The organism is Cellulosimicrobium sp. BMG9.22 (assembly GCF_059159975.1).
This window is the reverse complement of sequence record NZ_JBZGBY010000002.1, coordinates 54,437-169,779: the sequence shown is the minus strand read 5'-3', so window position 1 is coordinate 169,779 and position 115,343 is coordinate 54,437. Positions and strand designations below refer to the sequence as shown.

General features: G+C 73.3%; 94 protein-coding genes, 2 tRNA genes and 2 pseudogenes (2 of these 98 running past the window's edge). 75 read left to right on the top strand and 23 right to left on the bottom strand.

Annotated features, from left to right (window positions below; all coding sequences use genetic code 11):
- Positions 1 to 593 carry the 3' portion of an aldo/keto reductase gene (locus tag AC4H2H_RS02615; RefSeq protein ID WP_494369252.1) on the top strand. 379 nt of this gene lie to the left of the window's left edge, so only the last 593 of its 972 coding nucleotides appear in the window; its start codon lies beyond the left edge, outside the window; it ends in the stop codon at positions 591 to 593.
- Positions 594 to 681: 88 nt separating this feature from the next.
- On the top strand, positions 682 to 1,773 hold the full coding sequence (locus tag AC4H2H_RS02610; protein ID WP_494369251.1) for a Gfo/Idh/MocA family protein: 1,092 nt from the start codon (positions 682 to 684) through the stop codon (positions 1,771 to 1,773).
- 543 nt (positions 1,774 to 2,316) lie between these two features.
- Here AC4H2H_RS02610 and AC4H2H_RS02605 read toward each other — a convergent pair.
- A tRNA-Leu gene (locus tag AC4H2H_RS02605) sits at positions 2,317 to 2,401 on the bottom strand.
- 194 nt (positions 2,402 to 2,595) lie between these two features.
- Here AC4H2H_RS02605 and AC4H2H_RS02600 point away from each other — a divergent pair.
- Positions 2,596 to 3,891, top strand: a complete 1,296-nt coding sequence (locus tag AC4H2H_RS02600; RefSeq protein WP_494369250.1) for an AI-2E family transporter — start codon at positions 2,596 to 2,598, stop codon at positions 3,889 to 3,891.
- A 34-nt stretch (positions 3,892 to 3,925) separates the two neighbouring features.
- On the opposite strand, the gene AC4H2H_RS02595 is transcribed toward AC4H2H_RS02600, so the two are convergent.
- On the bottom strand, positions 3,926 to 4,228 hold the full coding sequence (locus tag AC4H2H_RS02595; protein ID WP_494369249.1) for a DUF1905 domain-containing protein: 303 nt from the start codon (positions 4,226 to 4,228) through the stop codon (positions 3,926 to 3,928).
- A 102-nt stretch (positions 4,229 to 4,330) separates the two neighbouring features.
- Between AC4H2H_RS02595 and ald the strand changes: the two genes are divergently transcribed.
- From ald to AC4H2H_RS02580, 3 genes are all read left to right on the top strand, one after another.
- Positions 4,331 to 5,446 (top strand): alanine dehydrogenase, encoded by a 1,116-nt coding sequence (ald, locus tag AC4H2H_RS02590; RefSeq protein ID WP_494369248.1) that lies wholly within the window; start codon positions 4,331 to 4,333, stop codon positions 5,444 to 5,446.
- An 18-nt stretch (positions 5,447 to 5,464) separates the two neighbouring features.
- The gene (locus AC4H2H_RS02585) at positions 5,465 to 6,100 is read left to right on the top strand and encodes a GNAT family N-acetyltransferase (RefSeq protein ID WP_494369247.1); all 636 of its coding nucleotides are present in this window, start codon (positions 5,465 to 5,467) and stop codon (positions 6,098 to 6,100) included.
- A 90-nt stretch (positions 6,101 to 6,190) separates the two neighbouring features.
- Positions 6,191 to 8,338: a M3 family metallopeptidase gene (locus AC4H2H_RS02580; RefSeq protein ID WP_494369246.1), complete on the top strand. Its 2,148-nt coding sequence runs from the start codon at positions 6,191 to 6,193 to the stop codon at positions 8,336 to 8,338.
- Positions 8,339 to 8,428: 90 nt separating this feature from the next.
- Here the strand turns inward: AC4H2H_RS02580 and AC4H2H_RS02575 are convergent, their stop codons facing one another.
- Together AC4H2H_RS02575 and AC4H2H_RS02570 are read right to left on the bottom strand one after the other, a co-directional pair.
- The gene (locus AC4H2H_RS02575) at positions 8,429 to 9,151 is read right to left on the bottom strand and encodes a response regulator (RefSeq protein WP_494369245.1); all 723 of its coding nucleotides are present in this window, start codon (positions 9,149 to 9,151) and stop codon (positions 8,429 to 8,431) included.
- Positions 9,148 to 10,452 carry a sensor histidine kinase gene (locus AC4H2H_RS02570; RefSeq protein ID WP_494369244.1) on the bottom strand — a complete coding sequence of 435 codons (1,305 nt, stop codon included), beginning with the start codon at positions 10,450 to 10,452 and terminating at the stop codon, positions 9,148 to 9,150. Before AC4H2H_RS02570 ends, AC4H2H_RS02575 begins: the two co-directional genes overlap by 4 nt.
- Before the next feature lie 166 nt (positions 10,453 to 10,618).
- On the opposite strand from AC4H2H_RS02570, the gene AC4H2H_RS02565 reads away from it, so the two are divergent.
- From AC4H2H_RS02565 to AC4H2H_RS02555, 3 genes are all read left to right on the top strand, one after another.
- Positions 10,619 to 11,110, top strand: a complete 492-nt coding sequence (locus AC4H2H_RS02565; protein WP_494369243.1) for a hypothetical protein — start codon at positions 10,619 to 10,621, stop codon at positions 11,108 to 11,110.
- Between the two features lie 192 nt (positions 11,111 to 11,302).
- Complete coding sequence (locus AC4H2H_RS02560) at positions 11,303 to 13,039, top strand: multicopper oxidase family protein (protein WP_494369242.1); 1,737 nt, start codon at positions 11,303 to 11,305, stop codon at positions 13,037 to 13,039.
- Positions 13,040 to 13,501: 462 nt separating this feature from the next.
- Positions 13,502 to 14,884 (top strand): M20/M25/M40 family metallo-hydrolase, encoded by a 1,383-nt coding sequence (locus AC4H2H_RS02555; RefSeq protein WP_494369241.1) that lies wholly within the window; start codon positions 13,502 to 13,504, stop codon positions 14,882 to 14,884.
- A 21-nt stretch (positions 14,885 to 14,905) separates the two neighbouring features.
- Here AC4H2H_RS02555 and AC4H2H_RS02550 read toward each other — a convergent pair whose 3' ends face one another.
- Both AC4H2H_RS02550 and AC4H2H_RS02545 read right to left on the bottom strand, forming a co-directional pair.
- Positions 14,906 to 15,532 (bottom strand): fructosamine kinase family protein, encoded by a 627-nt coding sequence (locus tag AC4H2H_RS02550; protein WP_494369351.1) that lies wholly within the window; start codon positions 15,530 to 15,532, stop codon positions 14,906 to 14,908.
- A gap of 40 nt (positions 15,533 to 15,572) precedes the next feature.
- Complete coding sequence (locus tag AC4H2H_RS02545; RefSeq protein ID WP_494369350.1) at positions 15,573 to 15,797, bottom strand: DUF5703 family protein; 225 nt, start codon at positions 15,795 to 15,797, stop codon at positions 15,573 to 15,575.
- A gap of 121 nt (positions 15,798 to 15,918) precedes the next feature.
- On the opposite strand from AC4H2H_RS02545, the gene AC4H2H_RS02540 reads away from it, so the two are divergent.
- Positions 15,919 to 16,239: a primosomal protein gene (locus AC4H2H_RS02540; RefSeq protein ID WP_494369240.1), complete on the top strand. Its 321-nt coding sequence runs from the start codon at positions 15,919 to 15,921 to the stop codon at positions 16,237 to 16,239.
- A 13-nt stretch (positions 16,240 to 16,252) separates the two neighbouring features.
- On the opposite strand, the gene AC4H2H_RS02535 is transcribed toward AC4H2H_RS02540, so the two are convergent.
- Complete coding sequence (locus tag AC4H2H_RS02535; RefSeq protein ID WP_494369239.1) at positions 16,253 to 17,221, bottom strand: aldo/keto reductase; 969 nt, start codon at positions 17,219 to 17,221, stop codon at positions 16,253 to 16,255.
- A gap of 156 nt (positions 17,222 to 17,377) precedes the next feature.
- Between AC4H2H_RS02535 and AC4H2H_RS02530 the strand changes: the two genes are divergently transcribed.
- Positions 17,378 to 18,253 (top strand): undecaprenyl-diphosphate phosphatase, encoded by an 876-nt coding sequence (locus AC4H2H_RS02530; RefSeq protein WP_494369238.1) that lies wholly within the window; start codon positions 17,378 to 17,380, stop codon positions 18,251 to 18,253.
- 139 nt (positions 18,254 to 18,392) lie between these two features.
- A complete protein-coding gene (gene mshC, locus AC4H2H_RS02525) occupies positions 18,393 to 19,667 on the top strand; it encodes a cysteine--1-D-myo-inosityl 2-amino-2-deoxy-alpha-D-glucopyranoside ligase (RefSeq protein ID WP_494369237.1) in 1,275 nt (424 codons plus the stop codon).
- Positions 19,668 to 19,700: 33 nt separating this feature from the next.
- Here mshC and AC4H2H_RS02520 read toward each other — a convergent pair whose 3' ends face one another.
- On the bottom strand, positions 19,701 to 20,576 hold the full coding sequence (locus AC4H2H_RS02520; RefSeq protein WP_494369236.1) for a PAC2 family protein: 876 nt from the start codon (positions 20,574 to 20,576) through the stop codon (positions 19,701 to 19,703).
- A 128-nt stretch (positions 20,577 to 20,704) separates the two neighbouring features.
- Between AC4H2H_RS02520 and AC4H2H_RS02515 the strand changes: the two genes are divergently transcribed.
- On the top strand, positions 20,705 to 21,415 hold the full coding sequence (locus tag AC4H2H_RS02515) for an HAD family hydrolase (RefSeq protein ID WP_494369235.1): 711 nt from the start codon (positions 20,705 to 20,707) through the stop codon (positions 21,413 to 21,415).
- Positions 21,416 to 21,705: 290 nt separating this feature from the next.
- Here AC4H2H_RS02515 and AC4H2H_RS02510 read toward each other — a convergent pair.
- Positions 21,706 to 21,870: pseudogene (locus tag AC4H2H_RS02510) on the bottom strand (phosphotransferase); the annotation flags it as partial.
- Between the two features lie 447 nt (positions 21,871 to 22,317).
- Between AC4H2H_RS02510 and AC4H2H_RS02505 the strand changes: the two are divergent.
- The 25 genes and pseudogenes from AC4H2H_RS02505 to pyk all read left to right on the top strand — a co-directional run bounded on the left by AC4H2H_RS02505 (position 22,318) and on the right by pyk (position 54,481).
- The gene (locus AC4H2H_RS02505; RefSeq protein ID WP_494369234.1) at positions 22,318 to 23,400 is read left to right on the top strand and encodes a site-2 protease family protein; all 1,083 of its coding nucleotides are present in this window, start codon (positions 22,318 to 22,320) and stop codon (positions 23,398 to 23,400) included.
- Between the two features lie 22 nt (positions 23,401 to 23,422).
- Positions 23,423 to 24,556, top strand: a complete 1,134-nt coding sequence (locus AC4H2H_RS02500; RefSeq protein WP_494369233.1) for a tRNA (adenine-N1)-methyltransferase — start codon at positions 23,423 to 23,425, stop codon at positions 24,554 to 24,556.
- Between the two features lie 182 nt (positions 24,557 to 24,738).
- Positions 24,739 to 26,397, top strand: coding sequence for a proteasome ATPase (arc, locus tag AC4H2H_RS02495; protein WP_494369232.1), 1,659 nt, complete (start codon positions 24,739 to 24,741; stop codon positions 26,395 to 26,397).
- A 635-nt stretch (positions 26,398 to 27,032) separates the two neighbouring features.
- Positions 27,033 to 28,673, top strand: coding sequence for a depupylase/deamidase Dop (dop, locus tag AC4H2H_RS02490; protein ID WP_494369349.1), 1,641 nt, complete (start codon positions 27,033 to 27,035; stop codon positions 28,671 to 28,673).
- A gap of 152 nt (positions 28,674 to 28,825) precedes the next feature.
- Positions 28,826 to 29,020: a ubiquitin-like protein Pup gene (locus AC4H2H_RS02485; RefSeq protein WP_494369231.1), complete on the top strand. Its 195-nt coding sequence runs from the start codon at positions 28,826 to 28,828 to the stop codon at positions 29,018 to 29,020.
- A 19-nt stretch (positions 29,021 to 29,039) separates the two neighbouring features.
- Positions 29,040 to 30,008, top strand: a complete 969-nt coding sequence (gene prcB / locus AC4H2H_RS02480; protein WP_494369230.1) for a proteasome subunit beta — start codon at positions 29,040 to 29,042, stop codon at positions 30,006 to 30,008.
- Entirely contained in the window at positions 30,005 to 30,748 is a 744-nt protein-coding gene (gene prcA, locus AC4H2H_RS02475) for a proteasome subunit alpha (protein WP_494369229.1), read from the top strand. Before prcB ends, prcA begins: the two co-directional genes overlap by 4 nt.
- Positions 30,749 to 30,752: 4 nt before the next feature.
- Positions 30,753 to 32,114 (top strand): Pup--protein ligase, encoded by a 1,362-nt coding sequence (gene pafA, locus AC4H2H_RS02470; RefSeq protein ID WP_494369228.1) that lies wholly within the window; start codon positions 30,753 to 30,755, stop codon positions 32,112 to 32,114.
- A 16-nt stretch (positions 32,115 to 32,130) separates the two neighbouring features.
- Positions 32,131 to 33,147, top strand: coding sequence for an FKBP-type peptidyl-prolyl cis-trans isomerase (locus tag AC4H2H_RS02465; RefSeq protein WP_494369227.1), 1,017 nt, complete (start codon positions 32,131 to 32,133; stop codon positions 33,145 to 33,147).
- Positions 33,144 to 33,914, top strand: a complete 771-nt coding sequence (gene hisF, locus AC4H2H_RS02460) for an imidazole glycerol phosphate synthase subunit HisF (RefSeq protein WP_494369226.1) — start codon at positions 33,144 to 33,146, stop codon at positions 33,912 to 33,914. Before AC4H2H_RS02465 ends, hisF begins: the two co-directional genes overlap by 4 nt.
- 295 nt (positions 33,915 to 34,209) lie before the next feature.
- Positions 34,210 to 36,060, top strand: a complete 1,851-nt coding sequence (locus AC4H2H_RS02455) for an ABC transporter ATP-binding protein (RefSeq protein WP_494369348.1) — start codon at positions 34,210 to 34,212, stop codon at positions 36,058 to 36,060.
- Positions 36,057 to 37,940, top strand: a complete 1,884-nt coding sequence (locus AC4H2H_RS02450) for an ABC transporter ATP-binding protein (protein ID WP_494369225.1) — start codon at positions 36,057 to 36,059, stop codon at positions 37,938 to 37,940. Before AC4H2H_RS02455 ends, AC4H2H_RS02450 begins: the two co-directional genes overlap by 4 nt.
- A 590-nt stretch (positions 37,941 to 38,530) precedes the next feature.
- Positions 38,531 to 38,920, top strand: a pseudogene (gene hisI / locus AC4H2H_RS02445) (phosphoribosyl-AMP cyclohydrolase); the annotation flags it as partial.
- A 92-nt stretch (positions 38,921 to 39,012) separates the two neighbouring features.
- On the top strand, positions 39,013 to 40,587 hold the full coding sequence (locus AC4H2H_RS02440; protein WP_494369224.1) for an anthranilate synthase component I: 1,575 nt from the start codon (positions 39,013 to 39,015) through the stop codon (positions 40,585 to 40,587).
- Positions 40,584 to 41,222: a Trp biosynthesis-associated membrane protein gene (locus AC4H2H_RS02435; protein WP_494369223.1), complete on the top strand. Its 639-nt coding sequence runs from the start codon at positions 40,584 to 40,586 to the stop codon at positions 41,220 to 41,222. The genes AC4H2H_RS02440 and AC4H2H_RS02435 overlap by 4 nt, the downstream gene beginning before the upstream one ends.
- 61 nt (positions 41,223 to 41,283) lie before the next feature.
- On the top strand, positions 41,284 to 41,556 hold the full coding sequence (locus tag AC4H2H_RS02430; RefSeq protein WP_494369222.1) for an HGxxPAAW family protein: 273 nt from the start codon (positions 41,284 to 41,286) through the stop codon (positions 41,554 to 41,556).
- 2 nt (positions 41,557 to 41,558) lie between these two features.
- On the top strand, positions 41,559 to 42,002 hold the full coding sequence (locus AC4H2H_RS02425) for a DUF4190 domain-containing protein (protein WP_494369347.1): 444 nt from the start codon (positions 41,559 to 41,561) through the stop codon (positions 42,000 to 42,002).
- A gap of 13 nt (positions 42,003 to 42,015) precedes the next feature.
- On the top strand, positions 42,016 to 42,447 hold the full coding sequence (locus AC4H2H_RS02420) for a DUF2752 domain-containing protein (protein WP_494369221.1): 432 nt from the start codon (positions 42,016 to 42,018) through the stop codon (positions 42,445 to 42,447).
- 175 nt (positions 42,448 to 42,622) lie between these two features.
- Positions 42,623 to 43,435, top strand: coding sequence for an indole-3-glycerol phosphate synthase TrpC (gene trpC, locus AC4H2H_RS02415; RefSeq protein ID WP_494369220.1), 813 nt, complete (start codon positions 42,623 to 42,625; stop codon positions 43,433 to 43,435).
- Positions 43,436 to 43,562: 127 nt separating this feature from the next.
- Entirely contained in the window at positions 43,563 to 44,831 is a 1,269-nt protein-coding gene (gene trpB / locus AC4H2H_RS02410; protein WP_494369346.1) for a tryptophan synthase subunit beta, read from the top strand.
- Positions 44,828 to 45,748, top strand: a complete 921-nt coding sequence (gene trpA, locus AC4H2H_RS02405) for a tryptophan synthase subunit alpha (RefSeq protein ID WP_494369219.1) — start codon at positions 44,828 to 44,830, stop codon at positions 45,746 to 45,748. Before trpB ends, trpA begins: the two co-directional genes overlap by 4 nt.
- Positions 45,745 to 46,758 carry a prolipoprotein diacylglyceryl transferase gene (lgt, locus tag AC4H2H_RS02400; protein WP_494369218.1) on the top strand — a complete coding sequence of 338 codons (1,014 nt, stop codon included), beginning with the start codon at positions 45,745 to 45,747 and terminating at the stop codon, positions 46,756 to 46,758. Before trpA ends, lgt begins: the two co-directional genes overlap by 4 nt.
- 137 nt (positions 46,759 to 46,895) lie before the next feature.
- A complete protein-coding gene (gltB, locus tag AC4H2H_RS02395; RefSeq protein ID WP_494369217.1) occupies positions 46,896 to 51,479 on the top strand; it encodes a glutamate synthase large subunit in 4,584 nt (1,527 codons plus the stop codon).
- Positions 51,472 to 52,938: a glutamate synthase subunit beta gene (locus tag AC4H2H_RS02390; protein WP_494369216.1), complete on the top strand. Its 1,467-nt coding sequence runs from the start codon at positions 51,472 to 51,474 to the stop codon at positions 52,936 to 52,938. Before gltB ends, AC4H2H_RS02390 begins: the two co-directional genes overlap by 8 nt.
- 112 nt (positions 52,939 to 53,050) lie before the next feature.
- Positions 53,051 to 54,481 (top strand): pyruvate kinase, encoded by a 1,431-nt coding sequence (gene pyk / locus AC4H2H_RS02385; protein ID WP_494369215.1) that lies wholly within the window; start codon positions 53,051 to 53,053, stop codon positions 54,479 to 54,481.
- A 497-nt stretch (positions 54,482 to 54,978) separates the two neighbouring features.
- Here the strand turns inward: pyk and AC4H2H_RS02380 are convergent, their stop codons facing one another.
- Both AC4H2H_RS02380 and AC4H2H_RS02375 read right to left on the bottom strand, forming a co-directional pair.
- A complete protein-coding gene (locus tag AC4H2H_RS02380; protein WP_494369214.1) occupies positions 54,979 to 56,310 on the bottom strand; it encodes a glycosyltransferase in 1,332 nt (443 codons plus the stop codon).
- Positions 56,307 to 58,550, bottom strand: a complete 2,244-nt coding sequence (locus AC4H2H_RS02375) for a glycoside hydrolase domain-containing protein (RefSeq protein ID WP_494369213.1) — start codon at positions 58,548 to 58,550, stop codon at positions 56,307 to 56,309. The genes AC4H2H_RS02380 and AC4H2H_RS02375 overlap by 4 nt, the downstream gene beginning before the upstream one ends.
- A gap of 218 nt (positions 58,551 to 58,768) precedes the next feature.
- On the opposite strand from AC4H2H_RS02375, the gene AC4H2H_RS02370 reads away from it, so the two are divergent.
- A complete protein-coding gene (locus AC4H2H_RS02370; RefSeq protein WP_494369212.1) occupies positions 58,769 to 62,752 on the top strand; it encodes a Pls/PosA family non-ribosomal peptide synthetase in 3,984 nt (1,327 codons plus the stop codon).
- A 19-nt stretch (positions 62,753 to 62,771) separates the two neighbouring features.
- On the top strand, positions 62,772 to 64,136 hold the full coding sequence (locus AC4H2H_RS02365; protein WP_494369211.1) for a M1 family metallopeptidase: 1,365 nt from the start codon (positions 62,772 to 62,774) through the stop codon (positions 64,134 to 64,136).
- A gap of 21 nt (positions 64,137 to 64,157) precedes the next feature.
- On the opposite strand, the gene AC4H2H_RS02360 is transcribed toward AC4H2H_RS02365, so the two are convergent.
- Positions 64,158 to 64,231 (bottom strand) — tRNA-Leu (locus AC4H2H_RS02360).
- Between the two features lie 190 nt (positions 64,232 to 64,421).
- On the opposite strand from AC4H2H_RS02360, the gene AC4H2H_RS02355 reads away from it, so the two are divergent.
- Together AC4H2H_RS02355 and AC4H2H_RS02350 are read left to right on the top strand one after the other, a co-directional pair.
- Positions 64,422 to 65,042, top strand: coding sequence for an ANTAR domain-containing response regulator (locus tag AC4H2H_RS02355; RefSeq protein WP_494369345.1), 621 nt, complete (start codon positions 64,422 to 64,424; stop codon positions 65,040 to 65,042).
- A gap of 231 nt (positions 65,043 to 65,273) precedes the next feature.
- Positions 65,274 to 65,939 (top strand): GNAT family N-acetyltransferase, encoded by a 666-nt coding sequence (locus AC4H2H_RS02350; RefSeq protein ID WP_494369210.1) that lies wholly within the window; start codon positions 65,274 to 65,276, stop codon positions 65,937 to 65,939.
- A gap of 31 nt (positions 65,940 to 65,970) precedes the next feature.
- Here the strand turns inward: AC4H2H_RS02350 and AC4H2H_RS02345 are convergent, their stop codons facing one another.
- A complete protein-coding gene (locus tag AC4H2H_RS02345) occupies positions 65,971 to 66,354 on the bottom strand; it encodes a hotdog fold thioesterase (RefSeq protein WP_494369344.1) in 384 nt (127 codons plus the stop codon).
- 97 nt (positions 66,355 to 66,451) lie between these two features.
- On the opposite strand from AC4H2H_RS02345, the gene polA reads away from it, so the two are divergent.
- Positions 66,452 to 69,157: a DNA polymerase I gene (polA, locus tag AC4H2H_RS02340; RefSeq protein ID WP_494369209.1), complete on the top strand. Its 2,706-nt coding sequence runs from the start codon at positions 66,452 to 66,454 to the stop codon at positions 69,155 to 69,157.
- Positions 69,158 to 69,167: 10 nt separating this feature from the next.
- On the opposite strand, the gene AC4H2H_RS02335 is transcribed toward polA, so the two are convergent.
- Positions 69,168 to 70,016, bottom strand: a complete 849-nt coding sequence (locus AC4H2H_RS02335; RefSeq protein ID WP_494369208.1) for a class I SAM-dependent methyltransferase — start codon at positions 70,014 to 70,016, stop codon at positions 69,168 to 69,170.
- A 162-nt stretch (positions 70,017 to 70,178) separates the two neighbouring features.
- Here AC4H2H_RS02335 and AC4H2H_RS02330 point away from each other — a divergent pair, with 162 nt between their 5' ends.
- Both AC4H2H_RS02330 and rpsA read left to right on the top strand, forming a co-directional pair.
- A complete protein-coding gene (locus tag AC4H2H_RS02330; protein ID WP_494369207.1) occupies positions 70,179 to 71,204 on the top strand; it encodes a 6-phosphofructokinase in 1,026 nt (341 codons plus the stop codon).
- Positions 71,205 to 71,380: 176 nt separating this feature from the next.
- A complete protein-coding gene (gene rpsA / locus AC4H2H_RS02325) occupies positions 71,381 to 72,886 on the top strand; it encodes a 30S ribosomal protein S1 (RefSeq protein WP_494369206.1) in 1,506 nt (501 codons plus the stop codon).
- A gap of 137 nt (positions 72,887 to 73,023) precedes the next feature.
- Here the strand turns inward: rpsA and AC4H2H_RS02320 are convergent, their stop codons facing one another.
- Entirely contained in the window at positions 73,024 to 74,967 is a 1,944-nt protein-coding gene (locus AC4H2H_RS02320) for an ABC transporter ATP-binding protein (RefSeq protein ID WP_494369205.1), read from the bottom strand.
- Positions 74,968 to 75,124: 157 nt separating this feature from the next.
- On the opposite strand from AC4H2H_RS02320, the gene AC4H2H_RS02315 reads away from it, so the two are divergent.
- The 7 genes from AC4H2H_RS02315 to AC4H2H_RS02285 all read left to right on the top strand — a co-directional run bounded on the left by AC4H2H_RS02315 (position 75,125) and on the right by AC4H2H_RS02285 (position 82,465).
- Positions 75,125 to 75,616 (top strand): MarR family winged helix-turn-helix transcriptional regulator, encoded by a 492-nt coding sequence (locus AC4H2H_RS02315; RefSeq protein WP_494369204.1) that lies wholly within the window; start codon positions 75,125 to 75,127, stop codon positions 75,614 to 75,616.
- Between the two features lie 87 nt (positions 75,617 to 75,703).
- Positions 75,704 to 76,345: a dephospho-CoA kinase gene (coaE, locus tag AC4H2H_RS02310; protein WP_494369203.1), complete on the top strand. Its 642-nt coding sequence runs from the start codon at positions 75,704 to 75,706 to the stop codon at positions 76,343 to 76,345.
- Positions 76,342 to 76,959, top strand: a complete 618-nt coding sequence (locus tag AC4H2H_RS02305) for a pyroglutamyl-peptidase I (protein ID WP_494369202.1) — start codon at positions 76,342 to 76,344, stop codon at positions 76,957 to 76,959. Before coaE ends, AC4H2H_RS02305 begins: the two co-directional genes overlap by 4 nt.
- A 58-nt stretch (positions 76,960 to 77,017) precedes the next feature.
- Positions 77,018 to 79,126: an excinuclease ABC subunit UvrB gene (gene uvrB / locus AC4H2H_RS02300; RefSeq protein ID WP_494369201.1), complete on the top strand. Its 2,109-nt coding sequence runs from the start codon at positions 77,018 to 77,020 to the stop codon at positions 79,124 to 79,126.
- Positions 79,127 to 79,393: 267 nt separating this feature from the next.
- Complete coding sequence (locus tag AC4H2H_RS02295) at positions 79,394 to 80,398, top strand: TerC family protein (protein ID WP_494369200.1); 1,005 nt, start codon at positions 79,394 to 79,396, stop codon at positions 80,396 to 80,398.
- A complete protein-coding gene (locus AC4H2H_RS02290; protein WP_494369199.1) occupies positions 80,398 to 81,537 on the top strand; it encodes a TerC family protein in 1,140 nt (379 codons plus the stop codon). The genes AC4H2H_RS02295 and AC4H2H_RS02290 overlap by 1 nt, the downstream gene beginning before the upstream one ends.
- Before the next feature lie 121 nt (positions 81,538 to 81,658).
- Complete coding sequence (locus AC4H2H_RS02285) at positions 81,659 to 82,465, top strand: SDR family NAD(P)-dependent oxidoreductase (RefSeq protein WP_494369198.1); 807 nt, start codon at positions 81,659 to 81,661, stop codon at positions 82,463 to 82,465.
- Between the two features lie 42 nt (positions 82,466 to 82,507).
- Here the strand turns inward: AC4H2H_RS02285 and AC4H2H_RS02280 are convergent, their stop codons facing one another.
- The gene (locus AC4H2H_RS02280; RefSeq protein ID WP_494369197.1) at positions 82,508 to 82,807 is read right to left on the bottom strand and encodes a YciI family protein; all 300 of its coding nucleotides are present in this window, start codon (positions 82,805 to 82,807) and stop codon (positions 82,508 to 82,510) included.
- Positions 82,808 to 82,912: 105 nt separating this feature from the next.
- Positions 82,913 to 83,620 carry an MBL fold metallo-hydrolase gene (locus AC4H2H_RS02275; RefSeq protein WP_494369196.1) on the bottom strand — a complete coding sequence of 236 codons (708 nt, stop codon included), beginning with the start codon at positions 83,618 to 83,620 and terminating at the stop codon, positions 82,913 to 82,915.
- Between the two features lie 137 nt (positions 83,621 to 83,757).
- Here AC4H2H_RS02275 and uvrA point away from each other — a divergent pair, with 137 nt between their 5' ends.
- Positions 83,758 to 86,748 (top strand): excinuclease ABC subunit UvrA, encoded by a 2,991-nt coding sequence (gene uvrA / locus AC4H2H_RS02270; protein ID WP_494369195.1) that lies wholly within the window; start codon positions 83,758 to 83,760, stop codon positions 86,746 to 86,748.
- A gap of 4 nt (positions 86,749 to 86,752) precedes the next feature.
- Here uvrA and AC4H2H_RS02265 read toward each other — a convergent pair whose 3' ends face one another.
- On the bottom strand, positions 86,753 to 87,238 hold the full coding sequence (locus AC4H2H_RS02265) for an OsmC family protein (RefSeq protein WP_494369194.1): 486 nt from the start codon (positions 87,236 to 87,238) through the stop codon (positions 86,753 to 86,755).
- A 133-nt stretch (positions 87,239 to 87,371) separates the two neighbouring features.
- Between AC4H2H_RS02265 and uvrC the strand changes: the two genes are divergently transcribed.
- From uvrC to AC4H2H_RS02220, 9 genes are all read left to right on the top strand, one after another.
- The gene (gene uvrC / locus AC4H2H_RS02260) at positions 87,372 to 89,471 is read left to right on the top strand and encodes an excinuclease ABC subunit UvrC (protein WP_494369193.1); all 2,100 of its coding nucleotides are present in this window, start codon (positions 87,372 to 87,374) and stop codon (positions 89,469 to 89,471) included.
- A gap of 20 nt (positions 89,472 to 89,491) precedes the next feature.
- Positions 89,492 to 90,430 carry an RNase adapter RapZ gene (rapZ, locus tag AC4H2H_RS02255; RefSeq protein ID WP_494369192.1) on the top strand — a complete coding sequence of 313 codons (939 nt, stop codon included), beginning with the start codon at positions 89,492 to 89,494 and terminating at the stop codon, positions 90,428 to 90,430.
- Between the two features lie 4 nt (positions 90,431 to 90,434).
- The gene (locus AC4H2H_RS02250) at positions 90,435 to 91,400 is read left to right on the top strand and encodes a gluconeogenesis factor YvcK family protein (RefSeq protein WP_494369191.1); all 966 of its coding nucleotides are present in this window, start codon (positions 90,435 to 90,437) and stop codon (positions 91,398 to 91,400) included.
- Positions 91,401 to 91,460: 60 nt separating this feature from the next.
- Positions 91,461 to 92,441 (top strand): DNA-binding protein WhiA, encoded by a 981-nt coding sequence (gene whiA, locus AC4H2H_RS02245; protein WP_494369190.1) that lies wholly within the window; start codon positions 91,461 to 91,463, stop codon positions 92,439 to 92,441.
- Between the two features lie 321 nt (positions 92,442 to 92,762).
- Complete coding sequence (gene gap, locus AC4H2H_RS02240; RefSeq protein ID WP_494369189.1) at positions 92,763 to 93,767, top strand: type I glyceraldehyde-3-phosphate dehydrogenase; 1,005 nt, start codon at positions 92,763 to 92,765, stop codon at positions 93,765 to 93,767.
- A gap of 157 nt (positions 93,768 to 93,924) precedes the next feature.
- Positions 93,925 to 95,124 carry a phosphoglycerate kinase gene (locus tag AC4H2H_RS02235; RefSeq protein ID WP_494369188.1) on the top strand — a complete coding sequence of 400 codons (1,200 nt, stop codon included), beginning with the start codon at positions 93,925 to 93,927 and terminating at the stop codon, positions 95,122 to 95,124.
- 102 nt (positions 95,125 to 95,226) lie between these two features.
- Positions 95,227 to 96,000, top strand: coding sequence for a triose-phosphate isomerase (gene tpiA, locus AC4H2H_RS02230; RefSeq protein WP_494369343.1), 774 nt, complete (start codon positions 95,227 to 95,229; stop codon positions 95,998 to 96,000).
- Between the two features lie 219 nt (positions 96,001 to 96,219).
- Positions 96,220 to 96,462: a preprotein translocase subunit SecG gene (secG, locus tag AC4H2H_RS02225; RefSeq protein ID WP_483776850.1), complete on the top strand. Its 243-nt coding sequence runs from the start codon at positions 96,220 to 96,222 to the stop codon at positions 96,460 to 96,462.
- Between the two features lie 108 nt (positions 96,463 to 96,570).
- Positions 96,571 to 96,918 carry an RNA polymerase-binding protein RbpA gene (locus AC4H2H_RS02220; RefSeq protein WP_494369187.1) on the top strand — a complete coding sequence of 116 codons (348 nt, stop codon included), beginning with the start codon at positions 96,571 to 96,573 and terminating at the stop codon, positions 96,916 to 96,918.
- Between the two features lie 85 nt (positions 96,919 to 97,003).
- On the opposite strand, the gene pgl is transcribed toward AC4H2H_RS02220, so the two are convergent.
- The 5 genes from pgl to tkt all read right to left on the bottom strand — a co-directional run bounded on the left by pgl (position 97,004) and on the right by tkt (position 103,968).
- Positions 97,004 to 97,777: a 6-phosphogluconolactonase gene (gene pgl / locus AC4H2H_RS02215; RefSeq protein WP_494369186.1), complete on the bottom strand. Its 774-nt coding sequence runs from the start codon at positions 97,775 to 97,777 to the stop codon at positions 97,004 to 97,006.
- Positions 97,774 to 98,691 (bottom strand): glucose-6-phosphate dehydrogenase assembly protein OpcA, encoded by a 918-nt coding sequence (opcA, locus tag AC4H2H_RS02210; protein ID WP_494369185.1) that lies wholly within the window; start codon positions 98,689 to 98,691, stop codon positions 97,774 to 97,776. Before opcA ends, pgl begins: the two co-directional genes overlap by 4 nt.
- A gap of 112 nt (positions 98,692 to 98,803) precedes the next feature.
- Positions 98,804 to 100,345, bottom strand: coding sequence for a glucose-6-phosphate dehydrogenase (zwf, locus tag AC4H2H_RS02205; RefSeq protein ID WP_494369184.1), 1,542 nt, complete (start codon positions 100,343 to 100,345; stop codon positions 98,804 to 98,806).
- Positions 100,346 to 100,513: 168 nt separating this feature from the next.
- The gene (gene tal / locus AC4H2H_RS02200) at positions 100,514 to 101,659 is read right to left on the bottom strand and encodes a transaldolase (protein ID WP_494369183.1); all 1,146 of its coding nucleotides are present in this window, start codon (positions 101,657 to 101,659) and stop codon (positions 100,514 to 100,516) included.
- A 146-nt stretch (positions 101,660 to 101,805) separates the two neighbouring features.
- Positions 101,806 to 103,968 carry a transketolase gene (gene tkt / locus AC4H2H_RS02195; RefSeq protein ID WP_494369182.1) on the bottom strand — a complete coding sequence of 721 codons (2,163 nt, stop codon included), beginning with the start codon at positions 103,966 to 103,968 and terminating at the stop codon, positions 101,806 to 101,808.
- A gap of 353 nt (positions 103,969 to 104,321) precedes the next feature.
- Between tkt and AC4H2H_RS02190 the strand changes: the two genes are divergently transcribed.
- The 13 genes from AC4H2H_RS02190 to AC4H2H_RS02130 form a co-directional block, all read left to right on the top strand.
- Positions 104,322 to 105,338 carry a heme o synthase gene (locus tag AC4H2H_RS02190; RefSeq protein WP_494369181.1) on the top strand — a complete coding sequence of 339 codons (1,017 nt, stop codon included), beginning with the start codon at positions 104,322 to 104,324 and terminating at the stop codon, positions 105,336 to 105,338.
- A 33-nt stretch (positions 105,339 to 105,371) separates the two neighbouring features.
- On the top strand, positions 105,372 to 106,331 hold the full coding sequence (gene xerD, locus AC4H2H_RS02185; RefSeq protein ID WP_494369180.1) for a site-specific tyrosine recombinase XerD: 960 nt from the start codon (positions 105,372 to 105,374) through the stop codon (positions 106,329 to 106,331).
- 228 nt (positions 106,332 to 106,559) lie between these two features.
- On the top strand, positions 106,560 to 107,414 hold the full coding sequence (locus tag AC4H2H_RS02180) for a ParA family protein (RefSeq protein WP_494369342.1): 855 nt from the start codon (positions 106,560 to 106,562) through the stop codon (positions 107,412 to 107,414).
- Entirely contained in the window at positions 107,398 to 108,351 is a 954-nt protein-coding gene (locus AC4H2H_RS02175) for a segregation and condensation protein A (RefSeq protein WP_494369179.1), read from the top strand. The genes AC4H2H_RS02180 and AC4H2H_RS02175 overlap by 17 nt, the downstream gene beginning before the upstream one ends.
- Positions 108,348 to 109,058 carry an SMC-Scp complex subunit ScpB gene (gene scpB / locus AC4H2H_RS02170; protein WP_494369178.1) on the top strand — a complete coding sequence of 237 codons (711 nt, stop codon included), beginning with the start codon at positions 108,348 to 108,350 and terminating at the stop codon, positions 109,056 to 109,058. The genes AC4H2H_RS02175 and scpB overlap by 4 nt, the downstream gene beginning before the upstream one ends.
- A 174-nt stretch (positions 109,059 to 109,232) precedes the next feature.
- The gene (locus AC4H2H_RS02165; protein ID WP_494369177.1) at positions 109,233 to 110,030 is read left to right on the top strand and encodes a pseudouridine synthase; all 798 of its coding nucleotides are present in this window, start codon (positions 109,233 to 109,235) and stop codon (positions 110,028 to 110,030) included.
- Between the two features lie 74 nt (positions 110,031 to 110,104).
- Positions 110,105 to 110,467 (top strand): chorismate mutase, encoded by a 363-nt coding sequence (gene aroH, locus AC4H2H_RS02160; protein ID WP_494369176.1) that lies wholly within the window; start codon positions 110,105 to 110,107, stop codon positions 110,465 to 110,467.
- Entirely contained in the window at positions 110,464 to 111,222 is a 759-nt protein-coding gene (cmk, locus tag AC4H2H_RS02155; RefSeq protein ID WP_494369175.1) for a (d)CMP kinase, read from the top strand. Before aroH ends, cmk begins: the two co-directional genes overlap by 4 nt.
- 7 nt (positions 111,223 to 111,229) lie before the next feature.
- Positions 111,230 to 111,970, top strand: coding sequence for a lysophospholipid acyltransferase family protein (locus AC4H2H_RS02150; protein ID WP_494369174.1), 741 nt, complete (start codon positions 111,230 to 111,232; stop codon positions 111,968 to 111,970).
- Entirely contained in the window at positions 111,967 to 112,914 is a 948-nt protein-coding gene (locus AC4H2H_RS02145) for an EamA family transporter (RefSeq protein WP_494369173.1), read from the top strand. Before AC4H2H_RS02150 ends, AC4H2H_RS02145 begins: the two co-directional genes overlap by 4 nt.
- Before the next feature lie 28 nt (positions 112,915 to 112,942).
- Positions 112,943 to 113,317, top strand: a complete 375-nt coding sequence (locus AC4H2H_RS02140) for an iron chaperone (RefSeq protein ID WP_494369172.1) — start codon at positions 112,943 to 112,945, stop codon at positions 113,315 to 113,317.
- Positions 113,318 to 113,380: 63 nt separating this feature from the next.
- Positions 113,381 to 114,874: a ribosome biogenesis GTPase Der gene (gene der, locus AC4H2H_RS02135; protein ID WP_494369171.1), complete on the top strand. Its 1,494-nt coding sequence runs from the start codon at positions 113,381 to 113,383 to the stop codon at positions 114,872 to 114,874.
- Positions 114,871 to 115,343, top strand: the 5' portion of a protein-coding gene (locus AC4H2H_RS02130; RefSeq protein ID WP_494369170.1) for a hypothetical protein. Its footprint extends 715 nt past the window's final position; 473 of the gene's 1,188 nt are visible here — the first part of the coding sequence; the start codon lies at positions 114,871 to 114,873; its stop codon lies beyond the right edge, outside the window. Before der ends, AC4H2H_RS02130 begins: the two co-directional genes overlap by 4 nt.

Genomic DNA, 115,343 nt, shown 5'->3' with positions numbered 1-115,343 from the left:
GCACCCCGATCGAGGACACCGTCGGCGCCCTGGCCGACCTGGTCACTCAGGGCAAGGTCCGCTACATCGGTCTGTCCGAGGCGGGCCCCGCCACCATCCGTCGCGCACACGCGGTCCACCCGGTGGCTGCGGTCCAGAGTGAGTACTCGCTCTGGACGCGGGACCCAGAGGCCAGCGTGCTCCCGGTGCTGCGCGAGCTGGGAATCGGTCTGGTGCCGTACTCCCCGCTCGGTCACGGCTTCCTGACCGGGAACATCCGCTCTCTGGAGGGTCTGGACGCCGATGACTGGCGTCGCTCCAACCCGCGTTTCATAGGCGGCAACCTCGAACGCAACCTGCACATCGTGGACGAGGTCCGGGCCGTGGCAACAGCGGCCGGCGCCACCCCTGCCCAGGTCGCCCTTGCCTGGCTCCTGGTCCAGGGCGAGGACGTCAACCCCATCCCAGGCACCCGCCGTGTCGAGCGGCTCGAGGAGAACATCGCCGCCGACGGGATCCGACTCACCCCGGATCAGGTCGGCCGGCTGAACAATCTGACCCCCGCGTCCGGCGACCGCCACGACCGGGGCGGCATGGCCGCCATCGACCGGTGAAGGGCCACTCGGCAACGAGCCGAACGGCGCGGGACGACCGCGCCTCAACCGCAGAAGACCGAGCAGAAACCGAATGGAGCTGTGCACCATGGCACGCAACGTGATCCGCGTCGGGATCATCGGCGCGGATACGAAGGCCAGCTGGGCCGGGGCATCGCATATCCCCGCGCTGGCGAACCAGCGGCAGCTGATGCTGGCCGCCGTGGCGACCCGGCGTGAGGAAAGCGCCCGCAAGGCCGCCGAGCTGTTCGGGGCCGAGCGTTGGTACGCCGACCCCTACCAGTTGATCGACGACCCGTCGATCGATCTCGTCACCGTCGCCGTCAAGGTCCCGGCGCACCGCGAGCTCGTCCTCGCCGCCCTCGCATCGGGCAAGGCCGTCTACTCGGAGTCACCCCTGGGGGTGAGCGTCGCGGAGACCGAGGAGATGGCCGCGGCGGCCGGCTCGCTGCACACGGCGATCGGACTGCAGGGCAGCCTCAACCCGTCGGTGCGCCGTGCCGCCGAGATCATCGCCCAGGGTCAGCTCGGTCGACTGCTGTCTGCCCGAGTGGCCGCGACGACCTTCGGCAACGGCCCGCAGTCGGTGAGCGCCCACGAGTACTTCGATAAGGCTGGCGCAGGAGCCGGCTTTATGACGATCGCGGTGGGCCATGTCCTGGACGTAATCGAAACGGTCCTCGGCGACATCACCGAGATCGACGCGCGCACCGAGCTCCTATGGCCGGAAGTGAAGCTGACCGACACCGGCACGACCACCATCCGCGAGGTACCGGACCACCTCGACGCGATCGCCAAGACCTCCTCCGGAGCCCCCGTCGGAGTGCAGGTCCTGGCCGGTGTCCGAGTACCGGACGCGCACTTCAGCCTCGAGGTCCGCGGCGCCGACGGCTGGCTCAGCCTGACCGGAAACCACCCCGCCGGCGTCCAGGTCGGCGACCTCACGCTGACCTCGAGCGCGGACTTCGACGCGCCCGACCGCCCGGTCTCCACGGGAACCGGACCGGCCGCCGCCGAGATCTGGACCGGTGCCTCCATCAACGTCGGCGAGGTGTACGCAAGCCTCGCACGCGACATCACCGACGACACCCACCACACCCCGGGATTCACGCACGCAGCCCACAACAGCCGCCTGATCGCCCGGGTCGAGCAGGCCGCACGAACCGGCATCCGGCAGTAGCCACACCGTCAGCAACCGGACCTGGTGCTCGCAGCAGACCGCGCGGACAGGAGAACGTCGCCGACGTCCCCATCAGCTACGAACGCGCTGGGAACCGTGCACAGGAGATCGTGCGTCCGATCGAGAGCACGGGGCGGTGAGGCCTCGCCGTCCGGGCGGACGGCGCCGACCCGGCGGCGAACGAACACCTCGTGGACCGCGTGGCACGGGGGCCTGGACGGTCTCGACATTTTCGTCAACAACGCCGGCACGATCCGCGAGGGCAACCTGACCGAGCTCGGACGACGTCGACACGCTCCTGCACGTCAACATCCGCGGCACGGTGCTCACCACGAGGGCTGCAAAGAGGTCGCAGGCGTCGTCGCCTCTCCACTGTTCGTCGGACGGTGACGTGGGGTGTTCCAGCTGTCTAGGGATGGTGGGCGATCCGCCGCGGGGCGCGGCGCTGAGGGTGACGTACCGCGGCAGCCGCGCGGGCACGCAGAAACGACGAAGCGGGTCCAGGTTTCCCTGGACCCGCTTCGTCGTCGCTGTCTCAACGAGTGTCCGGAGGGGGACTTGAACCCCCACGCCCGATAAAGGGCACTAGCACCTCAAGCTAGCGCGTCTGCCATTCCGCCACCCGGACGAGTGGACCATCCCGGCGTTTCCGCCGTTCCGGTGCGGGGAAAAACATAGCACGGTTCGGGCGCTGTCCTTCAATCGCGACCGTCGTTCGCGAGGACGACGGCGAGCCGGTGACGCGAGGCACGGGCACCCGGCGAACGGGGACGTCCTGGGGCACACTGGGCGGATGATGGCCAGGACCGGACGGAGGCACGCGTGACGGACGAGCAGCGTCCCGCCGGGGGCACAGCACCCACCCCCCGGCCGGGTTCCGGGTCGGACCGTTCGGCGGCGTCGGTCAAGCATCTGGCGGGCGCGTCGAGCGCGGCGCGCAAGGTGGCCGGGGCGCGGCGCAATCCCTCCGTCGTCGGCTACGACGACACGGTCCCCTCCTGGCTGCGGACGGCGGCGGGGTGGTCGTGGCGACTTCTTCTCATCGTCGCGGCGGTCGCGCTCATCGTCTACGCGACGGCGCAGATCCAGATCGTCTTCGTCGCGGTGTTCCTCGCGCTCGTCATCTCGTCCGTGCTGCGCCCGGTCACGGACCTCTACGCACGGATCATGCCGCGCGGGCTCGCGACCGCCCTCGCGATCCTCTCGGCGTTCCTCTTCATCGCCGGCCTGCTGACCTACGTGATCTCGTCCGTCGCCGGGCAGTGGGAGAAGCTCGCGGGGGAGTTCAGCGACGGTATCGAGGAGATCCTCGACTTTCTCGAGAACGGTCCGTTGCCCGTGACCATCACCGCGGACGACGTCAACGGCTGGATCGACAACGGGCGCCAGTGGCTCAGTGAGCACGGTGGCGACATCGCCAGCCAGGCCGCCGCGAGCGCCGGCTCCGTGGTCGAGGCGTTCGCCGCGATCGCGCTCGCCACCTTCTGCACGGTGTTCTTCCTCGCGCGCGGCAAGGAACTGTGGACGTGGTTCCTCAACCAGCTCCCGGCGCGCTCGCGCGACAGCTGGAAGATCGCTGGTGGTGCCGGGTGGTACACGTTCTCCGGCTACGCGCGGGGCACGGTGATCATCGCGCTCGTCGACGGCATCCTCGCCGGCATCCTGCTCGCGGTACTCGGCGTCCCGCTCGCCGCGCCGCTCGCCGTCCTCGTGTTCATCGGTGCGTTCATCCCGATCATCGGCGCGCCGCTCGCCATGATCGTCGCGGCGGTCGTGGCCCTCGCCGCGGACGGCATCGTCACCGCGCTCATCGTGACGATCGGGATCGCGCTCATCGGGCAGTTCGAGGGCCACATCCTGCAGCCCCTGATCATGGGAGCGCAGGTCTCCCTGCATCCTCTGGTCGTCGCCCTCGCCGTGACCGCGGGCACGCTCGTCGCCGGCATCCTCGGCGCCGTCGTCTCCGTGCCGCTCGTCGCCGTCGCGTGGGCGGTGTTCTCCAAGCTGCGTCACAAGGACCCGCCCATGGAGGAGGACCTCCCGACGGCGAAGGAGATCGCCCTCGGGGACGTCGGGGGCACGCCGCGAGGCGAGGCCACGGAGGACGCCGCGGGCTGACCGGCGTGAGCGCGCCACCGCCCGAGGCGACGGCTCAGCGGCGGACGGCCGACACGTCGGCGGCGAGGCGCAGCGATACGTGCACCGCGTCGCCGACGCCCTTGCCGGTGGCCTCGCGCACGGTGCGCAGCACCGCGAGGAGGTGCGGCCCGTCGTAGGCGACGAGCGACGCGTGGTACGCGACGCCGTCGACGTCGGCCACGACGGGTACCCGGCCCCGCGTCCCGAACAGCTCGGCCGCGTCGTAGGGCAGAGCGACGAACGCCCCGGACCTCGTCCCCGCGGCGGTCACGACGGCGTCGAACTCCACCGGTCCGGGGTCCGTCCACGTGGGCATGTCGTCGACCGTAGCGGACGGCCTCCGCCGGGGGGAACGCTCGGGGAGAGGGAATCTGGCCGCCGTCCTGCGCGGGTCGGCGTGGTGCGCCCACACTGGACCATGAGGATCGGCATACCCACCGAGGTCAAGAACCACGAGGACCGCGTCGCGCTCACCCCCGCCGGCGCCCACCACCTAGTGCGGGCCGGGCACGACGTGCTCGTCCAGACCGGGGCCGGCGACGGCTCCCACCTGCCCGACGCCGAGTTCGAGCGCGCCGGCGCCCGGATCGTCGCGGGCGCCGAGGAGGTGTGGGGCGAGGCGGAGCTCGTGTGCAAGGTCAAGGAACCGGTCGCGAGCGAGTACCCCTTCCTGCGCAAGGACCTGCTGCTCTTCGCCTACCTCCACCTCGCGGCCGACCGCGCGGGGACCCGGGCGCTCCTCGACGCCGGCACGACGTCGGTCGCGTACGAGACCGCGCAGGCCCCCGACGGGTCGCTCCCGCTGCTCGCACCCATGAGCGAGGTCGCCGGGCGCATGGCGACCCAGGTCGGCGCGTGGCTCCTGCAGCGTCCCGCGGGTGGCCGCGGCGTCCTGCTCGGCGGCGTGCCCGGTACGCGTCCGGGGCGCGTCGTCGTGCTCGGCGGCGGGACGGTGGGGCGCCACGCGGCGGAGATCGCCGTCGGCATGCGCGCCGAGGTGACGATCGTCGACCTCTCGCTCCCGGTGCTGCGCGCGGTCGACCAGGAGTTCGCGGGCCACGTGCGCACCGTCGCGTCGAGCGCCTACGCGATCGAGCGCGAGGTGCTCGAGGCCGACCTCGTCGTCGGGGCGGTGCTCGTCGCCGGGGCGCGGGCGCCGCGCCTCGTGACGGACGACCTCGTCGCCCGCATGCGCCCCGGGGCCGTGCTGGTCGACGTCGCGGTCGACCAGGGCGGATGTTTCGAGGGGTCGCGGCCGACGACGCACGACGACCCGACGTTCGCCGTGCACGGCACGACCTTCTACTGCGTCGCGAACATGCCGGGCGCCGTGCCGGTGACGAGCACGCTCGCCCTGACGAGCGCGACGCTGCCCCACCTCGCCGCGCTCGCGGACGGCGGGATCGGCTCGCTGCGCGACGTCCCGATCCTGCGCTCGGGCGCCACGACGCACGACGGCGTTCTGCTCAACGAGGCCGTGGCCGCCGCCCACGACCTGCCGTGGACGCCCGCGGACGACGCCCTGCGCGCCTGAGCGTGGCAGGCTCGGCGGGTGCACCCCTTCGCCCTCGACGACGGCCGCGTCCACCTGTCCACCCCGACCCTCGACGACGTCGACGCGATCACGGCCGCGTGCCAGGATCCCGCGGTCGCGCAGTGGACGGTCGTGCCGTCGCCCTACACGCGCGACGACGCGGCGCAGTTCGTGGCCGAGTACGTCGGACCGGGCTGGGAGCGGGGTGACGTCCTCACGTGGGGCGTGCGCGAGAGCGCCGGCCCGTCCGGGATCCCCGGGCCTGACGGCGTCGGCCGTCTCGTCGGCATGGTCGGCCTGAGCCACGACGACGCACCTGAGGGGCAGCGGTCGGCGGAGATCGGGTACTGGGTCGCGCCGGACGCGCGCGGACGAGGGCTCGTGACGGCGTCCGGCCGGCTCGTCGTCGACTGGGCGTTCGACCCCGAGGGCGGCGGCCTCGCGCGCCTGTTCTGGCAGGCGTACGTCGGCAACTGGCCGTCGCGGCGCGTCGCGTGGCGGCTCGGGTTCCGCGTCGAGGGCACGGTGCGCGGCTTCGCGCTCCAGCGCGGCGAGCGCCGCGACGCGTGGATCGGCACGCTCCTGCAGGCTGACCCGCGAGAGCCGAACGAGCCCTGGGCGGGCGACACCCCGCCGTCGGGCACCGCGGCCTGACGGCGGCGCCGACCGAGCGGCGACGACCGGCACCCAGGCATGCGCGAATGTGTTTCCGTCGCACCCGCTCGCGGGGTCAAGATGGGCACCATGACCTCCGAGCCCACGACGCGCACCGGCGCGCCCGCGCCCACCGACGCGCCGGCCCCGACCCTTCTCGACCTCGACCCGGCCAACCCCTTCGCGGCGCCGTCGGCGCTCCCGTACGAGCTGCCCGACTACGACGCGATCCGCGAGGAGCACTACCTCCCCGCGCTCCGGGCCGCGACCGCCGCGCAGCGCGCGACGGTCGAGGCGATCGCGACCGACCCCGCGCCGGTCACGGCCGCGAACCTGCTCGACGCGCTCGAGCGGTCGGGCCGCGACCTCGCGCGTGTGCTCAACGCGTTCTACAACCAGCTCTCCGCCGACGCGACCCCGGGGCTGGAGCAGATCGAGGAGGAGTTCGCCCCGGAGCTCGCCGCGCACCACGACGCGATCTACATGGACGCCCGTCTGTACGCCCGCGCCCGCGCGCTGCAGGACGCCGTGGAGGCGGAGGAGCAGGCTCTCGAGCCCGACGCCGCGTGGCTGCTCCACACGCTCCTCGTCCGGTTCCGCCGCTCGGGCGTCGAGCTCGACGGCGGCCAGCAGCAGCGCCTGCGCGAGCTCAACGGCCGGCTGACGACGCTCGAGGCCGCGTTCGGTCGCACGCTGCTCGCCGGGGCCAACGCCGCGAGCGTGCTCGTCGCGGACCGTGCCGAACTCGAGGGCCTGCCCGACGACGCGGTCGCGGGCGCCGCCGCCGCCGCGGCGTCGCGCGGGCACGACGGCGCGTGGTTGCTCGAGATGCAGCTCCCGACCCAGCAGGGCGTCCTCGCGTCGCTCGCGCGACGCGAGGTGCGCGAGCGCGTGCAGCAGGCGTCGGAGTCGCGGGGCGCGACCGGCGACGACCACGACACGCGCGGGATCGTCCTGGAGACCGTGCGCCTGCGCGCCGAGCGCGCGCGACTGCTCGGCTACGAGCACCACGCGGCGTACGTCGCGGAGGACGCGACCGCGAAGACGACCGAGGCCGTGAACGCGATGCTCGCGCGCCTCGCCCCGGCGGCGGTCGCGAACGCGCGGCGCGAGGCGGCCGATCTCGAGGCTGCGCTGCAGGCGGACGAGCCGGGCGCGACGCTGCGCGCGTCGGACTGGTCGTACTACGCCGAGCGCGTCCGCAAGGACCGCTACGCGCTCGACGACGCGCTCCTGCGCCCCTACCTCGAGCTCGAGCGCGTCGTGCACGACGGCGTGTTCCGCGCCGCGAACCGGCTGTTCGGCGTCTCTTTCGCCGAGCGCCACGACCTCGTCGGCTACCACCCGGACGTCCGCGTCTTCGAGGTCTTCGACGCCGAGACCCCCGGCGAGCCTGGCCAGGGACTGGGCCTGTTCCTCGCCGACTGGTACACGCGCGAGTCCAAGCGTGGCGGGGCCTGGATGAACAACCTCGTCGACCAGAACGACCTGCTCGGGCAGAAGCCGGTCGTCGTGAACAACCTCAACATCGTCAAGCCCCCGGCCGGTCAGCCCACGCTGCTCGTCTGGGACGAGGTCATCACCCTGTTCCACGAGTTCGGGCACGCGCTGCACGGCCTGTTCTCCGACGTGCGCTACCCGTCGCAGTCCGGCACCGAGGTGCCGCGCGACTTCGTCGAGTACCCGTCGCAGGTCAACGAGATGTGGGCCTGGGAGCCGTCGATCCTGCGGTCGTACGCCGTGCACCACGAGACGGGCGAGCCGATGCCCGCGGAGTGGGTCGACACGATGCTCGCGTCGCGCCAGTTCAACGAGGGCTTCGGGACCACCGAGTACCTCGCGGCTGCGCTGCTCGACCAGGCGTGGCACCAGGTCGGGCCCGACGGCGTGCCGTCGACCGAGGCGGACGTCGTGCCGTTCGAGGCGGCCGCGCTCGAGGCCGCGGGCGTCGCGTTCGCGCCCGTCCCGCCGCGCTACCGCACGACGTACTACAACCACGTGTTCGGCGGCGGGTACGCGGCCGGGTACTACTCGTACATCTGGTCCGAGGTGCTCGACGCCGACACCGTCGAGTGGTACCAGGAGAACGGCGGCCTCACTCGCGAGAACGGCGAGCGCTTCCGCCGCGTCCTGCTCGCGCGCGGCGGCTCGCAGGACCCGCTGGCCTCGTTCCGCGAGCTGCGCGGCCGCGACGCCGACATCGCGCCGCTTCTCGCGCGCCGCGGCCTCGACGCCTGACCCGAGGACCGGCACTGCCGAGGTAGAGCCCTGGTGCGCCGAGGTAGAGGCGTGGTCACTTCCGCGCCTCTACCTCGCCGGACCTCGCCTCTACCTCGGCGGCTCACCCGGGCGGACCAGGCCGGTCTCGTACGCGACGACGACGAGACCGGCCCGGTCCCGCACGCCGAGCTTGGCGAGGATCCGGCCCACGTGCGTGCGCGCGGTGGCCGGGCTCATGAACAGCGCCGCGCCGATCTCGTCGTTCGTCAGCCCGCGGCCGACGTGCGCGAGCACCTCGCGCTCGCGGTCGGTGAGGCGTGCGGCGACGTCGGCCGCGAGCGCGTCGTCGCGCTGCCCCGCGCGCACCGCTTGTGCCACGACGCGCGACGTCACCGTGGGGGAGAGCAGCGCATCACCGGCGGCGGCGGTCCGCACGGCCGCGCGCAGCTCGTCGGGGCTCGCGTCCTTGAGCAGGAACCCGCTCGCCCCGGCGCGCAGCGCGGCGAACAGGTTCGCGTCGTCGTCGAACGTCGTGAGCACGACGACGCGCGGACCGGCCGGGCGGTCGTCCTCGGACGTCGCAGCGCCCGGAATTCCCGAGTCGGGGACCGCGTCGCCGTCGACGATCTGACGCGTGGCCGCGATCCCGTCGAGCACGGGCATCTGCAGGTCCATGAGGACGACGTCGGGGCGCACCCGGCGCACGAGCGCGACGCCCTCGCGACCGTCCGCCGCCTCGCCGGCCACCTCCAGGTCGTCCGAGCGCTCCAGCAGCGCACGGATCCCCGTCCGGACGAGGGGCTGGTCGTCGACCAGCACGACGCGGATCACGAGCCGCTCCGACGGTCGTCCCCGGCGGAGGTGGAGGCGTCCTCGGTGGCGCCGGGCGGGGGCGCGGCACCCACCGGGACGCGTGCGCGCAGGAGGAATCCGCCGTCGTCGGGCACGTGGGTCGTGACCACGCCCCCGAGCACCGCGACGCGCTCGCGCAGCCCGCGCAGCCCGAACCCGTCGTCGCCCGGCGGGCCCGACGGTCCGCGCCCGTCGTCGCGCACCTCGACGCCGATCGCGTCACCGGCCGGCTCCAGGGCGACGTGCACGACGGCGCGGCGCGCCCCCGCGTGCCGCAGCACGTTCGTCAGTCCCTCCTGGACCACGCGGTACACGGCCGCACCCGCCGCGCTCGCGTCGACCGAGCCCGGGAGGTCGACCTCGAGCGCGACGTCGAGACCGGCCGCCCGAGCGGTGCGCGCGAGGTCCTCCAGGCGGTCGAGCCGGGCCTGCTCCGCAAGACCCTGCCCCGGAGCCGACGTCCCGCGCAGCGCCCGGACCGTCACGCGCAGATCGGCCAGCGCGGCGGTCGTCGCGGCGCGCACGAGATCGAGCTCGGCCCGCGCGGTCGCGAGCGCCGCGTCGGGGTCCGATGCCGAGGGGCGGGCGCTCGCGTCGTCGAGCGCCTCGCGCGCGACGTTCGCGTGCAGGGAGACGACGGCCAGGTGGTGCCCGACGACGTCGTGCAGGTCGCGTGCGACGGACTCCCGGTCGCGCGCGAGCCGGTCGGCAGCCTCGAGCTCGAGCGCCTGCTCGCGCAGCGCGTCGGCGTGTCGGCGCTGCTCGTCGCGCTGGCGCCGCACGAACGACCCGTGGCCGAGGGCGATCGCGGCGGCCATGAGCGCGACGGTGGTGGCGAGCTCGTACCCGAAGACGTACCGGACGTCGTCGCCCTCGGCGAGGCGGAAGTAGGTGGAGACCACGACGAGCGCCGCGGCGACGCCCACGGCCCAGGCGAGCCGGCCGGCGACGGCGGCGGAGTAGAGGGCGACCGAGACGGGCAGCGCGAGGCCGATCGCCGGCAGGTCCAGCGCGTAGTACCCGCAGATGACGAGCGCCGTCGTCACGAGGACCCCGACCGGGAACCGGCGACGGCCGAGCACGAGCAGCCCGAGAACGAGCGCGACGGGGTAGGCGACCCACGGGTCGGCGGACGAGCCGCCGACGTCGGCGGCGACGGCGAACGCGAGGACGTCGAACACCGCGAAGCCGAGGAGCGCGTCGACGAGCCACGCCGGGGGCGCCGCACGAGAGGTGCGGACGGTCGGCGGCCGGCTCGGCTCGCGGTCGGGAGGCGTCACACCTCCGGAGTCTAGGAACCTGCCGCCGCTTGCGCGTCCGCCGAGGGTCGGTGACGGGTCGGGGTCGCGTACGTCGAGACGCGTACGCGGGGGCCGAGGAACGACGCACGAGGGGACGCACCGGGGCGGACGCGCCCGCCTGGTGTCGCTCCCTAGCGTCGACGCCATGCACTCGACACCCGAACCCGAGCACCTGCACCAGACGCCGCGGACACCCGGCCCGCGGCCCGGCCCCGCCCAGCCGGTCCCGCCGGAGCGGCGCACGTTCTCCGAGATGGTCCGATCGCTGAGCTGGCCCCTCGTCCTCGGCCTCGGGGCCCTCGCGCTCGTGCGTCCGCTCCTGAGCGTCACCGGGGTCGACGAGGTGATCGGCCGGCCCGCAGCTCCCCTCCTGACGACGCTCGTCCTGACGGTCGTGTGGGTCGTCGCGATCGTCGTCGCGCGGCCGGTGGCGCCGCTCGCGACCGGCGTCGTTGTCGGCCTCGCCTACGGCGTCGTGGCCCTCGCCATCAGCGCGGTGCTGTCGCCGATCCTCACCGGCGAGCTCCAGGGCCCCGTCGCCCTCCCGTGGGCCGTCGTCCCGGTGCTGCTCACCAACGCGGCGTGGGGTGCGCTCGCCGGGCTGGTCGCCCACGGGCTCCTCGCCGCGCGTCGCTGACCTGCCGCCCCGCCGCCGCCACCCCGAGCGGGATCCGAGCGCCCTCAGGGTCGGTTCCGGGGACGCGTACGCTTCCGTGCGGACGCGCCCGGCACCGACCGGTCCCTAGCGTCGACGGCATCGCCTCGCTCGCACGAGGGCCGCCGTCGACCCGCACCACGCCGACCGCCGGCGTCCAGCCAGGAGAACCCGATGACCTATCAGCCACCCACCGCGCCGCCGTCCGCCGCCCCGACCGGGCCGCCCGGAGTACCACCGGCCCCTCCTCGCCGGCGCCGTGGCCCGTTCGCCCGCATCCTGCTCGTCCTCGGCCTCGTCGCCGTCCTGTTCGTCGGCGCGATCGTCGCCGTGGTGGGGGTCGCGTGGGCGCGGGCGGCGACGAGCACCGCGGGCGCCGTCGACTTCACCCGGCCGCTCGCGGTCCCGCCGCTCGCAGCGTCCCGGGTGGAGGACGGCGTCCGGATCTTCGAGCTCGAGGCCCGGGAAGGCGTCGCCGACCTCGGCGCGGCCGAGCCCACGCCGACCCTCGGGCTCAACGGTGACTACCTTGGTCCGACGCTGCGCGCCGCACGCGGCGAGCGGGTCCGCGTCGACGTGACCAACGCGCTGGACGAGACCACGACGATCCACTGGCACGGCATGCATCTGCCGCCCGCGATGGACGGCGGACCGCACCAGATGGTCGAGCCCGGCCAGACATGGTCTCCCCTGTGGACGATCGACCAGCCGGCTGCGACGCTCTGGTACCACCCGCACCTGCACGGGCAGACGGCGAGCCAGGTGTACCGCGGGCTCGCGGGGATGTTCCTCCTGGACGATCCTGCCGGCGCCGAGGGCCCGGCGGCGGACCTGCCGCACGAGTACGGCGTGGACGACGTCCCCGTGATCCTCCAGGACAAGAGCTTCCACGCCGACGGCCGGCTCGACGACGCCGTGTCGTTCCTGTCGCCCGTGGGCCCGCTCGGCGACACCGTCCTCGTCAACGGCACGCCCGGCCCCTACCTCGACGTGACCACCGAGCGTGTGCGCCTGCGCCTGCTCAACGGCTCCGACTCGCGCGTGTACGACGTCGGGCTCGCCGACGGCGGGACGGTCCAGCTCGTCGGGACCGACGGCGGGCTGCTCACCGCCCCGCAGACCGTCGAGCGGGTACGGCTCTCGCCGGGGGACCGAGCGGAGGTCGTCGTGACGATGAGCCCCGGGGAGCGCGTCGTCCTGCGCAGCTTCCCGCCCGACCTCGGTGTCAACCCGGTGTTCGAGCGGTTCTCGGGCGGCGACGACACGCTCGACCTGCTCGAGCTGCGCGCCGCCGACGAGCTCGCGCCGAGCCCGACCGTGCCGGACGTCCTCGCCGCGGCCGACCCGTCCGAGGAGCTCGACGAGTCCGACGCCGTGCGCACGCGCCGCTTCCAGCTCGCCGGGAACGCGATCAACGGGAAGTCGATGGACATGTCCCGGATCGACGAGGTCGTCACCGTCGGCGAGTCCGAGGTCTGGGAGGTCAAGGGTCTCGACGACACCCCGCACAACTTCCACGTGCACGACGTGCAGTTCCGCGTGCTCGACGTCGGCGGGTCGCCACCCGGCCCGGATCTCGCGGGCTGGCAGGACACCGTCCACGTCGAGCCGGGTCACGTCACGCGCCTGCTCGTGCGGTTCGACGCCGCTGAGGGCACGACCGACCCGAGCACGCCGTACATGTTCCACTGCCACCTCCTCACGCACGAGGACCGCGGCATGATGGGCCAGCTCGTCGTGGTCGCCCCGGGCGAGCAGGCGCCGTCGCGCATCGACGTCCCCGACGGCGTCACCCACCCCGACCACGACGCCGACCACGGCGACGCGCCCGACGTGTCCGACGCCCCGGGCGACGGCACCGGCCCCCGCCGCCCCGCCACGGACGAGGGCAACCACCGCGCAGACCACTGACCGTCGCCGAGGAAGAACCCCGCTCTGCCGAGGTAGAACCGTGGTTCTTGTGTCGGACGGCGCGTGGTCGGTTTGGGTGGTCGGGGTGGGTGGGGGCGCCGCGTCTACCATCCGCCGCTCGTTCCTCGCGGCTCCCGCCAGGCCCGACCACGACGCGGCGCCCCCACCCACCCCTCCCGGCGTCGTCCCACCTTGGTCGGTGCTCGCCCGGGCAAACGGCCCGTGGGGCCGGTCTCCCGGCGTCTCGCCGTCTCGCCGTGCGGCCGACGCCCGAGCCCTGGATGGTCCTCGAACACGACATGGCTCGCTGTCGAACACGACCTGAGCGTCGCCACGGCCTGGATAACGACACTCATCTCGTGTTCGGCGCATGACCAGGGTCGGACCGACTGACGGTTCTATCTCGCGCGACCCCGGTTCTACCTCACCCAGGCGGACGGCCGGCCCGGGTAGCGTGTCGCCATGACCGCTCCGCACCCGGACTCCCGCGTACGCACCACGACCCCGGCACCCGACGCGACGGCCGGGGGTGTCCTCCTGCCGACCGCGGAGGACGAGGTCGTGCGGATCTGCCAGGAGCTGCTGCGGATCGACACGTCGAACTTCGGGGACGGGTCGGGGCCGGGGGAGCGGGCCGCGGCGGAGTACGTCATGGAGCTGCTGCACGAGGTCGGGCTGGAGCCTGAGCTGTTCGAGTCGGAGCCGGGCCGCGCCAGCGTGGTCGTGCGTCTCGAGGGCGCGGACCCCAGCCGGCCCGCGCTCGTGCTGCACGGTCACCTCGACGTGGTGCCCGCGCAGGCGTCGGACTGGTCCGTCGACCCGTTCGCGGGCGAGGAGATCGACGGACTGCTGTGGGGCCGCGGCGCCGTCGACATGAAGGACATGGACGCGATGATCCTCGCGGTCGTGCGGCAGATGGCGCGCGAGGGGCGCAAGCCCGCGCGCGACGTCGTCGTCGCGTTCTTCGCCGACGAGGAGGCGGGCGGCACGTACGGGGCGCGGTACGCCGTCGACCACCGGCCGGAGCTGTTCGAGGGTGCGACGGAGGCGATCAGCGAGGTCGGCGGGTTCTCCGTCGAGGTCGGCGGCCGTCGGGCGTACCTGCTGCAGACCGCGGAGAAGGGCATCGCGTGGCTGCGGCTCGTCGCCGACGGCCGCGCGGGCCACGGCTCGCAGGTCAACCCCGACAACGCCGTGACGCACCTCGCGGAGGCCGTCGCGCGGATCGGTGCGCACCACTGGCCGTACACGCTCACGCCGACGGTCGACAAGCTCCTACGCGGCGTCGCCGACCTCACCGGGCTGTCGTACGACCCGGGCGACTCGCGCAGCGTCGACGCGCTCGTCGCGGCGCTGGGGCCGGCGTCGCGGTTCGTCGGCGCGACCGTGCGTCACACGTCGAACCCCACCCAGCTCTCCGCGGGCTACAAGGCGAACGTCATCCCGGGCCGTGCCGAGGCGACGATCGACGCCCGTCTGCTGCCCGGCCACGAGGACGAGGGCTTCGCGCGGTTGCGCGACCTCGCCGGCGAGCACGTGCGCGTCGAGGAGATCCACCGCGACATCGCGCTCGAGGTCCCGTTCGAGGGCGAGCTGGTCGACGCCATGGTCGACTCGCTGCTCGCGGAGGACCCCGAGGCGGCGGTCCTGCCGTACACGCTCTCGGGCGGTACGGACAACAAGTCGCTCGCCCGGCTCGGCATCACCGGCTACGGCTTCGCGCCGCTGCGTCTGCCCGGTGACCTCGACTTCTCCGGCATGTTCCACGGCGTCGACGAGCGCGTGCCCGCCGACGCGCTGCGGTTCGGCGTGCGCGTGCTCGACCGCCTCCTGCGCACCTGCTGACGCCGGCCCGGCGGTCAGGCCTCAACGGCCGTCGAGGAGCCCGGTGAGCATCGCGCGCAGCCGCGGGAGGTAGCCGCCGCCGAAGAGCACGGCGTGCACCGCGACGGGGTAGACCTGGTGCAGCACGACACGGTGCCGCCAGCCGCGCGCGAGGGGGTGCACGTCGTCGTACCCGGCGGGGATCTTCTCGAGGCGGGGCGCGCCGAACAGCGCGAGCATCGCCAGGTCGGCCTCACGGTGGCCGCCGTGCGCGGCCGGGTCGCCGCGATCCCGGCCCTGCCGTGCGACCGGCACGAGCCGTGCCTCGGCGTAGAAGGTGGGCCAGTCCGGCCACGAACCCGTCGTCAGCGGGAGCGGGTCGTCGAGCGGGCCGAAGAACGCGTCGCCCTCCCAGCCGGGGGCGGGCGCACCCCACGCGGGCGCCCCGGCGTCGTGCACGACGGCGAGCGCGCGCCCGAACGCGGACGCCGCCCCGGGGGTGGGACGGGCTGGACGCACCCGCGTGAGGTCGAGGTGCGTGCGCGCGACCCCCAGCACCTCGACGACGCGCGGCCCGCCGGCCACGCGCAGCCACTCCAGCCCGGCGGCCTCGCACGCGAAGAATCCCGCCGGCGGGTCCGCACGGGACTTCGTGAACACGTCCGGCACCCTGCCCGGAACAGCGTCCGGGGTTCCGCTCACGCGCGGCTCACAGCGTCGATCTGACCCGGATGATCTTGCGCCGCAGCCAGACCCGCCGCTCGCCTCCCACGTACAGCCGGGTGCGAGCCAGCTCCCAGCGCCCGTACTCCGCCTCGTCGGTGAGCAGCCGGTTCGCGTCGGACCGGCTCGCGGAGCGGTCGATCGTCAGGACGCGGTACTCGTACTGCCCACCGTGCGTGGCCCACCCGGACCCCTGGCGTGACGTCGGCATCTCCTCCACGCGCCACCGTCCTCTCTCGTACGTCCTCGGCCGTGCGCCGGACCGATCCGACCGGTCCGACCGGTCCGGTTTACGAGTGCCATTGTGCCCCTCGCGGGGCTACCGTCAGGGTATGACCGCTGACCCGCGTGCCGCCCTCGACCGGTTCATCGCCGCGCTCGAGGCCCACTACAACGCTGTTGCCGCACGCCGCGGGGAGGACGACCCTTCCGTCGACGACGCCTACTACGTGCTCGCGGACGCCTTCGAGGTCTACGACGAGGCACTGGGCCAGGTCCACGGGGAGGCGACGCCGTTCTACCTCGCGGAGGAGGACGACGAGGACGACGACGAGGACGAGGAGGACGACGAGTCGCTCGACGACGCCCTGGACGACGCGCTGGACGACGACGACGTCCTGTCGGGCGAGCTGGAGACCGACGGCGCCCGCTGAGCCCGCCCTGTCGTCACCAGCGCTCGGGGTAGCCCTCGTCGATCGCGCTCACGTCGTCGAGCGCGGCGCGCACGGCGTCGGGCAGCTCGAGGTCGGTCGCGGCGAGCGACGCCCGGAGCTGCGCCGGCGTGCGTGCCCCGACGATCGCGCTCGCGACGGTGGGCCGGCCGAGCAGCCACGACAGCGCGACGTCGAGGGGCGCCCGTCCCAGACCCTCGGCGGCGGTGACGACCGCCTCCACGACCCCGGACGACGCCTGGTCCAGGTAGGGCTCGACGAACGCGGCGAGGTGCGGGGACGCGCCCCGCGAGTCCGCCGGCAGGGAGCGGCGGTACTTGCCCGTGAGCACCCCGCGGCCCAGGGGCGACCAGGCGAGCAGCCCGAGCCCGAGCTCCTCGGCCGCGGGGACGACCTCGCGCTCGGCGCCGCGCTGCAGGAGCGAGTACTCGAGCTCGACGGCGGCGAGGCCGACGTCGTCGGTGCCGCCGAGCAGCGCCGCCGCCCGCGCGGTCGCCCACGCCGGGTGGTTGGACAGGCCGACGTAGCGCGCGCGGCCCGAGACCACGGCGTGGCGCAGCGCGGAGAGCGTCTCCGTGAAGGGGGTGCGCGGGTCGGGCGCGTGCACGAGGAACAGGTCGACGTGGTCGGTGCGCAGGCGCGCGAGGGAGTCGTCGAGCGAGTCGAGGAGCGCGCCCCGCGAGGCGTCGACGACGGGCCCTGCCGGCGTGTGCCGTACGCCCGCCTTGGTGCACAGGAGCACGTCGCGACGGTCGACCTTCGTCCCGAGGAGCGATCCCACGAGCGACTCGGCGTCGCCGTCCGCGTACGACGCCGCGGTGTCGACGAGCGTCCCGCCCGCGTCGACGAAGTCGCGCAGCTGCTCGGCGGCGTCGAGCTCGTCCGTATCCCGGGCCCACGTCATGGTGCCGAGTCCGAGCGCGGACACGCGCAGGCCGGTGCGACCGAGATGGCGGTGTTCCATGGGAGCCGAGGGTACCGGCGCCCGGCCGATCGCGACCGTCGGGGCACGCACCGACGGGCTCCTCCGACGCAGGTTCACCCGCTCTGTGGCGCCCTCACGCCGGGTCCGGTGGAAGGCGTCCGGGAGGCGTCCGACCAGCGGGTATCGTGACCGCTCGTGAACGCGTGGGAAGCAGTCCTCCTCGGCCTCGTCCAGGGCCTGACCGAGTTTCTCCCGATCTCCTCGAGCGCTCATCTGCGCATCGTGGGCGAGCTCATCGGCTCGCAGGACCCGGGGGCCGCGTTCACCGCGATCACGCAGATCGGCACGGAGACGGCCGTCCTGCTCTACTTCCGGCGCGACATCGCGCGGATCTGCGCCGCCTGGTGGCGGTCCGTGCGCGGCGACCACGGCACGGACTGGCGCGCACGCCTCGGCAAGCACGACCACGACGCCGCGATGGCGTGGTTCATCGCGCTCGGCTCGGTCCCGATCGTCGTGCTCGGGCTGCTGTTCGAGGACGCGATCGAGAACACGTTCCGCAACCTCTACCTCACGGCGCTCATGCTCGCCGTGTTCGCGCTCCTGCTGGGCTGGGCGGACCGCATCGGCGCCAAGCGCCGGGCGCTGCGCGAGCTGACCCCGCGGCAGGCGGTCCTGTTCGGCTTCGCGCAGGCGCTCGCGCTCGTGCCGGGCGTCTCGCGCTCGGGCGGGACGATCACCGCGGGCCTGCTCATGGGCTTCACGCGCGAGGCAGCGGCACGCTACTCGTTCCTCCTCGCGATCCCGGCCGTGATGGGCTCGGGGTTCTACCAGCTCTTCAAGTCGTCCGGCGACCCCGTCCCCGGGGCGCCCGGCGCCGGTGCGACCCTCCTCGCCACGATCGTCGCGTTCGTCGTGGGGTACTTCGTCATCATCGCGTTCCTCAAGATCGTCTCGACCTTCAGCTACGCGCCGTTCGTGATCTACCGGCTGGGGCTTGCGGCCATCGTCGTGCTGCTCCTCCTGTTCGGCGTGCTCGAGCCGGGCGGCACGGCGGCCTCGACCCCCTGACGGGACGCGTCAGGTCCAGTGGCGCGCTCAGGTGGCCATCGCGTCGGACCGCCGCGGGCCGTGCTCGGTGGGCTTCGTCACGTCCGCCCGCTCCCGTTCAGCGGCGTCTCGGCCGTGGCCCGGCCGTTAAGGTTGACGCGTGCACAGCTGGCCCGCCCCGCAGATCCCCGAGCTCCCCGGACGAGGCCTCCCGGTCCGGGTGCACGACTCGTCCACGCGCGAGCTCGTCGTCGCCGCGCCGGGTGAGGCCGCGACCCTCTACGTCTGTGGCATCACCCCCTACGACGCGACCCACATCGGGCACGCGGCCACGTACGTGACGTTCGACCTCCTCGTGCGCGCCTGGCTCGACGCCGGGCACCGCGTGACCTACGCCTCCAACGTGACCGACGTCGACGACCCGCTCCTCGAGCGCGCGGCCGCCACCGGCGTGGACTGGCGCGCGCTCGCCGTCGAGCAGACCGCCCTGTTCGCGGAGGACATGACCGCCCTCGGCGTCGTCCCGCCCGACGTCTACCAGGGCGCGGTCGAGACCATCCCGACGGTCGTCGCGGCCGTGACCGAGCTCCTCGCCGCGGGCGTCGCCTACCGCGTCCCCGTCGAGCCCGGCGCCGGCGGCACGGACCCGGGTCTCGGCGACGTCTACGCCGACCTGTCCGCTGATTCCGGCTTCGGGTCCGTCTCGCGCCTGGCCCGCGACGTCATGGAGCACCTGTTTGCCGAGCGCGGCGGTGACCCGGAGCGCGAGGGCAAGAAGGACGTGCTCGACCCGCTCCTGTGGCGCCGCGAGCGCCCGGGCGAGCCCGCCTGGGACGGCGGCGAGCTCGGCACGGGTCGTCCCGGGTGGCACGTCGAGTGCACCGTCATCTCGCGCGACGGCCTCGGGCTCCCGTTCGACGTCCAGGGCGGGGGAGCGGACCTGCTGTTCCCGCACCACGAGATGTCCTCGTCCCACGACCGGATGCTCTCGGGCGGCGCCGCGCCGGGCGTGCACGTGCACGCCGGGCTCGTCGCCTACGAGGGCGAGAAGATGAGCAAGTCCCGCGGCAACCTCGTGCTCGTCTCGAGGCTGCGCGAGACGGGGGTCGACCCGATGGCGATCCGCCTCGCGCTCCTCGCCCACCACTACCGCGGCGAGTGGGAGTGGACGGACGACGACCTGCCCACGGGCTCGCGACGCCTCGAGACCTGGCGCGACGCCGTCTCCGGCAACGGAGGGCCCGACGCGACCGCGACCCTCGCGGCCGTGCGCGCTGCGCTCGCGGACGACCTCGACGCCCCCGCGGCGCTGGCGGCCGTCGACGCGTGGGCCGCGGAGTCCCTGCGTCCCGGCCGCGACACGTCCGGCGACGTCGAGGGCGCCCCCGGTGTGCTCTCGCGCGCGGTCAACGCCCTGCTGGGCGTCCGGCTCTGACCGGCACCTGACGCAGCCTGACGCCGGGCGACGTCAGACCGCCGGGCCCTTGCCCCGGTCCCCGGGGTTGCCGCGGTCGCGACGGCGCAGATAGCGCTCGAACTCCCGCGCGATGGCCTCACCGCTCGCCTCGGGGAGCTCGGCCGTGTCCTTCGCCTCCTCGAGCTGCTGCACGTACTCCGCGATCTCCGCGTCCTCCGCGGCGAGCTCGTCGACGCCGTGCTGCCAGGCCTCGGCGTCCTCGGGGAGGTCTCCCAGCGGGATCGGCTCGGAGAGCAGCTCCTCGATGCGCGCGAGGATCGCGAGCGTCGCCTTGGGCGACGGGGGGTGCGCGACGTAGTGCGGGACGGCGGCCCACAGTGAGACGGACTGCAGCCCGCGCTCGGCGGCCGCGTGCTGGAGCACCCCGACGATCCCCGTCGGGCCCTCGTAGGTGCTCGGCTCGACGTCGAGCACGGCCTGCAGCCCGACGCTCTCCGACGTCGCCGTCATGGGGATCGGCCGCGTGTGCGGCACGTCCGCGAGCAGCGCCCCGAGCGTCACGACGGTCCGCACGCCGTGCTCCTCCGCCAGGTCGAGCAGCTCACGGCAGTACCCGCGCCACCGCATCGACGGCTCGATCCCGTGCACGAGCAGGACGCGGCGGCCCCCCGGCGCGACCGTCGCGCTCGCGATCGTCGTGGTCGGCCACGTGATCTCGCGGCGTCCGTCGTCGTCCGTCGTGACGATCGGGCGGTTCACCTGGAAGTCGTGGTACTCCTCGGGGTCGAGCTCGTCGACGTCCTGGGCGTCCCAGACCTCGTGAAGGTGCTGCAGGGCGGCCGTGGCGGCGCTCCCCGCGTCGTTCCAGCCCTCGAACGCCGCGATCATCACGGCCTGCCGGGTGCCCTCGGGTCCGTTCTCGCTCATCGCCCCACCCTATGCGGCCGGGCACGACGACGGCGGAGCGGGTTCGCGCGTGGCGTACCCGCACGTAGGGTGGTGAGCAGGGCGCGCCCCGGCGCGCCACCCCCGACCCCCTCCCTGGAGCCTTCGCCGTGACGTCCCCGCGCCCCGCCACCGATCCCGTTCTCCCGCAGGCCGTCCTGTGGGACATGGACGGCACCCTCGTCGACACCGAGCCGTACTGGATCGCCGCGGAGCACGAGCTCGTCGACGCCCATGGCGGGACGTGGACGCACGAGGACGCGATGTCGCTGGTCGGGAACCCGCTGCGCGAGTCCGCCCGGATCATCCGCGAGCGTGGCGGCGTCGACCTCCCGGTCGACGAGATCGTCACGTTCCTCATGGGCCGTGTCATCGACCAGGTGCGCGTCGAGGTCCCCTGGCAGCCCGGTGCGCGCGAGCTGCTCGTCGCGCTGCGCGAGGCCGGCGTGCCGTGCGCGCTCGTCACGATGTCCTACCGCGAGCTCGCGCAGCCCGTCGCGGAGCTCGCGCCCGAGGGTGCGTTCGAGACGCTCGTGTGCGGCGACGAGGTCGAGCGCGGCAAGCCCGACCCGCAGCCCTACCTGCTCGCGGCCGAGCGGCTCGGCGTCGACATCACGCGCTGCGTCGCGATCGAGGACTCCCCGGCCGGCATCGCGTCGGCGCGGGCCTCGGGCGCCGCGACCCTCGGTGTCGAGGCCGTGGTCCCCGTCCTGCCGGCGCCCGGGCTGAGCCGGACGCCGTCGCTCGAGCTCGTCGACGTCCCGCTCCTGTCACGACTGGTCGCGGGCGACGTCGTCGACCTCATGGCCGAGGCCGCCTGAGAGGTCGAGCCGACCGGCGTCCCGCCGGTAGATCCGCGCGTGCTCGTGCAGGTCCGCCCGGCCGGTCGTCTGCGCGTGACGATCGGTCCAGTCCGCCAGGTCGAGGAGCCGGACCCGCATCGTCGAGAGCACGGCATCGGGTGTCGGCGCCCGATCACGCCCATACCGTCGAGCAGCTCCGCCAGGCGCTCGCCGGGTGAGAGCGAGGGCGGGGCGGGCATGTCCTCGCACCACCCGCACAGTCGGTAGGCGAGGTAGGCCAGGTCCCAGACGCGCGGACCGGGCGACGCCATGTCGACGTCGATGAACCCGACGAGCGCGCCGTCCGACCTGACCATGTTGTACGGCGCGGCGTCGTTGAGGCAGACCACCTCGGCCGGCTCGCGCGCCGGGGAGCGCCACACGGCTCCGGCGAGGACGAAGCCCGTCGTGGCGTCGTGCCACGAGCGGAGCATCTCGCCCGACTCCCGCAGCGTCGAACGGTCCCAGAGCCAGTCGGGGAGCGGCCAGCCACCGACGTCGCCGTGGGTCCAGGTCAGGACCTCGCGTCCGTCGTCGTCCAGACCGAGCGGCGCGGGAGCCACGGAGACGCCCTGGGCGCGGACCCAGGCGAGGAGCGCGTGGATCGTCGGCGTCCACGGTCCTGCCGTCCTGCGCACGGTGTCGCCGACGCGGACCACCTCGTTCACGTTGCCGCCCGACAGCTCGCGCTCGACCGGGCCGGGATCGTCCGTGGGCACGGACCCATGGTCGCACTGCTCCGCCCGCTCCGTGCACCCTCCGCTACGACGGCGGCATAGGCTTCCGGGGTGGACGGACCAGAGCACCGAGCCCCCCGTACGCCCGCGCCGGCGGGCCCGCGCACCAAAGGGTGGGTGATCGGCCGGGTCGCGGGTGCACCGGTGATCCTCACTCCGTCGTGGTTCGTCGCCGCGGTCGTCCTCACGGTGCTCTTCGTGCCGACCGTGCAGCGGCTCGCGCCGCGCCTCGGCAGCGAGGTGTACCTCGTCTCCCTCGCGTTCGTGCTGCTCCTGTTCGTCTCGGTGTTCCTCCACGAGGTAGCGCACGCGCTCGTCGCGCGGGCTCGTGGTCAGCACGTCACCGAGCTCGCGGTCACGCTGTGGGGCGGGCACACGGCGTACTCGGGGACGTCGGCGCGTCCGCTCGACGGATTCCTCATCTCCGTCGTCGGCCCGCTCACCAACCTCGCGCTCGCGGTCGTGTTCTGGCTCACCTTCCAGGCGATGGACACCTTCTCCGTCCCGGCGCTCCTGCTGTACGCCGGCGCGTTCTCCAACGCGTTCGTCGGCTTCTTCAACCTGCTGCCCGGGCTGCCGCTCGACGGCGGGCAGATCCTCGAGTCGGCCGTGTGGGCCGCGACCGGTTCGCGCACGACGGGCACGGTCGCGGCCGGTTGGGTCGGGCGCGTCGTCGCGGTCGGCGTCGTCGCGTGGGCGCTGCTGTGGCCGTTGGCGCTCGGCCGGGAGCCCAGCCTGTGGACGGTCGCCTGGTCGGCGCTCATCGGCGCCTTCCTGTGGAGCGGGGCCGGGCAGGCGATCGCCGCCGGCCGCACGCGCGAGGCCGTGTCCGGGCTCTCGGTCCGCGGGCTCGCGCGCCCAGCGGTCCCGGTGCCCTCGTCGGCCTCCGTGGGCGCGGTCGGCCGGGCCGTGGCGCTCGCGGGCGGCCCGCACGTGCTCGCCGTCCTCGTCGACGCCTCGGGCACCCCGATCGGCTACGTCGACCCGGCGGCTGCCGCGGCCGTCCCGCCCCAGGCGGCCGAGACCACCCCGGTCGGCGCGGTCGCGGTCCCGCTGCCCGCCGGCGCCACGGTCGACGCGCACCTCGTGGGCGCCGACATGCTCGCCGCCCTGTCGGACGCCGGCCGCTCGGCGTCCGTCGTGGTCGTGACCGACGGCGGTCGGGTCGTCGGGGTCCTCGAGGTCGCGCGCGTCGTCGGGGCGCTCCGGGACGCACGACGACGCTGACCGGCCCGTAGGATGGTCGCCCGTGACCTCCGAGCCCCCCGCCACGCCCGCGCCGCAGCCACCCGTCCCCGGACCCGGCGCCGCGCCCGACCCGGCGACCGCGCTCGGGAGCCGCGACGGTCACGCGCAGGCAGCGGACCGGCCGGAGGCCACCGGTGCCGACCAGCGCCGCGGCGCGCTCCGCGTGGGGGACAAGGTCCAGCTCACGGACCCGCGCGGGCGGCTGCACACGATCACCCTCGCGCCCGGCGCGACCTTCCACACGCACAAGGGCTACCTGCGTCACGACGACCTCATCGGTCAGCCCGAGGGCAGCGTGGTGCGCAACACCGCCGAGATCGAGTACCTCGCGCTGCGCCCGCTCCTGTCGGACTACGTGCTGTCCATGCCGCGTGGGGCCGCGGTCGTCTACCCGAAGGACGCCGCACAGATCGTCGCGATGGCCGACGTCTTCCCCGGCGCCCGCGTCATCGAGGCGGGCGTCGGGTCGGGCGCGCTGACCATGTCCCTGCTGCGCGCCGTCGGCGACACCGGGGACCTGCACTCGATCGAGCGTCGCGAGGACTTCGCCGCGATCGCGCGCGGCAACGTCGAGACCTTCTTCGGCGCCCCCCACCCCGCGTGGTCCCTCTCGATCGGCGACCTGGCCGACGTGCTCCCCACGGTCGCCGAGGACGGCACCGTCGACCGCGTCGTGCTCGACATGCTCGCTCCCTGGGAGAACCTCGACGTCGTGGCGCGTGCGCTCGTCCCGGGTGGGGTCCTCGTCTGCTACGTCGCGACGACGACCCAGCTCTCGCGCCTCGCGGAGGACCTGCGGGCCGACGGCCGCTACGCCGAGCCGGTCGCGTGGGAGTCCATGGTCCGCGGCTGGCACCTCGAGGGCCTCGCGGTGCGCCCCCAGCACCGCATGATCGGCCACACCGGCTTCCTCCTCACCGCGCGTCGTCTGGCCGACGGCGTCGCCCCGCCCGAGCGCAGGCGTCGCCCGGCCAAGGGCGCCTACCCGACGGACGTCGAGCAGTGGTCGCCCGAGGAGCTCGGCGAGCGCCCGGTCTCGGAGAAGAAGATCCGCCGGGTGCGACGCGACGTCGGCCAGGGCCCGGACCAGGCGGCGGACCCGGGCCAGGGCGCCGTCGACGTGTCGGAGTCGTGACGCCTCGGTAACGATCGGGACCCGGTCGTCTCACCCTGGGTGTCGTCGCTGTGCGCGCGCGAGAATTGTGCCTAAGGTCGACACCCCGGCCGCCGGACGGCGGTCGACACGGGCGGCCCCTGCGGTCTCCCGTCGCCGTCCACCGTGCGGCCGGGCGACCCGCCGGCGAGAGGGGACACCCGATGAGCGAGACATTCGGCCGAAGCGACGAGGGCGTGCCGAACGGTGCGCGCGAGGTCGCGCTGCTCTCCGCGAAGAACGAGAGGCTCGCCGAGGCGCTGCGTGCCGCGCGCGACCAGATCCTCGACCTCAAGCGGCAGATCGACGACCTCGCGAAGCCCCCGGGGACGTACGCGGTGTTCCTCGCGGCGCATCCCGACGGCTCGGTCGACGTCTCCGCCGCAGGTCGCAAGATGCACGTGGGTGCGAGCCCGACGCTCGACGTGCAGCGGCTGCGCCCCGGCCAGGAGGTCAAGCTCAACGAGGCGATGACCGTCGTCGCCGCGGGCGGCTACGAGCGCACGGGCGAGATCGTCACCGTCAAGGAGATCCTCGACGCCGATCGCGCGCTCGTCGTCGGCCGTGCGGACGAGGAGCGCGTCGTGCGCCTCGCCGGGTCCGTCGCGCACACCGCGCTGCGCGTCGGCGACTCCCTGACGATCGACACGCGCAGCGGCTTCGTGTTCGAGGTCATCCCGAAGTCCGAGGTCGAGGAGCTCGTCCTCGAGGAGGTCCCGGACATCGACTACACGGACATCGGCGGGCTCGGGCCGCAGATCGAGCAGATCCGCGACGCCGTCGAGCTGCCGTTCACGCACCCCGACCTGTTCCGTGAGCACGGTCTGCGCCCGCCCAAGGGCGTGCTGCTGTACGGCCCGCCCGGATGCGGCAAGACGCTCATCGCCAAGGCCGTCGCGAACTCCCTCGCGCACACCGTGGCGAAGGCCCGCGGCGAGGACCTCGAGACGACGCCCGGCGCCGCGAAGAGCTACTTCCTCAACGTCAAGGGCCCGGAGCTCCTCAACAAGTACGTGGGGGAGACCGAACGGCACATCCGCCTGATCTTCGCCCGCGCCCGCGAGAAGGCGTCGCAGGGCACCCCCGTCGTCGTGTTCTTCGACGAGATGGAGTCGCTGTTCCGCACGCGCGGGACGGGGCTCTCGTCCGACGTCGAGACGACGATCGTGCCCCAGCTCCTGTCCGAGATCGACGGCGTCGAACGCCTCGACAACGTCATCGTCATCGGCGCCTCCAACCGCGAGGACATGATCGACCCGGCGATCCTGCGGCCCGGCCGCCTCGACGTGAAGATTAAGATCGAGCGCCCCGACGCCGAGGGCGCCAAGGAGATCTTCGCGAAGTACCTCACCGACGACCTGCCGATCCACGCGGCCGACCTCGCCGAGCACGGCGGCAGCCACCGCGCGGCGCTCGACGAGATGATCCGCTCCGTCGTCGAGCGCATGTACTCCGAGGACGACGAGAACCAGTTCCTCGAGGTCACCTACGCGAGCGGCGACAAGGAGATCCTGTACTTCAAGGACTTCAACTCCGGCGCCATGATCCAGAACGTCGTCGACCGCGCGAAGAAGTCCGCGATCAAGGACCTCCTCGCCACCGGCCAGCGCGGCATCCGCGTCGACCACCTGCTCTCGGCGTGCGTCGACGAGTTCAAGGAGAACGAGGACCTGCCCAACACCACCAACCCCGACGACTGGGCGCGCATCAGCGGCAAGAAGGGCGAGCGCATCGTCTTCATCCGCACGATCGTCCAGAAGAAGGGCGAGGGCGGCTCCCCGCGCACCATCGACACCGTCACGAACACCGGCCAGTACCTGTAGGTCGCCGGGCGCGCGCGTTGCGCCGTGCGTTGGTGGGGGGTCGCCGGGGCGTGGTGGGTCGCCGGGTCGTGGCCGGAGGGGCGGCCGTGCCGGGTCTACCATCCGCGCCGCTCGTTCCTCGCGTCGCTCCCGCCAGACCCACCACGACCCGGCACGGCCGCCCCTCCGGCCACGACCCGGCTCAGCCGCTCAGGCCCGTCACCTCGGGCGTTCCGCCCGCGCGGACCGGGCCGAGCCGGGGGGACGGGTGGGTGATGCGGCCGTCGCGCGGTGGCGGGACCGAACTGCGGAGGGCTGGGGCGCGCGGTCGATGCGGCCGGGGCGCGGGTGGTGAGCCCCAGGTGGGCCGACAACGAGCGGGTCGCGCGCGGCGTCTTCCCGCTCGGGACGGGACCGTGGTGCGCCGACAGTTGAGCGGGTGGTGCGGCGTCGGATGCGAAGGGCGTCAAGGCCGCGCTCGTGAACGCACGGCCGAACGACCAGGGTGACGGCGCGGCCAGCCCGAGCACCGACGGCGCAGCGCCCGCGGACCCGACCACGCGCTGCAGACCCGACCACGACCGGACGCCCGTGGACAGCGTCGGCGCCGCGTCGGGGGCCCGGCATAGGGTGTCGGCGTGAGCGTGCGACGGGTCATGGGGATCGAGACCGAGTACGGCGTGCTGCAGCCGGGAAAGCCGTTGGCGAACCCGATGCTCATGTCGAGCCAGGTCGTCACGACGTACCGGGCGGTCGCGGCGCGCAGCGACGGGGCGCGGGGCCGGGCGCGGTGGGACTACGACGACGAGGACCCGTTGCAGGACGCGCGCGGGTTCCACGTGCCGCGCCCCTCTGCCCACCCGTCGTTGCTCACGGACGACCCTGCGCACCCTGCGCCGTCGGGCCCGACGGCGCGCGACGGCGTTCCGGGCGATGCATCGGCTGGTTCGTTGCAGGAGGTCGCGCGCCCGACGAGCGAGGACTACGACGACCCGAGCGCGGCGAACGTCATCCTGACGAACGGCGCGCGCCTGTACGTGGACCACGCGCACCCGGAGTACTCGTCGCCCGAGGTCACGGTCCCGCACGACGTCGTGTGCTGGGACGTCGCGGGCGAGCGCGTCATGCTGGCGGCGTCGCGCGAGCTGGCGCAGGTGCCGGGCGGTTCGGTGGTGCTCTACAAGAACAACGTGGACGGCAAGGGCGCGAGCTACGGCACGCACGAGAACTACCTGGTGGACCGTGCGGTCCCGTTCGGGGTCGTCGTGGAGATGCTCACGCCGTTCCTCGTGACGCGTCAGGTGTTCGCGGGGTCGGGCCGGGTCGGGCTCGGGCAGGCGGGGGAGGAGCAGGGCTTCCAGATCTCGCAGCGCGCGGACTACGTCGAGGCCGAGGTGGGCCTCGAGACGACGCTGCGGCGCCCGATCGTCAACACGCGCGACGAGCCGCACGCGGACCGTCAGCGCTGGCGGCGCCTCCACCTCATCATCGGCGACGCGAACCTGTTCGAGACCGCGACGTACCTCAAGACGGGCTCCACGTCGCTCGTGCTGTTCGTGGTGGAGCACCTGGACGAGCTCGGCCCGCAGGTGCGCGCACGCCTCGCGGCGCTGCGGCTCGCGGACCCCGTGGCGGACGTGCAGCGCGTGAGCCGGGATCTCGGCCTCGCGCAGACCCTCACGCTCGCCGACGGCCGCGAGCTCACGGCGCTGGAGGTCCAGCGCGCGTACCTCGAGGTGGCTGCCGAGGCGGCCGAGCGGCTCGCGGGGCCCGACGGGGTCGACGCCGCGACGCGTGACGTGCTGGACCGCTGGGCCTCGGTCCTGCGACGCCTCGGGACGGACCGGGACGCGTGCTCGCGCGACGTCGAGTGGGTCGCCAAGCTGCGCCTGCTCGACCGGCTGCGCGAGCGTGACGGCCTCGACTGGGGCCACTCGCGGCTCGCGGCGATGGACCTGCAGTGGTCGGACGTGCGTCCGGAGCGCGGCATCTACCACCGGCTCCTCGCGGCGGGCGTGGTCGACCGCGTGGTCGACGAGCGCGAGGTGGGTGCGGCCGTGCACCATGCGCCCGAGGACACGCGGGCGTACTTCCGCGGCGAGGTCATGGCGCGCTACGGCGACCAGGTCTCGGCCGCGAGCTGGGACTCGGTGATCTTCGACGTGCCGGGCGCCCCGTCGCTGCAGCGCGTGCCGATGATGGACCCGATGCGGGGCACGCGCGCGCACATCGGCGCGCTGCTGGACGCGAGCCCGGACGCGGCGGCGCTCCTGGCGGGTCTCGCGGGCACCGGGTGACCGGCGGCGACTAGGCTGGACGTACGACGGCGCCCCGACCCTCCACGGACCGGGCGCCGCGTGCGAGCAGGACCGGGAAGCGCGCGAGCGCCGCCCGGGTTGGACCGGAGAGAGCGTCGACCCGCACCGGGTCGACGGACGAGGAGGCAACGATGGCCGAACGTACGCACGCCTCGCACGAGGACCGGCGCCCCGACGACGAGCCCGAGGGCGCCCCCGCCCCGGTCGCGCCGCAGGCGCAGTCGCGGGACGCCGAGGTCGACGCCCTCCTCGAGGAGATCGACGAGGTGCTCGAGACGAACGCGGAGTCCTTCGTCCGGGGCTTCGTCCAGAAGGGCGGCGAGTAGGAAGCGTGGCGGACCGCTGATGAGCAACCACCGGCCTGAGCGCCTCCCAGGGCGGCTTCCCGACGCGTTCACGACGCCGGGTTCGTCCTCGTTCCTCGACTTCCTCACGGGCCACGCGCCCGATCTGCTGCCCTCGCACCGGGCCCGGCACGCGCCGTCGGGCGGCGTGCTCCCCGACGCGCCGCACGCCACGACGATCGTCGCGTGCACGTTCGGGACGGACGACGCGGGCGGCGTCGTCATGGCCGGCGACCGCCGCGCCACGATGGGCTCGATGATCGCGCACCGCGAGATCGAGAAGGTGTTCCCGGCGGACGAGTACTCGGCCGTGGGGATCGCGGGGACCGCGGGTATCGCGGTCGAGCTCGTGCGCCTCTTCCAGCTCGAGCTGGAGCACTACGAGAAGATCGAGGGGACGCTGCTGTCACTCGACGGCAAGGCGAACCGCCTGTCGACGATGATCCGGCAGAACCTGGGCCTGGCGATGCAGGGCCTCGCCGTGGTCCCGCTCTTCGCGGGCTACGACCTCGACCGTGGCGAGGGCCGGATCTTCTCCTACGACGTGACGGGCGGCCGCTACGAGGAGCGCTCGTACCACTCGGTGGGGTCGGGGTCGGTGTTCGCGCGCGGCGCGCTGAAGAAGCTGTGGCACGCGGACCTCGACCGGGAGTCGGCGGTGCGCGTGGCCGTCGAGTCGCTGTACGACGCCGCGGACGACGACTCGGCGACGGGCGGGCCGGACCAGGTGCGGCGCATCTGGCCGGTGGTGGCCGTCGTGACGCCAGAGGGGTACGTGCGCGTGCCGGACGCCGAGCTCGCGGCGATCGTCGACACGCTGGTCGGCGAGCGGTCGGCGCACCCGGTGGCACGTCGTCGTCGTGCCGCGACCAACGCGGAGGCGGTGCCCCACGAGGTGCCCCACGACGTGCGGGACGACATCTCGCGCGCCGGCGACCACGACTCGACGTCCGGAGGTGACGACGCATGACGATGCCCTTCTACGTCTCGCCCGAGCAGCTGATGAAGGACCGCGCGGACTTCGCGCGCAAGGGCATCGCGCGCGGGCGGTCCGTCGTCGTGCTCGCCTACGAGGACGGGATCGCGTTCGCGACGGAGAACCCGTCGCGGGCGCTGCACAAGATCTCGGAGATCTACGACCGCATCGCGTTCGCGGCCGTCGGCAAGTACAACGAGTTCGAGAACCTGCGCGTGGCCGGGGTGCGCTACGCGGACCTGCGCGGGTACTCCTACGACCGCACCGACGTCAACGCGCGCGGCCTCGCGAACGCGTACGCGCAGACGCTCGGGACGGTGTTCACCACGGAGTCCAAGCCGCTCGAGGTCGAGATCGTCGTCGCGGAGGTGGGCCGGACGTCCGCGCAGGACCAGATCTATCGCATCTCCTACGACGGGTCGGTCGCGGACGAGCAGGGCTTCGTCGTCATGGGCGGCCAGTCCGAGCACCTGGGACGCGTGCTCGAGGAGGGCTGGGAGGCCGGCCTCGGGCTCGGGGACGTGCTGCGCCTCGCGGTGCGCGCGCTCGGCTCGGGCGGCGACGCCGACGAGCCCCGGGAGATCCCGGCGAGCCAGCTCGAGGTGGCCGTGCTCGACCGCACGCGTCCGCGCCGGGCGTTCCGGCGCCTGACGGGGACGGCGCTCGAGGCCCTCCTGGTCGCGGCCGGGGACGGCGAGGCGCCGCCCGCGACCGACGCGGCGGACGAGGGGTAGGGCCATGGACCGCAGGATCTTCGGCCTGGAGACCGAGTACGGCGTCACGTGCGCGTCCGACGACGGGCGCGGGCTCTCCGCGGACGAGGTCGCGCGCTACCTGTTCCGCAAGGTCGTCGCGTGGGGCCGGTCGTCGAACGTGTTCCTGCGCAACGGCTCGCGCCTGTACCTCGACGTGGGCTCGCACCCCGAGTACGCGACCGCCGAGTGCGACGACGTGCGCCAGCTCGTCGCGTACGACCGCGGGGGAGAGCGGATCCTCGAAGGGCTCGTGGCCGACGCGCAGCAGCGCCTCGAGCACGAGGGGCTGCCCGGGCGCATCCACCTGTTCAAGAACAACACCGACTCGGCGGGCAACTCGTACGGGTGCCACGAGAACTACCTCGTGCGTCGTCAGGGCGACTTCTCGCGGCTGTCGGACGTGCTCGTGCCGTTCCTCATCACCCGGCAGGTGCTCACGGGCGCGGGCAAGGTGCTGTCCACGCCTCGTGGCGCGGTGTACTGCCTCTCGCAGCGTGCCGACCACATCTGGGAGGCTGTCTCGAGCGCGACGACCCGCTCGCGGCCCATCATCAACACGCGCGACGAGCCGCACGCGGACGCCGAGAGCTATCGGCGCCTGCACGTCATCGTCGGTGACTCGTCGATGGCGGAGACGACGACGATGCTCAAGGTCGGCACGACCGACCTCATCCTGCGCATGATCGAGGCCGGCCTGCCGATGCGCGACCTCGCGCTCGAGAACCCGATCCGCTCGATCCGCGAGATCAGCCACGACATGACGGGCAAGCATCCGGTGCAGCTCGCGAGCGGGCGCACGGTGACGGCCATCGACCTGCAGGGCGAGTACCTGCAGCGCGTCAAGGAGTTCGTCGAGTCGGGCGTCTCGCCGACGCCGGTCGTCAAGCAGGTCCTGGACCTCTGGGAGCGCGGGCTGCGCGCGCTCGAGTCGGGCGACCTGTCGCTCGTCGACCGCGAGCTTGACTGGGTCATCAAGTACCGCCTCATCCAGCGCTACCAGGCGAAGCACGGTCTCGAGCTCGACGACCCGCGCATCGCGCGCCTCGACCTCGCCTACCACGACATCTCGCGCACCGAGGGCCTGTACAACCTGCTGGCCGCGCGCGGCATGGTGGAGCGCGTGACGACGGACCTCGAGGTGTTCGAGTCGACCGCGGTCCCGCCCCAGACGACGCGCGCGAAGCTCCGCGGCGACTTCGTGCGCGCCGCGCAGGAGGCGCGTCGGGACTACACCGTGGACTGGGTGCACCTCAAGCTCAACGACCAGGCGCAGCGCACGGTGCTGTGCAAGGACCCGTTCCGCAGCGTCGACGAGCGCGTGGAACGACTCATCGAGTCGATGTGACCCTGCAGGACGTGATGTGAGAACTCCGCTCTTCGCGGCCGTGCCGCCCCTCGCGGGCACGCGGCCCGACCGTCGTCGTGCGCGTGGCCCCGCCGTCGCGATCGCGCTGCTCGGCGCGCTCGTCCTGGGCGCGTGCCAGGAGCCCGAGGACGCGACGCCGACGCCGCTCAACACCGAGCTGACCGTGGTCGGGTCCTCCGGCGCACCCCCGACGCTCGAGTACACCCCGCCGCTCGACGTGCCCGAGCCCCGCTCGGAGGTCGTGTGGCCCGGTGCCGAGGCCGAGCTCGTCGACGGCGGTCCGCTGCTGCTCAACCTGTACGCGCAGGACGTCCGCGACGGCACGGTCCTGCAGAACACGTACACGGACGCCCCCCGCTGGAGCACGCTCAGCGACGAGTCGGTCGGTCGTGATCTGCGGGACCTCCTGCGCGGGCAGCGCGTGGGGGCGCGCCTCCTGCGGGTGGAGGAGGACGACGGCGTGCCCGTCGCGCTCGTCGCCGACGTCCTGCCGACGCGCGCGTCCGGGGAACCGGTCGCGCCCGTGGAGGGCCTGCCCACCGTGACCCTCGCCGGCGACGGCGCACCGAGCGTGAGCGTCCCGTCCGAGTCCGCGCCCCCCGGGGGCCTGGTCGTCCAGCCCCTCGTCCGCGGGGACGGGGTGCAGGTCGAGCTCGGCCAGGTCGTCACCGTCCGGTACACCGGCGTGCGCTGGTCCGACGGCGCGGTCTTCGACTCGACGTGGACCGACGGCACGGCGCCGCTGTCCGTGATGATCGGGATCGGCGAGGTCATCGAGGGCTGGGAGCAGGGACTCCTCGAGCAGGCCGTGGGCAGCCAGGTCCTGCTCGTCGTCCCGCCCGACCTCGCCTACGGCGCGACCGCCAACCCGCTCGCGGGCGAGACGCTCGTCTACGTCGTGGACATCCTCGACGCGCACTTCCCGGTCACCGAGGAGGCCGCCACCGGCGGCGAGACCGGTGCCGCACCCGACACGACCGGCGAGGTGCCGGGAGACCAAGGAGACTCATGACCGTCGCGATCCGCGTCATCCCGTGCCTCGACGTCGACGCCGGGCGCGTCGTGAAGGGCGTGAACTTCGAGAACCTGCGCGACGCGGGCGACCCCGTCGAGCTCGCGTCCCGGTACGACGGGGAGGGAGCCGACGAGGTCACCTTCCTCGACGTGTCGGCGTCGTCCGGCAACCGCGGGACGACGTACGATGTCGTCCGGCGCACGGCCGAGCAGGTGTTCGTCCCGCTCACGGTCGGCGGCGGGGTGCGGTCGGCCGACGACGTCGACCGGCTCCTGCGCGCGGGCGCCGACAAGGTCGGGGTCAACACGGCGGCCATCGCCCGCCCGCAGCTCATCGCCGAGATCGCGGACCGCTTCGGCAGCCAGGTGCTCGTCCTGTCCGTCGACGCACGGCGGACGATCGGGGACGTGAGCACGGCGTCCGGCTACGAGGTCACGACCCACGGCGGCCGTCGCGGCACGGGCCTCGACGCGGTCGAGTGGGCCGCGCGGGCCGCGACCCTGGGGGCGGGCGAGATCCTGCTCAACTCGATGGACGCGGACGGCACGACGGCGGGGTTCGACCTCGAGATGCTCGCGGCGGTCCGGTCCGAGGTACGGGTACCCCTCATCGCGAGCGGGGGCGCCGGGACGCCCGAGCACTTCGTCGCGGCGGCGCGTGCGGGTGCCGACGCGGTGCTCGCGGCGAGCGTCTTCCACTTCGGTGCCCTCACGGTCGGTCAGGTGAAGGACGCGATGCGCGCGGCGGGCGTCGACGTGCGCTGAGCTGCCACGTCGCCCTCCGGCCCGAAGGACCGGAGGGAGATTTCCGTCGGGGCATGTCAGGGGCGCGTGAGAAGATCGGGCAACCCCCTGAACGAAAGACGAGGACCGTCCCGTGCCCGGCAGCAGGACGCGCCCGACAGGCGCCGACGCCCCGCCCGCCCCGACCCCCGGCCCGCCGGCCGACCCCCACCCGACGGCGGCCGCGTCCCGACCCGACGTCGGCCTTCCCGACGAACCGCGCGTCCGACGCCCGCACGGGCTCAGCGGTTCCCGCGTGCGGCGCTCGCTCGCGCTCATGGGCCGCGGGCTGCGCGACGAGCCGCGCACCTACGTCCTCGCCATCGGGTCCTCGGCGCTCTTCGGCGCGCTCACCGTCGCGGTGAGCAGCGCGATCGGCACCGTGACCGACGAGGTCGTCGTCCCGGCGATCGCGGGCGACGAGGCGGCACGCGGCCGCATCTGGATCGCCGGACTCGTCCTCGCGGGCATCGCGGTCTCGCTCGCCGCGAGCGTCGCCGCGCGCCGGGTCTTCGCCGGCAACGGGTACGCGGCCCTGCAGGCGCGGCACCGCACCGCGGTGACCCGCCAGTACCTGCGCCTGCCCATGTCCTGGCACCGCTCGCACCCCGCGGGTCAGCTCCTGTCCAACGCGAGCTCAGACGTCGAGGCCGCGACGGGCGTGTTCAACCCGCTGCCGTTCGCGCTCGGCGTCGTCGTCATGATCGGGGTCGCCGCGGTCATGCTGTTCCGGGTCGACGTGTGGCTCGCGTGCGCGGCGCTCGTCGTCATCCCCGTCGCGGTCGCCGTCAACGTCGTCTTCCAGCGCTACATGTCGCCCGCGATCACGCGCGCGCAGCAGCTGCGCGCCGAGGTGGCCGACGTCGCGCACGAGAGCTTCGAGGCCGCGCTCCTCGTCACCTCGCTCGGGACCGCCGACCGCGAGGAGCGCCGGTTCGCCGCGCGCACCGACGAACTGCGGGCCGCGAACGTGCGGGTCGGGGTCGTGCGCGCCTTCTTCGACCCGGCCATCGAGCTCCTGCCGTCTCTCGGCACCCTCCTCGTCCTCGGCGTGGGGACGCTGCGGCTGGTCGACGGCGACGTGGCCGCCGGGGACATCGTCACCGCCGCGTACCTGCTCACCGTCATGGCCGTGCCCGTCCGCGCCTTCGGCTGGGTCCTCGGCGAGCTCCCGCGCGCGCTCGTCGGCTACGAGCGCATCAGCCGCGTCATCGACAGCGGCGGCGTCCTGCGCCCGGGCACGAGGTCGCTCCCGTCCACCGGCTCCGGTCTCGGGGTCCGGCTCGAGGACGTCGGCGTGGACGTGCGCGCCGGCGGTCGCGACGCGACGCTCCTCGACGGCGTGCACCTCGACGTCGCGCCCGGGACCACGGTCGCCGTCGTCGGCCCGACCGGCGCGGGCAAGACGACCCTCGTCTCGCTCCTCGCGCGACTCTCCGACCCGTCCCGCGGCCACGTGCTGCTCGACGGCGTCGACGTGCGCGACGTGCGCGAGGCCGACCTCACCGGTCAGGTCGCGCTCGTCGCCCAGCAGGCGTTCGTCTTCGAGGACACGGTGCGCTCCAACGTCACGCTGGCCGACGCCGGCGCTGCCGGCCCCGACGACGAGCAGGTCTGGGAGGCGCTGCGCCTCGCCCGCGTGGACGACGTCGTCGCCCGCCTCCCCGAGGGCCTCGACGCGCCGCTCGGCGAGCGTGGGGCGAACCTGTCCGGCGGCCAGCGCCAGCGGCTCGCCATCGCGCGCGCCCTCGTGCGCCGACCGCGCCTGCTCGTCCTCGACGACGCGACGTCCGCGGTCGACCCGCGCGTCGAGCAGCAGATCCTCACCGGCCTCGCGCGCGGCGGGGCCGACCGGCCCACCGTCGTCATGGTCGCGTACCGCATGTCGAGCGTCGCGCTCGCGGACGTGGTCGTGCACGTCGAGTCGGGGCGGGTGGTCGACGTCGGGACGCACGACGAGCTGCTCGCGCGGGACGACGGCTATCGCGACCTCGCGACGGCCTACGCGCGCGAGGCCGAGCGGCGCGAGCACGAGCGCGAGGACGCGGCCGACGACCTGGTGCGTCATGAGGACGAGGAGACGGCGGACGTCGTGCGGAACGCCGAGAAGGGGGCGCTGGAGGAATGACGAGAACCACGACAGACCGTCGCGACGGCGAGGCGACCCGGACCTCCGCGGCGCCCGACGCGGCCGAGCGCGGCGCCGCCGGGGAGCGCATCGCGTCGGCGAGCTCGCTCGGCGTGCTCGCGACCCTGCGCCGGGGCGTGCAGGTCTCGCCGCAGATCCTCGACGGCATCTGGATCACGCTCACCCTCGCGGTCGCCGCCGCGCTGGGCCGCGTCGTCGTCCCGGTCACCGTGCAGCAGACGGTCGACACCGGGCTCATGGCGAGCGGCGGGCCGGACACCGGTCGCGTCGCGCTGCTCGCCTCCGTGGCCGCCGGCGTGCTGATCCTCGCGGGCCTGTGCTCGGCGCTCGTCAACGTGCGGCTCTTCCGATCGACCGAGGCCGGTCTGGCGACCATGCGCGTGCGCGCGTTCCGGCACGTGCACGACCTGTCGGTCCTCACCCAGAACACCGAGCGGCGCGGGTCGCTCGTCTCGCGCGTCACGAGCGACGTCGACACGATCTCCCTGTTCGTCCAGTGGGGCGGCATCATGCTGCTCGTGTCGGTGCTGCAGATCGGCGTCGCGACGGTGCTCATGGCCGTCTACTCCTGGCAGCTCACCCTCGTCGTCTGGGCGTGCTTCGTCCCGCTGTTCCTCGTGCTGCGGCCCGCGCAGGCGCGCGTCAACGACGCGTACACCCAGGTCCGCGCCCGTGTCGGGGCGATGCTCGGCGCGATCTCGGAGTCCGTCGTGGGCGCCGAGACGATCCGCGCCTACGGCGTCGGAGCGCGTACCGCGCGCCGCACCGACGTCGCGATCGACGCGACGCGCCGCGCGATGGTCCGCGCGCAGAAGCTCGTCGCGGTCGTGTTCTCCAGCGGCGTGCTCGTGGCGAACCTCGTGCTCTCGGTCGTCGTGGTGGTGGGGTCGCTCCTCGGCGTCGCGGGCGAGGTCTCGGTCGGCCAGCTCCTCGCGTTCCTGTTCCTCGTCCAGCTCTTCACCGGCCCGGTCCAGATGGCGACGGAGATCCTCAACGAGCTGCAGAACGCCGTCGCGGGCTGGCGCCGAGTCCTCGCGGTGCTCGAGACGCCCGTCGAGGTGGTCGACGCCGGCGAGGACGGCGTGCGCAGCCCGCGCGGGCCGGCGCACGTGCGCCTCGAGGGCGTGCACTTCGCGTACCCCGACGGTCCCGAGGTGCTGCACGGCGTCGACCTCGACCTGCCCGCGCGCGCCTCCGTCGCCGTCGTCGGCGCGACCGGCTCGGGCAAGACGACGATCGCCAAGCTTGTCACGCGCCTCATGGACCCGACGGCGGGGCGCGTCCTGCTCGACGGCGTCGACCTGCGCGACCTCGCCGTCGAGTCGCTGCGCGAGCGCGTCGTCCTCGTCCCGCAGGAGGGCTTCCTGTTCGACGGCACTCTCGCCGACAACGTCGCCTACGGCCTGCGGGGCGCGGCCGAGGAGGAGCCCGGGGACGCGCGACGCGCACGGATCGAGGCAGCGGTCGACCGGCTCGGGCTGACCGACTGGGTGGCCGACCTCCCCGACGGGCTCGACACGTCGGTCGGACAGCGCGGCGAGTCCCTGTCCGCCGGCGAGCGGCAGCTCGTCGCGCTCGTGCGCGCCTACCTCGCGGAGGCCGACCTGCTCGTCCTCGACGAGGCGACGTCCGCCGTCGACCCGGCGACCGAGGTACGCATCGCGCGTGCCCTCGCGTCGCTCACCGCAGGCCGCTCGACCCTGACGATCGCGCACCGCCTCTCGACCGCCGAGGCCGCGGACCTCGTCGTCGTCGTCGACTCCGGCCACGTCGTCGAGGTCGGCCACCACGCCGAACTGGTTGCGGCCGACGGCGTCTACGCGCACATGCACGACGCCTGGGTCTCGCAGACCCGCTGAGCGGCGTGCGGTTCGTTGGTGGGTCGCCGGGTCGTGGCCGGAGGGGCGGCCGTGCCGGGTCTACCATCCGCGCCGCTCGTTCCTCGCGTCGCTCCCGCCAGACCCGCCACGACCCGGCACGGCCGCCCCTCCGCCCACGCCCCGGCTCAGCCGCGTAGGCACGTCGCCCCGGGCGACTTGCCCGCGCCGTCCCGTCTGGCCCGACGTCCGGCGGGTGGCAGGGTGACGTGGGCTCGGGGAAGTCCGTGGCGGGTCGACGGACGAGCGGGCGGTGCGGCGTCGGCCCGCTTGGGGACGGGCCGTGGTGGGCCGACGGGCGAGCGGGTGGTGCGGCGTCGGATGCGAAGGGCGTAAGAGCCGCGCTCGTGAACGTACAGCCGAAAGACCAGGGCGACGGCGCGGCTAGCCCGAGCACCGACGGCGCACCGCCCGCGTACCCGACCACGAGCGCCCGGCCAGCCGCACGAGGGCCGGATGGTAGATCCGGCCCCACCACCCCGACCCACCGCGAAGGTGACCGTCTCACCCCGCACCACCGATCAGGCGAGACGCGGGTCCGGGCGAGGCCCGGCGTCTGGCAGGATTCTTGGGTGCCCGACTTCACGACCGGCCCGCAGACCACGACCGACTCCGCGCTCGCGCCCGAGATCGCGGCGCGCCTCAAGCGCGACGACGCGGGGCTCGTCGCGGCGATCGTCCAGCAGCACGACACGGGCCAGGTGCTCATGCTCGGGTGGATGGACGACGAGGCGCTGCACCGCACGCTGACGACCGGGCGCGTGACGTTCTGGAGCCGGTCGCGGCAGGAGTACTGGCGCAAGGGCGACACGTCGGGGCACGTGCAGGTCGTGCGGTCCGTCGCGCTCGACTGCGACGGGGACGCGCTGCTCGTGCGGGTGCACCAGGTCGGCGCCGCGTGCCACACCGGGACGCGCACGTGCTTCGAGGCCGGGGGAGACCTCGGCGCGGTCGTCGGCGCCCTGCCCGGCGAGCCTGCCGCACCCGCCGACACCGCGGCACCGGCACCCACGACGCACGACCCTGCGCAGACCGATCCCGAGGAGGAGAACCAGTGAAAGCGACTGCCGCCCAGGCCGAGCCCACCACCGTCCCGCCGGGCGGGCCCGCGTGGGGCGCGACGTGGCCGGCCGCCGACGGGTTCCGGGCGCTCGCGACGTCGCGTCGGGTCGTCCCGGTCGTGCGCCGGCTCCTCGCCGACGACGTCACGCCCGTCGGTCTGTACCGCACGCTCGCGCAGGGCCGCCCGGGCACGTTCGTGCTCGAGTCGGCGGAGTCGGACGGGCGGTGGGCGCGGTACTCGTTCGTCGGGGTCGCGTCGCGCGCGACGCTCACGGCGCGCGGCGGGCAGGCGGTCTGGTCGGGCGACGTGCCCGCGGGCGTACCGACGCAGGGTGACGTCGTGGACGTGCTGGAGGCGACGCTCGAGGCGCTGCGCACGCCCGCGGTCCGCGGCCTGCCGCCGCTCACCGGCGGGCTCGCCGGGGCGATCGGCTGGGACGTCATCCGGCACTGGGAGCCGACGCTCCCTTCCGACGCGCCGGACGAGCTCGGCGTCCCCGAGCTCACGCTGTGCCTCGCGACGGACCTCGCCGTGGTGGACCACGCCGAGGGCAGCGTGTGGCTCGTGGCGAACGCGATCAACTTCGACGACACGGACGAACGCGTCGACGAGGCCTACGCGGACGCGGTCGCGCGGCTGGACGCCATGCAGGAGCGGCTCGTCGCGGGTGGTGCGCACGTCGCGTCGGTCGTCGTCGACGGGGCGGAGCCGCAGCTGGAGTTCCGCTCGACGCGCGAGGAGTTCGAGGCCTCGGTCGTCGCGGGCAAGGACGCGATCCGTGAGGGCGAGGTGTTCCAGATCGTGCTGTCCCAGCGCCTCGACCTCGACTGCCCGGCCGAGCCGCTCGACGTCTACCGGGCGCTGCGCACGATCAACCCGAGCCCGTACATGTACTACTTCCAGCTGACCGACGCGGACGGGCGCGACTTCGCGGTCGTCGGGTCGAGCCCGGAGACGCTCGTCAAGGTCGAGGACGGGCACGTGACGACCTTCCCGATCGCCGGCTCGCGCCCCCGCGGCGCGACGCCGGAGGAGGACGTGGCGCTCGGCGAGGAGCTGCTCCAGGACCCCAAGGAGCTCGCCGAGCACATCATGCTCGTCGACCTCTCGCGCAACGACCTCGTCAAGGTGTGCGAGCCGACGTCGGTCGAGGTCGTCGAGTTCATGGCGACCAAGCGCTTCAGCCACATCATGCACCTGTGCTCGACCGTCGTCGGGACGCTGCGCGAGGGCGCGACCGCGCTCGACGCCTTCCGGGCGACCTTCCCGGCCGGCACGCTCTCGGGCGCGCCGAAGCCGCGCGCCATCGCCCTCATCGACGAGCTCGAGCCGGCGTCGCGAGGCATCTACGGAGGCACCGCGGGGTACTTCGACTTCGACGGCAACATGGACATGGCCATCGCGATCCGCACGGCGCTCCTGCGGGACGGCCGTGCGAGCGTCCAGGCGGGAGGCGGGATCGTCGCCGACTCGGTCCCCGCGCTCGAGTACGCCGAGTCGCGCAACAAGGCCGCGGCCGCCGTGCGCGCGGTCCAGGTCGCGTCGCGGCTGCGGGGGCTCGCGTGAGTGCCCCGACCCGCCGGACGTCGATCTGGCTCCTGCTGCTCCTGGGCGCGGGCACCCTCGCGGCGGCCGCCCCGACGTGGTCGCGCACGACGGGAGCGACGGCGCTCGACCCCCAGGTCGAGGTCGTGGTCTCCGGCACCGACGCGGCCCCAGGGGTGAGTGCCGCGGCGCTCGTCCTCGTCGCGGCCGCGCTCGCGCTCGGCCTCGTGGGGCGCGTGGGGCGCTGGGTCGTGCTCACGGTGGCGGCGGCCAGCGGCGTCGTGACGACGGTCGCGGCGCTCGGCGTCGCGCTCGACCCGGAGCCGAGCGCGCGCTCGGCCGTCGCGGACGCGACAGGTGTCACCGAGCTCACCGCACCCGTCGAGCTGACGGCGGCGCCGTGGGTCGCGGCCGTGCTCGGGGTGCTCACCGTCCTCGCCGTCGTGTGGGTCGTCGTCGGCTCGGGGTCGTGGTCGCGTGCCGGCACACGGCACGAGCGGGCCGCCGCGCCGGGCGCGCCGGGCACCGACGGCGGCGGGGACGTCGTCGAGCCGCGCCCGACGACGGGACCCGAGGGCGCCGCGTCCGGGGACGACCTCACCGACCACGACGCCTGGGACGCGCTGTCCCGCGGCGAGGACCCCACCGATCGCTGAACCTCCACCGGGCGGCCGAGGGGACGACCTCCCGAGCGGTCCGATAGGCTCTGAACACATCATGACGAAAGGCACGACCCTCATGGCCGAGAACCAGCAGACCACCGAGATCGCCTACCTGCCGCCCGCGGCGCCCCCCACGAACCACGGCCACACCGTCGCGGCCTGGTTCACGATGATCGGCATCATCGTCGGCACCCTGGTGGCCGCCGTCGGCGTCGTGATCCCGGCCGTGTGGCTGTTCTGGGTCGGCATGGGTGTCGTCCTGGCGAGCCTCGTCGGCGGGCTCGTGCTCCGCAACATGGGCTACGGCCAGAAGCAGGTCTCGCGTTGACTGTGCCGCCGGGCCCCGGGCCGCACGACCCCTCGACCCCCCAGGAGGGGTCGCAGGCACCGTACGGCTCACCGGCACCCGGCGGCCCTCCGCCGTTCCCGGGCGCACAGCCCTACCCGACCGGCCAGCCCTACCCGGGCGCGGCCTACGGTGCCCCGGCGTACTACCCGAAGAACAACCTCGCCGTGTGGTCGCTGGTGCTCGGCATCGCGGCTTTCATCCTGAGCTGTGGGCTGTTCACGGGCATCCCCGCGGTCATCGTGGGCAACATTGCCAAGCGCGCCGTGGCGGAGGGTCAGGCGAACAACGACGGCATGGCGACGGCGGGCATCATCCTGGGCTGGGTCGCGATCGGTCTGTCGGTCCTGAGTCTCGTCCTGCTTCTCGCCTTCTTCCCGGCGTTCCTCGCCTGGGTCGAGACGATCCCCGACCAGACCGCCTACTGACGGGCGGCGCGGCATGGCGTCCGAGTCCGTCCGCCACCGGGGACTGCCGCGAGGTGCGTTCGCACCGCTCGCGGCGGGGGCCGTCGTCGCGCTCGCGACGGCGTACGTCGGGCTCGTCGACCCGAACCGGCCCGGCCACTACGTCACCTGCCCGCTGCTCGCGCTCACGGGCCTGGCGTGCCCCGGATGCGGCGGGCTCCGGGCCACGCACGACCTCGTCCACCTCGACCTCGCGGCAGCCTGGGCCATGAACCCGCTCTGGGTGGTCGCGGCGCCCGTGCTCGTCGTGCTCTGGGCGGTGTGGCTCGTGCGCGCGTTGCGGCGCCGAGCGGCGCCGCGAGTCCCGGCGGTCGCGGCATGGGTCTTCCTCGCGGTTCTCGTCGCCTTCGGCGTGCTGCGCAACGTCCCCGCGCTCGTCCCGTGGCTCGGCCCGGCGGGCGCCTGACCAGAGCAGACCCGCCGGGGTCCTCGTCTCGTGGGCTGAACCGTGGTCATCGTCACGCGAGGTCGGCCCTACGATGGCTGGTATCTCCCTGTCAATGGGTCGGCCTGAACCTGTGGGTGCACGGCGGCCGACCGGCCCGGCGGGGACGAGGACGAGCACGGGGAGTGGTGGGACGATGACTGTTCTGGACGACATCGTCGCCGGTGTGCGCGAGGATCTCGCGGTGCGCCAGGCGTCGACCTCGCTGGACGAGCTGAAGGAACGCGCCCACCGTGTACCCGGGGCGCTCGAGTGCGTGAGCCGGCTCAAGGCCGACGACGCCGTCGCGATCATCGCGGAGGTCAAGCGGTCGAGCCCCAGCAAGGGCGCTCTCGCGACGATCTCCGACCCTGCCGAGCTCGCGGGCGAGTACGAGAAGGGCGGCGCGTCCGCGATCTCCGTGCTCACCGAGCAGCGACGGTTCAACGGCAGCCTCGCCGACCTCGACGCGGTCCGCGCGAAGGTCGACGTCCCCGTGCTGCGCAAGGACTTCGTCGTGACGCCGTACCAGGTGTGGGAGGCGCGGGCGCACGGCGCCGACATCGTGCTCCTCATCGTCGCGGCGCTCGAGCAGACGGTGCTCACGTCGCTGGTCGAGCGCGTGCACTCGCTCGGTATGACCGCGCTCGTCGAGGTGCACACGGTCGACGAGGTCTCGCGCGCGCTCGACGCCGGTGCGCGCGTCATCGGCGTGAACTCGCGCGACCTCAAGACGCTCGACGTGGACCGGACCACCTTCGCGCGCCTCGCCCCCGCCATCCCGGACGAGGTCGTCCGCGTCGCCGAGTCCGGCGTGCGCGGCCCGCACGACGTCATGGACTACGCCCGCTCGGGCGCGCACGCGGTGCTCGTCGGCGAGGCGCTCGTGACGGACGACGCCCCGCGGTCGTCCGTCGCGGACCTCGTCGCCGCCGGGGCGCACCCGTCGCTGTGGTCCGTGCGGCCCTGAGGCACGACGGCACCGTCCGTCACGCCGCAGGCGCCGCGCCCCGGCCCAGCAGACCCCACCACGCAGGAGGACCGGCCCCGTGCCCGACTCGACACCATCGACCACCCACCGGAGCGGCGAGCACTCCGTGCGCGCCGACCTGACGCGCTCCCTCGCGACCCAGGAGGGCCCCTACTTCGGCGAGTTCGGCGGCCGCTTCGTCCCCGAGGCACTGATCGCCGCGCTCGACGAGCTCGAGACCGACTACCGCAAGGCGCTCGACGACCCGGCCTTCGTGGGCGAGCTCGCGCGGCTGCACCGCGAGTACACGGGCCGTCCGAGCCCGCTCACCGAGGTCCCGCGGTTCGCCCAGCACGCCGGCGGCTCGCGCGTGTTCCTCAAGCGCGAGGACCTCAACCACACCGGCTCGCACAAGATCAACAACGTGCTCGGCCAGGCGCTGCTCGTCAAGCGCATGGGCAAGACGCGCGTGATCGCCGAGACCGGCGCCGGGCAGCACGGTGTCGCGACGGCGACGGCCGCAGCGCTCCTCGACCTCGACTGCGTCGTGTACATGGGCGAGGAGGACACGAAGCGCCAGGCGCTCAACGTCGCGCGCATGCGCCTGCTGGGCGCCGAGGTCGTCCCCGTGACGATCGGGCAGCGCACGCTCAAGGACGCGATCAACGAGGCGCTGCGCGACTGGGTCGCCAACGTCGACACCACGCACTACCTGCTGGGCACCGTGACGGGCCCGCACCCGTTCCCCGAGATGGTGCGCGAGTTCCACCGCATCATCGGCGAGGAGGCGCGCACGCAGATCCTCGACCGCATCGGGCGGCTGCCGGACGCGCTCGCGGCGTGCGTCGGCGGCGGGTCCAACGCGCTCGGTCTCTTCAACGCGTTCCTCGACGACGAGGGCGTCGAGCTCTACGGGTTCGAGGCGGGCGGCGAGGGGATCGAGAGCGGGCGGCACGCGGCGCGGTTCAGCGGCGGCGCCCCGGGCGTCCTGCACGGCGCGCGCTCGTACCTGCTCCAGGACGAGGACGGCCAGACGCTCCCCAGCCACTCGGTCTCGGCCGGGCTGGACTACCCGAGCGTAGGCCCCGCGCACTCGTGGCTCCACGACCTGGGACGCGCCACCTACCAGCCGGTGACGGACTCGGAGGCGATGGACGCGTTCCGGCTGCTGTGCCGCACCGAGGGCATCATCCCGGCCATCGAGTCGGCGCACGCGCTCGCGGGTGCGCTGCGCGTAGGGCGTGAGGCGGCCGCGGCAGGCCGGACCGACCACGTCATCCTGGTCAACCTCTCCGGGCGCGGGGACAAGGACGTCGCGACCGCCGCCCGGTGGTTCGACCTCGTGGACGACGACGCGATCGCCGAGACGGCGACGGGCACGGAGGGACAGCTGTGAGCGCGGCCCAGACCAAGGACGCTCTCGCGGCGCCGACCGCCGCGACGTCGTCGGTCACCGCGCGCCGCCTGCTCGAGCTCCGGGCGGAGGGACGCGCCGCGCTCGTCGGGTACCTGCCGGTCGGGTTCCCGAGCGTCGACCGCTCGATCGAGGCGGCCCTCGCGCTCGTCGAGTCCGGCGTGGACGTGCTCGAGCTCGGCATCCCGTACACCGACCCGGTGATGGACGGCCCGGTCGTCCAGGCGGCCGCGCAGGCCGCGCTCGACGGCGGGGCGCGGGTCGCGGACGTGTTCCGCGTCGTCGCCGCGCTCACGGAGCGCACGGGCGGGCGCGTGCCCGTCCTCGTCATGACGTACTGGAACCCGGTCCTGCGCTACGGCGTGGACGCGTTCGCGCGTGACCTCGCCGCCGCCGGGGGAGCGGGGCTCATCACGCCCGACCTGATCCCGGACGAGGGGCGCGCCTGGATCGAGGCCGCGGACGCCCACGGGCTCGACCGCGTGTTCCTCGTCGCGCCGAGCTCGACACCCGAGCGGCTGCAGCTCACGGCCCGCGCCTCGCGCGGATTCGTCTACGCCGCCTCGACGATGGGCGTCACGGGCGTGCGCTCGGAGGTCGGACCGCAGGCGGAGCGGCTGGTCGCGGACACCCGCGCAGCGGGTGCAGACCTGGTCTGCGTCGGCCTGGGCGTCTCCACGGGCGACCAGGGTGCGCAGATCGGGCGCTACGCCGACGGCGTCATCGTCGGCTCCGCGTTCGTCCGCCCGCTGCTCGGCGACGCGCCGTGGGACGAGCGGCTCGCGGCCCTGCGGTCCGTCGCCGGGTCGATCGCCGCGGGCGTCCGGTCCGGGAGGCACGCGGCCGACGACGGTCCCGCTCCGACCGGTGCGACGACGTCCGGCGAGGTGGTCGCATGAGCGCCGCGCTCGCCGTCGGACAGCTCGTGGAGGCCGCGGGCGTCCTGCCCGCCGCCATCCCGAGCCCGCCCCAGCACACGTGGTACCTCGGCCCGTTCCCGATCCGGGCGTACGCGCTCGCGATCCTCGCCGGCATCGGCGTCGCGCTGTGGCTCACGCGACGACGCTGGGTCGAGCGCGGGGGAGAGGCCGACGACGTCCTGGAGATCGCCTTCTGGGCGGTGCCGTTCGGCATCGTCGGCGGGCGCATCTACCACGTCTTCTCGACGCCGGACCCGTACTGGGGCCCCGACGGCGACCCGGTGCGCGCGCTCTACGTGTGGGAGGGCGGCCTGGGCATCTGGGGCGCCGTCGCGCTCGGCGCGGTCGGTGCCTACATCGGGTGCCGTCGCCAGCGCGTGCGGTTCGCGGCGTTCGCCGACGCGCTGGCTCCCGGGCTGCTGCTCGCCCAGGCCGTCGGGCGGCTCGGCAACTGGTTCAACCAGGAGCTCTTCGGGTCGCCCACCACGCTCCCGTGGGGTCTGCGCGTCGACGACTCGGTGGCCGCGGCAGCCGGGTACCCACCGGGCACGCTCTTCCATCCGACGTTCCTGTACGAGATGGTCTGGAACATCGGTGCTGCCCTGCTCCTGATCTATCTGGACCGCCGGTTCCGGCTCGGTCACGGTCGGGTATTCTGGCTCTACGTCTTCGTCTACACGCTGGGTCGGGTGTGGATCGAGATGCTGCGCATCGACGAGGCCGAGCTCGTCCTCGGCCTGAGGCTGAACGTCTGGACCTCGATCCTGGTCGGCGTCGGTGCGTTGATAGCGTTTGTCGTGATCGGGCGCCGGCATCCCGGGCGTGAGGAGACGGTGTTCCTCGACGCTCCGGACGACGCGCCCGCCACGGAGTCCGAGGAGCCGGTCGAGCAGTCGACCGACGACGAGGACACCGAGCAGACCAAGGACTCCGACGAATCGGAGGAGTCCGAACCGGCAGATGCCGCGCGACCAGACCCCGGTCGTTGAGCGTCCGTCATTCATCGGCGAATCCGCCGGGCGACCGCCCGGTGGGTTCTGTCATGTCCGAAGGGCCGACGACGTCCCGAACCCCCAGCTGGAACCAGCCCGGCCGTCATGGTCGGGCGCCTGTGAGGACGGTGTTGATGACCACGCCGCAGTATCGGGACGCGCACCGGGCACCCGCCCTGTCCGCCCCTCCCACGGCTCACGGTCTGTACGACCCCGCCGCCGAGCACGACGCGTGCGGCGTCGCCTTCGTGGCGACGCTCCGTGGCACGCCCGGACGCGACATCGTTGACGCGGGCCTGACGGCCCTGCTCAACCTCGACCACCGCGGCGCCGTCGGCGCCGAGGAGAACAGCGGCGACGGCGCCGGGATCCTCACGCAGATCCCGGACGCGTTCGTGCGCGACGTCGTCGACGCCGAGCTCCCGCCCGCCGGCCACTACGCGATCGGCATGGCGTTCCTCCCGCAGGACGCCGACGCGGCGGCCACCGCCGTGCGCGCCGTCGAGGCCATCGCGGCGGAGGAGAAGCTCGACGTCCTCGCCTGGCGCGACGTGCCCGTGACGGCCGACCTCGTCGGCCCGAGCGCGCGTGCCTCGATGCCGGTGTTCCGTCAGGTCGTCGTCGCCGACCCGGCGCGCGAGCTCTCGGGCGTCGAGCTGGACCGCCGCACGTACCGCCTGCGCAAGCGCGCGGAGAACGAGCTCGGCCTGTTCTTCGCCTCGCTCTCGGCGCGCACCCTCACGTACAAGGGCATGCTCACGACGGCGCAGCTCGAGCCGTTCTTCCCGGACCTGTCCGACCCCCGCTACGCGAGCGAGATCGCGCTCGTGCACTCACGGTTCTCGACGAACACGTTCCCGTCGTGGCCGCTCGCACAGCCGTTCCGCATGATCGCGCACAACGGCGAGATCAACACGGTGCGCGGCAACCGCAACTGGATGGCCGCGCGCGAGGGCACCCTCGCGAGCGACGCCGTCGGCGACCTCGCGCCGCTCCTGCCGGTGTGCTCGGAGGGCTCGAGCGACTCGGCGAGCTTCGACGAGGTGCTCGAGCTCCTGCACCTCGCCGGGCGCCCGCTGCCGCACGCGGTCCTCATGATGATCCCGGAGGCGTGGGAGAACCACGCCGAGATGGACCCCGACCTGCGCGCGTTCTACGAGTACCACTCGACGCTCATGGAGCCGTGGGACGGCCCCGCGTGCCTGAACTTCACCGACGGGACGCTCATCGGCGCCGTGCTCGACCGCAACGGTCTGCGCCCGGGTCGCTACTGGGTCACCGAGGACGGTCTCGTCGTGCTCGCCAGCGAGGCCGGCGTGCTCGACCTCGACCCGGCGACCATCGTGCGCAAGGGCCGTCTCGAGCCCGGGCGCATGTTCCTCGTGGACACCGGCCAGGGCCGGATCATCGAGGACGAGGAGATCAAGTCCCAGCTCGCGGCGCAGCGTCCCTACGCGCGGTGGGTGGAGGAGAACTCCGTCTACCTCGACCAGCTCCCCGAGCGCGAGCACGTGGCGCACAGCCCGGCCTCGGTGCAGCGCCGCCAGCGTGCGTTCGGCTACACCGAGGAGGAGCTCAAGATCCTCCTGACCCCCATGGCGAACGCGGGCGCCGAGCCGCTCGGCGCCATGGGCACGGATACGCCGATCGCGGTGCTCTCACAGCGCCCGCGCCTGCTGTTCGACTACTTCACGCAGATGTTCGCCCAGGTGACGAACCCGCCGCTCGACGCGATCCGCGAGGAGCTCGTCACCTCGATCGGCGGGGCGATCGGCCCCGAGCCGAACCTGCTCGTCGACACGCCCGAGCACGCACGCAAGCTCGTGCTTCCGTTCCCGGTGCTCGACAACGACCAGCTCGCCAAGATCATCCGCGTCGACAAGGACCCGAGCCTCGAGGGCATCTTCCGCGCGGTGACGATCAGGGGCCTGTACCGGGTCGCCGGCGGGGGAGAGGCCCTGCTCGAGCGCCTCGAGGAGATCTTCGCCGAGGTGGACGAGCACGTGGCGGCGGGCGCGAGCTTCATCGTGCTGTCCGACCGCGACTCCGACTCCGACCTCGCGCCGATCCCCTCGCTCCTGCTGTCGAGCGCCGTGCACCACCACCTGCTACGTCGGCACACGCGCACGCAGGTGTCGCTCGTCGTCGAGGCGGGCGACGTGCGCGAGGTGCACCACGTCGCGCTGCTCATCGGCTACGGCGCCGCCGCGGTCAACCCGTACCTCGCCATGGAGACCGTCGAGGACCTCGCTCTGCGCGGCTATCTCGGCGTGGACCCCGACAAGGCGGTCGCGAACCTCATCAAGGCGCTCGGCAAGGGCGTGCTCAAGGTCATGAGCAAGATGGGCATCTCGACGATCTCCTCCTACCGGGGCGCCCAGGTCTTCGAGGCCGTGGGGCTCTCGCACGACCTCGTGCGCGACTACTTCGCCGGCACGACGTCACGCCTCGGCGGCATCGGCCTCGACGTCATCGCGGCCGAGGTCGCGGCGCGCCACGCCGAGGCCTACCCGGCGTCGGGCAACCACCAGGCGCACGTGCGCCTCACCACGGGCGGCGAGTACCAGTGGCGTCGGGACGGCGAGGAGCACCTCTTCGACCCGGAGACGGTGTTCCGCCTGCAGCACTCGACGCGAGAGCGCCGGTTCGACATCTTCCGCCAGTACACGCACCGCGTCGACGAGCAGTCCTCGCGGCTCATGACGTTGCGCGGCCTGCTGGAGCTCCGCGAGGGCGAGCGTCCCGCCGTCCCGCTCGACGAGGTCGAGCCGGTGAGCGAGATCGTCAAGCGGTTCAACACCGGCGCGATGTCGTACGGCTCCATCTCGGCCGAGGCCCACGAGACGCTCGCGATCGCGATGAACCGCCTCGGGGGTCGCTCGAACACGGGCGAGGGCGGCGAGGACCCGGAGCGCCTGTACGACCCGGAGCGGCGCTCGAGGGTCAAGCAGATCGCGTCCGGCCGGTTCGGCGTGACGAGCGAGTACCTGACGAACGCCGACGACATCCAGATCAAGCTCGCCCAGGGCGCCAAGCCCGGCGAGGGCGGTCAGCTCCCCGGTCACAAGGTGTACCCGTGGGTCGCGAAGACCAGGCACTCGACGCCGGGCGTCGGCCTCATCTCGCCGCCGCCGCACCACGACATCTACTCGATCGAGGACCTCGCGCAGCTCATCCACGACGCCAAGAACGCGAACCCGGCCGCGCGGATCCACGTCAAGCTCGTCTCCGAGTTCGGTGTGGGCACGGTCGCGACCGGCGTGTCCAAGGCGCACGCCGACGTCGTCCTCATCTCGGGTCACGACGGCGGCACGGGCGCGAGCCCGCTGACGTCGCTCAAGCACGCGGGGACGCCGTGGGAGATCGGCCTGGCCGAGACCCAGCAGACGCTCGTGCTCAACAACCTGCGCGACCGCATCGTCGTCCAGGTCGACGGGCAGATGAAGACCGGGCGGGACGTCGTCGTGGCAGCGCTGCTCGGTGCCGAGGAGTTCGGCTTCGCGACCGCCCCGATGGTCGTCTCGGGCTGCATCATGATGCGCGTGTGCCACCTGGACACGTGTCCCGTCGGTGTGGCCACCCAGAACCCCGAGCTGCGCTCGCGCTTCACGGGCAAGCCCGAGTTCGTCGTGAACTTCTTCGAGTTCATCGCGGAGGAGGTGCGCGAGTACCTCGCACGCCTGGGCTTCCGCACGGTCGAGGAGGCCATCGGCCACGTCGAGTACCTCGACACGCGCAAGGCCGTCGACCACTGGAAGGCTCAGGGTCTCGACCTCGGCCCGGTGCTCGAGAGGCCCGTGCCCGTCGAGGGGGCGTCGCTGCGCAACACCACGACCCAGGACCACGGACTGGACAAGGCGCTCGACAACCAGCTCGTCGCCCTCGCGGCGGACGCGCTCGAGCGTCGGGAGCCGGTGCGGATCTCGCTGTCCGTGCGCAACGTCAACCGGACCGTCGGGACCATGCTCGGTCACGAGGTCACCAAGCGGTACCGCGGCGAGGGCCTGCCCGACGACACGATCGACGTGACCCTCACGGGGTCCGCCGGCCAGTCGCTCGGCGCGTTCCTGCCCCGCGGGGTGACGCTGCGCCTGTTCGGCGACGCCAACGACTACGTGGGCAAGGGCCTGTCGGGCGGGCGGATCGTCGTGCGCCCCGACCGCAACGCGGTCCTCACCGGATCGAGCAACGTCGTCGCGGGCAACGTCATCGGCTACGGCGCGACGTCCGGCGAGATCTTCCTGCGCGGGCGCGTGGGCGAGCGGTTCGGCGTGCGCAACTCGGGCGCGACGCTCGTCGTCGAGGGCGTGGGCGACCACGGCTGCGAGTACATGACGGGCGGGACCGTCCTGGTCCTCGGCCCCACCGGCCGCAACTTCGGCGCCGGCATGTCCGGCGGCACGGCGTACGTGCTCGACCTGCGCGAGAGCGCCGTCAACACGAGCGCCCTCGCGACCGGCGAGCTGGGCCTGAGCCCGCTCGAGGACGCCGAGGTGACGCTCGTGGAGGCGCTCGTGCGCCGCCACCACGACGAGACCGGCTCGCTGCTCGCGGCCGAGCTGCTCGCCGACTTCCCCGCGGCCGCGCAGCGCTTCACGCGCGTGCTGCCGACCGACTTCGCGCGCATGCGCTCCGCGCTCGACAAGGCCGAGTCGGCGGGGCTCGACCCGGCCGCGCCGGGCGTGTGGGACCAGATCTTGGAGGTGGCCCGTGGCTGACCCCCGCGGATTCCTGAAGGTGCGGGAGCGCGAGCTCCCACCGAACCGCCCGGTCGACGTCCGCCTGCGGGACTGGAAGGACGTGCACGCGCACCTCGAGGAGGGCCAGGTCTTCCTCAAGGAGCAGGCGGGCCGCTGCATGGACTGCGGCATCCCGTTCTGCCACCAGGGCTGCCCGCTCGGGAACCTCATCCCCGAGTGGAACGACCTCGTCTACCGCGACCAGTGGGCCGACGCGATCGACCGCCTCCACGAGACGAACAACTTCCCCGAGTTCACCGGCCGGGTGTGCCCGGCGCCGTGCGAGTCGAGCTGCGTGCTCGGCATCAACCAGCCCGCGGTGACGATCAAGAACGTCGAGGTCTCGATCATCGACGAGGCGTTCGCGCGGGGCTACGTCACGCCTCGGGTGCCGCAGCGGCTCACGGGCGCGACGGTCGCCGTCGTGGGTTCCGGTCCCGCCGGTCTCGCCGCGGCCCAGCAGCTCACGCGCGCCGGCCACACCGTCGCCGTCTACGAGCGGGACGACGCGATCGGTGGGCTCCTGCGCTACGGCATCCCGGACTTCAAGCTCGAGAAGCTCCACATCGACCGCCGCATCGCGCAGATGGAGGCCGAGGGCACGCGCTTCCGCCCCGGCGTCGAGATCGGCGTCGACATCACGTGGGACGACCTCCGCGCGCGGTACGACGCCGTCGTGGTCGCCACGGGCGCGACCGTCCCCCGGGACCTGTCGATCCCGGGGCGTGAGCTCGGCGGGATCCACTACGCGATGGAGTTCCTGCACCAGGCCAACGCCGTGGTGGCCGGGCGCGTCGTGCCCGACCAGATCACGGCCGAGGGCAAGCACGTCATCGTCATCGGCGGCGGCGACACGGGCTCGGACTGCCTCGGCACCTCGCTGCGCCAGGGTGCGACGAGCGTGACGACGCTGGCCATCGGCAAGCAGCCGCCGCTCGAGCGTGCGGCGGGCCAGCCCTGGCCGACCGACCCGATCCTCTTCGAGGTGTCCTCGTCCCACGAGGAGGGCGGCGAGCGCGAGTACCTCGCGTCGACCGTCGAGTTCGTCGGGGACGAGAACGGCACGGTCCGCGCGCTGCGCGTGGCCGAGACCGAGTACCTGCCCGACGGCCGCCGTGTCCCGAAGGCCGGCACGGAGCGCGAGATCCCTGCGGACCTCGTGCTCGTGGCCATGGGCTTCACCGGCCCGGAGACCGAGACCCTCACGGCCCAGGCGGCCGTGGACCTCACGTCCCGCGGCCTGGTCGGGCGCGGCGACGACTTCGCGACGTCGCTGCCGGGCGTGTTCGTGGCCGGCGACGCCGGCCGCGGGCAGTCGCTGATCGTGTGGGCGATCGCCGAGGGACGGGCTGCGGCGGCTTCCGTCGACGCCTACCTTCAGGGAGGGACCGAGCTGCCCGCGCCCGTGCGCGCGAGCACCGTGTCACTGCGCGCTTGACGTGCACCCCGACGTCGGATGTCCGGCGCCGGGACGATGAGCGGGGCATCCTTGGGAGGGGCACCCCGCGACGTCCGGCTCGCAGCCGGGCGGAGGACTAGAGGCTGGAGATATGCGCAGAGCAAAGATCGTCTGCACCATCGGACCTGCGACCGAGTCGAAGGAGCAGCTCCGGGCGCTCGTCGACGCCGGCATGGACGTCGCGCGGATCAACCGCAGCCACGGCAGCGCGCAGGAGCACGAGGCCGTCTACCACGGCGTGCGCGAGGCCGCGAAGGCGTCGGGCCGTTCCGTCGCCGTGCTCGTCGACCTCCAGGGGCCGAAGATCCGGCTCGGCCGCTTCGCGGAGGACCAGAAGCACTGGCTGGAGGAGGGTGACACCTTCACCATCACGACGGACGACGTCGTCGGCACCAAGGAGCTCGTCTCCACGACGCACAAGGGCCTGCCGGGCGACGCCCGCGTCGGGGACCCGATCCTCATCGACGACGGCAAGGTGCTCGTCCGCGTCACCGCCGTCGAGGGTCCCCGCGTCGTGACGCGCGTCGAGGTCGCCGGCCCCGTGTCGAACAACAAGGGCCTGAACCTGCCCGGCGTCGCGGTCTCCGTGCCGGCGCTGTCCGAGAAGGACCGCGACGACCTGCGCTGGGCGCTGCGCCTGGGCGCCGACATCATCGCGCTGTCGTTCGTGCGCTCCGCCGAGGACTTCGACGACGTCAAGGCGATCATGGACGAGGAGGGCCGCACGGTCCCTGTCGTCGCCAAGATCGAGAAGCCTCAGGCCGTCGAGAACCTCGCCGAGATCGTCGACGCGTTCGACGGCGTCATGGTCGCCCGTGGCGACCTCGCGGTCGAGCTGCCGCTCGAGCAGGTCCCGCTCGTCCAGAAGCGCATCGTCGAGATGGCGCGTCGCAACGCGAAGCCCGTCATCGTGGCGACGCAGGTGCTCGAGTCCATGACGAACTCGCCGCGCCCGACGCGCGCCGAGGCGTCGGACTGCGCCAACGCCGTCCTCGACGGTGCCGACGCGGTCATGCTCTCCGGCGAGACGAGCGTCGGCGAGTACCCGATCCTCACCGTCGAGACCATGGCGCGCATCATCGAGGCGACCGAGGAGGCGGGCCGCGAGCGGATCGCCCCCCTCGGCTCGACCCCGCACACCCGCGGTGGCGCGATCACCCGCGCGGCCGCCGAGATCGGCGAGATCCTCGGCGTCAAGTACCTCGTGACGTTCACGCAGTCCGGCGACTCCGCGAAGCGCATGTCCCGCCTGCGCTCGCACATCCCGCTGCTCGCCTTCACGCCTCGCGAGCACGTGCGCAACGTCCTGTCGCTCACGTGGGGCACGCAGACCTACCAGGTGCCCGAGGTGGAGAACACCGACGCGATGGTGGGCCAGGTCGACACGACCCTGCAGGCCAACGGCCTCGCCGAGGTCGGCGACCTCGTCGTCGTCGTCTCCGGTGCGCCCGTCGGCCAGCCGGGCACGACGAACTCGATCCTCGTGCACAAGATCGGCGACCACTCCGACACGCGCAAGTGACCTGGCCGCGCCCGTGAGGGCGCAGCCTCGTCGCAGGGTCTGACGGCGGCGCCCCCTCGCAGGGGCGCCGCCGTTCGTCGTCTCCGGGTCGGGACGTGCGTCGTGGTCGCGTCCGCGGTCCGGAGAGGAGGAGGGCGCGGGTCTACCATCCGGCCGCTCGTGCCTCGCGGCCTCCCGCCAGACCCCCCGACCCGCGCCCTCCTCCTCTCCGGCCCCGCTCCCGGTCCCGTCACCTCGCGAGCCGCGGCGAACGTCGTCGAGCACGGCGCGGCGTACGACGACCAAAGTTGTCAGCACCTCACGGGTCCCTAGGGCGACGAGACGCTGACAATTGTGTGGCCGCGAAAGTTGTCAGCGCTCGGCGGGTCTGAAGGGCGACGGGGTGCTGACAACTCGGGAACGACGTCGGGCGGCGCCTGGGCGAGCGGCGCCCAGGATGGGACGACCCCGGCCACCCAGGGCGACCACGCGGCGTCGCACGACCGAGACTGGTGCGGTCACGCCCGTACGAGCCGGGGTTCGCTGACCCAGCGAGGTGCCGTGGGCGACGTCGCGAGCCGCGCGAGCATGGCGTCGAGCACGACTGCGCGGTCGAACTGGAGGGCGTGTGCCCGGGCGGCGTCGGCCCGAGTCGCGCCCTCGTGCGACGCGGTGCCGAGCACGACGTCGTCGAGCGCCCGCGCGATCGCGTCCGGGTCCGCGACGGGCACGATCGTCGCGTGCTCGCCGACGGCCTCGCCGATCCCTCCCGTGTCGGTCGTGATGACCGGCCCGCCGCCGGCGAGCATCGACTCGACGAGCGCGATGCCGAACGTCTCGACGAACTCGGGTCGTGGCTTGCTCGGCAGGACGAAGGCGGCGCTGCCCGCCATGAGATGGGGCTTCGTGGCGTCGTCGACGTCGTCGAGGAACACGATCCGGTCGGCGACGGCGCTCGCGGCGGCCCGTGCTCGCAGCTCGGACTCCGCCGGTCCGCGGCCCGCGACGACGAGGCGCGTGGTCCTGGCGGTCCGCGAGAGCGCGTAGCCGTCGATGAGGTCGTCCACGCCCTTGGCGGCGGCGAGGCGCGACAGGTACAGCACGTACCCGTCGCGCTCGAGCCCGCGATGGGCCAGGACGTCGCTGGTGGTCGTCGGGTCGAGGTCGGTGTAGGCGCCGGTGTCGATCGCCGGGTAGGAGACCTGGATGCGGGACCGGCACTGGTCGGCGAAGAACGTGCCGTGACGGTCGTCGATCTCCTGGGCGCACGCGACCACGAGGTCGCGCGTGTAGCGCGAGACGGCGACGCAGAGGTCGCTCGCGAGGTAGTCGGTGAGGACGTGGGCGGCGGCGCCGAAGCGGCCCTCCTCGACGCACGTGCGCACGACGTTGGTGACGTCGGAGCCGACGGCCTCCGCGATCGTCGCGACCTCGACCGGCAGGCCGGTGCTGCGCGCGACCCGTACGGCGTCGGCCACGGCGGTCGTGTGCGGGCTGAGGTAGAGCGAGAGGCACACGGTGGGCACTCCGTCGGTGAAGAGCTCGACGAGGCGACCGGTGAGCCCGGCGAGGTAGCGCCCGTCGGGCACCTTGTAGTCGCCGACGGGTGCGGGGCGCTCGACGGTGATGCCGGGGCTGTACGGCAGGACGGTGTCGAGCGGCTTGAGGGGCAGCCCGGCCGCCTCGAGCCGCTCGACCGGCCAGGTGACGATCCGCACGTCGGTGAAGCCGCGGTGGAGCGCGGCCTCGGCGAGGTTGCGCGCCTCACCGGAGTGGCCGCAGATCACGGGATCGGCGCGCACCACGATGACGAGGCGGCGGGTCTGCGTCCGGGGCGGGGTGGTGGTCATGACGTCTCCGGGGTCGTGTCGTCGGGGCGGGTTCGGGTCGAGGTGCCGGGGTACGACGGCGGCCGGTGCTCGGGCGCGGTGCCCCAGCCGGACGGCTCGGGGCCGAGCTCCAGGAGGAGGCGGCCGCCCCTGCGCACGCGGTCGGCGGGCAGCCACGTGCGTGGCAGCGGGCGCCCGTCGAGCCACGCGGCGCGCACGTACTGCGGCGGCGTGCGCGGGCCGGGCTCGACGAATCCGGTGGTCTCGATCGTGAGGACGCCGCCGGGGAGCCGGAGGCGGGACTCGGCGAACGCCGGGGCGTTGACGAGGAACAGTCCCTGCCCGGCGACGGGGAAGAGGCCGAGGGACGCCCAGAGATACCACGAGCTCAGACCGCCGGAGTCGTCGTTGCCGGGCAGCCCGCCCGGCCCGGTCCCGAAGCGCTGGTGGACCGCGGCGTGCACGATCTCGGCCGTGCGGTCCGGCCTGCCCGCGTAGTGGTAGGCCCAGGGCGCTTCCATGTCGGGCTCGTTGTTGAGCCCCTCGAAGCGGTCGAGCGCGTAGCCGGCGGCCATCTCGGCGGGTGACGGCCGCTCCCGCGGCTGCGCCACGGGCGGGGCGCCGAACCCGAAGAAATGGTCGAGGAGCGCGACGAACGCGTCGTCGCCGCCGGCGAGCGCGATCCGGGCCGCCATGTCGTGCACGAGGCGGAACGAGTAGTTCCAGCGCCCGCCCTCGTAGAACGTCGAGTCGCGCAGGAGCCCGGTCGAAGAGTCGAACGCGTTCACCCAGCCCTGCGCGTGCTGGGCCAGCTCGTCCGCGAGCGCCTGGTCGCCGACGCGGCGGGCCACGCGGGCAGTGCACCAGTAGCCGGCCGCGAGGTCGAGGGTGTGGCTGATCGGGTGGGCGACGCCCTGCAGGAGGTAGTCCTCGCCGTAGGTGCGGCGCAGGTCGTTGTGCATGTGCACGAGGGCCCAGTCCCAGTCGATGCCGGGCACGTCGAGCGCGCACAGGTCGGCGAGGAAGGTCTGCACGAGCGCGCTCGCCTGGCGGGAGAACCGGTCGGCGCCGCGCGCCATGCGGTACCCGATCGGGAAGTTCCCCTCCTCCTCGCAGATGTGCAGCAGGGCTGTGGCGAGCTCGACCGCGCGGTCCGGCCACAACGTCGCGAGCAGCGGGAGCTGGGTGCGGTAGATGTCCCACATCGTCGAGACGTCGAACGCGAACGGCGTGTCCCCGGGCCAGAACGGGCTCTCGCCGGGGGCGAGGCACGGCTTGAGGAGGGAGTGGTAGAGCGCCGTCGCGAAGACCGCGCGCCGGTCGGGGTCGGGGCAGTCGACCTCGATCCGGTCGAGGTGCTCGGCCCACGTCGTCGCGGTGCGCTCGTGTCGGCCGGCGAAGCTCGACGGACCGGGGCCGCGGTCCAGGACGAGATTCTCCCGGGCCTGCTCGGGCCCGCGCAGCGAGAAGCCGAGGTGCAGCTCGACGACCTGCCCGGCCGTCGTCGGGCCGGCCCACAGGAGGCCGAACGGGCGCAGGGTCGTCGGTCGGATGTCGCCGAAGTCGAGCCGCGTGCTGCCCGGCATGAGGCGGCGGTCGTACCAGAGCATCTGCCGCCAGCGCCGTGCGTCGCACTCGAGGTGCACCGCGAGCGGTGCACCTTCGACGACGATCTCGCCGGCCGCTGCCCCGGGTCCGAGCGTCCCGAGGTGGGCGCGCAGCGGCACGGTCGCCCCGTAGGGGATCGCGAGCCCGCCGAGCGAGAGGTCGACGACGAGCCGCGCGTCGTGGTGCTCGGGGAACGTGTACCGGTGCACGGCGCTCTTCGGCCCGACGGTGACCTCGCACCGGATCCCGCTGCCGAGCGTCGCGGCGTACCGGCCGGGCGACGCCTCCTCGTCGAGGAGGTCCCAGTGCCGGCCGAGCGCGTCGAGCGGCTCGAGCATCGGTGTCACCCGGACGTAGTTGTAGTACTTGCGGATCGCGCCGGTGCCGGACTGCTGGAAGTGCGTGAACCCGGACGCGACCTGGTGGTCGAACAGCGCGGTGGGGACGCCCTCGGTGCTGAGGTCGTACCGGCCGTACCCGGTGGGGTAGGCCCCCGAGTACGCGCAGGCCGAGACCATGCCGAGCGGGTGGCTCGCGCCCGGATGGGTGTTGCCGACCTGCGGCTTGGGCGACCACCACGCCGCCGCGAGGCCCGACGGCTCGGGCAGGTCCGTCGCGGCCGTGCCGACGAACGGGTCGACGTGGTCGATCACGAGAGCCTCCCTCCTGCACGGGTCGGTCCGTGACGGGCCGGTCCGCAGGACGCTACGAGCGCACTGTGTCAGGCGGGTTTCGGCGAGGTGACGACAGGGCGGCGATGCTCAGCAGGTGGGGCGCGAGCCGTCCGGTCACCGGGCGTTCGCCCCGCGGCCACCACCGGTCTGTAGCCTCCGCAGGGACCCCGTCCCCGACCAGGAGCAGCATGTTCTCCATGACGACGTCGACCGACCCGCTCCTCGCGGGGAGCCGCGCCCCCGCCCCGAGGACGCTCCTCGACGTCCTCGCGGCCACTGCGGCGGCCCATCCCGACGCCGCCGCCCTCGACGACGGCACGGTCCTCACGTACGCGGAGACGCTGCGCGAGGTCGAGGCGCGGGCCGCACGGCTGACGGCGATCGGCGTGGGCCCGGGCGACCGCGTCGGGGTGCGGGCGACGTCCGGTCGCGCCGACCTGTACCTCTCGGTGCTCGCGGTTCTGCGCGCGGGTGCGGCGTACGTCCCGGTGGACCGCGACGACCCCGAGGAGCGGGCCGAGCTCGTCTTCACGGAGGCCGCGGTGCGCGCGGTCGTCGGCGACGACGCCCATCTCGCCGTGCGCCCGGACACCGAGCCGAACCCGCGCGCCGGCGATCTGCCCGGGCCCGGGGACGACGCCTGGGTGATCTTCACCTCGGGGTCGACCGGCACGCCGAAGGGCGTCGCGGTGACGCACCGCAACGCCGCGGCGTTCGTCGACGCGGAGGCCAGCCTGTTCCTGCAGGGCGAGCCGCTGGGCCCGCACGACCGCGTCCTCGCGGGCCTGTCCGTGGCGTTCGACGCCTCGTGCGAGGAGATGTGGCTCGCGTGGCGGCACGGGGCGTGCCTCGTGCCGGCGCCCCGTGCCCTGGTGCGCACGGGCGCGGAGCTCGGTCCGTGGATCGCCGAGCGCGGCATCACGGTCGTCTCGACGGTCCCGACCCTCGCGGGCCTCCTGCCGCCGGACTCGCTCGCGGGGGTCCGGCTGCTGATCTTCGGCGGCGAGGCGTGCCCGCCGGAGCTCGTCGACCGGCTCGCGGTCCTAGGCCGGGAGGTCTGGAACACCTACGGCCCCACCGAGGCGACGGTCGTGGCGTGCGCGGCGCTCCTCGGTGGGACGGGTCCAGTGCGCATCGGGCTGCCGCTCGACGGGTGGGACCTCGCCGTCGTCGGCGCGGACGGCCTCCCGGTGGCGCCGGGAGCGACGGGCGAGCTGGTGATCGGCGGTGTCGGTCTGGCGCGGTACCTCGACGCGGCGAAGGACGCGGAGAAGTACGCGCCGCACGCCGGGCTCGGGTGGGAGCGCGCGTACCGCAGCGGGGACCTCGTCGTGCGCGACGACGCCGGCCTGCTGTTCGTGGGCCGCGCCGACGACCAGGTCAAGGTCGGTGGCCGTCGCATCGAGCTCGGGGAGATCGACGCCGCGCTGCTCGCGCTCGAGGGCGTGTCCGCGGCCGCGAGCGCGGTCCGTCGCTCGGAGGCGGGCAACCAGGTGCTCGTGGGGTACCTCGTCCCCGACCCCGGACGCGCCGCACCGCTCGACGCGCGCACGTGCGTCGACGCGCTGCGGCACACGCTCCCCGCAGCGCTCGTCCCCCTGCTGGCGGTGGTCGACGCCGTCCCGACCCGGACCTCGGGCAAGGTCGACCGCGACGCGCTGCCCTGGCCCCTCCCGGACGGCGCGCGCCTCGTGGCCGAGTCGCGACCGACGGACGACGCGGCCCCGCTGACCGCCACCCAGGAGTGGCTCGCGGCCGTGTGGGGACGTGTCCTCGGAGCGGCACCCCAGGTCGCGGACGACGACTTCTTCGAGCTCGGCGGGGGCAGCCTCACCGCGGCCCAGGTGGTCTCGGCGCTGCGCGAGCGCGTGCCGACGATCACCGTGGCGGACCTCTACGACAACCCGTCGGTGGGCGAGCTCGCGGAGTTCGTCGACCAGGCGCAGGACGGCGGCGACCAGATCGGGTCGTCGTCGGGTCCGGGCACGACGGCGGCTGCCGAGGCGGCGGTGCCCGTGCCGCTCCGGGCCCAGGCCGTCCAGCTCCTCGCGCTCGTCCCGCTGCGCACCGTCGCGGGGCTGCGCTGGCTCGTCGCCGTCGCCGCCCTGAACAACGTGCTCGCGGCGGCGACGTCCCTGCCGTTCGTCCGTCCCGTCTCGTGGTGGTGGGTGGTCGCAGGCTGGCTGGTCACGGTGAGCCCGCCGGGGCGGCTCCTGGTCGCCGCGGCCGGGGCGCGGCTCCTCCTGCGCGGTGTGCGGCCGGGTCGGTACCCGCGAGGCGGCAGCGTCCACCTGCGGCTGTGGGCGGCCGAGGCCCTCGTCGGTGCGACCGGGGGAGTGACCGTCGCGGGGGCGCCGCTCGTGGGCGTCTACGCGCGGCTCCTGGGCGCGAAGGTCGGCACGGGCGTGGAGCTGCACTCGCTGCCACCGGTGACCGGCATGCTCACGCTCGGCAAGGGGTGCGCCGTCGAGCCGGAGGTCGACCTGTCGGGTCACTGGATCGACGGCGACACGCTCGTCGTCGGGCGGGTGCGGGTCGGTGCGGGGGCGACCGTGGGCGCCCGGTCGACACTCCTGCCCGGCGCGCGCGTGGGCAAGGAGGCGGACGTCGCGGCGGGCTCGTGCGTGGCCGGCAAGGTCGGGGCGCGCGAGTACTGGGCGGGCTCGCCCGCGGTCCGCGTGCGCAGCGAGGTCAAGCACCCGTGGCCGGACGCGCGACCGCCGCAGCGGCGCGCCTGGGCCGCGGCGTACGGGGTGAGCGGGGCGGCGCTGAGCCTCGTACCGGTCGTGGCGGCAGGCGTCGGCCTGCTCGTGCTCGCCGCGGGCTGGGGCGCCACGACGCCCGGGACGTCGGCGCTCCTCGGGGCTCTGGCCCTCCGGGTCCCGCTCGCGACCCTCGCGGCGGCGGTGACGTACGCGCTGCTCGTGCTCGCGTGCGTGCGCCTCCTGGCCGTCGGCCTGCGCGAGGGGTTCCACGCCACGCACAGCCGCCAGGGCTGGCAGGCGTGGGTCACGCAGCGCCTCATGGACTCCGCGCGCACGGTCCTCTTCCCGCTCTACTCGAGCGTCTTCACGCCCGCGTGGCTGCGCCTGCTCGGCGCGCGCGTGGGACGCGACGTCGAGGCGTCGACCGTGCTCGGGATCCCGTCGATGATGGACGTCTCGCGCGGTGCGTTCCTCGCCGACGACACGATGGTCGCGCCCTACGAGCTGGGCGGCGGTTGGGTGCGCGTGGCGCGCGCCCGCGTGGGCAAGCGCGCGTTCCTCGGCAACTCGGGGATCACGGCACCCGGGCGCTCGGTCCCGAAGAACGGCCTCGTCGCCGTGCTCTCGGCAGCACCCGCGAAGGCGAAGGCGGGCTCGTCGTGGCTCGGCAACCCGCCGACCCGGCTGCGGCGCGTCGCGTCGGTCGACACGGACGAGTCGCGGACGTTCGAGCCGCCGCGCCGCCTGCTCGTCGCGCGCGGGGCGTTCGAGCTGCTCCGCTGGGTAGGTCCCGTGTGCTCGGCCTACGTGGCGGTGGCCGTCGTCGTCGTGCTGCAGTCTCTCGTGACGGCGTCGGGGTACGGCACCGCCGCGCTCCTCGCAGGCGTGGTCATGCTCGGTGCCGGGGCCGTCGGTGCGCTCCTGACGACGGCGGCCAAGTGGGCGCTCGTCGGCCGGTTCCGCGCCGGCGACCACCCGCTGTGGAGCTCGTTCGTGTGGCGCAACGAGCTCCAGGACACGTTCGTCGAGACGGTCGCCGCACCGTGGTTCTCCGACCACGTCGCCGGGACACCGCTGCTCACGGCGTGGCTGCGCACGCTGGGCGCCCGCGTCGGCCGGGGCGTCTGGTGCGAGACCTACTGGCTGCCGGAGGCGGACCTCGTGCGCCTCGGCGACGGTGCAGGGGTGGGCCGCGGCTGCGTGCTCCAGACCCACCTGTTCCACGACCGCGTCATGAGCCTGGACACGGTCGAGATCGGCGCCGGAGCCTCGATCGGCCCGCACGGCGTGATCCTGCCGGCCGCCGTCGTCGCGGCGGGTGCCCGCGTGGGACCGGCCTCGCTCGTCATGCGCGGCGAGGTCGTGCCGCCCGGGTCGCGCTGGCACGGCAACCCGATCGTGCCCTGGACCGGCCCCGTGCCCGTCCGGGGTCGGGCGTCCGCCGCACCGACGTCGCGTACGATGCGGCGAACCTGACACTGGAGGACGCCCGACCGTGGCCCGTCGTCATCGCGCCCTCGGCGCCCCCGACCCCTATGCCCCCCACCGCGGCTCGACCGACCACCACGTGAACCGGTACGGGCTCGAGCTCACCTACCGGGTGCGCACGAACCGGCTCGACGGCGTCGCGACGCTCGACGTCGTCCTGGACGCGGACGTCGAGGTCGTCGAGCTGGACCTCGTCCACCTCAAGGCGACGCGTGTCACGGCCGACGGTCACCCGGTGCGGTTCACCCACGCGGGGGGCAGGCTCCACGTCCGCCTGGGCCGTCTGGCGGCGCGAGGCACGGCGACGCGTCTCGTGATCGCCTACGGCGGTCGCCCGCGGCCGTGGATCGGCCCGTGGGGGGACGTGGGCTGGGAGGAGCTCACGGAGGGCTCCCTGGTCGCGGGGCAGCCCGACGGCGCACCGACGTGGTTCCCCTGCAACGACAGCCCGACCCACAAGGCGACCTTCGAGATCTCCGTCACCACCGACTCGGGGTACGCGGTGGCGGCCAACGGCCCGCTGCTCGACGTCGCCCGCAGGGCGTCGACGCGGACGTGGCGGTTCGGCCCGACCGCGCCGATGTGCACGTACCTCGCCACCGTCGTCGTCGGCCGGTTCGACGATCTGGACGTCGGACGTCGACCCGGGTTGCCCGGTCTGATCGACGCGGCGCGGCGCCCGGTGGCCCAGACCGCGCTGGTGCACGCCGCGCAGCGCGACGCCGCGCAGCGGGACCTCGCGCGGCACGGCGAGACGATGAGCCTGTTCGAGCGCCTGTTCGGTCCCTACCCGTTCGAGGAGGGGTACCGGGTCGTCGTCACGGAGGACGAGCTCGAGATCCCCCTGGAGGCGCAGGGCCTGTCGATCTTCGGCGCGAACCATCTCGACGGCGCGGGCACGTGGGACCGGTTGGTCGCCCACGAGCTCGCGCACCAGTGGTTCGGCAACAGCGTGTCGGTCGCGCGCTGGCAGGACATCTGGCTCAACGAGGGCTTCGCGTGCTACGCGGAGTGGCTGTGGTCCGAGGCGTCGGGCGGGGGCACTGCCGACGCGCACGCCCGCGCCCACCGCGGTCGTCTGTCCGCGCTGCCCCAGGACCTCGTCCTCGGGGACCCCGGGCCGGAGCTCATGTTCGACGACCGCCTCTACAAGCGCGGTGCGCTGACGCTGCACGCCCTGCGGCTGACGATCGGTGACGACGGCTTCTTCGCTGTCCTGCGCCGCTGGACGGAGACGCACCGCTACGGCTCGGTGACGACCGACGACTTCCGCGCGGTCCTGCGGGAGGCGGGCCACGACGTCGACGACCTGCTCGACAGGTGGCTGCTCCGCGGGCCGCTCCCGGCGCTCCCGACCGTGCGCGAGTCGTGACGGTCGGGAACGGACGGAGGGTGCCCCGGGTGGGATTCGAACCCACACTGGATCGGGTTTGAGCCGAACGCCTCTGCCGGTTGGGCTACCGGGGCCGCGCGCGGTGCCGCCCGGGGAGGGCGCGTCGCGCGTGCTCCATCGAACCACATGCGCGACCACGTTCGAGAATCACACTCCTCCGAGGGCGAAACCCGGGGGCGGCACGGGGTACGGAGCACTACGATGAACCCCGTGAGTGACCAGACAGCGCAGCCCGAGGACAAGCAGCCGCTCGACCTGCCCCCCATGATCGAGCCCGAGCCCGCCGCGACCCCCGCACCGACGGGCCGCCCTGCACGCCGCGCCATCGTCGCCGAGGACGAGGCGCTCATCCGTCTCGACGTGGTCGAGACGCTGCGCGACGCGGGATTCGACGTCGTCGGCGAGGCCGGAGACGGCGCCACGGCGGTGAAGCTGGCGCTCGAGCTCAAGCCCGACGTCGTCGTCATGGACGTGAAGATGCCCGAGCTCGACGGCATCTCCGCGGCCGAGCAGATCGGCAAGGCGCACGCCGCGCCGGTCGTCCTGCTCACGGCGTTCTCGCAGGCCGAGCTCGTCGAGCGTGCCCGTGACGCCGGCGCGATGGCGTACGTCGTCAAGCCGTTCACCCCTGCGGACCTCCTCCCGGCGGTCGAGATCGCGATCTCCCGCTATTCGCAGATCTCGGCGCTCGAGTCCGAGGTCGCCGACCTGGCGGAGCGCTTCGAGACGCGCAAGCGCGTGGACCGCGCGAAGGGCCTGCTCATGACGAAGATGGGCCTGAGCGAGCCCGAGTCCTTCCGCTGGATCCAGAAGACGTCGATGGACCGCCGTCTGACCATGCGCGAGGTGGCCGACGCCGTCATCGAGCAGGTCGGCAGCGCCTGAGCCGTCGGCGGCCGGCCCGTCCGGACGGGTCCCTGAACTGGACCTTTGTCACAGTGCCCCGGGCGGGCTATCGTCTTGGACTGGCGTCCAGTAGTTCCCGGGGCGGTGGACACGCGGTCGCCACGTAGTGCTCAGTCGATGGCCGACGGCGCCGTCCGAGCGACGTGGACCCCTACCCGCCCCACGTCCCTCGGTGCCGTCAGTCCCACGGTGCGAACGAGGAGGAGTCCGGTGCGCCCAGCAGTCGAGGTCAGAACCGCGGTCGGCGACGACCTGCCCGGCATCGCCGAGCTGTGCTCGGAGGCGCGCCAGGAGTCCGCGTCGGGAGCCCAGATCTGCGCCCCCGACCAGGAGCGACTGGTCCGGCACCTTTCCGTGCTGCTCGCGCTGCCGGGCGGAAACGTGCTCGTCGCCCTGCAGGACGGCCGTCCCGTCGGGTTCGTGCTCGCGCGGGAGCTCGAGCCCCACCTCTTCGCGGACGAGCCCAGCCTGTACGTCGAGGCGGTGTACGTCGGCGAGGACTCGCGTCGCCGCGGTGTCGGGCACGCGCTCCTCAGCGCGACGGCCGATCTCGCCGCCGCCGCGGGTGCCACCCACGTCTACTCGGTGCCCATCCCCGGCTCGCGCGGGGTGCAGCGTTTCCTCGCCCGGCTCGGCTTCGGCCCGGTCGCGGGCCACCGCGTCGTGTCCACCGCGGTGCTCCAGCGTCGCCTCGCGGCGGATCTCGCGCCCGCCCGGCGCGGGACCCGCTCGCTCGAGGACCTCATCGCGCGCCGCCGTCGTGCCCGCACGGAGACCATGTCCGGCCCGGTCGACCTGCGCGAGTTCCAGGCGGAGTACCGCCGCCGCACGGGCGTCGTCATGCCGGCCGAGACGCGCGAGACGCTCCCCGGCTGAGGCAGCGCCCCGCACGTCGGTCCGGAGGTCCTCAGTCCTGCGCGAGGATCAGGCACGTGAGGCGAGCGGTGCACACGCGCCGCCCGGCGTCGTCGGACACGACGATCTCGTAGCTCGCCGTCGTGCGCCCGAGGTGCACCGCGACGGCCTCGCCGCGCACCCACCCCTCGCGGACGCCCCGGTGGTGCGTGGCGTTGACCTCGATCCCGACGGCCGCCCGACCTGGCCCACCGTGCAGCTGCGCGGCGACCGAGCCGAGGGTCTCGGCGAGCACGACCGACGCGCCACCGTGCAGCAGGCCGGCGGGCTGCGTGTTGCCCGCGACGGGCATCCGTGCGGTGACGCGCGCCGCGCTCACCTCCTCCAGCTCGATGCCCATGCGCTCGATGAGCGTCCCCTCGGTCCGCAGCCCCATCGCCTCGTAGGCGTGGCTCGGCGCGCCCGGCGCGTCCGCGGCGGGGTGGTCGGCGGGGGCGGCGGCGGCGGTGTCGGCGGAGCCGTGCGTGTCGGTCATGGACTGTAGGTTGGCACCCGTGACGACCTCTGCGCGACCTCGCCTGCTGCTCATCGACGGACACTCCATGGCCTACCGCGCGTTCTTCGCGCTCCCGGCGGAGAACTTCTCGACGACGACCGGTCAGCACACCAACGCGGTGTACGGGTTCACGTCGATGCTCATCAACCTGCTGCGCGACGAGGAGCCGACGCACGTCGCGGTCGCGTTCGACGCCGGGCGCCAGTCGTTCCGCACCGAGATCCTGCCGAGCTACAAGGGCACGCGCGAGTCCACGCCCGAGCCGTTCCGTGGCCAGGTGCCGCTCATCAAGGAGATCCTCGAGACCCTGCACATCCCGACGCTCGAGCGCGAGGGCTACGAGGCGGACGACATCTTCGCGACGCTCGCCACGCAGGGCGCGGCGGCCGGGATGGAGGTGCTCGTCTGCTCGGGGGACCGGGACTCGTTCCAGCTCGTCGGTCCCGACGTCACGGTCCTGTACCCGAAGAAGGGCGTCTCCGAGCTCGCGCGCATGGACAGCGCCGCGGTCGTCGAGAAGTACGGCGTGCCGCCCGAGCGCTACCCGGACCTCGCCGCGCTCGTGGGGGAGACCTCCGACAACCTGCCGGGCATCCCCGGCGTCGGCCCCAAGACGGCTGCGAAGTGGATCACGGCGTACGACGGCCTCGACGGCCTGCTCGACCACGCCGACGAGGTCAAGGGCAAGGCGGGCGAGAACTTGCGCGCGCATCTCGACCAGGTCCGCCTCAACCGGCAGCTCAACGCGCTCCTGCTCGACCTCGAGCTGCCGATCGGGCCGGACAGCCTGGCCGCGCGCCCGTGGGACCGCGAGGCCGTCCACCGCGTGCTCGACGCGCTCGAGTTCCGCGTGCTGCGCGATCGGCTCTTCGCCATCGCGCCCGAGGGCGAGGTCGAGACGGAGGCCGGGTTCGACGTCGAGGTCGCCGACGTGCTGCCCGGCGGCCTGGGCGCGTGGCTGGCCGAGCACGGCGAGCGCCGCCTCGGGGTCGAGGTGGCGGGCAAGGCCGTCCCGGGCGGCGGCGACGCGTGGGGGCTCGCGGTGTCCGACGACGCGGGCGCGGCCGTCGCGCTCGAGCTCGCCGACGTCGCGGGTGCCGACGAGGAGGCGCTCGCGGCGTGGCTCGCCGACCCGGCCCGTCCGAAGGTCGTACACGGCGCGAAGGCCGCGTGGCACCAGCTCGCGGCGCGCGGCTACGAGCTCGCCGGCGTGACGTTCGACACCGAGCTCGCCGCCTACCTCTGCCACCCCGACCAGCGCGGCTACGACCTCGGCGACCTCGTGGTGCGCCACCTGCACCGCGAGCTGCGGCCCGACACGGAGGCGGGCAACGACGCGCAGGGCGCGCTCGACCTGTCGCTCGACGGGTCCGGCGAGCAGGAGCGCGACGCCGTGCGAGCGCTCGCCGTCGCCCAGCTCGCCGACGTGCTGACGGGCGAGCTCGACGACCGCGGCGCCACGGCCCTGCTCACCGACCTCGAGCTCCCGCTCTCGGCGATCCTCGCGCGCATGGAGCGCCACGGCATCGCGGCGGACCTCGAGTACCTCCGCGAGCTCGAGCAGCACTTCGGCGACCTCGTCGCGACGGCGGCGGGCGAGGCGTACGCCGTGATCGGGCGCGAGGTGAACCTCGGCTCGCCCAAGCAGCTCCAGGAGGTCCTCTTCGACCAGCTCGGGATGCCGAAGACGAAGAAGATCAAGACGGGGTACACGACCGACGCGTCGGCGCTCGCGGACCTCTTCGTCAAGACCCAGCACCCGTTCCTCGAGCACCTGCTCGCGCACCGCGACGCGTCGCGCCTGCGCCAGACGGTCGAGGGCCTGCTCAAGTCGGTCGCCGACGACGGGCGCATCCACACGACGTTCCAGCAGACGATCGCCGCTACGGGCCGGCTCAGCTCGACCGACCCGAACCTCCAGAACATCCCGATCCGCACGGAGGCGGGGCGCCGGATCCGGCGCGCGTTCGTCGTCGGCGAGGGCTACGAGACGCTCATGACCGCCGACTACAGCCAGATCGAGATGCGCATCATGGCGCACCTGTCGGGCGACGAGGGGCTCATCGACGCGTTCCGCTCAGGCGAGGACCTGCACTCCTACGTGGGTTCGCGCGTGTTCGAGGTGCCCGCGTCCGAGGTCACGCCGGCCATGCGGTCGAAGATCAAGGCGATGTCCTACGGCCTGGCCTACGGGCTCTCCGCGTTCGGGCTCTCGCAGCAGCTCACGATCGAGGTCGGCGAGGCGCAGAAGCTCATGGACGACTACTTCGAGCGGTTCGGGGGCGTGCGCGACTACCTCACGGGCGTCGTCGACGAGGCGCGTGCGACCGGCTACACAGCGACGATCCTCGGGCGCCGCCGGTACCTGCCCGACCTCACGAGCGACAACCGCCAGCGCCGCCAGATGGCGGAGCGCATGGCGCTCAACGCCCCGATCCAGGGCAGCGCGGCCGACCTCATCAAGGTCGCGATGCTCGGCGTGCAGCGTGCGTTCGACGAGCGCGGCCTGCGTTCTCGGCTGCTCCTCCAGGTGCACGACGAGCTCGTCGTCGAGGTCGCGCCGGGGGAGCGCGACGTGGTCGAGGAGGTGCTGCGCGCCGAGATGGGCGCTGCGGCCGCGCTCGACGTGCCCCTCGACGTCTCCGTGGGCGTCGGGGCGACCTGGCACGAGGCGGGCCACTGACGCGCAGGCGTCAGCCGGGCAGCCGGGTGCGGAAGATCGCCGTGCCCGGCAGGTAGGCACCGCGCACGGGTCCCCAGCCGCCCCAGACGTTCGAGTTGCCCGCAGGCCACTCGGGCTCGATGACGTCGCGCAGCTCGAACCCGGCGGCGACCACCTCCCGCACGTGGTCGCCCAGCGTGCGGTGGTACTCCGCGTACACGACGCGACCGGCGTCGTCGGTCTCGACGTACGGGCGGCGGTCGAAGTAGGAGCGGTGCGCGGTCAGGCCGTGCTCGCTCGGGTCGTCGGGGAACGCCCAGCGCAGCGGGTGCGTCACCGAGAACGTCCACGTGCCACCGGGGCGCAGGACCCGCGCGACCTCGCGGTGGACCGCGTCGACCTCGGGCACGAAGGGGATCGCGCCGAACGACGTGAAGGCGACGTCGAAGCTCGCCTCGGCGAACGGCAGCTGGCGCGCGTCGGCCTGGACCATCGGGACGCGCACGCCCGTCTCCCGGTCGAGCGCGGCCCCGGCCGCGAGCATGCCGCCCGCGACGTCCGTGGCCACGACGAGCGCGCCCTGGGTCGCGAGCCAGCGGGAGCACTGCGCCGCACCCGAGCCGACCTCGAGCACGCGTCGGCCCGCGACGTCCCCCAGCAGCCTCGCGTCACGCTCGCGCAGCCCCTCCGGGCACCAGCAGAAGTCGGTGGCGCCGAGGAAGGCGCCGTGCTCGTCGAGGTACTCCGCCGCGTTCGCGTCCCACCACGTCCGTCCGGCCCGGCCGCCCTCGGTGGCGGGAACGTCGCGATAGCCCGCGTGCGCCGTCGGGCCGAGGTGCTCGGGGGAGGCGGGCAAGCCGGGTGACGAGGGACTGCTCATGGCGTCATTCTCGCGGACTGCCCGCGGACCGGGACGGGCGCCGACCTGCGCGCCGCGCCTGACTAGGCTGGACGCGGACGCGGTGCCGCGGAGGTCGGCACCTCCGTCGACGCCGCCACCGAGCGCGAGGTCGCGCGACACGACGACGAGACGGAGAACCAGGTGCGCATCGGACTTCTCACCGGCGGAGGCGACTGCCCCGGCCTGAACGCGGCCATCCGGGCCGTGGTCAAGCAGGGGACGGGGGAGTACGGGCACACCATCATCGGCTTCCGCAACGGGTGGCGCGGCGTCGTTGACGGCGACGTGCACCCCCTCGGGCGACAGGACATCCGCAACGTGCTGCCGGTGGGCGGGACCCTGCTGGGCACCGCGCGCTTCCACCCGAGCGCCGAGGACGGCAGCATGGAGGCCGTGCTCGCGACGGTGGAGGCCGAGCGGCTCGACGCCGTCATCTGCATCGGCGGCGACGGCACGCTGCACGCCGCGAGCAAGGTCGCCGAGGCGGGCGTGCCGATCGTCGCGATCCCGAAGACGATCGACAACGACGTCGAGGGCACCGACCTGTCGATCGGGTTCCACACCGCGGTGAACATCGCGACGGAGGCGATCGACCGCGTGCACACGACGGCCGAGAGCCACAACCGCGTCATGGTCGTCGAGGTCATGGGCCGCCACGCCGGCTGGATCGCCGTGAACGCGGGCATCGCCGGCGGGGCCGAGGTCGTGCTCGCGCCCGAGCAGCCGTTCGACATCGAGCAGGTCGTGAAGTTCTTGCGGCACCGGCACCGCGCGCACGCCAACTTCTCGATCGTCGTGGTCGCGGAGGGCGCGGTCCCGCGCGAGGGCTCGTCGATGGAGTTCACGCAGCAGCTCGGTCGGTTCGGCGAGATCGTCGCGGGCTCCGTGGGAGAGCGCGTGAGCGCGGAGATCGCGCAGCGGACCGGGTTCGACACGCGGCTCACGGTCCTCGGGCACGTGCAGCGCGGCGGGGAGCCGACACCGACCGACCGGATCCTGGGCAGCAGGTTCGGCGTCGCGGCGGTCGACGCGGTGAGCGCGGGGACCTCAGGGGTCATGACCGCGCTGCGCGGCGAGCGGGTCGAGCTCGTGCCGCTCGCCGAGGTGGCCGGCCGACCGAAGCGCGTCCCCGACGAGCTGCTGCGGGTCGCACGCGTCCTCGCATGAGGCGCGGGTCCGCGTTGACCCGCAGGGCCGGGCCCGGATAAGGTGGACGGCGGTGCATTGCGCCCGCCGTCACGCCGAGCTCGACGCTACAGCGTCGTCCGGCCCGGTGGTGGGGTCGCGCACCGCGAAACCCTACCCGCTCAACTTCACCTGTCCGCATCGGAGCATCGAACTCAATGACCATCTCTACCCCCGCGAAGTCCGCACCCCAGGTTGCCGTCAACGACATCGGCACCGAGGAGGACTTCCTCGCCGCCGTTGACGCGACCATCAAGTACTTCAACGACGGCGACATCGTCGAAGGCACGATCGTCAAGGTGGACCGCGACGAGGTCCTTCTCGACATCGGCTACAAGACCGAGGGCGTGATCCCCTCCCGCGAGCTGTCCATCAAGCACGACGTGGACCCCGGTGAGGTCGTCAACGTCGGCGACGCGGTCGAGGCCCTCGTCCTCCAGAAGGAGGACAAGGAAGGCCGTCTGATCCTGTCCAAGAAGCGTGCGCAGTACGAGCGCGCCTGGGGCACGATCGAGAAGATCAAGGAGGAGGACGGCGTCGTCACCGGCACCGTCATCGAGGTCGTCAAGGGTGGGCTCATCCTCGACATCGGCCTGCGTGGCTTCCTCCCGGCCTCCCTCGTGGAGATGCGTCGCGTCCGCGACCTCCAGCCGTACGTCGGCAAGGAGATCGAGGCGAAGATCATCGAGCTCGACAAGAACCGCAACAACGTCGTCCTGTCGCGTCGTGCGTGGCTCGAGCAGACGCAGTCGGAGGTCCGCTCCACCTTCCTGCAGACGCTGCAGAAGGGCCAGGTGCGCCCCGGTGTCGTCTCCTCGATCGTCAACTTCGGTGCGTTCGTGGACCTCGGCGGCGTCGACGGTCTCGTGCACGTCTCCGAGCTGTCCTGGAAGCACATCGACCACCCCTCCGAGGTCGTCGAGGTGGGCCAGGAGGTCACGGTCGAGGTCCTCGACGTCGACTTCGACCGCGAGCGCGTCTCCCTGTCGCTGAAGGCGACGCAGGAGGACCCGTGGCAGACCTTCGCCCGGACGCACGCCATCGGCCAGGTCGTGCCGGGCAAGGTCACCAAGCTCGTCCCGTTCGGTGCGTTCGTGCGCGTCGAGGACGGCATCGAGGGCCTCGTGCACATCTCCGAGCTGGCCGTGCGCCACGTCGAGCTGCCGGAGCAGGTCGTCAACGTCGGTGACGAGGTGTTCGTCAAGGTCATCGACATCGACCTCGAGCGTCGCCGCATCTCGCTGTCGCTCAAGCAGGCCAACGAGGGCGTGGACCCGGAGTCGGACGACTTCGACCCCGCGCTGTACGGCATGGCTGCCGAGTACGACGAGCAGGGGAACTACAAGTACCCCGAGGGCTTCGACCCGGAGACCAACGAGTGGCTCGAGGGCTTCGAGACGCAGCGTGAGGCCTGGGAGGCGGAGTACGCGAAGGCGCACGAGCGCTGGGAGGCGCACCGCAAGCAGGTCGCCGAGGCCGTCAAGGCCGACATCGACGCCGCGTCGGGCGACTCGGGTCCGTCGTCCTCCTCGTCGTCCTCGTCCTCGTCGTCGTCCTCGTCGAGCAGCACGTCCTACTCGTCGGCCCCGGCCGCCGAGGCCACGGGCACGCTCGCCTCGGACGAGGCGCTCGCCGCGCTCCGCGAGAAGCTCACGGGCAACTGATCCCGTGATGTCCCGCCCTCGGGCGGGACGTCGACGAGTCGACGAAGGCCCGCCACCCCTCGGGGTGGCGGGCCTTTCGCCGTGCCCCCGCGGCCGTTCCCGCGCCGGGCGGGGGGACGAGCGCGGCGGTCCGGACGTCAGACCGCGGTGGTCTCTCGCTCGACCGAGGGAGACGTCGCCGGCCGTTCGGGCGAGTCCGCGAACTGCGTGCGGTAGAGCTCGGCGTACCGGCGGCCACGCGCGAGCAGCTCGTCGTGCGTCCCCGTCTCGACGACCCGGCCCGCGTCGAGCACGACGATGAGGTCGGCCTCGCGAACCGTCGACAGCCGGTGGGCGATGACGAGGGACGTGCGCCCGCGCAGCGCCTCGGCGAGGGCGGCCTGGACCGCGGCCTCCGACCCCGAGTCGAGGTGCGCCGTCGCCTCGTCGAGCACGACGAGGTGCGGTGCCTTGAGGAACACACGTGCGATCGCGAGCCGCTGACGCTCGCCGCCGGACATCCGGTAGCCGCGGTCGCCGACGACGGTGCCCGTCCCCGACGGCAGGGCGGCGACGACGTCCCACACGTGCGCGCGCCGCAGGGCGGCCTCGAGCTCGGCGTCGGTCGCGTCGGGCTTGGCGTACCGCAGGTTCTCCGCGATCGTGTCATGGAAGAGGTGCGCCTCCTGCGTGACGACGCCGACGGCGTCGTGCAGGCTCGCCTGCGTCACGTCGCGGAGGTCTCGACCTGCGATGCGGACGTCGCCGGCGGTGGGGTCGTACATGCGCGTGACGAGCTGCGACACGGTCGTCTTGCCGGCGCCCGACGAGCCCACGAGCGCGACCATCGCTCCCGCGGGGACGGAGAAGGACAGGTCGTGCAGCGTGTCGGAGGTCGCGTCGGCACCCTCGATCGCGACCGACTCGAGGGAGGCGAGGGAGACCTCGGACGCGCTCGGATAGCGGAAGGTGACGCCGTCGAGCTCGAGGCTCGCGCCGTGCCGGGCGATGTCCTCGCCGAGGTCGTCGGCGTCGTCCGCGTCGGTCACGGTCGGCTCGAGGTCGAGCACCTCGAGGACTCGCTCGAAGCTCACGAGCGCCGTCATGACGTCGACCTGGACGTTCGACATCGCCGTCAACGGACCGTAGAGGCGCCCGAGGTAGGCGGTGAGCGCGACCACGGTGCCGACGGTGAGGGAGCCCGAGATCGCCATGACGCCGCCGAGGCCGTAGACGATCGCGACGGCGACCGACGCGACGACGGTGAGGCCGACGCGGAACACGGTGCCGTACATGGCCTGCTTGACGCCGATGTCGCGGACGCGGCCCGCCTGGGTCGCGAAGCGGGACGACTCCCGGGCCGGGTCGCCGAAGACCTTGACGAGGTGCGCTCCGGCGACGTTGAACCGCTCGTTCATCGTCTGCGCGGCCTCGGCGTTGAGCTCGTAGCTCTCGCGCGTGATCGCCGCGAGGCGCTTGCCGACCCAGCGTGCGGGGAGGACGAACGCCGGCAGGAGGGTGAGCGCGAGGAGGGTGAGCTGCCACGACATGGAGAGCATCGCCGCGAGGACGAAGACCACCGTGAGGAGGTTCGAGAAGACGTTCGACAGCGTGGACGTGAACGCCTGCTGCGCGCCGAGGACGTCGCCGTTGAGGCGCTGGACGAGCGCCCCCGTGCGGGTGCGGCTGAAGAACGCGAGCGGCATGCGCTGGACGTGGTCGAAGACGGCGGTGCGCAGGTCGACGATGAGGCCCTCGCCGATGCGCGAGGAGAACCAGCGCTGCACGACGCCGAGGCCGCCCGACAGGATCGCGATCCCCGCGGCGACGAGGGAGAGCGTGACGACGACGCCGACGTCGCCGTCCACGATGCCGTCGTCGATGATCCGCCGGAACAGCAGTGGCGTGACGGCGCCGGCGGCCGCGTCGATCGAGATGACGACGAGGAACGCGGAGAGCTGGCGCCGGTAGGGCCGCGCGAACGTAAGGACGCGGCGCAACGTGCCGCGGTGCAGCCGTCGTGACGCGACGGAGGAGTCCTGGCGGAACGAGCGCATGCCGCGCCCGCCGCCGGAGCCGGGAAGGGAAGAGGTGAACGACATGGGGCCTCCTGGACGGGGGAGGGGCGCGATCGTCCGCGGCGACGTGTCGGCCGGCAGGCGGGCGCGGGTCTCGTGGACCGCTCGCGCGGACGTTGGTGAGTCTAACTCACAATGAGTCGGGTGCACAAGCGTGGTGATCGCGGGTACGCTCGGCGGCGTGACGAGCGATGCGAGCGCGCGCCCTGCGGACGGCGTGACGACCAACGACCCGATCCCCTCGATCGACGAGGCGGGCGAGTTCCTCTCGCTCCTGCACGCAGCGCTCCGCACGGTCCGGCGCGAGGCGAGCGAGCGCCTGGAGCCGGCAGGCACCACGCCCGGCCAGTTCCGCCTGCTGCGGTTCCTCGCCCGGTGCGACGGGCCGTGCCGGCTCGGAGCGGTCGCGTCGGCGCTCGACGTCGCACCCCGCTCCGTGACCTCCAAGGTCGACGACGCCGAGACGGCCGGGCTCGTGCGCCGCGCGCCCGACCCGCACGACCGGCGGGCGACCCTCGTCGAGCTCACGGTGCGCGGACGCGAGCTCGTCGAGCAGGTCGGGGCCGAGCGCTCGTCGAGCGCGGGCACGTTGCTCGCGCGCCTCGACGACGCGGAACGCCGCGAGCTGCTGCGGCTCCTGCGTGCCGTCGCCGGCGAGGGTGCCACGCACTGATGCTCTGTCCGCCGAGCGCCCGCCGGGTGCCGGCTCGTGCAGGCCCGTGCGACGGCGCGCGAGAGCCGTGACTGGCAGGATGGGCCCATGTTCCGCATCGGCTTGACCGGAGGTATCGCGGCGGGGAAGTCCGTCGCGCTGGAGCGCTTCGCCGAGCTGGGCGCCGTCGTGATCGACTACGACGGACTGGCGCGGGAGGCGGTCGCCCCCGGGACGCTCGGCCTCGACGAGGTCGTCGAGGCGTTCGGACCGGCTGTGCTCGCCGCGGACGGCTCCCTCGACAGGGCGGCGCTCGGTCGTCTCGTGTTCGCGGACGACGCCGCGCGCGAGCGCCTCAACGCCGTCGTGCACCCCGAGGTCCGCCGGCTCGCTGCCGAGCGCGAGGCCGCGGCGGGCGCCGGGGACCCCAGGGCGGTCATCGTGCACGACATCCCGCTCCTCGTCGAGACCGGCGACCCGTCGCACTTCCACTGCGTGGTCGTGGTCGACGCGCCGCTCGAGGCCCGGCTGCGCCGGCTCGTGGACGGCCGCGGGCTGGGCGAGGACGAGGCCCGCGCCCGCATCGCCGCCCAGGCCGACGACGCGACGCGCCTCGCGGTCGCGGACGTCACCCTCGACGGCGGTGGCTCGCCGGACGCCCTGCGCACCCAGGTCGACGCGTTCTGGGAGCGCGTGCGCACGGAGGTCGACGCCGAGGCGACGGCCGAGCTCGAGGAGCACCAGGCGTGACGGTGCTCGTCACCGGGTTCGAGCCGTTCGACGGCGCGGCGACCAACCCGTCCTGGGACGTCGCCGCCCGCCTCGCCTCGTCGGGCGAGGACCTCGTCGGCGCGCACGTCGTCGCGGCCCGGCTGCCCGTGACCTTCGCGGGTGCGTGGCCCGCGCTCGAGGCGGCGGTTTGGCGGCACGAGCCGCGCGTCGTCGTCGCCCTCGGCCTGGCCGGCGGCAGCGCCCGCGTGCGCCTCGAGCGCGTCGCGATCAACGTCGTCGACGCGCGCATCCCCGACAACGCGGGCGCAGCGCCCGTCGACGTCCCGGTGGTCGACGGCGGTCCCGCCGCCTACTGGAGCGGCCTGCCCCTCAAGGCGTCGCTCGCCGCGCTGCGCGACCTCGGGCTCCCCGCCGAGGTGTCGAGCACGGCCGGGACGTACGTGTGCAACGCGACGTTCTACGCCCTCATGCACCACGCGAGCGGAGCGCCGGGGCTCCGTGCCGGGTTCGTGCACGTCCCGGAGGTGGATCGTCTACCCCTCGAGGGCCAGGTGCGTGCCGTCGCGGTGGTGCTGCGCACGGCGCTCGCGGGCGCGCCCGAGCCGGCGCTCGCGGCCGGGACGGAGAGCTGACGGGCACGCTCGCTCCTGGCAGGGCCCGCGTGTGGGTGGTCGGACGTACGGTGGCTCCATGCGTCCTGTGACCGACCTCCAGCGAGCCGCCGCCCCCTTCGAGGTGATCTCCGAGTACTCGCCGTCGGGCGACCAGCCCACGGCGATCGCGGACCTCTCCCGGCGTGTCCGCGCGGGGGAGAAGGACGTCGTGCTCCTCGGCGCGACGGGCACGGGCAAGTCGGCGACGACGGCCTGGCTCGTCGAGGAGCTCCAGCGTCCCACGCTCGTCATGGCCCCCAACAAGACCCTCGCCGCGCAGCTCGCCACGGAGTTCCGCGAGCTGCTGCCGAACAACGCCGTCGAGTACTTCGTCTCCTACTACGACTACTACCAGCCCGAGGCGTACATCGCGCAGACGGACACCTACATCGAGAAGGACTCGTCGATCAACGACGAGGTCGAGCGGTTGCGGCACTCGGCGACGAGCTCGCTGCTCACGCGCCGGGACGTGATCGTCGTCGCCTCGGTCTCGTGCATCTACGGCCTGGGCACGCCGCAGGAGTACGTCGACCGCATGGTCCGCCTCGACGTCGGCATGCAGGTCGAGCGCGACGACCTGCTGCGCCAGTTCGTGACGATGCAGTACACGCGCAACGACATGGCGTTCACGCGCGGCACGTTCCGGGTGCGGGGGGACACGGTCGAGATCATCCCGGTGTACGAGGAGCTCGCGATCCGCATCGAGTTCTTCGGCGACGAGATCGAGAGCATCCAGACCCTGCACCCGCTCACGGGCGACGTCGTCCGCTCGGTGCCGAGCATCCACGTGTTCCCGGCCACGCACTACGTCGCAGGCCCGGAGCGCATGGAGCGGGCGATCTCCTCGATCGAGGCGGAGCTCGCCGAGCGGCTCGACGAGCTCGAGACCCAGAACAAGCTGCTCGAGGCCCAGCGGCTGCGCATGCGCACGACGTACGACATCGAGATGATGCGCCAGATCGGGACCTGCTCGGGCATCGAGAACTACTCGCGGCACATCGACGGCCGTGAGGCCGGGACGGCGCCCAACACGCTCCTCGACTACTTCCCCGAGGACTTCCTGCTCGTCATCGACGAGTCGCACGTCACCGTGCCGCAGATCGGCGCGATGTTCGAGGGCGACATGTCGCGCAAGCGCAGCCTGGTCGACCACGGCTTCCGGCTGCCGAGCGCGATGGACAACCGCCCCCTGCGCTGGGAGGAGTTCGTCGAGCGCATCGGCCAGACGGTGTACCTGTCGGCGACGCCCGGCGACTACGAGCTCTCGATGTCGGACGGCGTCGTCGAGCAGATCATCCGTCCCACCGGGCTCGTCGACCCCGAGGTCGTGGTCAAGCCCACCACGGGGCAGATCGACGACCTGCTGCACGAGATCCGCGAACGCGTCGAGCGCGACGAGCGCGTGCTCGTCACGACGCTCACCAAGAAGATGGCCGAGGACCTCACGGACTACCTGCTGGAGAAGGACGTACGGGTCCGGTACCTCCACTCCGAGGTCGACACGTTGCGGCGCGTCGAGCTCCTGCGCGAGCTGCGCCTCGGCCAGTACGACGTCCTGATCGGCATCAACCTCCTGCGGGAGGGCCTCGACCTGCCCGAGGTGTCGCTCGTCGCGATCCTCGACGCCGACAAGGAGGGCTTCCTGCGCTCGCCCAAGTCGCTGATCCAGACGATCGGGCGCGCGGCGCGCAACGTCTCCGGCGAGGTCCACATGTATGCGGACCGGATCACGGCCGCGATGGCCGCGGCGATCGAGGAGACCGAACGACGCCGTGAGAAGCAGGTCGCGTACAACCTCGAGCACGGGGTCGACCCGACGCCGCTGCGCAAGCGCATCTCGGACGTCACCGACATGCTCGCGCGCGAGGACGTCGACACGGCAGAGCTCCTGGCGGGCGGCTACCGGCAGCCGGGCAAGGGCCAGAAGGGCAGGGCCCCCGTGCCGGGCGGGCCCAAGGAGGGCGCGACGGCGGGGAACCGGCTCGCGGGGGCCGCCGCGAGCGACCTCGCGGACCTCATCCAGGAGCTGAGCGACCAGATGCACGCCGCGGCGGGCGAGCTGCAGTTCGAGCTCGCCGCGCGACTGCGCGACGAGATCTCTGGACTCAAGAAGGAGCTGCGGCAGATGCAGGCCGCGACGGCGTAGCGGCAGGCCCGGCGTCCGCGCGACCGGTCCGGACGGAAGATCTCGCGCCCTGTGGACGTTGTGACGGTCGGTGCCGGTGTGGCCTATGCTGGCACCTCAGCGAGGGGGAGTATTCCCAAGCGGTGATGTCGTCATCACGGTCGGCGCAGTCGTCGGCCCGGTGTCACCGGTCCCGCAACCACCAGCCCGCGTCCCGTGCGGGTGCGCGTGGCGGTGCGTGGCGGAAGAGACCTTCGGTACTCAGTGCTACGTGCCGGAGGTTTCTGCATGGACGTCCCCGTCTTGGTCTGGATCGTCACCGTCGGCGTCATCCTCGCGATGCTCGCCGTCGACTACGTGGGGCACGTGCGCACGCCGCACGCCCCGAGCCTGCGCGAGGCCACCCGCTGGTCCATCGCTTACGTCGCGATCGCGCTCGTCTTCGGCGTCATCGTGTGGATCGTGTGGGGCAGCACCTACGGCGGCGAGTACTTCGCCGGGTACATCACCGAGAAGAGCCTGTCCGTGGACAACCTCTTCGTGTTCGTCCTCATCATGACGAGCTTCCGGGTGCCGCGGCTCTACCAGCAGAAGGTGCTGCTCATCGGCATCACCATCGCCCTCGTGCTGCGCACGATCTTCATCCTCCTCGGCGCCGCGGTCATCGAGAACTGGGCCTGGGTCTTCTACATCTTCGGCGCCTTCCTCATCTGGACCGCGATCGCGCAGGCTCGCTCCGGCACCGACCACGACGAGGAGTACAACGAGAACGCCCTCCTGCGTCTCACGCGCCGGCTGTTCCCGACGACGGACTCGTACGTCGAGGACCACATGACGACGAAGATCGACGGCAAGCGCTACATCACGCCGATGCTCATCGTCATGATCGCGATCGGCAGCGCCGACCTGCTCTTCGCCGTCGACTCGATCCCCGCGATCTTCGGCCTCACGCAGGAGACCTACCTCGTCTTCGCCGCCAACGCGTTCTCGCTGCTCGGCCTGCGCCAGCTCTACTTCCTCATCGACGGGCTGCTCGACCGGCTCGTCTACCTCAACTACGGCCTCGCCGCGATCCTCGGCTTCATCGGGATCAAGCTCGTCATCCACGCGATGCACACCAACGAGGTGCCGTTCATCAACGGGGGCGAGCACATCACCGCGATCCCGGAGATCTCCACGCCCGTCTCGCTGGGCTTCATCCTCGTCGTCCTCACCGTCACCACGGTCGCGAGCCTCGCGCGCTCGCGGGCGGACCAGCGTCGTGAGGACGCTCGCATCGAAGACGGTTCTTGATGGTCCACGAGCTCCCGCTCTGGTTCGAGTGGGCATCGCTGTCGGCGCTCGCGGTCCTGCTCGTCGTCGACCTGTTCGTCGTCGGCCGCCGCCCGCACGTGCCCTCGATGCGCGAGAGCGCCCTGTGGGTGGGGTTCTACGTGGCGCTGGCCCTCGTGTTCGGGGCGATCGTCGGCGCGGTGGGCGGCGCGGCGCCGGCGGGAGAGTTCTATGCCGGGTGGCTCACCGAGTACAGCCTGAGCGTCGACAACCTCTTCGTGTTCGTCATCATCATGGCGAGGTTCGCGGTGCCGCGGGACCAGCAGCAGCGCGTGCTCATGGTGGGCATCATCGTCGCGCTCGTGCTGCGCGGTGCGTTCATCCTCGCGGGCGCCGCGATCATCGCGCAGTTCGTCTGGGTGTTCTACCTGTTCGGCGCGTTCCTCGTGTACACGGCGATCAAGCTCGTCGCCGGCGGGGACGAGCCGGAGGAGTACCAGGAGAACCGCGCCGTGCGGGCCCTGCGCCGCGTGCTGCCGCTCGGGACCCGGTACGACGGCGGTCGCCTGCGCACGGTCGAGGACGGCAAGCGGGTCTTCACGCCGCTGGTGATCGTCTTCCTCGCGATCGGCAGCACCGACCTGCTGTTCGCGTTCGACTCGATCCCGGCGATCTTCGGGCTGACGCAGGACCCGTTCATCGTCTTCACGACGAACGTCTTCGCGCTCATGGGTCTGCGCCAGCTGTACTTCCTGCTGGGCGGCCTGCTCGAGCGGCTCGTCTACCTGCCGATCGGCCTCGCAGTGATCCTCGGTTTCATCGGCGTCAAGCTGATCCTCGAGGCGCTGCACGAGAACACGCTGCCGTTCATCAACGGCGGCGAGCACATCGAGGCCGTGCCGACCGTGCCGATCTGGCTCTCGCTCGTCGTCATCATCGGTGCTCTCGCCGTGACCACGGTGGCCAGCCTCCTGCGCACCCGCGCGTCGCGATCCGCGGACGGGTCACCTGCCGCACCGTCGCAGGACGCCGGTTCGACGACGGAGGCCGAGCCGACGCCGGTCGACACGGTCACGGGAGCGCCCGTGGACGCGGCGCTCGTCGGTCGTGAGACGCCCGCCGAGGGAACGTCCGGCGAGGACGACCGCACGCCTCGCTAGCACCGCGCCTTGCCGTGCCTCCTGGACGAGCGAGGCACGGTCCGCGGTGCCGGCGGGTTTCGTCAGGGTGTGGTGGCCGCCGGCGACCGCGACGAAGGCCGGCGTGTGGCAGGGTGGCCACGTGGCTGGACTCTCCGACCTGCGAGGTCGACGCGCCGTCGTCACGGGTGCGGCGTCGGGGATCGGCCGAGACCTGGTGCTTGAGCTCGTCCGCCGGGGAGCCCATGTCGCCGCCTGCGACGTGAACGGCGACGCGCTTCGTACCGCGGTCCGTCGGGCACAGGCGATCAACACCGGCGTCACGGTGACGGCGCACGTGCTCGACGTCGCCGATCGGGACGCCGTGCGCCGGCTCCCGCAGGACGTGGCCGAGACCCACGACTGCGACTCCGTCCATCTGCTGTTCAACAACGCCGCCACCGTCGGGGGGACGTCCTTCGTCACCTCGCCGCCCGACGAGTGGGAACGCACCTTCGCCGTCGCGTGGGACGGCACTTATCACTGCACCCGCGAGCTCCTCCCGATGCTCCTGGCCGCAGACCGGGGCGCCGTGGTCAACGTAGCCTCGGTCAACGCCCTCTGGGCGAGCCTCGGCACGCGCTCCCCGCACACCGCGTACTCTTCGGCGAAGTTCGCGGTGCGCGGGTTCACCGAGTCGCTGATCGTCGACTTCCGAGCGAACGCGCCGCACCTCTCCGCGGTCCTGGTCCTGCCCGGGCACGTCCGGACCGGCATGCCGGCACCGCTTCGCACGTGGCGGCGCGCTCTCGGTGCGCTCTTCGCCGACTACCAGCCGGTGTCGAGCGCCTCGGCAGCGACGACGATCCTGGACGCCGTCGCCCGCGGCGACTGGCGCGTGGTCGTCGGCGCCGACGCGGAGGCGGTCGACGAGCGCGTCCGGGTGGACCCCTGGACGGCGTACGACTGAGCGGAACCCACCCGGAAGGAGCCGCCTGGGACTCCCGGGCCGTTAGACCCGGTCGGCCCAGTCCCCGATGACCGGCGACCACGGGCGGACCGTGCGCTCGGCGATCAGCCCGGCCGCGGCGAACGGGTCCGCGTCGAGCGTGCGGGCCACGTCGTCGGGCGACGCCCCGTCGAGGACGAGCAGCGCGCCGGCCGGCGCGCCGTCGTGCGCGGGCAGCGGCCCGGATGCGAGGAGCGTCCTGCGGGCGTAGAGGTCGGCGAGGAACGCGCGGTGCTCGGGGCGCAGGGCGTCGAGCTCGGCGGCGCGGTCGGCGTAGACGTAGGTCACGGCGTGGATCGGCATGGGCTCAGTGAACCAGCCGTGCCCGACGGCGGGCGCGACCGTTCCGTGAGCCGGTCACCGCAATCGCCCGTGCCGCGCCCGTGCCGCGGCCGTGCTGCCGACGCGTCACCAGCCCCGTCGGCGCCACTCCTCGAGGTGCGGCCGCTCCGCCCCGAGCGTCGTGTCGGCGCCGTGCCCCGGGTAGACCCAGGTCGCGTCGTCGTACCGGTCGAAGACGCGCTCGACGACGTCGCCGAGGAGCCGGGCGAACCGCGCCGGGTCCCGATCCGTGTTCCCCACACCACCGGGGAAGAGCGAGTCGCCGGTGAAGAGATGGACCCGGCGGGCGACGGCGTCGTCCGCCTCGACCTCGTCCGGCTCGCGGTACGCGAGCGCTATGGAACCTGGCGTGTGGCCGCGCAGCGCGACGACCTCGAGCCGCAGGTCCCCGACCGTCAGGACGTCCCCGTGGTGCAGGCGCCGGGGGAGGTGCACGTCCGCGCTCGCCGCGACGGCGTCGGCGTCCTCGGCGCCGGCGGCGGTGGTCGCACCGGTGACGGCGACGACGGACGCCAGCGCGCGCAGGTGGTCGAGGTGCCGGTGCGTGGTGACGACCAGGTCCAGCCGCGCGGACGGCGACCCCTCGCGCACGAGCGCGAGGACGTCGTCGGGGGAGTCGGCGGCGTCGACGAGCACCTGGGCCCCGCTGCGGCGGCAGGTGAGGAGGTAGGCGTTGTTCGCGAGCGCGCCGACGGCGAGCTTGCGGACGTCGATCTCGTCGAGTCGTCGCAGGTCGCTCGGTCCACCCACCGTGACGTCACCCGAATAGCCCATGCATCCCAGTCTGCCCCCCCTTCGCGCGCAGGACGGGCCGGGACCCCGCGTGGCTGTCGTCGTCCTCCGGTGAGGGAACGGCGAACGTCACGTCGAACACGTGTGCGAGTGTGGGTGGTCGGTCGTACGATGCTGCGGTGAGCAAACGCCTCGTCATCTCCGGTGCCCGCGAGCACAACCTGCGCAACGTCGACCTCGACCTCCCGCGCGACCAGCTCATCGTCTTCACGGGGCTCTCGGGCTCGGGCAAGTCCTCGCTCGCGTTCGACACCATCTTCGCGGAGGGGCAGCGACGGTACGTCGAGTCCCTGTCGGCGTACGCCCGCCAGTTCCTCGGGCAGATGGACAAGCCGGACGTCGACTTCATCGAGGGCTTGTCGCCCGCTGTATCGATCGACCAGAAGTCCACGAACCGTAACCCGCGCTCGACCGTGGGGACCATCACCGAGGTCTACGACTACCTGCGCCTCCTCTTCTCGCGCGCGGGGACGCAGCACTGCCCGGTGTGCGGCGAGCGCGTGACCGCGCAGACGCCGCAGCAGATCGTCGACCGGCTGCTCGAGCTGCCCGAGGGGACGCGCTACCAGGTGCTCGCGCCGGTCGTCCGTGGCCGCAAGGGTGAGTACTCCGAGCTGTTCAAGGAGCTCCAGGCGAAGGGCTTCGCGCGCGCCCGCGTCGACGGCGAGGTGCGCACGCTGACCGACCCGCCCGTGCTCGAGAAGAAGCTCAAGCACGACATCGAGGTCGTCATCGACCGCCTCGTCGCGCGCGAGGGCGTGCAGCGCCGGCTCACCGACTCGGTCGAGACCGCGCTGGGCCTGGCCGGAGGGCTCGTCGTCGTGGAGCTCGTCGACGCCGACGCGGACGACCCGGCGCGCGAGCGGCGCTTCTCGGAGAAGCGCGCGTGCCCCAACGACCACGAGCTCGCGCTCGACGAGATCGAGCCGCGCACGTTCTCCTTCAACGCGCCGTACGGCGCGTGCCCCGAGTGCACCGGCATCGGCTTCCGGCTCGAGGTCGACCCCGACCTCGTCATCCCGGACGAGGAGAAGTCGCTCGCCGAGGGCGCGATCGCACCCTGGGCACAGGTCTCCTCGGAGTACTTCGAGCGCGTCCTCACCGCGCTCGCGGACGACCTGGGCTTCTCGATGGACACCCCGTGGCGGGCGCTGCCCGAGCGCGCGAAGAAGGCCGTGCTGCACGGGCAGAACCACCAGGTCCACGTCCGCTACAAGAACCGCTGGGGGCGCGAGCGCCAGTACTCGACGGGGTTCGAGGGCGTGATCACGTTCCTCGAGCGCCGGCACAGCGAGACCGAGTCCGACTGGTCGAAGGAGAAGTACGAGGCCTTCATGCGCGAGGTCCCGTGCCCGGTCTGCCAGGGCGCGCGCCTCAAGCCCGAGGTCCTCGCCGTCAAGGTGGGCGGCCGGTCGATCTGGGACGTGTGCCGCCTGCCGCTGCGTGAGGCGGCCGCCTTCCTGGGGGCGCTCGAGCTGGGCGTCCGCGAGCGCGCCATCGCGACCGAGGTGCTCAAGGAGATCGACGCGCGGCTCGGCTTCCTGCTCGACGTGGGCCTCGACTACCTGTCGCTCGAGCGGCCCGCCGCGACGCTGTCCGGCGGCGAGGCGCAGCGCATCCGGCTCGCGACGCAGATCGGCTCGGGACTCGTCGGCGTGCTCTACGTGCTCGACGAGCCCAGCATCGGGCTGCACCAGCGCGACAACCGCCGCCTCATCGAGACCCTCACCCGGCTCCGCGACCTCGGGAACACGCTGATCGTCGTCGAGCACGACGAGGACACCATCCGCACGGCGGACTGGATCGTCGACATCGGCCCCGGCGCCGGGGAGCACGGCGGCCGTGTCGTGCACTCGGGGGACTACGCGGGGCTGCTCGAGGCGCCGGAGTCGGTGACGGGCGCCTACCTCTCGGGTCGCCGGAGCATCCCGCTCCCGGCGGAGCGTCGTCCCACCGACCCGGACCGTCAGGTCAAGGTCGTCGGTGCCCGCGAGCACAACCTCACCGGCATCGACGTGAGCTTCCCGCTGGGCACGCTCACCGCGGTGACGGGGGTCTCGGGCTCGGGCAAGTCGACGCTGGTCAACTCCATCCTCTACACCGTCCTCGCGAACGAGCTCAACGGCGCCCGCCAGGTCGCCGGCAGGCACACGCGCGTGACCGGGCTCGACCACCTCGACAAGGTGGTGCACGTCGACCAGGGGCCCATCGGCCGCACGCCGCGTTCGAACCCGGCGACGTACACGGGCGTGTGGGACCACGTGCGCAAGCTCTTCGCGGAGACCACGGAGGCGAAGGTCCGTGGCTACACGCCCGGGCGCTTCTCGTTCAACGTCAAGGGCGGGCGCTGCGAGGCCTGCTCGGGAGACGGCACGTTGAAGATCGAGATGAACTTCCTGCCCGACGTCTACGTGCCGTGCGAGGTCTGCCACGGGGCGCGGTACAACCGCGAGACGCTCGAGGTGCACTTCAAGGGCAAGACGGTCGCGGACGTGCTCGACATGCCGATCGAGGAGGCGGCGGAGTTCTTCGCGGCCGTGCCCGCGATCTCGCGGCACCTCAAGACGCTCGCCGAGGTCGGCCTCGGGTACGTCCGCCTGGGTCAGCCGGCCCCGACGCTCTCGGGGGGCGAGGCGCAGCGCGTGAAGCTCGCGAGCGAGCTGCAGAAGCGCTCGACCGGTCGCACGATCTACGTGCTCGACGAGCCGACGACGGGCCTGCACTTCGAGGACATCCGCAAGCTGCTCGGCGTGCTGCAGTCGCTCGTCGACAAGGGGAACTCGGTGCTCGTCATCGAGCACAACCTCGACGTCATCAAGAGCGCCGACTGGGTCGTCGACATGGGCCCCGAGGGCGGCTCCGGCGGCGGCAAGGTCGTCGCGCAGGGGACGCCCGAGGAGATCGCCCGTGTCGAGGCCAGCCACACGGGCCGGTTCCTCGCCGGGGTCCTCGACAAGCACGGGCCCGTGCCGGTCGGAGCCTCGTCGGCGACGGGCGGGGAGACGCCGGCTCCCGCAGCCAAGGGCACGAAGGCCCGATCGGCGACGGCGCGCCGAGCCACGGGCGAGGGTACGAAGGCCGGTTCCCGCCGCAAGGCGTCGGCGGCGTAGACGGTCAGGCGGCCGTGCGACGCGCGGGCGCCGGCTCGACGAGCACGCGGAAGTTCACCGAGCGCGCGATGAAGCAGTGGTCGTGCGCACGGTGGTGCAGCACGGCGAGCGACGCGTCGTCGCTGCCCGGTCCGTCGTCGACCACGACCCGCGGGTGCAGCGTCACGTCCGTGAACTGTCCCTCGCCGCGCGACTCGACGCGCATCGTGCCCGTCGCCTCGTCGACGTACTCCCGGACGACGACCCCGGCCGCGGCAGCGACGTGGAGGAACCAGAGCATGTGGCACTGCGACAGGCTCACGACGAACAGCTCCTCGGGGCTGTAGCGCGTCGGGTCGCCGCGGAACGCGGGGTCGGACGACCCGGGCAGCGGCGGACGGCCGGCGAGCAGGACGTCGTGGTCGCGGCTGTACGACGTGTAGGACGCGGTTCCCGCCTCGCCCGCGCCCGTCCACCGGACGGTCGTGGTGTACCCGTGCTGTGCGCTCATGGCCGTCACCCTAGCGGGCGGTGACGGGGGCCACACCGCGACCCGGCGAGCCGGCCGCACCCACCACCCCCACCCGCCCACCCGCACCTCGTGCGCCACCGGACCGTCGGTGGTCTGACCTAGGCTGGAGCACATGGCTGACCCCGCGACGTACCGCCCTGCGCCGGGGGAGATCCCCACGTCGCCGGGCGTCTACCGGTTCCGCGACGAGCACGGCCGCGTCATCTACGTCGGCAAGGCGAAGAACCTGCGTGCGCGGTTGTCGAACTACTTCCAGGACGTCGCGAACCTGCACCACCGCACCCAGACGATGGTGACCACCGCCGCGTCGGTGGAGTGGACCGTCGTCGGCACCGAGGTCGAGGCGCTCGCGCTCGAGTACACGTGGATCAAGGAGTTCGACCCGCGGTTCAACGTCAAGTACCGCGACGACAAGTCCTACCCGTACCTCGCGGTGACGATGGGGGAGGAGTTCCCCCGCGCGCAGGTCATGCGCGGCGCCAAGCGACCCGGCACGCGCTATTTCGGCCCGTACGGCCACGCCTGGGCGATCCGCGAGACGCTCGACCTCCTCCTGCGGGTGTTCCCGGTGCGCACGTGCTCCTCGGGGGTCTTCAAGCGGGCGCACCAGACGGGCCGCCCGTGCCTGCTCGGCTACATCGACAAGTGCTCGGCGCCGTGCGTCGGGCGCATCACGCCCGAGGACCACAAGGCGCTCGCGGAGGACTTCTGCGACTTCATGGCGGGGGACACGCAGCGCTTCGTGCGGCGCCTGGAGCGCAAGATGAGCGAGGCGGCCGCGGCCCAGGAGTACGAGGCCGCGGCCCGGCTGCGCGACGACATCGCCGCGCTCCAGCGCGCGACGGAGAAGAACGCCGTCGTGCTGGGTGACGGCACCGACGCCGACGTGTTCGCGCTCGTGGGCGACGAGCTCGAGGCCGCCGTCCAGGTGTTCCACGTGCGCGGCGGTCGCATCCGCGGCCAGCGCGGCTGGATCGTGGAGAAGGTCGAGGACGTCACGGACGCCGAGCTCGTCGAGCACCTCCTGCAGCAGGTGTACGGCGCGGCCGAGGAGGCCGCCGCGGCGGCCGCGGGCAGTGCTGGTGCCGCCGGGGCGCGCGACGTCGTCCCGCGCGAGGTCCTCGTCCCCGTCCTGCCGCCCGACCAGGACCAGGTGACCACCTGGCTGTCCGGGCTGCGGGGCGCTCGTGTCGACGTGCGCGTGCCGCAGCGCGGCGACAAGAAGGAGCTCGCGGCGACGGTCCGTGCCAACGCCGAGCACGCCCTCGCGCTCCACCGCACGCGCCGCGCAGGTGACCTCACGACGCGCAGCCTCGCTCTGCGCGAGATCCAGGAGGCGCTCGAGCTCGACACCGCGCCCCTGCGCATCGAGTGCTACGACGTCTCGCACAACCAGGGCACCTACCAGGTCGCGTCGATGGTCGTCTTCGAGGACGGCCTGGCGCGCAAGAGCGAATACCGTCACTTCACGGTGCGCGGGCCGGACGGCGAGGGTGCCGCGGACGACACCGCGGCGATGTACGAGGTGATCTCGCGCCGCTTCAAGCGCTACCTCTCCGACCGCTCCCGCTCGGGGGAGGTGGAGATGGACCTCGAGGCCGACGACGTCGCCGACGGCAGCGACCCGGCGAGCAGGCGGGCCGAGAGCGCCGCCGAGGCCGCCGGCTACGTCCCGCGCAGCGGCGAGGTGGACCCGGAGGCGCCCGTGGACCGGCGCGCCCGGTTCGCCTACCCGCCCAACCTCGTCGTGGTCGACGGCGGCCCGCCCCAGGTCGCCGCGGCGGCCCGGGCGCTCGCGGACCTGGGCGTCGACGACGTCGCGCTGTGCGGGCTCGCCAAGCGGCTCGAGGAGGTGTGGCTCCCGGGCGAGGACTACCCGGTGATCCTCCAGCGCTCGTCGGAGGGCATGTACCTGCTCCAGCGGGTCCGCGACGAGGCGCACCGCTTCGCGATCACGCAGCACCGCAAGAAGCGCAGCAAGGGGATGACCGCGTCCGCCCTCGACGACGTGCCCGGCCTGGGCCCGGCGCGCAAGAGCGCGCTGCTCCGGCACTTCGGCTCGCTCAAGCGGCTGCGCGCGGCGAGCGTCGAGGAGATCGCGAGCGTGCGGGGCATGGGGGAGCGGACGGCGCAGGCGGTCGTCGCGGCTCTCGGTACCGGGGAGGTGCGCGCGGACACTCCGGCGGACGACGGCGCCGCCGCCCGCGCGTGAACGGCTGGCATGCTGGTCCCATGAGACCGGAACCCTCCCCGATCACGGTCCCGAGCGGCATCCCGGCGATCGAGGCTGCGACGCACCCGCCCGAGCGCCGCGAGGCCGAGGTGCTGATCATCACCGGCATGTCGGGCGCGGGACGCTCGCGCGCCGCCGCCGTCCTCGAGGACCTCGACTGGTACGTGGTGGACAACCTGCCGCCGCGCATGATCGTCCCGCTCGTCGACCTCATGACCCGGTCCGGGTCCACGCTCGAGCGCATCGCCGCCGTCGTGGACGTGCGCGGGCGCGAGTTCTTCACGGACCTGGTCGAGGTGCTCGACCACCTGCGCCAGAACGGCGTCTTCTACCGCATCCTCTTCCTCGACGCGTCGGACGAGGTGCTCGTGCGCCGCTACGAGCAGGTGCGTCGCCCGCACCCGCTGCAGGGCGGCGGACGGATCCTCGAAGGGCTGGCCGAGGAGCGCCGACTGCTCGCGAGCCTCGAGGAGCGGGCCGACGTCGTCATCGACACCTCGGAGCTCAACGTCCACGACCTCGCTCGCGAGGTGCGCGCCGCCGTCGCGGACGGCACGCCGGACACGCTGCGGATCAACATCGTGTCGTTCGGCTTCAAGTACGGGCTGCCGCTCGACGCGGACCACGTCGTCGACGTGCGCTTCCTCGCCAACCCCTACTGGATCACCGAGCTGCGCCACCTCACGGGCCGCGACGCCCCCGTGCGCGACTACGTGCTCGAGCGACCCGGCGCCCTCGAGTTCGTCGACCGGTACGTGAACGCGCTCGAGCCGGTGCTCGCCGGCTACCTCGGCGAGGAGAAGCGCTACGTGACGATCGCCGTCGGCTGCACGGGCGGCAAGCACCGCTCGGTCGCGATCAGCGAGGCGATCGCGGCGCGCCTGCGCGCGCAGGGCCAGCGCGTCACCGTGACCGCGCGCGACCTCGGCAAGGAGTAGGCCCGTGGTCGCCCTGCGCAACCCCGCCGTCGTCGCCCTGGGCGGCGGGCACGGCCTGTCCGCGAGCCTGTCCGCGCTGCGCCTCATGTCCGACCGGCTCACCGCCGTCGTCACGGTCGCCGACGACGGCGGCTCGTCCGGGCGCCTGCGCTCCGAGCTCGGGGTGCTGCCCCCGGGCGACCTGCGCATGGCGCTCGCGGCGCTGTGCGACGACTCGGAGTGGGGCCGCACGTGGAGCGCGCTCCTGCAGCACCGCTTCACCTCGGAGGGCGACCTCGACAACCACGCCGTGGGCAACTTGCTCATCGTCGCGCTGTGGGAGCTGCTCGACGACCCGGTCGCCGGGCTCGACTGGGTCGGCAAGCTCCTCGGCGCGCGGGGGCGCGTGCTCCCCATGGCGGCCGTGCCGCTGGGCATCGAGGCGGACGTGCGGACCGGCGACCAGCTCGAGACCGTCGTCGGGCAGAGCCTCGTCGCGGTGACGCACGGTCGCATCGAACAGCTGCGCCTCGTGCCCGCGGACCCGCCGGCGTGCCCCGAGGCGGTGCAGGCGGTCCGCGAGGCCGACTGGGTCGTGCTCGGACCGGGGTCGTGGTTCTCGTCGGTGATGCCGCACCTGCTCGTCCCCGAGCTGGCACGGGCGCTGCACGAGACCGAAGCCCGCCGGTGCATCACGCTCAACCTCTCGAGCGATGCGGGGGAGACGTACGGGCTCTCGGCGACCGACCACCTCGAGGCGCTCCACAAGCACGACCCCGGGCTGCGGGTCGACGCCGTCGTGGCCGATCCGTCGGCCGTCGAGGACACGGAACAGCTCGCGGACGCGGCGGCACGCATGGGCGCCCGGCTGCTGCTGCGCCAGGTGCGGCGCGGGGACGGGACGCCCACGCACGACCCGCTGCGGCTCGCCGCCGCATACCGTGACGTCTTCGACGACTTCCTCGGGGACGTGGGCACGCCCGCCCCCTGACGACGTCCTCACCCTTCGTGCGGCCCGCCCGGTCCGGGCATCGGTGGCAGGATGTCCCGCATGGCGCTCACGGCACAGGTGAAGGACGAGCTGGCTCGGCTGCGGGTGGACAAGACGTCGTGCCGCAAGGCGGAGGTCTCCGCGATGCTCCGCTTCTCGGGCGGGCTGCACCTCATCTCGGGTCGCGTCGTCATCGAGGCGGAGCTCGACACCGCGATCGCGGCGCGCCGGCTGCGCGAGACGATCGCCGACGTGTACGGGCACACGAGCGAGCTGATCGTCGTCTCCGCCGGGGGCCTGCGCAAGAGCAGCCGCTACGTCGTGCGGGTCGTGCGCGACGGCGAGTCCCTCGCCCGCCAGACGGGCCTGCTCGACGGGCGCGGACGCCCGGTGCGCGGACTGCCCCCGCAGGTGGTGTCCGGCGGGATCGAGGAGGCGGAGGCCGCATGGCGCGGCGCGTTCCTCGCGCACGGGTCGCTCACCGAGCCGGGACGCTCGTCGGCGCTCGAGGTGACGTGCCCCGGACCGGAGGCGGCGCTCGCGCTCGTCGGCGCGGCGCGGCGGCTGGGCGTGTCCGCCAAGTCCCGCGAGGTGCGCGGCGTGGACCGCGTGGTCATCCGTGACGGTGACGCGATCAGCGCGCTCCTCACGCGCCTCGGCGCGCACGAGGCGGTCCTGGTGTGGGAGGAACGACGCGCGCGTCGCGAGGTGCGCGGCACCGCCAACCGCCTCGCGAACTTCGACGACGCGAACCTGCGCCGGTCGGCCCGGGCCGCGGTCGCCGCGGGCGCCCGGGTCGAGCGCGCGTTCGAGATCCTCGGGCCGGACCTGCCCGACCACCTGCGCGAGGCCGGCGAGCTGCGCCTCGCCCACAAGGAGGCGTCGCTCGAGGAGCTCGGTCAGCTCGCGGTCCCGCCGCTCACGAAGGACGCGGTCGCCGGCCGCATCCGCCGCCTCCTGTCGACGGCCGACAAGCGTGCGGCGGAGCTCGGCATCCCCGACACCGAGGCGGGTCTGAGCCCGGAGCTCCTCGACCTCTGACGTGGACCGGCGGCGGGCGTGGACGTCACGCACCGGTGGGACGACGGTCCCGAGGCGTGGGATCCAGGTCACATGTCGGCGTGGTGTTGGTATAGGCTCGGACGCGTCAGGTGACAACGACGTGCTCCTTCGCTGACACCCCTCGTGGGCGTGGGTGGTCCCGGCTGTCGCCGTGACGGCCCGCGGGCACGGAGGGTGCTGTGCCGAGAATCGGGCAGCGGGGCGCGGGCGCCATCACCACCTGCGTACGACGGTGTACGTGATCGTTCGGCATCAACCGTGTGCGTCGGGACCAAACCGGCGCGCCCTGAGGAGGGCATTGTGACCATCCGCGTCGGTATCAACGGCTTCGGTCGTATCGGACGGAACTTCTACCGCGCCATCGTGGCGTCGGGCGCCGACATCGAGATCGTGGGCGTCAACGACCTCACGGACAACGAGACGCTCGCGCACCTGCTCAAGTACGACACGGTCCTCGGCCGTTTCCCGCTGAGCGTGGACTTCGACGACGAGAACATCATCGTCGACGGCAAGAAGATCCGTGCCCTCGCCGAGCGTGACCCCGCGAACCTCCCCTGGGGCGAGCTGGGTGCCGACATCGTCATCGAGTCGACCGGCTTCTTCACGGACGCCACGAAGGCGAAGGCGCACATCGACGGCGGCGCCGAGAAGGTCATCATCTCCGCCCCGGCGAAGAACGAGGACGCGACGTTCGTCGTCGGCGTGAACTCGGACCAGTACGACCCGGCCGCGCACCACATCATCTCGAACGCGTCGTGCACCACGAACTGCCTCGCCCCGCTGGCGAAGGCGCTCAACGACTCGATCGGCATCGAGCGTGGTCTCATGACCACGATCCACGCGTACACCGGTGACCAGAACCTGCAGGACGGCCCGCACCGCGACCTGCGTCGCGCCCGTGCCGCCGCGCAGAACATCGTCCCGACCTCGACGGGTGCGGCCAAGGCCGTGTCGCTCGTCCTCCCGGAGCTCAAGGGCAAGCTCGACGGCTACGCGCTCCGCGTGCCGGTCATCACGGGCTCGGCGACCGACCTCACGTTCACCGCCTCGCGCGAGGTCACCGTGGACGAGGTCAACGCGGCGCTCAAGGCTGCGGCCGAGGGCCCCCTCAAGGGCGTCCTCGAGTACGTCGAGGACGAGATCGTGTCGAGCGACATCGTCACCAACCCGCACCAGAGCATCTTCGACTCGAAGCTCACCAAGGTGATCGGCGACCAGGTCAAGGTCGTCTCCTGGTACGACAACGAGTGGGGCTACTCGAACAGCCTCGTCGCGCTGACCCAGCTGGTCGGCGAGAAGCTCTGAGACTGCCGCTCGCGCAGCACAGCACTGCGTAGCACCATGCGTCCGCGTGCGCGTCCCGGCCACGGCCGGTGACGCGCACGCGGACGTCCTCATGTGCGGGCCGGACCGGTCGACGACCGGACCGCCGCACGACGGCGACCGAACCGTAGGAGACCACATGTTGACCATCGACTCCCTGGGCGACCTGCGCGGCAAGCGCGTCCTCGTCCGCTCCGACTTCAACGTCCCGCTCGACGGGACGACCATCACGGACGACGGCCGCATCCGCGCCGCCCTGCCGACGCTCACGAGGCTGACCGACGCCGGCGCGAAGGTGATCGTCACGGCGCACCTCGGCCGCCCCAAGGGCGAGCCGGACGCGAAGTACTCCCTGGCGCCCGTGGCCGCGCGCCTGGGCGAGCTGCTCGGCGTGCCCGTGCACCTGGCGAAGGACGTCGTCGGCCCGTCGGCGCACGAGACCGTCGACGCGCTCGGCGAGGGCGAGGTCGCCCTCCTCGAGAACATCCGCTTCGACGCGCGCGAGACGTCGAAGGACGAGGCCGAGCGGCAGTCGCTCGCGAACGACCTCGCGGGCCTCGCCGACGCGTTCGTGTCCGACGGCTTCGGCGTGGTGCACCGCAAGCAGGCGTCGGTGTACGACGTGGCGAAGGTGCTCCCGTCCGCCGTCGGCGAGCTCGTCCTCAAGGAGGTCGACTCGCTGCGCAAGGCGACCGAGGACCCGGCGCGACCGTACGTCGTCGTGCTCGGCGGCTCGAAGGTCTCCGACAAGCTCGGTGTCATCGCGAACCTGCTCACCAAGGCCGACCGCCTGCTCATCGGCGGTGGCATGGTCTTCACGTTCCTCGCCGCCCAGGGCTACGGCGTCGGCAAGTCCCTCCTCGAGGAGGACCAGATCGACACCGTGAAGGGCTACCTCGCGGACGCCGAGAAGAACGGCGTGGAGATCGTCCTGCCCACCGACATCGTCGCGGCGGACTCGTTCGCCGCCGACGCCCCGCACGCGGTCGTCGCCGCGGACGCGATCCCGGCGGACACGATCGGCCTCGACATCGGCCCCGACTCGGCGCAGCTCTTCGCGAGCAAGATCGCGGACGCGAAGACGGTCGTGTGGAACGGCCCCGCGGGTGTCTTCGAGTTCGACGCGTTCTCGGGCGGCACGCGCGCGGTCGCGCAGGCCCTCGTCGACGCGACCGGGAACGGCGCGTTCACGATCGTCGGGGGCGGCGACTCCGCCGCCGCCGTCCGCATCCTCGGCTTCGACGAGGCGGGCTTCAGCCACATCTCGACAGGCGGCGGCGCGAGCCTCGAGTTCCTCGAGGGCAAGGACCTGCCCGGCATCTCCGTCCTCGAGGGCTGAGCGCCCTCCCGAACCACCCTCACGCGCCGCCCCGCCAGCACGGGGCGGCGCGTATCCCCCACAGAGAGAAGAACGACCGTGGCGAACAACCGCACCCCGCTCATGGCGGGCAACTGGAAGATGAACCTGGACCACCACCAGGCGACCCACACCGTGCAGAAGCTCGCGTGGACCCTCAAGGACGCGAAGCACGACCACGCGGCCGTCGAGGTCGCCGTGCTCCCGCCGTTCACCGACCTGCGCTCGGTGCAGACGCTCGTCGACGCGGACAAGCTCGAGCTCAAGTACGGCGCGCAGGACGTCTCGGCGCACGCCGAGGGCGCGTACACGGGTGAGATCTCGGCGACCATGCTCGCGAAGCTCGGCACGAGCTACGTGGCGATCGGCCACTCGGAGCGCCGCCAGTACCACGCCGAGACCGACGCCCTGGTGAACGCCAAGATCGTCGCCGCCGTCGGGCAGGGCATCGCCCCGATCCTCTGCGTCGGCGAGGGCCTGGACGTGCGCAAGGCCGGTGAGCAGATCTCCCACACGCTCGCCCAGGTCGAGGGTGCGCTCGCGGGCATCCCCGCCGCGCAGCTCGCGACGCTCGTCATCGCCTACGAGCCCGTCTGGGCCATCGGCACGGGCGAGGTCGCGACGCCGGAGGACGCCCAGGAGGTCTGCGGCGCGATCCGCGGTGCCCTCGGCGACCTGTACGACGCCGGGCTCGCGGACGCGACGCGCGTCCTGTACGGCGGCTCGGTGAAGTCGTCGAACGTCGCCGCGATCATGGCGCAGCCCGACGTCGACGGCGCGCTCGTCGGCGGCGCGAGCCTCGACCCGGAGGAGTTCGCCAAGATCGCGCGCTACCAGTCGCACGCGACCGGCGCCTGATCCTCGCCACGACCCCGGGCTCCCGCGGTCCGGACACCCTTCGGACCGCGGGAGCACACCCCGGTGTGACCAGCGGTGAGACGACGCGGACCGGGGTTGGCCCCGACGGCCTCGCGTCACCTACTCTTGTCCCCTGTGCGGCAGGTCACGCCTGCCCACGACAACCGTGCGGTCGTCCCGACGATGGTCGGGCCGGCCCTGAACCTCAAGGACGTACTCGTGGACGTGCTGCGCATCATCCTCCTGATCCTCCTGGTGCTCACGAGCGCCTTCCTCACCCTGCTCGTGCTCCTGCACAAGGGCAAGGGCGGCGGCCTCTCCGACATGTTCGGCGGCGGGATCTCGAGCTCGGTGGGCAGCTCCGGCGTCGCCGAGCGCAACCTCAACCGGATCACGGTGTCCTTCGCCCTGGTGTGGGCGGTCGTCATCGTGCTCCTGGGACTGATCCAGAAGGTGAGCTGAACCCGCGCGCCCCGTCGGGGCGCGGGCTCGTCACAGGACGAGCCGGAGCCGCGACGGCGCGGCCGGGCAGGATCGAGTGCCGGTGACGGCGCGGACGGGGGAGAGCACGTGGCAGGTGGTAGCGCGATCCGTGGGTCGCGGGTGGGAGCGGGCCCGCTCGGGGAGTCCGAGCGGGGCGAGATCGCACCACGCTTCGGGGTCTCGTACTGGTGCGCGAACGGGCACGAGACCCGGCCGAGCTTCTCCTCGGAGGCCGACATCGAGGCGCCCGAGACGTGGGACTGCCCGCGGTGCGGGTTTCCCGCGGGCCAGGACCGGGAGCACCCCCCGTCGCCGTCGCGCAACGAGCCGTACAAGACGCACCTCGCCTACGTGAAGGAGCGTCGATCGGACGCCGACGGCGTGGCGATCCTCGACGAGGCGCTCGCAGCGCTGCGAGCCCGTCGCGGCGTCTGAGGCCCGACGCAGGACGACGACGAGCGCCCCACCGGAGATCCGGTGGGGCGCTCGTCGTCGCGTGGCGCGTGGCCGGCCGGAGGGGTCAGGCGGACGTGCCCGCCGCCGCCGCGTCCAGGAGCCAGAGCGTGCGTTCCGTCCCGGCGACGCCCGCGGCAGGCGTCTCGTGGACCGGGGCCCCGGCGAGGGCGGAGGCCACCGCGGGCGCCTTCTCGGCACCGGCGGCCACGACCCACACCTGGTGCGCCGCGGCGATCGCCTCGAACGTCAGCGTGACCCGCTCGGGCGGCGGCTTCGGCGAGCCGTGGACCCCCGCCGTCGCGACCCCCGTGACGTCCAGGCCCGGGTGGCCCGGGAAGAGGGACGCCACGTGCCCGTCGGGACCCATGCCGAGCACCAGCACGTCGAAGGCGGGGACGGCCGCACCGGCCGGCGCGTGCGCCGCGAGCGTGCCCGCGTAGGTCTCCGCGGCGTCCTCCGGTGTCGACGCGACGTCCGCCGCGGGCATCGCGTGCACGTTCTCTGCGGGGAGGTTCGGGAGCTGGTCGAGCAGCGCGTCGCGGGCCTGCGTCTCGTTGCGCTCCGGGTCTCCGGCGGGCAGGAACCGCTCGTCGCCCCACCAGAGGTGCACCCCCGTCCAGTCGACGGCGTCGCGCACCGGGTGGCGGGCGAGGGCCGCGAGGCTCGCGATGCCGACGCTCCCGCCCGTGAGCACGACGTGGACGGGACGGCGGACCGACTGCACGTCGAGGATCCGCGTGACCAGCCGGGACGCGACCGCCTCGGCGAGCGCACCGGCGTCGGGATGGACGACGACGAGCCGCGAGTGCGAGGCGTTGCCCGCCGGCTGCCCGCTCACGCGCCGACCTTCTGCAGGCCCTTGGTGAGCACCTCGCCGTAGATCTCGTCCGGGTCGAGGCGCCGCAGCTCCTCGATGAGCGCCTCGCTGAGCGTCCGGATCGGCAGCGCGACGCGGCGGTCCGGCTTGCCGGGCTGGCTGATCGTCACGGTGCGCCCGTCGGGCCGGTCGAGGACGATGGGCCCGCTCCTGCGCTCGAGCGTGACCTTGGTGATCGCCTCGGCCCCGCGGCGGCGCACGACCTCCGCCGGGCAGCGCAGCCGCGACCCGAGCCACGCCGCGAGCAGGTCGAGCGACGTGTGCTTGGCCTGGCCCTCGACGACGACCCGCGTCACCGGCTCGAACGGCGGCTGGTCGAGCGCCGCGGCGATCAGTCCGCGCCAGAGCGTGACGCGCGCCCAGGCGAGGTCGGAGTCGCCCGGGCCGTACGTCGTCGCGAGCTGGTCGAGCACCGCCTCGGGGTCCTTGGAGGTGATCGAGTCGGTGATGCGTCGTTGGGCCATCGCGCCGACGGGGTCGTCGTCGGGCGACGCGGGCGGCTCGCCGGGCCACCACACGACGATCGGCGCGTCGGGCAGCAGGAGCGGCATGACGAGCGTGTCCGTGTGCTCGAGCATCGGGCCGGCGGTCCGCAGGACCACGACCTCGGAGGCTCCCGCGTCGCCGCCGACGCGGATCTGGGCGTCGAGGTGCGGGTCGCTGCGCCGGCCGGACGGCGCGACGACGATGACGCGGCAGGGGTGCTCGCGGCTCGCGTCGTTGGCCGCCTCGATCGACGTCTCGACGTCGGACTCGCGCGCGACGACGACGAGCGTGAGCACGCGCCCCAGGGCGATCGCGCCGCCCTCGTCGCGCAGGCGCACGAGGCGCTTGTTGACCGCGTTCGTCGTCGTGTCGGGCAGGTCGATGATCATCGCGGGGTCCTCGTCGGTCGCGGGGTCACGGCGCTCTCGGGGGAGCGCTCAGGGCGGGAGCGGCGGACCGTGACGACGCCGGTGACGGCGGCCGTCGGTGCCGCGGGGGCGCTCACGGACGCCGCCAGGCGCGGCCGTCGCGCTCGAGCATCGCGTCGCCCGTCGCAGGCCCCCACGTGCCGGACCGGTAGGCCTCGGGCTTCCCCCTGGCCGCCCAGTGCGCGGTGATCGGGTCGAGGATCTTCCAGGACAGCTCGACCTCCTCGCGCGTCGGGAAGAGCGGCGGGTCGCCGAGCAGGACGTCGAGGATGAGCCGTTCGTAGGCCTCGGGGGAGGACTCGGTGAACGCGTGGCCGTAGCCGAAGTCCATCGTCACGTCGCGCACCTCCATCGCGGTGCCCGGGACCTTGGCGCCGAAGCGCATCGTCACGCCCTCGTCCGGCTGGACGCGGATGACGAGCGCGTTGTTGCCGAGGTCGGACGCCTGCGACGTCTCGAAGGGCAGGTGCGGCGCCTTCTTGAACACGACGGCGACCTCGGTCACGCGGCGGCCGAGGCGCTTGCCGGTGCGCAGGTAGAACGGCACGCCCGCCCAGCGGCGGTTGTCGATGTCGACGCGGACCGCGGCGTAGGTCTCCGTCGTGGAGGAGTCGGGGATGCCGTCCTCCTCGAGGAACCCGATGACCTCCTCGCCGCCCTGCCAGCCGGCGGCGTACTGCCCGCGGGCGGTGTGCTTGGACAGGTCGCGCGGCAGCCGCACGGCGGAGAGCGCCTTGATCTTCTCGGCCCGCAGGGACGGGGCGTCGAACGAGACGGGTTCCTCCATCGCGACGAGCGCGAGGAGCTGGAGCAGGTGGTTCTGGATGACGTCGCGCGCGGCGCCGATGCCGTCGTAGTACCCGGCACGACCGCCGATGCCGATGTCCTCGGCCATCGTGATCTGCACGTGGTCCACGTAGTTGGCGTTCCAGATGGGCTCGAACATCTGGTTCGCGAACCGCAGGGCGAGGAGGTTCTGGACCGTCTCCTTGCCGAGGTAGTGGTCGATGCGGAACACCGAGTCGGGCGGGAAGACCTCCGAGACGACCGCGTCGAGCTCGCGCGCGCTGGCGAGGTCGTGACCGAACGGCTTCTCGATGACGACGCGCCGCCAGGCGTCGTCCTCGGAGCGTGACAGGCCGGACCTCGCGAGCTGGCGGCACACGACCGGGAAGGCGCTCGGCGGGACCGAGAGGTAGAACGCGTGGTTGCCCCCGGTGCCGCGCTCGGCGTCGAGCGTCTCGACGGTCTGGCGCAGGCGCTCGAACGCGTCGTCGTCGTCGAACGAGCCCTGGACGAACCGGATGCCCTCGGCGAGCTGGCGCCACGTGGCCTCGCGGAACGGCGTCCGGGCGTGCTCCTTGACGGCGTCGTGCACGACCTGCGCGAAGTCCTGGTCCTCCCAGTCGCGCCGGGCGAAGCCCGTGAGCGCGAAGCCCGGCGGGAGCAGCCCGCGGTTGGCGAGGTCGTAGACGGCGGGCATGAGCTTCTTGCGGGCGAGGTCGCCCGTCACGCCGAAGATGACGAGCCCGCAGGGGCCCGCGATCCGCGGCAGGCGCAGGTCGAGGGGGTCGCGCAGAGGGTTGTGCTCTGCCGTGATCTTGGCCGGTCTCACCTGGTGGCACCGTTCCGTTCGAGGGTGGTCGGAGGACTAGTCGCGTTCAGAGGGAGTGCGGGGGACTGCTGGGGGCGTAGCGGATGATACGTGTGGCTGCGCGGTGGCCGGAAGCGTTCCCGCAGGTCGGACGCCCGCCCGCCGCGAGCGGCGAGCGGGCGCAGGCGGTCAGGAGGCCGCGTCGGCAGCGCGGCGCAGGTTGTCCCGGGTCGTCTCGAGGAGCTCGGTCCAGCTGTCCTCGAACTTGCGCACGCCCTCCTCCTCGAGCCTGGCGGTCACCTCGACGAGGGACACGCCGAGGGACTCGACGGTCTCGAGGGTGCGGCGCGCGTCGTCGGCCGTCCCGGTCACGGTGTCGCCGGTGACGACGCCGTGGTCCGCGAACGCCTGGAGCGTGCCCTCGGGCATGGTGTTGACCACCCCGTCGGTCACGAGCTCCTCGACGTACAGGGTGTCCTTGTACTCGGGGTTCTTCACCCCCGTGGACGCCCAGAGGGGGCGCTGGGGGTGGGCGCCGGCCGCGGCCAGGGAGCGCCAGCGGTCGGTCCGGCGGAACTCCTCGAACGCCTCGAAGGCGGCGCGCGCGTTGGCGACCGCGGCCTGCCCGCGGAGGTCGAGCGCCTCGGGCGTGCCGACCTTCTCCAGCGCCGCGTCCACGGCCGTGTCGACGCGCGAGACGAAGAAGGACGCGACCGAGCCGATGGGGGAGAGGTCGATCCCGGCGTCGCGAGCCCGCTCCAGCCCTGTCGCGAACGCTTCCATGACCGCGCGGTAGCGCTCGAGCGAGAAGATGAGCGTGACGTTGACGCTGATGCCGAGCGCGAGGGTGCGCGTGATCGCCTCGAGACCCGGCAGGGTGGCGGGGATCTTGATGAAGACGTTCGGGCGGTCGATCGTGTGCCACAGCCGCTCGGCGACCTCGACCGTGGCCCCCGCGTCCTGGTTCGCCAGCCGCGGGTCCACCTCGATCGACACGCGCCCGTCGACGCCGTCGGTCGCGTCGTACACGGGGCGCAGCAGGTCCGCCGCGTCGCGCACGTCGTCCGTCGTGATGCGCTCGACGGCGGCCTCGACCGCCGCGTCGTCGGTGCCGCCGGCCGCGAGCTCCGTGAGCTGGGCGTCGTAGGCGTCGCCCTTCGAGAGCGCGGCGGCGAAGATCGTGGGGTTCGTGGTCACGCCGACGACGCCGCGCGACGCGACGAGCTCGGCGAGGTTGCCCGACCGCAGCCGTTCACGGGACAGGTCGTCGAGCCAGATCGACACCCCCGCCCGGGTGAGCTGCTCGATCGGTCCGGGGACGGTGCTCTGCGTCATCAGGAGTCCTCTCTGGTACCTCGCCGGCGCCCTCGACGGGCGGCCCGGTGATCCGTCCCGGCCGGGGTGCCGCGGGTCGTCGACCCGCGGCGCGGATCCGAGGTGGGGCGCCGGGACCGGGGCCCCACCTCGGAATCTACGGTCGGTCAGGCGAGGTCGCCAGTGCCGCCCTCGACGGGCTTCGCGGGGCCGCCGGGAGCGGCGTCGCCCTGCGCCGCGGCGAGCGACTCGCGAGCGGCGGCGGCCACGGCCTCGGCCGTGATGCCGAACTCGCGGTAGAGCACCTGGTAGTCGGCCGACGCGCCGTAGTGCTCGATGCTCACGATGCGCCCGGCGTCGCCGACCAGCTCGCGCCAGCCCTGGGCGACGCCCGCCTCGACGGAGACGCGCGCACGCACGGCCGCCGGCAGCACCGACTCGCGGTACGCGTCGTCCTGCGCGTCGAACCACTCACGGCTCGGCAGGGACACGACGCGCGCCTGGACGCCCTCGGCGGCGAGGAGCTCGCGCGCCTCGACGGCGAGCTGGACCTCGGAGCCGGTGCCGAGCAGGATCACGTCGGGCTCGCCGTCAGCGTCGACCAGCACGTAGCCGCCGCGGGCCGTGCCCGAGGCGTCGGCGAAGCCGTCCTCGCCGCGCGGGAACGTCGGGACGTTCTGGCGCGTGAGGATCAGGCCCGCCGGGCGCTCCGTCGTCTCGAGGATCGTGCGCCAGGCCCACGCGACCTCGTTGGCGTCGGCGGGCCGCACGACGTCGAGACCCGGGATCGCGCGCAGCGCGGCGAGGTGCTCGATCGGCTGGTGCGTCGGGCCGTCCTCGCCGAGCCCGATGGAGTCGTGCGTCCAGACGAACGTCGTCGGAATCTGCATGAGCGCGGCGAGGCGCACGGCCGGGCGCATGTAGTCGCTGAACGTGAGGAACGTGCCGCCGTAGGCGCGCGTGCCGCCGTGGAGCACGATCCCGTTGAGGATCGAGCCCATGGCGTGCTCACGGATGCCGAAGTGCAGCGTGCGGCCGTACTCGTGGCCGGGGAACTTCTTCGTCGCGTGCTCGACGGGGACGAACGACGGCTCGCCGTCCATCGTCGTGTTGTTCGAGCCCGCGAGGTCCGCCGAGCCGCCCCAGAGCTCGGGGAGCACGTCCTTGAGCGCGGTGAGGACCTTGCCCGACGCGGCGCGCGTGGCGACGGCCTTGCCCGGCTCGAACGTCGGCAGGGAGTCCTCCCAGCCGGCGGGCAGCTCGCGGCGCGAGAGGCGCTCGAGCAGCGCGGCGCCGGACGGGTTGGCGGTCTTCCACGCCTCGAACGCGGTGTCCCAGGCGGCCCGGCGCTCGCCCTGGCGCTCGCCGACGGCGCGCGTGTAGGCGAGGACCTCGTCGTCGATGGCGAACGTCGCCTCGGCGTCGAGACCGAGCTCGACCTTCAGCCCCCGCACCTCGTCGGCGCCCATGGCCGAGCCGTGGATGCCGCCCGTGTTCTGCTTCGTGGGCGACGGCCAGCCGATGATCGTGCGCAGCGCGATGATCGAGGGCTTGCCCGTCTCGGCCTTGGCGGCGTCGACGGCGGCGGCGAGCACGTCGACGTCCTCCGCGTAACCGGTGCCGCCGTTGGTCCAGTCGACGCGCTGGGTGTGCCAGCCGTACGCCTCGTAGCGCGCGAGGACGTCCTCCGTGAAGGCGATGTCCGTGTCGTCCTCGATGGAGATCTTGTTGTCGTCCCAGATGACGACGAGGTTGCCGAGCTGCTGGTGCCCCGCGAGCGACGAGGCCTCGCTGGTCACGCCCTCCTGCAGGTCGCCGTCGGAGGCGATGACGTAGATGTGGTGGTCGAAGGGCGACTCGCCCGGCGCCGTCGACGGGTCGAGCAGACCCCGCTCGCGGCGCGCGGCGAACGCCATGCCGATCGCGGACGCGAGGCCCTGCCCGAGCGGACCGGTCGTGATCTCGACGCCGTTCGTGTGCTTGTACTCGGGGTGGCCCGGGGTCTTGGAGCCCCACGTGCGCAGCGCGCCGATGTCCTCCATCTCGAGGCCGTAGCCCGCGAGGAAGAGCTGGAGGTAGAGCGTGAGCGACGAGTGGCCCGCCGAGAGCACGAACCGGTCGCGACCCACCCAGTGGGAGTCGGCCGGGTCGTGGTGCATGGCCTTCTGGAACAGGAGGTAGGCGGCGGGCGCGAGCGAGATCGCGGTGCCCGGGTGGCCGTTCCCGACCTTCTCCACGGCGTCGGCGGCCAGCGCCTTGATCGCCTTGACGGCCCGGTCGTCCAGGTCCGTCCAGTCCAGGGGCGTGTGAGCAGGGGACAACGCGTTCACCGAACCTCATTCCCGTCCGGAGCGCGCGCCCCGGATCCTCGCGACATCTCGAAGCAACCGCTGAGCTCTTCCCGGCCTCGCGCCTCGGACGGCGGGGCTGCCCGGGTGCCTGCCGCGCCGACCGGAGTCACAGGTCGTGACGGTCGGTACGCCGCGGGACGGTTGCGACACCCAGCCTATACGCGCCGGGGGAACTCGCCCGGTGGTGCCCACGTGCTGGATCTCGGTCGGAAGTCACACCATCGCCCGGCCGGTCCGGTCGGTCCCGACGCAGGCGGCGACGTACGATGAGCGAGGACGACCGGCGGTCCGTCCCAGCTCGCCCCCCATCTCAGAACGGAACACCGAAGCGCGTGCACACCACGAGCCAGGCACCGATCGACGGGACCGGAAGCCCGTCGAGCTCCGCGTCGACCCCGCGGCCCGCGCACGGCGGACCCGTCGCCTCGACGGAAGCGGCTGCGCGCGCGACGCGCACGCTGCGTGAACGGCTCGGCGCGTACGTCGCGCTGACGAAGCCGCGCATCATCGAGCTGCTGCTCGTGACCACGGTACCCACGATGATCCTCGCGCAGGGCGGGCTCCCGAGCATCGGTCTCATCCTCGCCACGCTCGTCGGCGGGACGCTCGCCGCCGCGTCCGCGAACGTCTACAACTGCTACCTCGACCGCGACATCGACGAGGTCATGAACCGCACCAAGCGGCGCCCGCTCGTCACGGGCGAGGTGACGCCGCGTGCCGCGCTGGTCTTCGCGACGGTCCTGGGCGTCGTGTCGCTCGTGTGGTTCGCGCTGCTCGTCAACGTGGTCTCCGCGTGGCTCACGTTCGCGGCGATCCTCATCTACGTCGTCGGCTACACGATGATCCTCAAGCGCCGGACGCCGCAGAACATCGTGTGGGGCGGGATCGCCGGCTGCATGCCGGTCTTCATCGGCTGGTCCGCCGTCACCGGCTCGCTGAGCTGGGCGGCGCTCGCCCTGTTCCTCGTCATCTTCTTCTGGACGCCGCCGCACTACTGGCCGCTGTCGATGAAGTTCAAGCGCGACTACGCCACCGCGGGCGTGCCGATGCTCCCCGTCGTGGCGGACGACCGCAAGGTCGCGCGCGAGATGATCCTCTACGGCGTCGCGATGGTCGCGTCGTCGCTCGCCCTGTGGCCCCTCGCGGGGATGACGTGGGTCTACGGGGTCGTCGCGACGGCGCTCGGCGCGTGGTTCCTCTCGTCGTGCGTGACGATGCTGCGTCGTGCGCGGGACAAGGCCGACGGCAAGGGCGGCAAGGTCGGGGAGATGAAGGTCTTCCACGCCTCGATCACCTACCTCACGCTGCTCTTCGTCGTCGTGGCGGTCGACGTCTTCCTGCCTCTGTGAGTCCCGCGTGAGCCCTGGCGTGCCGAGGTCGGTGTGAGCGGGTCGGGGCCTGCGCCGCGCGTGCCCGACGCGCTCGACCGCGCCGCGCGCGAGTACCTCGCCCACCTCGCCGTCGAGCGCGGCCTGTCGGCGAACACCGTCGCCGCCTACCGGCGCGACCTGGCGCGCTACATCGCCTTCCTCGCCTCCCGCGGCAACCACGCCGTCCGGGACGTGGAGCCCGGCGACGTCAGCGACTACGTCACGGCGCTGCGTACCGGCTCCGACGGCGGCGCGAGCCTCTCGCCGTCGTCCACGGCCCGGTCGGTGGCCGCCGTGCGGGGTTGGCACCGGTTCTGCACCGCGGAGGGGCTCGCGGACGCCGACGCGTCGGCGGACGTCCGGCCGCCCGCGCAGGGCAAGCGCCTGCCGAAGGCGATCTCGACCGACGAGGTCGAGCGCATCCTCGAGGCCGCCGGCCTCGGCGACGGCGCCGGGCCGCTGCGCGACCGCGCGCTCCTGGAGCTCGTCTACTCGACCGGCGCGCGGATCACCGAGGCGGTGAGCCTCGACGTCGACGACCTCGACCTCGGTTCGGGGGCGGTGCGGCTGCTCGGCAAGGGCGGCAAGGAGCGCGTCGTTCCCGTCGGGTCGTTCGCGCGCCGCGCGCTCGACGCCTACCTCGTACGCGGGCGGGCGGCCCTCGCGGCGCACGGACGCGGGACGCCAGCTGTGTTCCTCAACACGCGCGGCGCGCGCCTCTCGCGCCAGAGCGCCTGGGCCGTGCTCCGCACGGCGGCCGAGCGCGCCGGCATCGACCGCCCGGAGCGCATCTCGCCGCACACCCTGCGCCACTCGTTCGCGACCCACCTGCTCGCGGGGGGAGCGGACGTGCGCGTAGTCCAGGAGCTCCTCGGGCACGCCTCGGTGACGACGACGCAGATCTACACGCTCGTCACGCCGGACACGCTGCGCGAGGTCTACGCCTCCGCGCACCCGCGCGCGCTCGGCTGACGCCTCCGCCCGCAGACGGGAACGCGGCGCGCGGGCGCGTGCGCACGAGCGTCGGCAGGGTCCTGCGATACCGTGGCGGACGTGAGCAGCCAGGCCGAGACCCAGCCCGAGACGCACGGCGCGCGCAGCTCTCACGACGACGCCGCCCGTCCCGCCGCCGACGTGTCACCGGACGGCGCCGGCCACGGCGTCGGTGAGCCCGCCGGTGCCGACGGCGGCGCGGCCCTCGTGACCGAGGCGCCCCGCCTCGACGTCGTCGGGCGCCCGGTGCCGCACTTCCCCGACCCCGCGCCGCTCGCCTCGCACGGCCCCGGCCGCATCATCGCGATGTGCAACCAGAAGGGCGGCGTCGGCAAGACGACGACGACCATCAACCTCGGGGCGACGCTCGCGGAGTACGGCCGCAAGGTGCTGCTCGTCGACTTCGACCCGCAGGGCGCGGCGTCCGTGGGCCTCGGTGTGAACCCGCACGAGCTCGACCGCACGGTCTACAACCTGCTCATGGAGCGCGGCGCCGACATCCACGACGTCCTCGTGAGCACGGACGTGGAGAACCTCGACCTGCTGCCGGCGAACATCGACCTGTCTGCCGCGGAGGTCCAGCTCGTCGGGGAGGTCGCGCGCGAGTCCGTCCTGTCGCGCGTCCTGCGGCCGGTCGTCGACGACTACGACGTGATCCTCGTCGACTGCCAGCCGTCCCTCGGCCTGCTCACCGTCAACGCGCTCACCGCCGCGCACGGCGTCCTCATCCCGCTCGAGTGCGAGTTCTTCGCGCTGCGCGGCGTCGCGCTGCTCGTCGAGACGATCGAGAAGGTGCGCGACCGCCTCAACCCGCGCCTCGAGGTCGACGGCATCCTCGCGACGATGTTCGACTCCCGGACGCTCCACTCGCGCGAGGTCGTCGCGCGCGTGCACGAGGCGTTCGGGGACAAGCTGCTCCACACCGTCATCGGCCGGACCGTGAAGTTCCCCGACGCGTCGGTCGCCGCCGAGCCCATCACCGTCTACGCGCCGACGCACCCCGGCGCGCTCGCGTACCGGCAGCTCGCCCGGGAGCTGGTCGCCCGTGGCGACGCCGCCTGACACGCTCACGACGGAGCCGGTCGCACCGGGCGTCCGGGCCTCCGGGGGAGCGTTCGAGGTCCGCCTCGACAACTTCAGCGGACCGTTCGACCTGCTCCTGTCGCTCATCACCAAGCACAAGCTCGACATCACCGAGGTCGCGCTCGCGCGCGTGACGGACGACTTCATCGCCTACATCCGCGACGCCGAGCGGGCGGCGACCGCCGCGCGTGCGGCGGGCGAGGAGCACCCCGGCTGGGACCTGGGCACAGCGAGCGAGTTCCTCGTCGTCGCCGCGACGCTCCTCGACCTCAAGGCCGCGCGCCTGCTGCCCACGGGCAGCGTCGAGGACGACGAGGATCTCGCGCTGCTCGAGGCGCGTGACCTGCTGTTCGCGCGCCTCCTGCAGTACCGCGCGTACAAGCAGGTCGGCGGCGTGCTCGCGGAGCGGCTCGCGTCCGAGGGTCGACGCTTCCCGCGCGTCGTCCAGCTCGAGCCGCACCTCGCCGCGCTGCTGCCCGAGCTCGTGTGGACGCTGGGCCCCGACCAGCTCGCCGCGCTCGCGGCCCGCGCGCTCGCCCCCAAGGCGCCCCCGCCCGGCGTCTCGCTCGACCACCTGCACGCGCCCGCGGTGAGCGTGCGCGAGCAGGCGGGCGTCGTCGTCGACCGGGTGCGCCGCCACGGCACGACGACGTTCCGCGCCCTGGTCGCGGGCGAGGACGAGGCGGCCGTCGTCGTGGCCCGCTTCCTCGCGCTGCTCGAGCTGTTCCGCGAGGGTCTCGTCGGGTTCGACCAGGTGACCCCGCTCGGCGAGCTCTCCGTGCGCTGGACGGGGGACGACGGCGGGCCGGAGCCCGCGCTGTCCGGCGTCGGGAGCGAGTTCGACGAGGATGAGCCGCCCGCCGGCGCCCCTGACCTGTCCGACGCGCCGTCCGACGTCGAGGAGGTGCCCGCGTGAGCGAGCCCGAGGTGCTGCTCCTGCCCGAGGTCCACGAGCTGCCCGGCGGTCTTCCCGCGGCGCTCGAGGCGGTCGTCATGGTCGCCGACGAGCCGATCCCCGTGGTCGAGCTCGCGACGGCGCTCGCGGTCCCGGTCGACGAGGTCGTCGCGGCCCTGCACGAGCTGGCGGCCGAGTACCGCGGCGAGCGCGGGGGTCGGCCACGCGGTTTCGAGCTGCGCGAGGCGGGTGGCGGGTGGCGCGTCTACTCCGCTCCCGCGCACGCGGAGGCCGTCGGACGGTTCGTCCAGGGCGGCCAGACGGCCCGGCTGACGCAGGCCGCGTTGGAGACTCTGGCCGTCATCGCGTACCGTCAACCGGTCAGCCGCGGCCAGGTGTCGGCGGTGCGAGGGGTCAACGTCGACGGCGTGGTGCGCACGCTCGTCGCGCGAGGTCTCGTGGCGGAGGTCGCCCAGGACCCCTACACCGGCGCCGGCCTGTTCGGCACGACGGGGTACTTCCTCGAGCGGATGGGCTACACGTCGCTCGACGAGCTCCCGGCGCTCGCGCCGCACCTGCCCGAGATGGACGACCTCGAAGGCCTCGACGGGCTCGCCGACCTGCGCACCGCGACTCGCGGCGAGGTCCACGACCGACAGGACGGGGGCGCCGTCGACGCGGCTGACATGGAGGGCGACGCCGAGCCGGCGACGCCCGCGAAAGACTGACGAAGGACGAGAATGAGCCAAGGAGACCGGCGCCAGAGCGGTGACGGATCGCCCGGTACGCCCCGGCGTGCGCCGCGCGGCGCAGCAGGCGGTACGGGCGGCACGGGCGGCCCACGACGCGGCGGAGCCGCTTCGGGCGGTGCCCGGCGAGGCGGCGCCTCGGGCGGAAAGCCCGTGCGCGGCGCGCAACCGCCGCGCCGGCCGCGCCGCGCGGAACCGGAGGAGCCGCAGCGCGACGTGCACGTCGAGGACGGCGTGCGGCTGCAGAAGGTGCTGGCCTCGGCCGGCCTCGGCTCGCGTCGGGCGTGCGAGGAGCTCATCTCGACCGGACGCGTCGAGGTCGACGGCGTGCGCGTGCGCGAGCTCGGCGTGCGCATCGACCCGACGACCGCCGTCGTGCACGTCGACGGCATGCGCCTGCAGCTCGACACGTCGCGCGTGACGCTCGCGCTCAACAAGCCGAGCGGCGTCGTGTCGACGATGCACGACCCGGAGGGGCGCCCGTCGCTCACCGAGCTCGTCGCCAACCGGTCCGAGCGCCTGTTCCACGTCGGGCGCCTCGACGCGGACAGCGAGGGTCTGCTGCTGCTCACGAACGACGGCGAGCTCGCGAACCGGCTCGCGCACCCCGCGCACGAGGTCGCCAAGACCTACCTCGTCACGGTCGCGGGCAAGGTGTCGGGCAACGTCGCGAACAAGTTCCTGCACGGGATCGAGCTCGAGGACGGCCTCGCGCGCGCCGACTCGTACCGCGTCGTCGACCAGGTCCCCGACGCCACGATGATCGAGATCGTCCTGCACTCGGGCCGCAACCGCGTCGTGCGTCGCATGTTCGAGGAGGTCGGTCACCCCGTCACGCGCCTCGTGCGCACGCGCATCGGCCCGATCGCGCTGGGCAACCTGCGCCCGGGCACCACGCGCGTCCTCGGCCGCACCGAGCTCGGGACCCTCATGTCCGCCGTCGGGCTGTGAGCCGACCCGAGCCCGCCGTCACCACCGACCGGGGCGCCGCCGGGCGCACCGGCCCGCACGAAGGAGCACGACCCATGCCGGTCCGGGCCATCCGGGGCGCGACCCAGCTCGACGCCGACGACCGCGAGCACCTGTTCGCGCGCACGCGCGAGCTGGTGCAGGCGGTCCTCGACGCCAACGCCGTGGACACCTCGTCCTTGATCTCGATCTTCTTCACCTGCACGCCGGACCTCGTCTCCGACTTCCCGGCGGCGGCGGCGCGGGAGATGGGGCTCGGCGACGTGCCGCTCATGTGCGCGACGGAGATCGCCGTCCCGGGTGCTCTTCCGCGCGTGGTGCGGCTCATGGCGCACGCGGAGCTCGACGTCGAGCGGTCGGCGGTCCAGCACGTGTACCTGCACGGCGCGACCTCACTGCGCAAGGACCTCGCGCAGTGAGCACGGCCGACGGCGGGTCGTCGCCGCACGAAGGGCCCCTCACGGTCGCGATCGACGGGCCCTCGGGGTCGGGCAAGTCGAGCGTGGCCAAGGGCGTCGCCCGGCGGCTCGGGCTCGCCTACCTCGACACCGGTGCGATGTACCGCGCGGCGACGTGGTGGTGCCTGCACCGCGGCGAGGACCTCGCGGACCAGGACGCGGTCGCGCACGCCGTGCGCGTCATGCCCCTCGTCATGGGGCTCGACCCCTCGGCACCCACGGTCCACGTCGAGGGGACCGACGTCGGCGAGGCGATCCGCACGACCGAGATCTCGACGGCCGTGAGCGCCGTCGCGACCAACCTCGGCGTGCGTGCCGAGCTGAGGCGCCTGCAACGTGCCGTGATCGAGGCGGAGCGCACGCCCGACGGTTCCGCGGGCGGGCGTGGTGTCGTCGCCGAGGGCCGTGACATCACGACCGTCGTCGCGCCGGACGCCGACGCGCGCGTGCTCCTCACCGCGAGCGAGGAGGCGCGCCTCGCGCGGCGCTCGCTCGACGTGCACGGCACGGCCGACGCCGCCGCCGTCGAGGCGACGCGGGACCAGGTCCTGCGGCGCGACCGCGACGACGCGACCGTGTCGCAGTTCCACGTCGCGGCCGACGGCGTCGTCACGGTCGACTCCTCCGAGCTGGACCTCGAGCAGACGGTCGACGCCGTGCTGCACGTCGTCGAGCGGGTCACCGGGCGGGTGGTAGGGCCCCGCCCGACGCCGTGAGCCGCACATGAGCCGTTCGGACGCGGTCGCCCGCGAGCGCGTGCCGTCGCCGGCCGGCCCGGCGTGGTCGCGCTGGGTGGGTCGGTTCCTGGCCCGCGTGGTGTGGGCCACGCAGGTCGAGGGGGCGCACCTCGTGCCGACCGACGGCCCGGTCGTGCTCGCGGCCAACCACACCGGCTTCGTCGACGGCCCGATCGTGCTCGGGGTCGCGCCGCGTCCCCTGCACGTCCTCGTCAAGGAGGAGATGTTCGTCGGGCCGATCGGCTGGGTCCTGCACGCGGCCGGTCAGATTCCCGTGGACCGTCCTGGTGGGCGTCGCGCGCTCGCGACCGGCCTCGCGGTGCTCCGGCGCGGCGGGGCCGTCGGCGTCTTCCCCGAGGGCAACCGGGGGCGCGGCGACGCGACGTCCGCACGCGCGGGGGTCGCGTGGCTCGCGCTCAACGGGCCCGCGCACGTCGTGCCCGTCGCCGTGCTCGGCACGCGCCGCACGGGCGAGGGCGTCAACCACCTCCCGGGCCTGCGACGCCGGCTCGTCGTGCGCTTCGGGGAGCCGTTCGACGTCGAGCGCGCACCCGGCGTGAGCGGCCGGCAGGCCCTCGTGGACGCCAACGAGCGCATCCGCACGACGCTCGCGGAGCTCGTCGCCGACACCGTGGCGCGCACCGGCGTGGTGCTGCCCACCGACGACCCGAACCGCGATCGCCAGGCTCCCGGTGCGCCGTCGGCCCCACCGGCACCGCCGCTGTGAGCGCCCCCGCCGACGCCCTCGACGCGCCGCGCGCGGTCGGGGACCGCCCGGGGAGCGGGGTGCTCTTCGGCCTCGCGTCGGCGCTCGCGTTCGGTGCGAGCGGCCCGTTCGTCAAGCCGCTGCTCGAGGCGGGCTGGACGCCCGGCGCCGCGGTCTTCGCCCGCGCACTGTGCTCGGCCGTGGTCCTGCTCCCGATCGCCGCGTTCGCCCTGCGCGGCAGCCACCGCCTGCTGCGCGAGGAGTGGCGGCTCGTGCTCGGCTTCGGCCTCGTCGCGGTCGCCGCGACGCAGCTGTGCTACTTCGCCGCGGTGGCGCGCATGCCCGTCGGCATCGCGCTGCTGCTCGAGTACCTCGCGCCGGTCCTGCTCGTCGGGCTCGCGTGGGCCCGCACGCGCCACGTGCCGCCGAGGCTCACGCTCGCCGGGTGCGTCGTCGCGATCGGCGGGCTCGTGCTCGTCGTCGACCCCGCCGGAGCGCGCCCGGACCTCCTCGGGGTGCTGTTCGCGCTCGGTGCGGCCGCCGGGCTCGGCGCGTACTTCGTCCTGTCCGCCCGGCCCACGCGGCTGCCGGCCGTCGCGCTCGCGGCGTCAGGCCTCGGCGTGGGCGCGCTCGCGCTGGGCGTGGCCGGTCTCGTCGGTGTCCTGCCGTTCGCCGCGCCGTTCGTCGACGTCGCCCTGCTCGGGGCGGCGACGCCCTGGTACGTGCCGCTCGCCGTCGTCGTGCTCGTCGCGACGGCGTTCGCGTACGTGTCGGGCGTCGCCGCGACCGTCCGGATGGGGGAGCGGCTCGCCTCCTTCGTCGGGCTGTCCGAGGTGCTGTTCGCCGTCCTCATCGCGTGGCTCCTGCTCGCCGAGGTGCCGAGCCTCGTGCAGGGCGCCGGGGGCGTGCTCGTGGTGGCGGGCGTCGTGCTCGTGCGCCTCGCGGGCTCGCCCACCGCGCGGTAGGTTCGCGCCAGGTGGAGGGGGAGGACGCATGACCGACACTCCGGCCAGGCCCACGACCGTGGACGACTACCTGGCGACGCTCGCGCCGGACGCCCGTGCCGTCGTCGCGCACCTGCGTGGCGTGGTGCACGACACGATCCCCGGTCTTGGTGAGCGCATCAGCTACGGGATCCCGACCTTCACGCTCGACGACCGCTACGTCGTCTACCTCGCGGGCTGGGCCCACCACGTCTCGCTCTACCCGGTCCCGGACGTCGAGGACGACGGCCTGGCACGTAGGCTCGCGCGCTACCAGGATGGCAAGGGCACGCTGCGGTTCCCGCTCGCGGAGCCCGTGCCGGACGACGTCGTGCGGGCCGTGGTGGCGCTGCTCGCGGAGCGTCACTCCGGCGCTCCGGGCTGATCCGCAGAGCTCGGCAGGGGTCGCGCGGCGTCGCGTTCGGAGTCCGGCCCGCGGCCTGGGAGAATGGATGCCATGACCACACCCGACCACGCCCAGCCCGCCACGCCGTCCGCGGAGGTCGCAGACGACGCGGCGCGCGAGCGCGCGCTGCGCGCCGGCCTGGAGGACTACGAGCTCGAGGACACCGACCTCGTCCTGCTCGACGCCGACGGCGAGGAGATCGAGGGCTACGAGCCCGAGGCCCCGCTGCCCGTCCTTGCCGTCGTCGGACGGCCCAACGTCGGCAAGTCGACCCTCGTCAACCGCATCATCGGGCGCCGCGAGGCCGTCGTCGAGGACAAGCCCGGCGTGACGCGCGACCGCGTGAGCTACCCCGCCGAGTGGGCCGGTCGCCGGTTCACGCTCGTCGACACGGGCGGCTGGGAGGTCGACGTCGCCGGGCTCGAGCACAAGGTCGCCGAGCAGGCCGAGGTCGCGATCTCGCTCGCCGACGCGGTGCTGTTCGTCGTGGACGCGACGGTCGGCGCCACCGCGACCGACGAGCGCGTCGTGCGCCTCCTGCGCGAGTCCGGCAAGCCCGTCGTGCTGTGCGCCAACAAGGTCGACGGGCAGTCGGGCGAGGCGGATGCCGCGTACCTGTGGGCACTCGGTCTCGGCGAGCCGCACCCGGTCTCGGCCCTGCACGGCCGCGGCACGGGCGACCTGCTCGAGGCTGCGATGAAGGCGCTGCCGACCGAGTCGGAGCACGGCGAGGTGCGGCCCACGGGCCCGCGTCGCGTGGCGCTCATCGGGCGGCCGAACGTCGGCAAGTCGTCGCTGCTCAACAAGATCGCGGGCGCCGACCGCGTCGTCGTCGACGAGACCGCGGGCACGACGCGCGACCCGGTCGACGAGCTCGTCTCGATCAAGGGCGTCCCGTACGTCCTCGTCGACACCGCGGGGATCCGCCGCCGCGTGCACCAGACCAAGGGCGCCGACTTCTACGCGTCGCTGCGCACGCAGGCCGCGATCGAGAAGGCGGAGATCGCCGTCGTCCTGGTCGACGCGTCGGTGCCGCTCACGGAGCAGGACACGCGCGTCATCTCGCAGGTCGTGGACGCGGGGCGTGCGCTCGTCATCGCGTACAACAAGTGGGACCTCATGGACGAGGACCGTCGCCCGTTCCTCGAGCGCGAGATCGAGAAGGACCTCGTGCAGGTCACGTGGGCGCCGCGCATCAACGTCTCCGCGCGCACCGGCTGGCACACCGACCGCCTCGTGCCCGCGATCCAGCGCTCGCTCGAGTCGTGGGACATGCGCATCCCGACCGGCCGCCTCAACGCGTTCCTCGGCGAGCTCGTCGCGGCGCACCCGCACCCCCTGCGCGGCGGCAAGCAGCCGCGCATCCTCTTCGCGACGCAGGCGTCCACACGTCCGCCGCGGTTCGTCGTCTTCGCGACGGGCTTCCTCGAGGCGGGCTACCGCCGCTTCATCGAGCGCCGCCTGCGCGAGACGTTCGGGTTCGAGGGCACGCCCATCGAGATCAGCGTGCGCGTGCGGGAGAAGCGCAAGCGGTGAGCCTGCGCGCGGGGAGCGTCTCGCCCTCGGGCGGCCCGGAGAGATCCGGGCGCCCGACGGCGGACCGCGCCCCGCGCGGGACCGGTGCCCCTCGCACCGGGATGGACCGGCGCGGGCGTGCGCTGCGGCTCGGGGTCGCCCGCGACACCGCCGCGGTGCGGCACCTCGTGACGTTCCTCGTCGTCGCCGTGGCGACCGTGCTCGTCACGCGGTTCCTCCTCGCCGCCTCGGGCTACCCGCAGGTCGGCGGGGGAGACCTGCACGTCGCGCACGTGCTGTGGGGCGGGCTCGGGATGGCGCTCGGGATCGTCGTCCTTCTGTCCTTCGTCGGGCCGACGCTGCGCTCGCTCGGGGCGGTGCTCGGCGGCGTCGGGTTCGGGCTGTTCGTCGACGAGATCGGCAAGTTCGTCACGTCCGACAACGACTACTTCTACCAACCGACCGCGGCGCTCATCTACGCGACCGTCGT

What these genes read in the sequence shown, in the direction of transcription:
- AC4H2H_RS02610 (WP_494369251.1), top strand. Translation starts at nt 682, where the DNA reads ATGGCACGCAACGTGATCCGCGTCGGGATCATCGGCGCGGATACGAAG.
- AC4H2H_RS02595 (WP_494369249.1), bottom strand. Translation starts at nt 4,228, where the DNA reads ATGCCCACGTGGACGGACCCCGGACCGGTGGAGTTCGACGCCGTCGTG.
- ald (WP_494369248.1), top strand. Translation starts at nt 4,331, where the DNA reads ATGAGGATCGGCATACCCACCGAGGTCAAGAACCACGAGGACCGCGTC.
- AC4H2H_RS02580 (WP_494369246.1), top strand. Translation starts at nt 6,191, where the DNA reads ATGACCTCCGAGCCCACGACGCGCACCGGCGCGCCCGCGCCCACCGAC.
- AC4H2H_RS02565 (WP_494369243.1), top strand. Translation starts at nt 10,619, where the DNA reads ATGCACTCGACACCCGAACCCGAGCACCTGCACCAGACGCCGCGGACA.
- AC4H2H_RS02560 (WP_494369242.1), top strand. Translation starts at nt 11,303, where the DNA reads ATGACCTATCAGCCACCCACCGCGCCGCCGTCCGCCGCCCCGACCGGG.
- AC4H2H_RS02555 (WP_494369241.1), top strand. Translation starts at nt 13,502, where the DNA reads ATGACCGCTCCGCACCCGGACTCCCGCGTACGCACCACGACCCCGGCA.
- AC4H2H_RS02545 (WP_494369350.1), bottom strand. Translation starts at nt 15,797, where the DNA reads ATGCCGACGTCACGCCAGGGGTCCGGGTGGGCCACGCACGGTGGGCAG.
- AC4H2H_RS02540 (WP_494369240.1), top strand. Translation starts at nt 15,919, where the DNA reads ATGACCGCTGACCCGCGTGCCGCCCTCGACCGGTTCATCGCCGCGCTC.
- AC4H2H_RS02535 (WP_494369239.1), bottom strand. Translation starts at nt 17,221, where the DNA reads ATGGAACACCGCCATCTCGGTCGCACCGGCCTGCGCGTGTCCGCGCTC.
- AC4H2H_RS02520 (WP_494369236.1), bottom strand. Translation starts at nt 20,576, where the DNA reads ATGAGCGAGAACGGACCCGAGGGCACCCGGCAGGCCGTGATGATCGCG.
- arc (WP_494369232.1), top strand. Translation starts at nt 24,739, where the DNA reads ATGAGCGAGACATTCGGCCGAAGCGACGAGGGCGTGCCGAACGGTGCG.
- dop (WP_494369349.1), top strand. Translation starts at nt 27,033, where the DNA reads ATGGGGATCGAGACCGAGTACGGCGTGCTGCAGCCGGGAAAGCCGTTG.
- AC4H2H_RS02485 (WP_494369231.1), top strand. Translation starts at nt 28,826, where the DNA reads ATGGCCGAACGTACGCACGCCTCGCACGAGGACCGGCGCCCCGACGAC.
- prcB (WP_494369230.1), top strand. Translation starts at nt 29,040, where the DNA reads ATGAGCAACCACCGGCCTGAGCGCCTCCCAGGGCGGCTTCCCGACGCG.
- prcA (WP_494369229.1), top strand. Translation starts at nt 30,005, where the DNA reads ATGACGATGCCCTTCTACGTCTCGCCCGAGCAGCTGATGAAGGACCGC.
- pafA (WP_494369228.1), top strand. Translation starts at nt 30,753, where the DNA reads ATGGACCGCAGGATCTTCGGCCTGGAGACCGAGTACGGCGTCACGTGC.
- hisF (WP_494369226.1), top strand. Translation starts at nt 33,144, where the DNA reads ATGACCGTCGCGATCCGCGTCATCCCGTGCCTCGACGTCGACGCCGGG.
- AC4H2H_RS02455 (WP_494369348.1), top strand. Translation starts at nt 34,210, where the DNA reads ATGGGCCGCGGGCTGCGCGACGAGCCGCGCACCTACGTCCTCGCCATC.
- AC4H2H_RS02450 (WP_494369225.1), top strand. Translation starts at nt 36,057, where the DNA reads ATGACGAGAACCACGACAGACCGTCGCGACGGCGAGGCGACCCGGACC.
- AC4H2H_RS02430 (WP_494369222.1), top strand. Translation starts at nt 41,284, where the DNA reads ATGACGAAAGGCACGACCCTCATGGCCGAGAACCAGCAGACCACCGAG.
- AC4H2H_RS02420 (WP_494369221.1), top strand. Translation starts at nt 42,016, where the DNA reads ATGGCGTCCGAGTCCGTCCGCCACCGGGGACTGCCGCGAGGTGCGTTC.
- trpC (WP_494369220.1), top strand. Translation starts at nt 42,623, where the DNA reads ATGACTGTTCTGGACGACATCGTCGCCGGTGTGCGCGAGGATCTCGCG.
- lgt (WP_494369218.1), top strand. Translation starts at nt 45,745, where the DNA reads ATGAGCGCCGCGCTCGCCGTCGGACAGCTCGTGGAGGCCGCGGGCGTC.
- gltB (WP_494369217.1), top strand. Translation starts at nt 46,896, where the DNA reads ATGACCACGCCGCAGTATCGGGACGCGCACCGGGCACCCGCCCTGTCC.
- pyk (WP_494369215.1), top strand. Translation starts at nt 53,051, where the DNA reads ATGCGCAGAGCAAAGATCGTCTGCACCATCGGACCTGCGACCGAGTCG.
- AC4H2H_RS02380 (WP_494369214.1), bottom strand. Translation starts at nt 56,310, where the DNA reads ATGACCACCACCCCGCCCCGGACGCAGACCCGCCGCCTCGTCATCGTG.
- AC4H2H_RS02370 (WP_494369212.1), top strand. Translation starts at nt 58,769, where the DNA reads ATGACGACGTCGACCGACCCGCTCCTCGCGGGGAGCCGCGCCCCCGCC.
- AC4H2H_RS02355 (WP_494369345.1), top strand. Translation starts at nt 64,422, where the DNA reads ATGATCGAGCCCGAGCCCGCCGCGACCCCCGCACCGACGGGCCGCCCT.
- AC4H2H_RS02345 (WP_494369344.1), bottom strand. Translation starts at nt 66,354, where the DNA reads ATGGGGCTGCGGACCGAGGGGACGCTCATCGAGCGCATGGGCATCGAG.
- polA (WP_494369209.1), top strand. Translation starts at nt 66,452, where the DNA reads ATGGACTGTAGGTTGGCACCCGTGACGACCTCTGCGCGACCTCGCCTG.
- AC4H2H_RS02335 (WP_494369208.1), bottom strand. Translation starts at nt 70,016, where the DNA reads ATGAGCAGTCCCTCGTCACCCGGCTTGCCCGCCTCCCCCGAGCACCTC.
- rpsA (WP_494369206.1), top strand. Translation starts at nt 71,381, where the DNA reads ATGACCATCTCTACCCCCGCGAAGTCCGCACCCCAGGTTGCCGTCAAC.
- AC4H2H_RS02320 (WP_494369205.1), bottom strand. Translation starts at nt 74,967, where the DNA reads ATGTCGTTCACCTCTTCCCTTCCCGGCTCCGGCGGCGGGCGCGGCATG.
- coaE (WP_494369203.1), top strand. Translation starts at nt 75,704, where the DNA reads ATGTTCCGCATCGGCTTGACCGGAGGTATCGCGGCGGGGAAGTCCGTC.
- uvrB (WP_494369201.1), top strand. Translation starts at nt 77,018, where the DNA reads ATGCGTCCTGTGACCGACCTCCAGCGAGCCGCCGCCCCCTTCGAGGTG.
- AC4H2H_RS02295 (WP_494369200.1), top strand. Translation starts at nt 79,394, where the DNA reads ATGGACGTCCCCGTCTTGGTCTGGATCGTCACCGTCGGCGTCATCCTC.
- AC4H2H_RS02290 (WP_494369199.1), top strand. Translation starts at nt 80,398, where the DNA reads ATGGTCCACGAGCTCCCGCTCTGGTTCGAGTGGGCATCGCTGTCGGCG.
- AC4H2H_RS02280 (WP_494369197.1), bottom strand. Translation starts at nt 82,807, where the DNA reads ATGCCGATCCACGCCGTGACCTACGTCTACGCCGACCGCGCCGCCGAG.
- AC4H2H_RS02275 (WP_494369196.1), bottom strand. Translation starts at nt 83,620, where the DNA reads ATGGGCTATTCGGGTGACGTCACGGTGGGTGGACCGAGCGACCTGCGA.
- AC4H2H_RS02265 (WP_494369194.1), bottom strand. Translation starts at nt 87,238, where the DNA reads ATGAGCGCACAGCACGGGTACACCACGACCGTCCGGTGGACGGGCGCG.
- uvrC (WP_494369193.1), top strand. Translation starts at nt 87,372, where the DNA reads ATGGCTGACCCCGCGACGTACCGCCCTGCGCCGGGGGAGATCCCCACG.
- rapZ (WP_494369192.1), top strand. Translation starts at nt 89,492, where the DNA reads ATGAGACCGGAACCCTCCCCGATCACGGTCCCGAGCGGCATCCCGGCG.
- whiA (WP_494369190.1), top strand. Translation starts at nt 91,461, where the DNA reads ATGGCGCTCACGGCACAGGTGAAGGACGAGCTGGCTCGGCTGCGGGTG.
- AC4H2H_RS02235 (WP_494369188.1), top strand. Translation starts at nt 93,925, where the DNA reads ATGTTGACCATCGACTCCCTGGGCGACCTGCGCGGCAAGCGCGTCCTC.
- tpiA (WP_494369343.1), top strand. Translation starts at nt 95,227, where the DNA reads ATGGCGGGCAACTGGAAGATGAACCTGGACCACCACCAGGCGACCCAC.
- opcA (WP_494369185.1), bottom strand. Translation starts at nt 98,691, where the DNA reads ATGATCATCGACCTGCCCGACACGACGACGAACGCGGTCAACAAGCGC.
- tal (WP_494369183.1), bottom strand. Translation starts at nt 101,659, where the DNA reads ATGACGCAGAGCACCGTCCCCGGACCGATCGAGCAGCTCACCCGGGCG.
- aroH (WP_494369176.1), top strand. Translation starts at nt 110,105, where the DNA reads ATGCCGGTCCGGGCCATCCGGGGCGCGACCCAGCTCGACGCCGACGAC.
- AC4H2H_RS02150 (WP_494369174.1), top strand. Translation starts at nt 111,230, where the DNA reads ATGAGCCGTTCGGACGCGGTCGCCCGCGAGCGCGTGCCGTCGCCGGCC.
- AC4H2H_RS02140 (WP_494369172.1), top strand. Translation starts at nt 112,943, where the DNA reads ATGACCGACACTCCGGCCAGGCCCACGACCGTGGACGACTACCTGGCG.
- der (WP_494369171.1), top strand. Translation starts at nt 113,381, where the DNA reads ATGGATGCCATGACCACACCCGACCACGCCCAGCCCGCCACGCCGTCC.